Below are 115,343 nucleotides of genomic sequence, written 5' to 3'. Positions count from 1 at the left end.
CTAAAGATACCTTTACTTTGAAAAGCCGATGGCAAGAGCATCTTCTGTGGTTGAAGCGATCACACTCTGTTCTAATAGACCTAATTTAAAAAGTTTTATAAATTTTCAATACATAGTGTCTATAGGATTAATTTACTATGGTAAAATATTACACGTAAATGTTGTTAGGTATTTTGGAGGTATCATTATGTCGAAAATTGTCAACGCTTTTCGAATGCTCCTTTTATTGAAATCACGAGGACGAATGCAAATTAAAGAATTAGCAGAAGAACTTGAATTAAGTGAAAGGGTTATTCGAGTTTATCGAGATCAATTAGAAATGGCTGGATTCCATATTCAGACAGCTAGGGGAAGATATGGAGGTTATGTTCTGCCGAAAAGCAATATTTTTGAATACTTGTCGCTTTCACCAAAAGAATTAGAAGCGTTAGTAAAGGCAAGTGAATATTTAAAAAATCATCCTACCTTTTTGCAATTCAATGATTTTGAAAGTGCCGTCATGAAGATTCAAAGTATTTCCAAACAGCAGATTCAGTCTTCGTCTGAATGGCAGCCAATTATTTTAGAGGAAAAAGCAAATGTCGATTGGAATCATGAAAAAGATAAGTATGAACAATTAAATTTTGCAATCGCGGCTCGCAGAAAAGTGAAAATTGTTTATGAGGCTTTAAATTCAGACCGCACTGAACGCATCATTCATCCTTACAAACTGATTCCGTATAAAAAATTTTGGTATTGCATTGCTTATTGTGAGCTGAGAAATGATTATCGTGATTTTAAATTAACTAGAATTCAAGATTATCAAATATATGAAGAAAGGTTTCAGCGTGATGAATCATTTCGGCTCGAAGACTATATAGGTAAAACGAGTATTTATGCTGATACCTATTTTGTTGAATTGCATGTAAAACCACCATTTTCCAAGATTTTAAGTGAAAAGATCTATTCAGAGGATCAAGAAATAGAGCAACAACAAGATGGATCCATCATTTTTCGGGCGACGATGTCCGGGTTGCCGGAATTAACTAGTTTTGTATTAAGCATGGGATCTGCAGTTCAGGTGCTCGGTCCGAATGAACTTCGCCAAAGCGTCGAGGAAGAAGTAGAAAAAATGTCAAAAAATTTTTTAAACTGACATATTAAGTTCCGGAATAGATGATAGGATGATGATAGAAAAGCTTGGAGGGAAAAGAAATGAGACTTCGATGCCAATTTGAGGTTGAAAGGCTTCCCGTTGCTTTATCGAATATTAATATGAAATTTTAGTGTATCTAGAGTAGGTGCAAATATTTAAAAATATCGCAGGGAGCGGGATTAAATGAAGTTTATTGCCCATATACGCGAAAGTGATAATAAAATACAAACTGTTAAAGATCATTTGTTAGAAGTAAGAGATTTAGCTGAATCCTATGGGGAAAAGCTAGGTGTAAGACATTTAACTGGTCTTGCGGGTGTGCTTCATGATCTTGGAAAATGCACAAATGAATTTAGAGAATACATATTAGAAGCAGTAAATAATCCTGATGCACCGCCTAGAAGAGGAAGTGTTGACCATTCAACTGCAGGTGGGAAACTTCTCTATGAGATTTTTCATACAAGCGAGAAGTTAGATCCTCATAAAGGTCTCTTAGCAGAAGTGGTGGGAAATGCGATAATTTCTCATCACTCGTATCTTCAAGATTTTTTAAATCCAGATTTAGAATCAAATTACTTAAAAAGAGTTCGTGATAAAGAATTGCCTGAATTTGATAGGATAAAGCAATATTTTTTTAAATATGTTATGAATGAGAGAGATTTTCATAATTATGTTGACAAAGCAGCTGAAGAGTTAAAACAATTTTTAGCAAAAGAGTCATCAGGAAATTATGAAAAGCAACTAATGTTTTTAACCAAATTTGTATTTAGTGCTTTAATTGATGCTGATAGAACGAATACAAGATTATTTGAAGAAAATAAAACCAATGACCCTATAAACAATCATGAAGAGTTATTTGATATATACTACGAAAGGCTCATGAGAAAAATCAATTCATATAGTAAACAAAAGGATGCCTGTACACCTATTAATCTTCTAAGAAAAGAAATGTCTGATCAGTGTGATAAATTTGCTGAGAGAGCATCAGGAATATATACGTTATCTATCCCAACTGGTGGAGGGAAAACATTAGCAAGTTTAAGATATGCTCTTAAACACGCGAAACTTTATAACAAAAAACACATCATTTTTGTAGTCCCCTATACAACTATTATTGAACAAAACGCAGAAGAAGTTAGAAAAATATTAAAAGATGATGCCAATATATTAGAGCATCATTCAAACGTTATTGAAGATATAGATGATGATGAAAATCAAGATGGCTTGATTAGTGTGCAACAAAAATTAAAATTAGCCAAAGATAATTGGGATTCACCAATTATTTTTACAACGATTGTACAATTTTTGAACGTTTTTTACGCAAATGGGAGTAGAAATATTAGGAGGCTACATAATTTAAGTCATTCAGTGATTATTTTTGATGAAGTGCAAAAAGTTCCTATTTCATGTGTATCTCTATTTAATCAGGCACTAAACTTTTTAAAAACTTATGGTTGCTCCAGCATCGTGCTTTGCACTGCAACTCAACCAGCATTAGACTTCGTTGAGCATAAATTAGAAATAAATACGGATGCGGAAATGGTCAAAAACCTAAATTATGTAATTAATGCATTTAAACGGGTGGAAATCATTGATAAAGCAACAAATGAAACATTTAATAATGAAAAACTATCCAATTTTATTGAGGCAAAAATAAGAGAAGTACAAAGTGTGTTAGTTATTTTAAATACGAAATCAGTTGTGAAAGATCTGTATACTCAATTGAAAATGAAGAAGATAAATTTACCAATTTATCATTTGAGTACATCAATGTGTGCTGCTCATCGTAATAAAATTTTAGGTGAAATAAAAGATCATCTGAAAGAGGGTAATAAAGTAATTTGTGTAAGCACCCAACTGATTGAAGCGGGGGTAGATGTTAGTTTCGATTGTGTGATTCGCTCATTAGCAGGATTAGATTCCATTGCACAAGCTGCAGGCAGATGCAATCGGCACGGTGAAAAGGACATACAAAATGTTTATGTTATAGACCATGAAGAAGAAAAGTTAAATCGTTTAAAAGAAATAGCTGTTGGAAAAGAAGTTGCGAAAAGAATTTTGATTGATATAAGCCGCGATCAGGCCAATCATGGTGGCAGCATCTTGTCTATGCAAGCGATGGAAAGATATTTTAAAGAGTATTATACGGAATTCAAGCAGAGTTTGAATTATTTTATACCGAAATTGAAAAAAGAAATGGTAGAGCTATTGATAGCCAATAGAAGAAAAAGCTCCTATAGCCAAGCATATTTTCAAAAAAATGGTGCGCTTCCTCCGTTATTTTTAGTAAATAGCTATAAAACAGCGGCTGAACATTTCCGAGTGATTGACGACATGACTACTTCCGTAATTGTTCCGTATGGTGATGGTAAAGAAATTATCGCTGAATTCAATAGCAATAAAAGCATTTATGAATTTTCCCAGCTTTTGCGAAAGGCTCAGCAATATACGATCAACATCTTCGATTATGAACGCGAACAATTAATCAAAAATGATGGGTTAGTGCGTTATTTAGACGGCAAAGTCCTAGCCTTAAAAGAGGGAGCATATGATAAGGAATTCGGCCTCAACCTTGAAAATGACAGCCATTTGGATGTAAGTATATTTTAAAAGATGCTTACTTAAGAGGGGTCTGGGGTCTTAAATAAAATAAAGTACAATCAAAAGGGTGCCAATTACTTTTGGTGCACCCTCTTTCAAATAATATAATATATTTTTCAATCCACGCTTTTAAAAGCGACAATTTATTATACCATAATCAAGATTCAAATATTATATTTCATATAATATATTATTTAAATTGAATATTTTCTGAAAAAAGATTATTATTAAATTATTAAAAAATTCAAAAAGGAGGTGTCTGTATTGAGAAACGCTATTGAATTTGAAGTTTATGGTGATTACGCCTTATTCACGGATCCTTTGACAAAAATGGGAGGTGAAAAGCTGTCCTATCAAGTGCCAACCTACCAGGCGTTGAAAGGAATTGTCGAGTCGATTTATTGGAAGCCCACCATACTTTTTATCATTGATGAGGTTCGAGTGATGAATCCGATTCGAATGGAATCCAAAGGCATTCGGCCAATTGAATATGGTGGGGGAAATACACTGGCTCATTATACGTATTTAAAAGACGTAAGATATCAAGTGCGTGCACATTTTGTTTTTAATCCGCACCGTCCTGATCTTGCTTTTGATCGCAACGAACATAAGCATCACAACATACTAAAACGTTCACTGAAAGCTGGAGGACGAAGAGATATCTTTTTAGGCACTAGAGAATGTCAAGGGTATGTTGAACCGTGTGTATTTGGTGAAGGTGAAGGATTTTATGACGATTATGGCGATATTCATCTAGGTACCATGGTTCATGGGATTAATTACCCAGATGAAACCGGTAGAAACGAAATGGAAGTACGTCTATGGAATCCAGTTATGAAGAATGGCATTATTCAGTTTATTAGGCCAGATCAATGTACACATGTTCGAAAAATCAAAAAAATGGATCCGAAGCATTTCGATAAAACAAATATTGAATCTGCTGATGAACTGTTAAATCAATTAGGAGGGGGAGGTGAATAAATGAGCTGGTTATTAAATTTATATGAGACATATGAAGCCAATTTAGATCGTGTAGGTGTAATGGAAAAAAAGCATAATGAACAAGAGTATACTTTGTTGCCGATTTCTCATACGACTCAAACCGCGCATATTGAAGTGAATATCACAGAAGACGGGCAATTTCATTCGGCAACAGTCATTAAGGAAGTGACTGTCATCCCTTGCACAGAAGATTCTGCCAATCGAGCAGGTTCAAAAATAGCTCCTTACCCGCTTCACGATAAATTAAGCTATGTAGCAGGCGATTTTGTTACATATGGTGGGGAAATAAAAAAAGAAGAACCCTTTAGCTATTATATTCAACAGTTGAAAGATTGGGCAGAATCCCCTTATGCAACAAAGAAAGTAAAAAGTATTTATCACTATTTAAGCCAAAAGCGGCTTATTAAAGATTTAGTGGCTGCAAACATTTTGTATCTAGATCCGAATGGGCGTTTAATTGATAAATGGAATAAAAAACACGAAGCTTTATATGGAAGCAAACCACCTATTTTTTCGGTCATTAGCGGTGGAGTGGAGAGTGCTTTTGTTCGTTTCAATGTTTATTCACCTCATACTATATTGACAAAGGTTTGGAACGATTCTGAAATGTACGATTCATTTATTTCTTACTACAAAGACCTCTTAAAGAACAACGACGAAGATTTTTGTTATGTAACAGGAAAAAAGTTGCCAGTCACTGATAAACACGCAAACAAAATTAGAAATGCTGGCGATAAAGCGAAACTAATTTCAGCCAATGACACGAGTGGTTTTACATTTAGGGGACGTTTCGATAAAAGTAATGAGGTAGCCACCATTAGTTATGATGTTTCCCAAAAGGCGCATAATGCACTGAAATGGTTGATTAACAGGCAGGGAAAAATCATTGACCAACGCGTGTTTCTCGTATGGGGAAATGATGAAATTACTCTACCAGATCCGACAGAAGATACTTTTGCTATCCATCCCATACCATTAGAAAAAAAAGAAAGAAAATCATTTACGAATCAGGAATTTGCTAATGAAATAGCCAAAGCTTTGGAAGGGTATAAAGCGAATCTGACAACAAAGTCCGAGGTGAATATTTTAATCCTTGATTCTGCTACTACGGGCCGTCTTGCTGTGCTTTATTATCGAAATATGAATAGGGAACTGTATTTACAACGACTGGTTGAATGGCACTCAACTTGCGCGTGGCTTCACCGTTATCGAAAAGATGAAGAAAAGAAAGCGGTTCAATTTTATGGAGCTCCCGCGACTAAAGATATTGCGTTTGCTGCTTATGGGCCGAATGCAAACGATAAAGTAGTGAAAGGACTGATGGAGCGCATCTTGCCTTGTATTGTCGATGGTAAAAAAATTCCACTGGATATTATCAGAAGCGCTTTTTATCGCGCTTCAAATCCAGTAGCAATGGATAACTGGGAATGGGAAAAAACGCTAAGTATTACCTGCGCTTTAATTAATAAACAGGAGGGATTAAATATGGCGCTAGATACAGAAAATAACGACCGCGATTATTTATTTGGGAGGTTATTGGCCATTGCGGATGTGCTGGAAAGACGAGCTTTGGATTCTGATGAAACGCGAGCTACGAATGCCATCAGATATATGAACGCTTTTTCCAGACACCCCGAAAGAACATGGAAGATCATTCAGGAAAGTATTCAACCTTATCAAATGAGGCTCGGGACAAGAGGACTATATTTGTCCAAACTAATTGATGAAGTGGCTTCTAGAATGAAATTTGAAGATTTTAATAACAAACCGTTATCTGGTAAATACCTATTAGGTTTTTATAGCCAACGACATGCATTATATCAGAAATCAGAAAAAAATACTGAACCAACTAATGAAGTAGGAGGAATGTAATATGTCAATCTTAGATCATAAAATTGATTTTGCTGTTGTATTATCGGTAAAAAAAGCCAACCCAAACGGAGATCCATTAAATGGAAATCGTCCAAGACAAAATTATGACGGACATGGGGAAATTTCGGATGTGGCCATTAAACGAAAAATCAGAAATCGACTGCAGGATATGGGAGAGTCCATTTTTGTTCAATCAAATGATCGAAGAGTCGATGATTTTCAAAGTTTAAAGGAGCGTGCAGAAGCACACCCGGAATTAAAGAAAATTATGAGTTCTAAAAACGGTTCAAGTGAAGAGTTTGCCAAGATAGCTTGCCAGTTATGGATCGATGTCCGCGCTTTTGGTCAAGTTTTTGCCTTTAAAGGATCCGATTTATCTGTCGGTGTTCGTGGTCCTGTTTCAATCCATACGGCAACAAGTGTCGACCCTGTTGATATTGTCAGTATGCAGATTACCAAAAGTGTCAACTCTGTAACGAATGAGAAACGAAGCTCTGATACTATGGGAATGAAACATCGAGTGGATTTTGGGGTATATGTTTTTTACGGCAGTATCAACACACAATTGGCAGAAAAAACAGGATTTACAAATGAAGATGCGCTAAAAATCCAACAAGCTCTTGTTACATTGTTTGAGAATGACGCATCTGCTGCGAGACCTGAAGGAAGCATGGAAGTGCACAAAGTTTATTGGTGGGAGCACAATTCAAAACTGGGACAATATTCTTCCGCTAAAGTTCATCGTTTATTAAAAATTGAAAAAAATGTGGAAGAACCAAAATCGATTGATGATTATACGATCACTTTAAATGAGCTAGATGGTTTAAAAGCTGTGGTCATCGATGGTAAATAATGAGGAAGAAATTTATTTAATGTTGTCCGGTATTCAGCATTTTCAATTTTGTAGACGCCAATGGGCTCTCATTCATATTGAACAGCAATGGGAAGAAAATGTAAGAACGATTGAAGGACAATATCTTCACCGAAAAGCTGACAAGCCATTTATTCGAGAGAAGCGTGGCAATAAACTGATTGTTCGAGCAATGCCTGTAAAGTCAAATGAACTGAAAATTACCGGTGTTTGTGATGTTGTTGAATTTGTTAAAGATAATAATGGTGTAGAAATAGTGGGTGCTGAAGGAAAATATGTTGCCTATCCTATAGAATATAAACGTGGAAAGCCGAAAATAAATGATTCAGATATATTGCAATTAACAGCACAAGTTATGTGTTTAGAGGAGATGTTACTTTGCAAAATAAACATAGGATATATGTTTTATAACGAGATAAAACGGAGAGTAGAAATACCTATAACATTAGAAAATAAAAATAAAGTAAGGTCAATTGTCTTAGAAATGCATGATCATTATAAGCGCAAGTATACGCCTAAAGTGAAAACTGGATCTTTTTGCAAAAACTGTTCCCTCCAAAATATTTGTTTGCCAAATTTAATGAATAAGCGGACTGTAAAAAGTTATATTGAAGGAAAGATAAAAGAATGAAAAAACTGCTTAACACATTATTTATCACTCAATCAGATGTTTATTTATCATTAGACGGCGATAATATTGTCCTTTTAAAAGAGAATGAGAAGATAGGTAGATTACCGCTTCATAATTTAGAATCAATCGTATCCTTTGGCTATACTGGTGCAAGTCCTGCATTAATGGGATATTGTGCAGAAAAAAATATTTCATTAGTTTTTTTAACTAAGAACGGTCGATTTCTGGCAAGAGTGATCGGAAAAAGCAAAGGTAACGTCATCCTTAGAAAGAAACAATATCGTGTGTCTGAAGATGAAGTTATGTCGGTAAAAATTGCACGTAACTTTATTATTGGAAAGATTTATAACAATAAATGGATAATAGAAAGAATGACTAGAGATTATCCATTACGAGTGGATGTAGCTCTTTTTAAAGAAATCTCTCAACATTTATCATCTATCATTCATGATGTGCGAGAGTGTGAAGATTTAGAAAGATTAAGAGGTTTGGAAGGACAAGCTGCTATAAGTTACAATAAACTGTTTAATCAGATGATATTACAGCAAAAAGAAGATTTTTATTTCCACTCGCGATCACGAAGACCGCCATTAGATAACGTGAATGCAATGCTTTCATTTGCTTATACGTTATTGGCAAATGATATGGCATCAGCGTTGGAGGGGGTTGGTCTCGATGCATATGTTGGTTTTTTGCATCGAGATCGACCAGGAAGAGCATCTTTAGCTTTAGATGTAATGGAAGAATTGCGGGGTGTTTACGCAGATAAGTTTGTCTTAACATTGATTAATAAAAAAATTGTTAACAAAGAGGATTTTATAAAAAAAGAAAATGGAGCTGTAATTATGACAGATGAAGCTAGAAAGAAATTCTTATCTGCATGGCAAAATAGAAAACAAGACAAGATAACACATCCATATTTAGGCGAGAAAATAACTTGGGGATTAGTTCCACATGCACAAGCTTTACTATTGGCCCGTCATTTACGTGATGATTTGGATGAGTATCCACCATTTTTATGGAAGTAGGTGTAAATTTTGTTAGTTTTAATAACTTATGATGTTAGTACTGTAAGCAGTGCAGGACAAAAAAGATTAAGGAAAGTGTCAAAAGTATGCCAAAATTATGGCCAACGAGTCCAAAATTCAGTTTTTGAATGTAACGTCGATGCAGCCCAATTTACAGCTTTAAAATTAGAACTTACCAATATTATTGATGAAAATAAAGATAGTCTCAGGTTCTATCAACTAGGAAACAATTATAAGTCTAGAGTAGAGCATATAGGTGTGAAAGCATCACTTGATTTAGAGGATCCTATAATTTTTTAGTGCGAATGTATAATGAGCTTGAAATTCTTGATACATTCGCACCTGATTTTTTTGAAATCATTTCCATATTTTATTTTTTTTTTGAAAAAAGTTCTTTATTTTTATAAAGAAAATGGCGGTTTTTTGTCAAAATTACATCAATTTAAGTAATTTTGAGGAAAAATCGCTGTCGCATCCTTTATGGATGCGTGGATTGAAATCCTTTTTAAATGCTTTGTGAGATCATCCTTATTCGTCGCATCCTTTATGGATGCGTGGATTGAAATACGAATCATCCATGCCGGCCGGTCGTCTGCGATCGTCGCATCCTTTATGGATGCGTGGATTGAAATTTGTTAGCTTTTCAATTTCCTGCTGCTGATTAAGTCGCATCCTTTATGGATGCGTGGATTGAAATAATTGTCTTCAAAGGTTGTCCGGTATTCGGGCTGTCGCATCCTTTATGGATGCGTGGATTGAAATTCATATTTTTGTGCTGTCTGTGGGTTGTAAAAAAGTCGCATCCTTTATGGATGCGTGGATTGAAATTCTAAATACATCCCACAAGAAACGCTTGAGATCATGTCGCATCCTTTATGGATGCGTGGATTGAAATTTCCTTCTTCGTATTCTTCAACTAAATCATCCACCGTCGCATCCTTTATGGATGCGTGGATTGAAATTACAAATCAGATTGCAAGCAAAGTAAGTCAAACGTCGCATCCTTTATGGATGCGTGGATTGAAATAGACGTCATATCGGAGACGAAAAAACAGGAAGCAGTCGCATCCTTTATGGATGCGTGGATTGAAATTAACGCAACTGAACGCGCACGTCAAGCGAATGAGCGTCGCATCCTTTATGGATGCGTGGATTGAAATACGACACCTACCTCCTATGCACTTGGTTCATAAGTCGCATCCTTTATGGATGCGTGGATTGAAATAACGGTGCAGCTAAGCTGTTGCGAAAGAGTTGTCGTCGCATCCTTTATGGATGCGTGGATTGAAATAAGAATCGATGAAAGGTATGACCGACACGCAAAAGTCGCATCCTTTATGGATGCGTGGATTGAAATTTTTTTGGTGATCATAGTTTTATCAAGCACCCATGTCGCATCCTTTATGGATGCGTGGATTGAAATACGTATGAAAAACGTACTTCACCAGTAACAACAGTCGCATCCTTTATGGATGCGTGGATTGAAATTTTTCCTCTTTTTCAGCTTCCTCGAATTTTTCACGTCGCATCCTTTATGGATGCGTGGATTGAAATATCTATGCGATACCATTTGTTGAGGATTAATTGTTGTCGCATCCTTTATGGATGCGTGGATTGAAATAAAATTCGTTCTAAATATGATGTTAGACTAAAAAGTAGACACAGATTATTATAGTAATAATAGAGAAAAATGAGGTGTCTACATGACAAAAAAACAAAGGCGGTACGAGGAAGACTTTAAGCGTCAAACTGTTCGTTATATTTTGGAGGAAGCGAAATCCGTTGCACAAGTGGCTCGTGAGCTCAAAATTAACGAAAATACTCTTCACGGCTGGATGAAAAAATATAAGCAAGAACCTGAAATAACAGAAACCCAAACGTTTCGATCCGAAGACCACGAAGTTCGTGAACTGAAGAAACGTATTCGGGATCTGGAGGAGGAAAACTCCATCTTAAAAAAGGCGATGCACTTCTTCGCGAAAGACCATCGGTAAAATATTCATTTATCCATAAACATCGCTTCGATTACCGATTGGAGAAGATGTGCGAAGTATTGAAAGTTTCTCGAAGCGGTTATTATAAATGGCGTGATCGTCCCAAAAGTGCTAGACAAGAGCGTCGAGAAGAATTGACGCAGGAAGTGCGTCGTGTGTATATCGAATCCCGCCAACTGTATGGGAGTCCCAAGGTTACCAAAAAGCTTAATCATGGAGGAATTAAGGTTTCACAGAAGACGGTTTCCCGCATAATGAATGAAGAGGGAATGAAGTCTCGTACCGTGAAAAAGCATAAGGCAACTACTAACTCAAAACATAACCATCCGGTCCACGAAAATGTCTTAAACCAACATTTTACTGTTACGAAACCAAATGAAGTATGGGTAGCTGATATCACCTACATTCCAACGGATGAAGGTTGGCTTTATCTAGCTAGTATGATGGATTTGTATTCAAGGAAAATAGTCGGCTGGCATATAGACTGTTCCATGAAAAAGGAGCTAGTGTTAAGTGCTTTAAAGCAAGCCTATCAGCGTCAACAACCACAGGGTTCTATCCTCCATCATTCTGATCGAGGGAGTCAATATGCTTCAAATGACTATCAAGCTAAGCTAATGGAATACGGAATGAAATGTAGCATGAGCCGCAAAGGAAATTGTTATGACAACGCTTGTATTGAATCATTTCATGGGATAATAAAAAAAGAACTAATCTATCAGACTCGTTATAAAACAAGGGAAGAAGCAAAAAAGAGCATATTTGAGTATATAGAAATATTTTACAATAATAAACGTATTCACTCCGCAACAGAGTATTTTTCACCATCTGAATACGAACGTATGTACGACAAAAAGGGAGCTTAATGAGCATATTAATAGAATAGTTAGACCCGAAAATTTACCTTTAAAAATAATTAGGACAACGTCGTAATTATTTTTAAAAGGCCACCAAGCGATAGCGCGGTAGCTGCGAAAAAAATTTATAAATTTTTGTGTCTACTTTATTGACCTAATATCAATATCTAAAGGGTACTTTAGGTCGCATCCTTTATGGATGCGTGGATTGAAATACAAATGGCCTGTTCGATCAATGTCACCACATCGTGTCGCATCCTTATGGATGCGTGGATTGAAATTCCGGTAAAAAGCTTTGGGGGGCATGATACTCCGTCGCATCCTTTATGGATGCGTGGATTGAAATCAAATAGGAATGATATGGTCACAATGTGCTTGTTGTCGCATCCTTTATGGATGCGTGGATTGAAATCTCCATTCCGGTATAAATAAGTTTTTCCATATGAGTCGCATCCTTTATGGATGCGTGGATTGAGATGTGTCCATGGGGGTGTCCAGAAAGTCAAATCGCCAATGAAAGCAAAAAATCATAAACACCGATATATCAACGTTTCTAAAACATTAATGGGGCGTCAATAAGCCGTAAAAACGACTTATTAGCCCCCCCTCCTTTATAGATCATAGGTCATTGTTTCGGGTAAATAAAAAAGAAAGGGCCCAATTCGCTATACGGTTTGGGTCCTGTTCTATAATTAATATCTAGTTAGTATTTCCTTTTGTAACAAAGGTTCATAAGTATCTACACGACGGTCCCTAAAAAACTGTAGTATTCTCCTTGTTTTTTCAATTTCACTTAAATCTACTTCTTGTACGATGACACCTTCTTTGTCATCAAGGGAAGATAAAATATTTCCAAGCGGATCACTAATAAAGGATCCTCCGTAAAAACTCATCTCTTTTTCTCTTCCTACGCGGTTAACTGCTGCTACAAATACTCCATTATAAATTCCGTGTGCCAAAATGGCTTTTTGCCATGATGGTTTCGTTGATAATTCAGGATAATCTGGTTCAGATCCAATTGCGGAAGGGAAAAATAAAATTTCTGCTCCCTTTAAACTTAAAATTCTTGCAACCTCTGGAAACCATTCATCCCAACAGATGCCAATTCCAATTTTCCCATAGGCAGTATCATAAACGGGATATCCAGTATTGCCTGGGACAAAGTAATATTTTTCATGGTATTGAGGACCGTCTGGAATATGATTTTTTCTCGTAATGCCTAAGCGTTTTCCATCTGAGTCAAATACTGCTGCGCTATTAAAATATATACCTGAGCCAGCTTTTTCATAGAAAGGAACAATTAATACGATTTGTAAAGTTCTTGCTAATTCACTCATATTGGATAGAACAGCACTATTTACATCTTCTGCCAATTCGTAGTTTTGGACATCAACGGATTGGGGAAAATATTGAGAGGCAAACAATTCTTGTAAACAAATAATTTTTGCTCCGTTATTGGCAGCTTCTTTAATTTTTTTGATAGTTTTTTGGATGTTTTTGTCAATATCTTCCCCGCAGCTTAATTGAATAAGACCTATCTTTACTTTGGTCATTTTCTTTCTCCTCCCAAGTATTTTTTATAAGAGCAGTTCTAATATTGAGAAGTACATTGCTGTTTAGAACAGCCTCTTAAAATTGTTTCGGCAGTCATATTTACGACACTTTTTCATTTGTATATACTACTTTACCATCCATGATTGTCATTTTTACTTCTGTAGAAGGAATATCCTCGATGGATATATCAAATAAGTTTTTATCTAATACGACAATATCAGCGAGCTTCCCAGGTTCTAATGTGCCGAGTTCGTTTTCTCTAAATGAACCATAAGCAGGTGTTGACGTATAATTTTTCAGTGCTTCTGATAATGAAATGCTTTCATTTTCTCCCCATTGCTTGCCTTTTAAATCCTTTCTAGCAACAGCATTATATATGCCAAGCATTGGATTTAATGAAACAACTGGAAAATCTGTACCAAATGCAATTACAGCTCCACTTTCTGAAATTGTATTAATTGGGAAGAAAAGGGGTTGCTGATTTTCTCCAACCATTGTTGTATAAGCTTCTTGCTCCATTAAAGCAATATGATATGGTTGAAAAGAAGCAATTATTCCTAACTCTGCAAACCGTTTCACATCGTCAGGATGCAATACTTCCACATGTTCAATCACATGTCTAAAATCTCTGATTTCATTTTCTTTTCTAGCTTCTTCAAAGGCGTCTAAAGCTAGGCGGACTGCGCCATTTCCAATTGCATGAAAGCGAATTTGGAATCCTTCTTTATCAGCTTGTTTCACTAATTGCTTGATTTTTTCAGGAGGTAAGGTGGTTCCCCCTTTCGTATCTGGCCGATCTTTATAAGAATAAAGCAAATAAGCTGTATGTCCCGTAACAACTCCATCGATAAACTGTTTTAAGCCTGTCATCCTTAATTTGCTAGATTGATATTTATTCTTTAATTGTTTAGCCTCGCTCAGATCCATTTTTAATTCAGGTGAAAAATGAATCCGTGCTGTAAGGAGTCCTTTCTTATCAAAATCCGAATAAACCTTTAAATCATCCAGTTGATTAGGGGCAATTTTCGCGGCAAATAAATCATGGACCGATGTAATCCCATATTTGGCCAATTTATTTAGCAATTCCTGGAAAAGTTCTGCCCGTTTTTCTTTTGAAAAGTTAAAGGCTGTTTCAGATACAAACCCAATTGCATGTTCAAAAAGAAGTCCGTTTAATTCACCGTCACTATCCTTGCCGATTTCCCCATAATCAGGATCAGGGGTATCTTTTGTTAGTTGAACGATTTCAATAGCTTTGCTATTAATCCATGCATAATGAACTTCGGTATTAAATAATAAAACAGGACGATCAGAAATATACATATCTAATATAGATTTATGTGGAAGCTGTTTATTTTTCCAATTTGTATGATCCCATCCAATCCCAAAAATCCATTCAGCGTCGGGCCTTGTTTCAGCATATTTTGCTACCATTTCTGCCACTTCTTCCGAAGATCTGGCATTATATAACTGTACACTTTCTTTCTGAAATATTATCCCCATCATTAAATGCATATGAAAATCATGGAATCCTGGAAGAATCAATTCCTGATCAAAATCATAAATAGCCGTATGTTTACCTGCGAATGATTTGGCCTCTTCTTTTGTGCCGATTGCCATGATTTTATTGCCTTTAATCGCAATAGAAGCCTTTTTTGGAGTATTTTCCAATCCCGTAAAAACATAATTACTTGATAGAATCATATCTGCCTTTTCCATCACACTCTCCCCCTTATAAGCGTTTACATTGTTACATCATCGATTTGGTCAACGGAAAGTTCTGGCGGTCTAGTAGTTAAGAATTTTGTTATATACAACAGGATAATAAAGCCGATTACAAACCATCCAAAACCGAGCAAGAGAGCTTTTGTATCCAAACTAGTCCAAAGCCATAAAGTAAAACATGCTCCAATGAAAGGTAAAATAAGATATTTTACTATATCGATGCCTTTTCTTTGTTTCCCTTTAATAAAATAATGGGCAACGACAGATAAATTAACAAAGGTAAAAGCAACTAGCGCCCCAAAATTTATTAAGGAAGAAGCCATGACAAGATCAATGAATAGTGCTGATAATGTAAATGCACTAACGATTAATACGTTTAAAGCTGGTGTCCGGAATTTAGGATGGATGTAACCAAAAATTTTCTTTGGAAGCACACCATCGCGTCCCATCCCGTAAAGAAGTCTAGAAACACTTGCATGGGAAGAAAGTCCAGAAGCGATTGCCCCAGTTATATATCCTGCTAGAAAGATAGACTGAAAGAGGTTTCCACCAATATACAAAGCAATTTCCAAAGCTGCAGAATCTGGATCTTGAAATGCTTGATAATTTGGAAACACAAGATGGCAAACATAGGAAACTAGTATAAATGTTGTTCCTCCTATTAATGCCACAAGAAAAATTGCTTTTGGTATTGTCTTTTTCGGATTAATAGTTTCTTCTGCAAAGGTTGTCACTGAATCAAACCCTAAAAAAGATAAACATAATATGGATGCCCCAGCCAAAACCAAGGAAAAAGGAACTTCTCCATTAAAAAAGGGAGAACTCATAAAGAATGTACCTGAACCTAATCCGTTACTTAATCCTTTTAATGATAGAAAAATAAATACTACAATAAGTAAGAATTGGCAGATAATAAGAAGCAAATTAACCTTTGTTGCCACTTTTACACCAATGATATTGACGATTGTAATTAGAAGGACAAAAAGAATCAGCCAGACGGAAAAAGGGACTTCAGGGAAATAGGCATTTAAATAAATACCTAACAATAAGCCGTTAATCATTGGCAGAAATAAATAGTCAAGTAAAATAACCCATCCAACAATAAATCCCAAATGGGAATTAATTCCCTTTTGAGTATAGGTATAGGATGAGCCGGAAACAGGAAAGGCTTTCACCATTTGCCCATAGCTATAAGCAGTAAATAACATTCCTATTAAGGCGACAATGTAAGCTGCAGGTACCATCCCATTTGTAATTTGTGCAACTACCCCATAAGTAGAAAAAACTGTGGTTGGTGCCATGTAAGCTAAACCAAATAACACTAAGGGAAACACAGTCAATGATCGCCTTAAATTGACATTCTCCATTATCGCTCCACCTTTCATATATTCTTAACCTATATATTGCAAGAATTATGCCGAGTAATATTTGGATAATTTATTAGATATAAAAAATTTAAAAAAATAAATTTATTTATCCTTGCATAATTGATGCAAAATTGAATAATTTTTTATTTTTTTGCAAGAGTGTGTAAGAAAGGTGGAAAAATTTCGGTTGTGTGAAGGGAGTTTATGTTTGAATAGTATTCGTTCTAATACTTAAACAATTTGTTTTATTTGGTATACTTGATGCTGTTGTTTTAAAAAAGAAAAAAATGATCAAACGATAACGATGATGTGGATGATTATTTAGATGTAAAGGATACATTCATTTTATATTTTGTTGATCAAATTTTTTAACGAGTACTTGAATTGGTGAAAGGATTGTTGGCTTCAAAATATTTTTCTGGCTTAGTTCACTTGCTCTTTGTATTCAGAAATCTTTAGTTTCCATTCCTTGCAGGGCTGTTTTCGTCGCCAAAAACCTCCTTAAAATTAGATTAGATTAGATTTGAGAAGACTCTCATGGCTTCTATTCTATAAATAAATAGAAATATTTAACATTTACGAACTGGGTGGGATATAAATTGATCAAGAGTGATTTGTTCATCTACTTCTGATCAGTTTTATCTGAACTAAGTGGGATATAAAGTTTTTCCACTAGAACCGAAATAAAAAGTAGATTTGTTTTATCACTAAGTTGGATTTAAATAAGAGGAACTTGAACGAATTCGTACAGGTTGAAAATGGTTGTATCTAAGTGGGATATCAAACCGCTAAGGCTAATTTAAGCGTTAATCATTTCATAAGCAGGCAACACGAATATAACGGAAAAGCTGGAGAAGAACAGTGCCTGCTTTCTTAATTTTTGTTTTATACTAGCTTGTATCAATGATGGTTTCCGTCTTCAAAGGACGGGTCAGTGCTTACTCTTTCTCATAAATCATTTGTACAAATGTGTGATTCTTTTTAATGAAAATATTTTTATAAAGGTTTAAAATGAAACATATGATAGTACTTTTGGAATAATACAGGTAAAATTGGCTATGTATGGATCAGAAACCGTTTTTGATTTAGGGGGAAATTCCAATGGTTTGAAAGAAGCGGTAAGACGGTAATGAATTTAAGTTTCTAAAAAGGAAAAATATTTTACTCTTTTGCTTAACATTCGACTTGCTTCATGTTGGGGATGCCATCAAAATTTTTTAAAACGGACAGATATTTCTTTAATTCAATTTGCCCGTAGTGGTTGTTTTTATATTTCAGTCGGTGCTCAAAATAGAAAGATTTTTGGTTATGCGGCAACTTAAGTGCTTTCTGGCTTACCTGCTTTCTTTTTAGTATTTTCCGGCTCTTTTGCAACAGCTATATTCAAATAGCTTCCTGCTTTGCCGCTTTCATTTTAGTGATTCCATACGTTCTTTGCCGATGTGTAACCTCCAACTAGAAAAAGAAAAAAAGTTACATAAGAAGGTACGAGGGGGATTATTATGATACGGATGTATAAAAATTTAAATATTGGCTGGAAATATTCAATTGGTTTGATCGTAACAGTGGGATTATTTATTATAGCGTCTATTATTATAGGAAACCAATTTTTTCAAATAAAAAACAACATTGAACAAATTGACCGTAGAGGAGAAAAGGCTGTACATATAACAGAAATGGCTTCGCTTTTCAGAGCTGCTGACATTCGAGTGGCCGATTATATAAATACAATGGATGAAAAAAACTTGCAAGAGTTTAATGATCGTATGCAGGAGTATGAAGACAAAAAGAAGGGAATAGAGTCTCAACTGGAGACTAAAAATCAACGGGATTTATTAGCAAAGATTGAAACAAACAAGGAAATGATTAATGATCTGTTTTTAAACCAGCTAGTTCCGGCTTTGAAGGGTGGAAACAAGGAAGAAATCGGCAAGTTAAGAGAACAAATCGCTGAATTGCGTACAGAAACAGTTGCTCAGCTAGATCAATTGACAAAGGCCGTAGATGAAGAACGCATTGTAGCTGTCAATCAAACATTCAATGTTATGCAGCACAGCCTACTCATATTGGTTTTATCTGTCCTTTTATCAATCGTTCTTGGGGTAACAGTTGTTTTCCTTATTACGCGGACGATAAGGAAAAATTTACTTGTAGCAGTAAAAATGGCGAATCAAATCGCAGACGGGAACCTGCAAGGTCATGCAGTCATTTATGACGGTAAAGACGAAATCGGCCAATTAATCAATGCTATGAATAAAATGAAAGGAAACTTGCATCAGATTATTGGACATATGACAAATGTTTCAGGCAATTTAAGCAAACAAAGCAGAACGCTGTCACAATATTCCGAAGAGGTTCAGCAAGGCAGCCAACAGATTGCTTCTACCATGCAGGAATTATCAAGCGGTGCTGAAGAACAAGCGAACTCTGCATCAGAGCTATTAGAACAGATGAATGAATTTGAATCGATCGTAACAAATGTGTTAAAAAATCAACAAGAAGTGCAGACATTTTCAGACTCCATGCTTACTCTGACGGAGGATGGCAGTCAGGCAATGATAAAATCAATCGAAAAAATGGAATCAATTGATGCGAAAATTCAAGGTTCACTCGCAATGGTAAAAGGGTTAGATACAAAAACAAACGATATTGCCAAATTAATTAACGTCATCCAAGAAATTGCCGATCAAACCAACCTTTTAGCGTTGAATGCTGCGATTGAGGCTGCGAGAGCAGGAGAACATGGAAAGGGTTTTGCAGTTGTCGCTGATGAAGTGCGCAAGCTTGCAGAACAGGTAGCTTCCTCTGTTTCGGAAATTACTTCTATCATTCAAGGCATTCAAACTGAATCTAAAAATGTTGTTATTTCATTAGAGGATGGCTATAGAAACGTAGCAGAAGGCACGGAAACTATTTCCAAAACAGGTGATATCTTTAATGAACTAAAAGAGACCATTAAAAAAGTCTCGCATAAAATTCGCGGTATGTCAGAATCGATTAACAGTGTTCTTGACAATACGAAAAAAATGGGAGAATCCATTGAAAGTATTGCATCTGTATCAGAAGAATCTGCAGCTGGAATAGAAGAGGTGACAGCTACTGCTGAACAGTCTAATTCTTCTATGAAGGAAGTAGCAAATTCAGCAAAACATTTGGATAAAGAAGCAATGGATTTTGATCGATTAATACAGCAGTTTAAAATTTAGTTAGTTTTTGAGATTGTATGTAACACACGTCTATTTTAAAAAATGAGGGCCATTTCAAACTTTGATAAATGTAAGTTTGAAATGGCTTTTTGTAATGCGTTTTGAAATGAATTTTTTAAGTTTCAAAATAATAATGACGGTGAAGTCCACAGCCTGGATTAAACTGCGCATTGCAGTTCGGGCATTGATATGCACTGTGCAAATACTCATTAATAGTCAATTCTTTCCCGCAATGGCCGCATAAAATCGCCTTCTCATCAAACAAGGCTTTGGGCCAAACTTGTGGATTTCCGCATCCCTCTTCCTCATGGCATTTATGACATGGATAATAAGTCTGGCAGCAATAAAATTTGATTGCAATAATATCCACATCTTTATGGTAATGCTTGCAACGAGATTGTCTGTCGACAACTTTACCTTTCACTTCTATTCCATTTATGTGCATTGGCTTTTCACCCCAGTTCAAAACGTCTTTATCATGTGCCACAAACAGAACGAAAAATCGTCATTTTTTTATATAAAAGTATAGCATAACTGTTTCTTTCAATTGTGCTTGGTTGTGATGACTTTGGGGGCTGTCTTAGAAAGTCAAATCGCCATTGAAAACAAAAAATCATAAACACCGATATATCAACGCTTCTAAAACATTAATGGGGGCGTCAATAAGCCGATTTTCTAAAAATAGATCAGTCTTTTCTTGATGATTTTGTGATATTGAGCAAAAACGATTATTTTAATGGCGCACAATATGGGCTTAGGGCATGCCGCAAAAGGACAAAGGTGCAACTCGAAATTTGGGAAGCGATGAGGTTCAAGCGAAATTCATAAAAGTGCAAGATTTAAAGCAGGTACCTAAATTGTTTCCTATGAAATGGAATGAAGAAAAAACTGTATGCAAAATTGTTTAAAGAAGGCTTGAAACGGGCAGGATTACATATTAAAATTCCTCTTTTTTAGGAATAACAGGATCGCTAAACATAAAAACAACAGTTTGTTTACCTTATCCCTTATTTTCGTCTTAAAATACAAAGCTTTGTTTGCGTGTTACATAATAATAGTATATAATAGTATTAAGTAACGTGGATTAAGGGGAATAACTATATGGAATATGTTGAAGCTCTAAGAGATATAAAACAAATCAATGCCATGAAAAGATATTTAAAAAAGCATTCAGAGCGAGATTATGTACTCTTTGTGTTTGGCATCAATACCGGTTTAAAGATCACAGAAATATTGGAAATAAAAGTAGGAGATGTTTTGGGGGATGACGGCTACATAAAGGATTTTTATCTGCTTCCACATAAAGAATCTAAAACGACTAAGGAAGTGTATCTCAACCAAAAAGTAAAAAGGGCGATTCTCCACTATATCCAATCGAGACAATTGAACCGCGAAGATTATTTATTCCAGTCCGCGAAAACGAAAAAGCCCATCACGCGTCAACAGGCTTACCGTATTATCCATCGTGCCGCAGAAGCGGTCGGCATACAAGGGAAAATTGGAACGAACTCTATGCGTAAAACCTTTGGATTTCATGCCTATAAACGAGGAGTCGCCATTTCTTTGCTTCAGAAATATTTTCACCATTCGTCTCCTTCTGAAACACTCAAATATCTAGGAATTTCGAAAGATGAAAAAATTAGAACGGAAATTGATGTAAACCTTTAATATTCAACAACCTTAATCCATTCATTTAAAACATTTATAGGGAGGAATTTTTGCATGAATATTAGAGAAAGTGAACTTCCGGGAATTGGATATAAGTTTGAAATTATTACAAAGAACCAAGATAAGCTTGTTATTGTCATCCATGATGATGGACGGAGAGAAATTTATCATTTTGATTCAGATGATCATGATGAGGTTTTAAGTACTGCCACATTTGATGACTCAGAAGCAAGACAAATTGCTGGAATTTTAGGCGGAATGGCATATAAACCTAAAGCATTAGAAACCGTTGACTTTGCGTTTGATGATTTAATTATTGAATGGTATCAAGTAGAACCTGGTGCACCTGTTGTGAATAAAACGATCGGTGAGATTGATATAAGAAACAATTATGGAGTTACGGTCATTGCTATTAAGAAAAAAAAGACAAAGAAGACACACAACCCAGGTCCAGATACGGTGATTGAGGCAGGCGATACATTAGTAATTTCAGGAGAACGAAACCAACTAAAACAACTAGTTAACAACTTATTATCGAACAAAGGAAAGGAGTGAGGTTTATAGATGGATCATTTAGTCTTTGAAGTTGGTACAGCACTTGTCCTTGTTGCAATTGCAGCTATTATCGCAAATAAGCTTAAATTTTCCATTATCCCTTTCCTGATTGTCCTAGGTATGCTTGTTGGCCCGCATGCCCCAACGATTGGGATTATCGACTTAACCTTTATTGAAAGCAAAGAAATTATCCAATTTTTAGGACGCATTGGTGTTCTGTTTTTGCTTTTTTATTTAGGTTTGGAATTTTCTGTTGGAAAATTGATGAAATCAGGCCGAAATATTGTGGTAGGCGGGAGTCTTTATGTAGCAATCAATTTTGTTTTAGGCCTTTTATATGGATTTATCGTCGGGATGCCATGGATGGAGACTCTTATTATTGCTGGGCTTGTCAGCGTGTCTTCCAGTGCAATCGTCGCCAAAGTCCTTGTTGATTTAAAAAGAACAGCAAATCCAGAAACAGAGTTAATCCTTGGGATCATCTTATTTGACGACATTTTCCTTGCTTTATTTTTAACCACAATGTCAGGTGTCTTGCTTGCCGGCTCTACTTCTGTCCTCGGTATCATTACCTCTGTTCTTATTTCGGTTGGCTATATGCTGCTGTTTTTTTTCATTGCACGAAAAGGTTCGCCTTTATTAAATAAATGGTTGAATATTAAATCTGACGAAATTTTCATTATTGTTATATTTGCTACATTGTTTTTTGTTGCTGGGTTTTCAGAAACCCTTCATGTTGCAGAAGCGATTGGCGCATTGCTGTTAGGTCTAGTTTTTTCAGAAACTGACTATCGAGACCGCATTGAACATATGGTAGTTCCGTTTAGAGATTTCTTTGGCGCAATCTTCTTTTTCAGCTTTGGATTGAGTATTGATCCATCAACATTAGCTGGTGCGATCTGGTTAGCTTTAGGCGCTGCCGCACTCACGATTGCTGGGAACTTTGTAGCTGGTATGATTTCGGGGAGGAAAGCGGGGCTATCCCATAAAGCTTCTACCAATATTGGTTTAACCATTATGGCTCGTGGAGAATTTTCGATCATTGTTGCAAATTTAGGGATTACAGCAGGATTAAATCCCATTTTAACTCCTTTTACTGCCCTTTATGTTCTCATTTTAGCGATCGTAGGACCGCTACTTGCGAAAGAAAGCAAAAATATTTACAAGTTTTTAAATAAGATTTTCAAATGGAGTAACACACCGGAAAAGAAAAAAATAAAAGTCCCAGGCGAGTAGCTCGCCAATGGGAAATTTTAAGCTCAATGAACATTATTATACACCAAAAACAGCTCTCAAGAAATATAGAAATAAAACGCGAAAAATGTACGTAAGCTGTTTTCAAAAATTTATTGAAAATGCAGGTTTTCTACTTAAAACAGAAAACCTGCATTTCCTTGTAAACTATTACTTTGCGTACAAAATTTCGCATTTTTTGTTTGCGTTTCTTTAACGTATGGATCGAAGCGGCTGAACAGAATGTGCATTTGCTTGTTGACAGTTTCGCTACATAAAATCATCATTGTTGTTGTTGTTTCAATGTACATTTCGAATTTGTTGCACCACTTTTAATTGACATCATTTTTTTATTGTAAAAGATAATGATTGACAATACTTAAAAATATTTTCCCTGAGACGAGAAGCGCACGCTCGTCAAAGTCAAAGCGGGGATGGTGATGAGGATAATGAGTTTTTGGATCGTCTCCTCTTGCACCGACATGAAAATAAACACCTGGTTTATGATTTAAGTAGTATGCAAAATCTTCTGCTCCCATTGACGGCTGATAATTATAAAAACAGTCAGATGCATACGTCTCGCTAATAATGGCTCGCAATTGTTCGGTTTCATTTCTAGGATTGATAACTGGAGGATAGCCGTTTAAATAATCAATTTCGTAGCTTGCGTGCGAAGCTTGGCATAGCCCTTGAACAATCGCTCTGATCTCTTCCTCAATTTGCTTCCTAACGTTTGGATTAAATGTTCTTACTGTCCCTTCTATTCTAGCGTTTTCTGCAATGACATTGAAAGCTGTTCCTGCTTGAAACACACCAACTGTCACAACAGCTGAATCTATCGGATTCACGCGTCTGCTGACAATTTGCTGCAAGTAGTTCACAATTTGGCTGCCGATGACAAGAGCATCTACTGTTTCATGCGGACGGGCCCCGTGGCCTCCTTTTCCTTTTATTTGAATCGTAAATGCATCGACAGCAGCCATAACGGGTCCTTCTCGTAAGCCTATTTTGCCGTACGGAATATCAGTGGAAACATGTGCGCCAAATACAAGGTCAACATCGTCCAGGCATCCATCTTCAATCATAAACTTGGCGCCGCCGGGCGGTTTTTCCTCCGCGTGCTGAAAGATGAATACGATGTTGCCTTTTAAACGGCTGCGGTCGATTTCACTTAATACTTTTGCAACCCCGAGGAGAGCTGCTGTATGCCCGTCGTGGCCGCATGCATGCATAACTCCTTTTACGGACGATCTGTAAGGAGAGTCGTTCTCTTCATGGATCGGAAGCGCATCAAAATCAGCGCGGAAGGCAATGGTTCTTCCTTCTTTTCCGCCCTTGATCATTCCGACAACTCCATTTCCACCGATTCCGGTCTTTACCTCAATCCCAAAGGAGGAAAGCTTCTCTGCAATAAATTTCGGTGTATTTTCCTCTTGAAAAGAAAGCTCAGGATGACGATGCAAATATCTTCTCCACGAAACCAATTGTTCGAAATTTTCCATTATAGAACGATGAAGCTCCTTAATCATTTTCGCACCTTCTTTCAAAAATAATGATCCTTTTTTTCGATTAAAAGCTGTTAAATCATCATCAGAAATATGAAGTATCTAGTAGTCTAGCTGGGAAGAGAAGTAAGCTGAGTTTTAAGATCAAAATAAACTCTTTAGCAGCGTTAGATAAAACTCGTCTTTACTTCTAATCCAACTAAAAAAGGCTTCATCACGTATTATTTTCTTTAAATTTTTTTAATATTTCGCCTTCTTTAGAAGTACGAAAACTGCTTTTTCAGGTATGGTTAAATATTTTAATCACCAATTCTTTATTAAACCTATACAATATATTGCAATTACTTAATATTCATTTTACCTCCCTTTTTTTGTCACACCAAGTAAAATTTTTCATTTATTTATACTCAAGTTTGACACCATTTCACTACATGTGGATAACTAAAGGTGATTATACCAATAGTTATCCACTTTTTTTATCGAAAATATAATCATTATGTAGTGTTATGTGGATAACTTTTGTATATCCAATAATATGTAATATATGTTATACTATTAGTGCTATGTATATTCGAATTAATAAGCAAAAAAATAAAAATGGTTCTGTTCGTCAATATCTACAAATATGTCGTACATTTCGTGTAGACAATAAAGTTCGGCAACAAACGCTTTGTAATCTAGGGAGGTTAGAACATTTATTAGAGAATGGCTCTGTCGATAACATAATCGAGGGATTAGCCAAATTTTCAGAGCGTTACTTTGACCGAATTCACGGGCAAGGGTCTTCCTCTTCTGTCTCCGTGCTTTGGACAAAAGAGTTTGGGCCGGTTTATCTGTTCCGAAAGGTATGGGAAAAGTTAGGGCTTGGTCGGCTATTACGTAAAATCATGGATGATTCCGAGGCTGCTTCTCAGTATGACGAAGCCATTTTTGCCATGGTGTTAAACCGTCTCATGGATCCCAATAGTAAGCATTATATCTTCAAACAATGGATCGACACGATTTATGCAGAAGGTCTTTCAGACATTCAACTCCATCACTACTATCGTGCATTAGACTTCTTAAGTGAACAAAAAGAAAAAATTGAGGAACAACTTTATGGACATTTAACCGATTTAACCTCATTAGAAGTAGATATCGTGTTTTACGACACGACAAGCACCTATTTCGAAGGAGAGGAAGCAGACGAACTGCTGGCTCACTATGGTTACTCCAAAGATCATCGTGGAGATCGAAAACAAGTCGTGATTGGCTTATTAATGACCAAAACAGGGATTCCGATTGGGCATCAAGTCTTCCCTGGAAACATGCATGATACGAAGACATTTGGCATGGTGGTTGGAGACCTGAAGAAGCGCTATCCTATTCAGAAAGTCATTCTAGTGGGAGACCGCGGAATGGTTAGTGAAGCCAACTTAGATCAAATTCGTGAACTGGGCATGGAATATATTGTGGGTGTCAAATTACGAAAGTCGAAGAAAGCCCAAGAGCTATTATCCATCCGTGGGCCATATAAGAAGGTTCTTCCGAATCTAAAAGTGAAGTCAAAGAAAATCGATGGCGAAACGTATGTACTCTGTTACAATCCGGACGCTGAAGAACGTGATCGAGCGAGTCGTCAAGTCGTGTTAGAAAACCTTCAATCGAAGCTTGATGAACTCGGTCCATCTGGACTCGTCAAAAACCGTGCGTATTCCAAGTTTTTAACGATAGAAAAAGCATCGGCCAAAATTGATGAAGAGAAGGTATCCAATGACGAAAAGTTTGACGGAAAGTACGCCATTCGGACCAACTCGTCATTAACGGATGAAGAGGCAGCACTTGCCTATAAAGAGTTGTGGAGAGTGGAACAAGCCTTTCGTAACCTGAAGTCGAATCTAGAACTTCGCCCGATGTACCATCGAGTGGAATCTCGTATTCGAGGCCATATCATGGTTTGTTTCCTTGCGCTTGTCATGGAATCCTTTTTGGCCTATAAGCTAAAAGAAATAGGATGCCAAACAAGTGTAAAGGATATTTTGCATGATGTAAGCCAGATGAAGGCCTCGAAAATACGCGTGAATGGTGAAGAGCAAATCGTTCGTACAGAATTACAAGGTCAAGCAAATCTAGCATTTGAAGCACTTGTCACACAAGCGCCTCCTAGAGTATTAGAAAAAAACACGTGCCACTAACAAGTGTAGTGGTACGTGTTGTGGGTAAAGTCCAAAACACCAGTATTTTCGGGCTTTTCTTTAGTGTACTCTGTCAAACTTGAGTTATATTTTACAGAACCATTTAAGAATGTATTCGCTGCCTCTATATAGAACTCTAGTAGAAACAAAAGAGGTTAACTCATGAAAAGTTCGCTATTGCTCAAAACGAAAGAACCAAGCTGGAAAAGGGATATAAAGAAAGCGCCATAAAAATAATCGAACAACCAGAACGTTCGAACATAAAAATGATCTGTCCTTTTCCTAAAGCGAGAAATGTAATATTCGATGATTGGTTTTTAAAAACAACAAAAATTATTTTATTCGTCCGGATTAGTACCATCAGATAAGGTGCCATCTTCTTTTCCGGGTTTCTACCATTTTTAAATTGTACATTCCAGAGTGGTTTAATAATTAATTCTTCTTTTCTAGAATATAATGTATCTCTAATTCTTCAAGATCCAATACTACTGTTTTTTCTTTGGCAACCATCATACTTTCAGCAAATGATCGAAAATATTCACCCCAACTTATTTTGACATCATTCCATTTTTTACCTCATTAACAATCCAGCGGTTGTTTTTGAAAAACCGTTTTTACCTGACGTTTAGTTCATCTATACGCAAATTTGCTGAATTCTCCTTTGATTTTTAAGTATTTTTAACATTGTTATTTAATTTTCGTAATTTTATAATGAGCGTGTAAATAATTTTCATTATTCTGATAAATGAAAACGCTTTTTTATGCGCTAACGCATCAGAAATATTTGATACATGCAAAGGAACTGCTGGAATACCTAAATGTTTAGAGGAGTGAATAAAATGAAAGATATCGTTTTGCTGGAAGGAGCAAGAACGGCATTTGCTGAAATATCTGGATCATTTCGAAACACTACTGCGACTGATTTAGGTGCATTTGCGGCTAAAGAAGCTATTCGAAAATCTAATATTTCGCCTGATGAAATTGATCATGTTGTGTTTGGAAACGTTCAGCAATCAAGTAGAGATGCACACATTTTAGCAAGACATGTTGGATTAAAAGCCGGCACCCCGATTGAAGTTCCTGCCGTAACGATTAATCGTTTATGCGGGACGGGGATTGAAGCAATCTTAACAGGCGCCCGCTACATTTTAACGGGAGAAGCAAATGTTGTGCTGGCTGGCGGCACGGAAAATATGAGTCAAGTACCGCATGTCATTCGCGGTATGAGATGGGGAAGTCCTCTAGGTTCGCCTGTTGTAGAAGACTGGTTATGGGATGGACTATATGATACGTATGGCGGCTGCACAATGGCTGAAACAGCTGAAAATTTAGCTGTCAAATATAATTTAACGAGGGAAGAAATTGACCGTCATGCTTTATCTAGCCATGAGCGTGCGATTGCAGCGAGAGAAAAAGGGTATTTTAAAGAAGAAATTGTACCGGTTACTGTGAAAGGGAAAAAAGGAGACATCATTATTGATCAAGATGAACATATCCGCCATACGAGCATGGAGCAGCTTAGTAAATTAAAGCCTAGATTTATTGAAAATGGTGTTGTCACGCCGGGAAATGCAAGCGGTATGGTTGATGGAGCAGCAGCTGTTGTCATTGCATCAAGTGATTATGCAGAAGAAAAGGGGTTAAAACCGATTGCCCGCCTTGTTTCCTGGGATGTTGTAGGAGTAGAACCGAAGTATATGGGGATCGGTCCGGTTCCTGCTATTCAAAATGCATTAAAGAAAGCAAATTTAACGATTTCTGATTTGGACTTAATTGAAATCAATGAAGCTTTCTCTGCTCAATATTTAGCATGCCAAAAAGAATTAGGCTTTGATCTTGAAATAGGAAATGTAAATGGGGGAGCCGTTGCGCTAGGACATCCTCTTGCTGCAAGCGGAACAAGAATCACGACAACTCTTATTTATGAATTAAAAAGGCGAAACAAAAAATATGGCGCTGTATCTGCATGTATTGGCGGAGGACAAGGAATCGCCGCTGTTTGGGAAGCGCTGTAAATCCGCAGAAAAAATTGAATGTTTCGGCTACACGAGAAAATAACGGGTTAAATATATTGGCGGATCAAGCCTTATTTGTTTCCATTCGGCAAGGGGATTTCAAAAGAAAAATGGGGCAACTGTATCGGAATGTCAACTGCTGATGCAGAACATATTATTGAAGCAGTCTCTGCAACTTTTTTGATTATAAGAGAGTTGATGATAAATAAAAAGGTATGAAATGTTCAGCTGCTGTTGAAGCTGCCTTTTAATTCCGGCTTGGAAAATCTATTTTGAATGAAAAAGCCTCTAGACTTATGAACTTCGTCTAGAGGCTTTCTATTTTATGATGCGGATTGCTTTAAATATGTTTCTCCTTCAGGTTTTGCCCGTTTGATAAAGAAAGTGAGAACGAGGGCGATCAGTGCAATTAACAATGATATTTTGAAAGAAAAGTTGATTCCATTCAGCATTGCCTCATTCATAATATCGGCCATTTTAGCTGGATCACCCGCTGCGGCTTGAGCCAATCGCTCCGCCTCCGACTCCGTTTTATTTTGCATGAGCGTGACAAGCAGCGCTGAACCAGCAGCTCCTGAAACTTGCTGCAACGTGTTGTTCATCGCTGTAGCGTGCGGGTTCATAGTTTGCGGCAGCTGATTGATTCCGTTTGCCATGACGGGCATCATCACCATCGACATTCCCAACATTCTTAATGAGTACATAAGCATTAAAAAGCTGTAGGATGTATCCATTGCTAAGTGGCTGAATTCGTATGTTGTAAAAATGGTAATAGATAAGCCGATAATGGCGAGCGCTCTAGCGCCAAATTTATCAAAAAGCCTTCCTGTTATCGGCGACATAATTCCCATGATGATTGCTCCCGGCAGCATTAAAAGTCCGGAATCAAAAGGTGAAATCCCGCGAATTGTCTGAATATATATTGGCATAAGCAGCATCGCTGAGAACATCGTCATCGAAAGAACGATCGAAATTGCGGATGATAAGGCGAACATCGGATATTTATAAATTCGAAATTGCAAAAGAGGCTCTTCCATTTTTAATTGCCGCACAATAAACAAGACTAAGCTGATCGTTCCGACAATAATGGTTCCATATACCTGAACGGAATCCCAGCCTTTTTCCCCGGCGGAGCTAAACCCGTATAAAATGCCGCCAAACCCGATGCTTGATAAGATGAGCGATAAAATATCCAAAGATATTTGTTTTTGCGGCAAAATGTTTTTTAATTTAAAGATTGCAAGGATGAGTGTGAGAGCAGCGATCGGAATAACGATGTCAAACAGTGTGCGCCATGAATAATGCTCAACAATCCATCCGGATAGCGTTGGTCCTATCGCTGGCGCAGTGATCATCACTAGTCCAAAAAATCCCATTGCTGTGCCGCGTCGTTCAACAGGAAAAGCGACAAGCATGACATTCATTAATAAGGGAGCCATGATCGCTGAACCGGCCGCTTGAAACATTCTTGCAACCAATAACACGCCGAATGTCGGCGAAAGTGAAGCTAACACCGTACCGGCTGTAAACAAGCCCATTGCTGTAATATATAGTTGGCGATTCGTAAACTTTTGCAACAAGAACGCGCTGGCAGGAATTAAAATCCCATTAATCAACATGTAGCCTGTTGACAGCCATTGCGCAGATGAAGGGGATATTTCAAAATCCTTCATAATGGATGGTAGTGCAACATTTAGAAACGTTTCGTTAACAAAAGACACAAATGCACCAACAAATAAAATGGCAATCATCCCATAAGGCGGTTTGTTTAATGTTTCATGATTAGTCAAGTGAGAATCCTCCTTGTACTTATAGTATATTATTTTATACTGTTGTTATAAAAGATAATAATAATATATACTGATAGTATAAAAAAATCAACAATAACTTTTATTTTTGAGTTCAATCATAAAGGATGTGCAGTCAAATTGAACGATCGAAAAAGACAAGTAATGGAAGCGGCGCATACTCTTTTTGTTGAAAAGGGATTTGTGAGAACATCAGTTCAAGATATTTTAGATAAAAGCGGGATATCGAAAGGGACATTTTATAATTATTTCTCATCGAAAAAAGAACTTTTAATTAGTATTTTTGAAAAGATTAAAATGGAAACAGATCAGCGGAGAATAGAAGTGTTGGCTGGCAGGCAAGCAAACGATAAAAACGCGTTTATCGAGCAAATTCAAGTCAAGATGGAAATCAGTAAAGAAAATAAACTATTCGCTCTGTTTTATGGTGTGCTGATGTCAGAAGATGAAGAGCTTAAAGGATTGGTGCAGCAGTATCATTTTGATGAACTTTGCTGGGCACAGAAGAGGATTGCAGAAGTATTCGGGGAACAAGTACGTCCGTATTCGGTTGATTTGGCTGTGTTGTTGTATGGAATGGTTCAAAACGCCATTCATTTCGCTGTCACTGCCGGAGCAGAAATAGAAATTAACAGCATAATCGCTTATTCGTTGAGAAGAATTGAAAAAATAGCGGAAAATGTTGTGAAAACGAAGGATCAGCTATTTGATCCGGATATAGTAGAAAGGCTGGAGCCGGAAGAGGCTTTGAATCGGAAAAAGAAAAAGGAATCCCTTTTCAATCAAATTGATAAAATTAAAAAATCGGCAGATGAGGAGCAAAAGGAATTGCTATCCTTTCTAAAGGAAGAATTGCAATCTTCTGTTCCGCGGCGAGCGCTGATTTACGCGGTGATGTCCCAAGTTGATCAGAAGAAAAAGCTTGAGCATTTGGTCGATGAGGTGCTAAGATTTAATACTTAAAGGTCTATAAAAGGCTGAATCGTTTTGCCATTCACTTACCAAAAGACTTGGATATAATAATAGGAAATGAAGTTTATTGGAGAGATTAGCGTGCAATTAAATTCCAACAAGATTATTGAAGCCTGTTTGCTAGCTGGTAAAATTATGCTTGAAAATGGAGCGGAAACGTACCGCGTTGAGGATACGATGCAGAGGATGGCTACATCCCTTGGTATAAAGCAGTCTCATTGTTTTGCTATGCCCACTGGAATTATATTTTCCATTGACGAAATGGAACAGACAAAACTTGTACGTGTGCTGGAACGGACAATAGATTTAAATAAAGTTGCGATGGTGAACAACATTTCTAGAAGGATGGCGCAGGGTGAAATATCTGTTGATGAAGCTTTACTGGAACTGAAGCAAATAGACGAATCAAAACCTGAATATCCAGTTTGGCTGCAATTGACCTCTGTTTCCATCTTGAGCGGCTGGTTTTTAATCATGTTTCAAGGAAAGTGGGCAGATTTTGTTCCTGCCATGATTTCAGGCGGTTTAGGTTTTACATTTTTAGTTTATGTTCATCGTTTTGCTAAAATTAAATTTTTTTCAGAGTTCTTAGCATCGTTTGTCATTGGATTTACAGCCATTTGGCAGGTGAAGCTGGGCATCGGGATAGATTTAGATAAAATTATTATCGGTTCTGTCATGCCGCTTGTACCGGGGCTGCATATCACAAATGCTGTCCGCGATTTGATGGCAGGACATTTAGTGGCTGGATTATCAAAGGGAGCTGAAGCGTTTTTAACAGCTTTTGCGATCGGGTCAGGAATTGCCATTGTTTTATCGATTTATTAATTGAAAGGATTGTTGTCATGCTGTCACAACTTGCAGCAAGCTTTATTGCAGCATTTGCATTTGGAATTATTTTTAATGTACCAAAAAAGACGTTATTTGCATGTGGAATTGCGGGAGCAGTTGGATGGCTTTCGTATTTATTCTTGATTCATTTTAAGATGGATTTAATTATCGCTGCATTTATATCAGCGCTTCTTGTTGCCTTCATTAGTCACTTGTTTACGAAAATGTATAAAGCGCCGATCATCATTTTTTCTGTTCCAGGTATTATTCCGCTTGTCCCAGGAGGGATTGCGTATGATGCCATGCGCCATGTAGTCGAGCAAGACTATTTTACGGCGATTGAACTAGCAGCTAAAGCTTTTATCATATCAGGAGCTATCGCCATGGGACTAGTGTTTTCCGAAGTATTGAATCGGATGATTATGAAAATTATTCGGTAGTAGCTCTTTTCAATTGGTTGACGTGTGTTTGTCGCTTAGGAAACAAATTTTTATACATGTCAACTCTCATAGTCTCGCTGACCAGACTATGCATTTTGAGGTGGGGAATCGTTCATTTCAACTTGATTTTTGAGGTGGGTAGTAGCTCGTTTCAATTAGTTTGCCGGTACATTTGTCGTCTAGGCACGAATTTTATACATACTAGCTTTCATAGGACACGCTGGCTAGGCTATGCTTTTAAGGTGGACAATCGCTCATTTCAACTTGATTTTCCGAAGTATTTGTCGTCTAAGAAACAAATTTTTATACATACTAGCTTTCATAGACACGCTGACCGGACTATGCTTTTTGAAGTGTGCAATAGCTCTTTTTCAACTAAATGTCGGTGTTCGCTGATCTGATTATACTTTTTGAGGTGAGCAGCCATGCTTTATCAAGTTTTTGTGTATGGAACGTTGTTAGTCGGGGAAGCAAATCATCATGTTGTAGAGCCTTATTTAATCTCTTGCGAAAGAGGACATGTGAAAGGACGCCTATATGATGTAGGAGATTATCCAGCGCTTGTCCTTGATGAAGGTGAAGATGAAGTTGCCGGTGAATGGTTCATTGTAACAGAAGAAGGATTGAGGCAAATGGATTTGCTGGAGGATTTTATAGAAGGGCGGCCGAATAATGAGTATGAGCGCGTTTGGGTCAAGGATAGCCGGCAAAATATAGAAGGTTTTGTTTACGTATATTCCTTGGAAAAAGCGCAGCATCTTCCTATCATATATTCCAATTCATGGAGAGAGCATCGGAGAAATCAAAAGTAAAAGGCTGATTCAACACATTGCTTTTCAGCGATGTTGAGTCAGCCTTCTTTGTATAGTTTTAGTATTGATTGTGAATGATGAATATGTTTTCTTGTTCATTACATTTGATTGACGGGATTGTGGCATTAGCCCACAACTTCCTGAAAGTAGCCGGCATCCGCCAGCTACTTTCAGATAAAAATCGAAAAAATATAAAAGCAAGTGGAGAGAAACGAATTGTTTTTCTCCACTTGCTTCATTTTAGGGACTTATCGGACAGCCCCGGTGTTTAAACAGGCAGAATGAACCATCCTGCTTACATTATTTCAATTTGATGAGCTGTTCATATTTTTCAAGAATTAGTTTTGTTAACGGGTCGTTTTCGTCAAGCTGGCTGTACTGCTTCAAAGCTGCAGCTGCTCCTTTTGTTTTAATGATTTCTTGCAATTCGACTGCCTCTTGGTCTTCTTTATAGTCAAACAATAGCGCAGCTGCTACGGCTGTTGCGAGATTTTCAGGTTTTTGACCGAATTCCATTAATCTTTTTGCTGGTAAAATTAATCGGTCGTTTGCGCCAAGCTTGCGAATAGGCGATCTGGCTACTCTAGTGACATTATCGGAAATTTGTTTGTTTTCAAATCTAGAGATAATCTTATCGATATATTTTTGATGCTCGGAACGATCAAAATGATAAGTTTTCGCCAGCATGTCGCCGGTTTCAGCTAGCGCGCCTTCTAAAATTGGGCGGACAAACGGGTCCAATACAGCTTTGTCGATTGTTTCTATATTTTTGAAATAGCCTAAATAAGCTGCAGTAGCATGTCCAGTGTTGACAGTAAATAGCTTGCGCTCAATATATGGATTTAAGTCGTCAACATAGGTGATTCCTTGAATATTTGGCAAGCTTCCTTTTATGTCTGTTTTTTCCACGACCCATTCAAAAAATGGTTCAACAGAAACTTTTAAAGGGTCCTCGTGGGTTTGTAATGGAACGATGCGGTCGACAGCTGCATTAGGAAAGCCAACATATTGATCCAATTTTTGTTTTTCTTCATCTGTAAGCGATTTGCGCACTTCTTCTTTTAATAATTGGCTGCCGCCGATCATATTTTCACATGCAATAATGTTTAAAGGCTGGACTGACTGTTTAAATCGTTCCTTAAGTCCTGAAGCGATTGTCGGTGCAATGATTTTTAAAATATTTGGACCGACAGCCGTTGTAATTAAGTCAGCTTGGCAAATGAGATCGATAACTTTGTCAGTTTGTTTTGCACTGTTAATTCCTTTTACACCTGTGACGGTGATTGTTTCTTTTTTTTCGCTGGCTAATTCGATGATATAACTTCCTCTTTTATTTAGCTCAGAGATTAGATTTTCATTCACGTCAAGAAAATATATTTCATAGTTAGCTTGATTTAGAAGAGCGCCGATGAATCCTCTTCCTATATTTCCAGCGCCGAACTGCAAAGCGATCATGTTTATTCCACCTCATTGAATAAATTGATTAATTCTTCTTTGGTTGCTGCATTGATTATACGGTCAACATTTTCTTCCTCTGAGCAAAGGATGGCGATTTTCGACAAGAGCTCCAAATGTTCGTTGTCTTTTCCGGCAATTCCGAACACTACTTTAGCAATGTTGCCTTCTCCATATTCTACGCCTTCAGGAATTTGAATAATGGAAATACCTGATGTTAAAATGTCTTTTTTTCCTTCGTCTGTTCCGTGTGGAATAGCTATATGGTTCCCCATATATGTGGAAGTGATTCGCTCTCTTTCAAGCATTTTAGTGATATAGTGTTCATTCACATACCCGTTTTCAACAAGTACCTTTCCGGCTAATTTAATAGCTTCCTCCTGATTGGACACCTTTGCATTTAAAACAATGTTGTCAGTTGTTAGTATTGGCTTCATCTCACTCACTCCAATTAAAAAATTTTTCTTTCATATAATGATGGAAAATCACATTCAGTTTATGATAGACGGCTGTTTCATCTCCGTTTTCAAATAATGCTAAACTGCTTTTGCTTTCAATAATAGCTGAACTGATTTGGCTTAATATTTCCAGCTTATTTTGAGTTAGCTGTTCAGGAGCTAAAAGCAGCAATATCCGGCTGATTTCCATCGCATTTCCGTCCATTCCGAGGACGTTGTCCGCTTTGTCCAAATCATAAATACGAAATAAAGGAATCAATACTTCTTCATCTTTTAAATGAAATAAAGCAATTTTTGTCCCGGGAATTCCCAATCCTCCTTTTTGTTCTCTCGCCAAAAGCTTCTTCGCAACGGATTCATCATTTGTGATCAATTTTTCTTTATGCAATGTGCGGGCGATTTCCAAAAGATTTTTTTTATGCTGTCCTGTATTTTCAAGCAAGCTCACATTGAAATGGAGCAAAACTGTTTTGATAATATCGCCCAGTTCAAAAAATTGATCGATGATGTGAATCATATCGTTTGAAGGATTTTTCCGGAAAGGAATGCCCGGAACATTGTTTTCAATTCTTTTGAATTCTGTCAGCTTTTCATTCATGTACCTTTTTATTTTGGCGATATCATGCTCATTTAACAGCGGGTTAACTGTAATATATGGCACATGACGATACGGAAGATCGGTAGTTGAAATAATAATATCGTATTGGCTGACATCCAGCCTTTTTAAATCAATAAGAGAAGCAATATGAATGTTTTCTATTTCAGGAAATTCCTTGCGAAGTCTCGTTGCCAGCATTTTGGAAGAACCGATTCCGCTGGGGCAAACAACTAATCCCTGCAGCGAAATATTCTCCATCTTTGATTCCAAAGCGGAGCCAAAATGCAGTACGAGAAAGCCAATTTCATCCTCTGATAAATGAAGATCATAAAAGATTTTTTTTACCCCTTCTTCGACAGACGCGAAAAGGGCGGAAAATTTTGTTTTGATCTGTTGCAGCAGAGGATTGTGCGTATGAATCTTCTCTTTTGAACGTGTAATAGCAGGGACAAAATGGGCCACCAACCCTTGATATAAAGATTGATCTTCCGTCAAGGGAAAGCCGGTTTTGTTGGAAACAAATTCAATGAGCGCATGGACTTTTCTTGAAATGTCTACATCTACATCAAAGAAGGAAAAATCTTTATCTTCTTTTCTGCGCGCTCCTAATAAATGAGTCGTGACATAGCCGATTTCCGCTTCAGGAAACTTGACCTGAAAGGCTTTTTCCAATTCTTTGACGATCATACGGGCGGATTCGAATTCTTTTGTGCCTTTCAATTCTTGAAAAACTTGAGGATCGATATCGATCGTTTCGCCTTTTTGGATTCTTTCCGCTGCCAGCATTAAATGGACTGCAAGAGCAATATAGGCACTGTCCGCAATAGAAAATAAAATGGTTTGCCGAAAATTTTCAAGTACTCCTTCAACCGTTTTTATTTTTTCTTCATCAATGATTTCAAAAATTTTCTCCCTTTTTTCATTTTTCTCTTCTTTTATTTGCCTTTCAATTGCTTGCAAAAAACTTTTTTCATCCAATTTCTCCATTATAATGTTTCCAAGGAGAGCCCTCTTTCCATTTTCTGGTCCAATGAGTTCTATTCCGTATCCTCTTTTTCGGATGAGCTTCAAATCAAATTGAGCAATCCATTCTTCGATTTGATCTAAATCATTGCTTACGGTTGCAGAAGTGACGTTTAATTTTTCGGCTAGTGTAAACAGTTTTAGAGGCTCGCTGGCCTCTAAAAGTGAACATAGGATAAGCACTTTTCTTTCTTCTTGGCTAAAGTCTGTGTGCTCTCCAGATCGGATATCTTTTAATAAATTTTGTTTCCGCAGCGATGGACCGAATAAGCGAATTCCTTTTCCTTGCAGGCTGTCAATATAAAGACCATATTTTTTTATCACTTTTTTTATATTTTTAAGCTCCCGGTGAACTGTTCTTGAGCTGACGTTTAATCGTTCAGCGATCTCTTTTGTGGAAATGTGTCGGTCCTCCTGCAGCATTAATTCGATGATTTCCCGTTCTCTCGCCCGCAAGTACATGGAATTCACCCCTTTTAAAGTGCACAGCTGTGCAATCTGCTTATGACTGTTCTTTTAATTTTTCTAGCAGTTCATCGTACTTAGGACTGTTTAAGAAATTCTCAACAGAAATGTGTGTTGCATTTGGAAGCTTTGCTTTTGCTCTATCTGTTAAATCTTTATGTGTAAATACAATGTCTGCGTCATCAGGCAAATTGTTGATGGCAGTGTTTGTTACTTCGATATTTAACCCAGCTTTTTTGACTTTGTTTCGCAAAATGGAAGCGCCCATTGCACTGGATCCCATGCCTGCGTCACAAGCAAAAACAATCTTTTGGACATTGTCTAATTCATTTTCTTGCAGCTCGGCATCTTCACTGTCTTTTTGCGCTTGATTTGTGAGCATTTCTGCTGCTTTGCTTTCTTTACCTTTTAATTGCTGCATTTTCTCTGCTGCTGCTGATAAGTCTTCCTTGCTGTCTGCTTTCGCTGCTTTTAAGATGATGCTTGAGATGAGGAATGAAACAGCAGTTGCAACAATAACACCAGCCAACACACTTATATAATGTCCTTTTGGAGTCATAATCATTAATGCAATAATACTTCCCGGCGAAGGCACTGCCACAAGTCCGGCATCAAAAAGTAAGAATGTTAACACTCCGCTCGCTCCGCCGGCAATAGCAGCTAAAATTAATAATGGTCTCATTAAAATATAAGGGAAGTAAATTTCGTGAATTCCACCCAAAAAGTGAATAATGGCTGCACCAGGAGCAGTTTGTTTAGAATTTCCTTTTCCAAACAGCATATAGGCAAGCAAAATTCCTAGACCTGGCCCTGGATTCGTTTCAAGCAAAAATAAAACGGATTTGCCTGTTTCTGCTGCTTGTTCAATTCCGAGCGGGCTTAAAATTCCATGATTAATCGCATTATTTAAAAACAGCACTTTTCCGGGTTCGATAAATATACTTGCGAGCGGAAGCAGGTTGGCATCGACAATGAATTTAACTCCACCTGCCAAAACGCTGCTCAAAGTTAAGACAATCGGGCCGATTCCTAAAAAAGCAATAATCGTTAAAATAGCAGCGACAATACCAGCTGAAAAATTGTTGACAAGCATCTCAAATCCGGATTTAACTTTTCCTTGGAACAGTCTGTCCACTTGCTTTATAATATACCCACCAAGAGGGCCCATTATCATGGCACCTAAAAACATGGGAATGTCCGCTCCAACGATTACTCCCATCGTTGCGGTTGCACCCACAACTCCTCCGCGCAGATCATACACCATGCGTCCGCCGGTAAAACCAATTAGAAGCGGCAACAAATATTGTATCATCGGATTCACTAGTTTTGCTAAAGCTTCATTTGGTGTCCAACCAGTCGGTATAAATAACGCAGTGATGAGTCCCCACGCAATAAATGCGCCGATATTTGGCATAATCATTCCGCTTAAATAACTGCCGAATCTCTGTATTTTTACTTTAACATTTGATTCTGCCATTGTGTTCACCCCTTTTATTTTTTTAGAATAATGTTTCTACATTTTAAATTTTAAAGCGTTATCATTGCGAGTCTCAATTTAAAGAAAAGTCAAGTTTGTCACTTTTGCTGCTGACAAAATTTATTTGAAGTTTAACCAAACGCATGCTTTTTATCCTTCTTTTTAGCTATTTTTTGGCATCTATCAGATGACAAATTTCCTGTATTTTATTACTATAAATGTAACTTCTATTTTCTGTATAAGGTGCTTGAAAATGGAATCGTATTATGTGGAGGGTATCGTAGTGGGGATGAAAAGACACGAAGCTCTGGAAGAGATTGAGAGAGTGCTGGGTATACGGGCTGTTGAAGTGCTGACTCATGTTGGAGAAGAATACTTTCGCTCCCTTGTTAAGTATATTGCAGAAACATTACATGCGCCAATAGTCCTTGTCGGAGAAGTGGACGAAACATCTTCAAAAATAAATGTACTAGCAATGTATCGAAACGGAAATTTGTCTGATGGAGATGTTCAGCCAATACTAGCTTTGGAAAGTTCTTTAAAGGAAGCGAGCTTTTACGAAAAATTAATTCACCAGTTATTCTCTAGATTAAAGGGAGATATAGAAGGCGCCGGTTATTTGGAAATACCTCTTAAAAGCAGCAAAGGGGAGATCATTGGGCTCATTTTTATTATAAACATAGAGACGACGGAGACAAAGGAGAAAGCCGAAACGATTTTTCGCTTGTTTAGGGATCGGACTGCGAAGGAAATAGCTAGGAATAAAAAGGAAAAAAGATTATTAAAGCTGGCACACTACGATTCGTTGACTAATTTATTAGAACGGGCTACTTTTCGAAAAATGGTTGATGAAGAAATAGGAAAACATCCTGAAATAAAAAGAGGCTTTTTCTTTATTGACATTGACAATTTTAAAATGATCAATGATTCTTTCGGGCATAAGAAGGGAGACGAGCTGTTAGTCAAATTTGCAAAACGATTAAAAGACATAATGAAAAACGAAAACGCGCTTCTTTGCCGCAATAGCGGCGATGAATTTGTCATCATGCTGAGAGATGTAGAAAAGGATCAAGTTTATAATTTAGCTGCAAACCTTGTCAATGAGCTTCAATATCCACTAATTTTAGGAGAAAATGCTGTGTTTATCACAGTAAGCATAGGAGTTTCTTTTTTTCCTGAGCATGGCCACAATGCAGACACACTGATCCATCATGCTGACTTAGCCATGTATGAGGCAAAAAAGGATGGGAAAAGCACATATCGCTTCTATCAATCTTTTATGGAACATCATTACGAACGTTTTCTTTTGAAGCAGGAGCTGCGGCGCGGTATTGCCAAGAACGAGTTTGTCTTATATTATCAGCCGAAAGTTGACATCATTCAAAGGAGAACCATCGGGTTTGAGGCTTTAGTTCGATGGAATCACCCGGAGAAAGGGTTTCTATCTCCATCAGAATTTATTGAGTTGGCTGAAGAAGATAATACGATTGAATTGATAGGAAACTTAGGATTGGATGAAGCGTGTAAACAGCTTAAATGCTGGCAGGAGGAATTTAGTAATCAACAATTAACAATTGCGGTTAATATGTCGGCACGTAAATTTTTTCATAGTGATTTAGTTCATCAAGTCCAGGAATCGATTTCAAAATACAAGCTGCCGTATTCTTCGCTTGTCATCGAAATAACGGAAACAACGGCCATAAAAGATTTTGAACATGCGGTAAAAATTATTCAAAAGCTCCAATCATTAGGTGTGCACATTCATCTGGACGATTTCGGCAAAGGTTTTTCCTCTCTTTATTATTTGAATAGACTTCCTGTCAATGCAATTAAGATCGACCGTTCGTTTATACAGCAAATCGGGCAGGGGCAAAAGGAAAATCCAATCGTCAACGCCATCATCGCAATGGCTCATTCTCTAAATTTGGATGTCATTGCAGAAGGGGTCGAGTCAAATGTTCAGCTCAAATATTTGCTAGGGAAGGGCTGTCATATTATGCAAGGATACTATTTCAGTAAACCTTTGCCAGCGGATAAAGCCGGGGATTATTTAAGAAGAATGTAAATAATGATTCACTTCTGCCTCCATTTCTCAAGCCGTTTTGGGAGAGGAGGCATTTATATTTTTTGGATCGGCGTGTTATCAGAGTGCGTTTTTTCATATAAAAGATGCCGGCATATCGAGTCCGGACTTTTTGTTTTGTAAAAATGTTTATGTGTTTGATAGACTGTATTATGTTAAGGGAAGATCCCGTAGATTATGTATTAGTATATTTTAAGAAAGAAAGGATGAGAGAAAGGTTTTGCGCATTTTTGTGTATACAGTTTTGATAGCTATTTATATTTTATCTCGTTTTTTTCATGCTCCAGTCATAAGCTATAGCACTGGAGCTGTCGCTTTGGTAGCACTCGCAATTTCAGCGGTTTATGCCAGAGGACTATATCTCATTTCAGGTGCCATATTTTTATTGATTGGATTTGTTTTATTTATTCAAAGTAAGCAGCCATGGCATACGTTTATTTTGCATTTTGAGCAAGTGCTTGGTTTGCTTTCATTGTTTTTTGTATTGCCATTTATGAATTCCATCATTCGTGTCGGAAGGTATGATAAACATTTAAGCTTGTTACTTCAGGATCAAGCTGCTGATCTGAACCATTTATATCGGCGAAGCTCAGGAGTTTGTCATATACTCGGTCTATTTTTAAATATTGCTACAGCCCCCCTTCTTATTAAATCATTAAATGTTATACTGCATGATTTGCCCAAAAAAGTGCTAACGAAATTTTATTCGCAAAACTTGCTGCGCGCCTATGCTTTATGTCTTACTTGGAGCCCGATGGAGGTGATGGTGAGTTCAACGATAGACATTACAAAAGTGCAGTATTTTATCATTTTTCCAATTTTGCTTTCGATGGCAATCATAATGCTTGGGTTTGATTGGCTCATGTCTTCGTATAAATATAAAGGTATCCAAATCGCCTTTCATACGCCTCATTTTTTTAATAAGAAAAAGGGTTATAAAAAAGCTTTTGAATTAATCGGAATGCTGCTTTTGTTGATATTCATGGTGTCGACTGTTCAACATTTTTTACAAAAAGGTTTTCTGTTTTCTGTTGTATTATTGATTATCCCATTTTCTGCTATTTGGTCTTTGTTTATTAAAAAAGGAAAAAGATATTTTACAGTTGCAATCCAGCATTGGAAAGAGCGGACAAGGGGATTAGCCAATTACTTTTTCATGTTTTTGGGAGCAGGTTTATTTGTAGAAATGCTGGCAGACTCGCAATTACTATCATTTTTAAAACCTGTTTTTGAATTAGGAACTGAAAAGACGTTGATTTTATATAGTACAATAGGACTTTATTTTTTCATTACATCTTTAATTGGTTTTCACCCTTTAGTAGGTTTTGCTTTATTGGCAGAGCTCTTGCAGCCGTTTTTAGTCGACATACCACCAATTCCGCTATCCATTGTGTTAATATGCAGCAGCTTGTCGACTGTGATGTTCAGCCCATTTAATATATCAGTATCAATTTTGTCTGATGAATTAAAGGCACAATCTTATCGGATCGGTTCATGGAATATGATTTTTGCATTAGGGTACATTGGGTTCGGCATTGTGGTCGCTTATTTAGTTGAAATGCTTTTTATGTATTGACACCGTTTACAATAAAATTTATAATCTTCTTAAAAAGAGATTATTTTCAAAATTTTCAACAATAAATATTTTTTTAGATCGATCTAATAGAATTTTAGATCGATCTAAAAAAGCTCGGATATTGGATCGATCTAATAAAAAAGTAACCAGAGCCAAATCGATGTGATAAGCAGGTGATAAGATGAGAAAAGCCCAGCCATTTATTAACGGATGTTGGATCAATTCGGGGCGGCCAGTAGTACAGGTGCGGAGCCCTTATTCTGGCGAAATAATCGGTGAGCAGCTGCTGTCAACAAAGGAAGATGTTGAAAATGCTTTATCCTCAGCATTTCAAGCAAAAAAAGAGATTGCAGGAATTCCAGTTTACGAGAGAGCCAATATTTTAAAAAAAGCATCTTCCTTGCTAGACTGCAGAAAAGAAACATTCGCAAAATTTATTTCCGAGGAGCTCGGTAAGCCATTGAAAAACACATTGGATGAAGTATCCCGCTCGGTTGAAACATTGGAGCAATCAGCGGAAGAAGCAAAACGGCTGATCGGAGAAACGATACCAGGAAGCGCTTCGCAGCGCGGAACAAAAGCATTGGCCGTGACGTTTCGTGTTCCGGTTGGGGTTGTTGCAGCTATCACCCCATTTAATGCGCCGTTAAATCTCATTTGTCATAAGATCGGACCTGCATTTGCAGCCGGAAATAGTGTTGTGTTAAAGCCCGCTCCACAGACGCCTTTAATTGCAGCGGAATTGCTGAAACTTCTGCTTGAAGCAGGCTTTCCAAAACACGGTATTAATATGGTGCTCGGAGGAGCAGAAGTTGGACAGCAAATTGTTCAGGATGACCGGGTCAATGTTATTTCGTTTACAGGAGGAGTTGCTGCCAGCCGTAATATATGTGACTTGGCTGGAATGAAAAAAGTGCTGTTAGAGCTAGGAGGAAATGCCGCAACCATTGTACACGAAGATGCTGATTTAAAGAGAGCGGCAGCTTTATGTGCCTTAACAGGCTACAGCAATTCCGGTCAAAGCTGCATTTCCGTTCAAAGAATTTATGTACACGAGACTGTCGTTGAGCCGTTTACAAAACTTTTCAAAGAGAAAGTGGAGCAATTAAAGGTTGGAGATCCATTATCGCCGGATACAGATATTGGCTGTTTGGTGGATGAACGAGCGGCGGAACGCGTTATGAATTGGATCAAGGAAGCAGTCCAATCCGGAGCCGAGTTGATTACCGGAGGAAAACAGCATGGGGCGACAGTTGAGCCGACTGTTCTTCTGAATCCGCCGAAGCAAAGCAAAGTTGTATGTGAAGAAGTGTTCGGCCCGATTGTCAGCATTATTCCGTATTGTACGATTGAAGAGGCAATAGCGGAAACAAATAATTCGTCCTTTGGACTTCAAGCGGGATTATTTACAAACCGCATGGATGTCATTTATCAAGCAGCTAAGGAGCTGGAAGTAGGAGGCGTTGTAATCAACGGCACTTCAAATTTCCGGCTTGACCATTGGCCTTACGGCGGTGTGAAAAATAGCGGGATTGGCCGGGAGGGGCCGCGTTATGCAATTCAGGAAATGACAGAAATGAAGATGATTGTTTTTCAAGATCCTTATTGAATGAAACAAACATGGTGGTGTACAGATTGATTGAGCTATATGTAAAAAAACCGAACGAACTAGAGCTGCGGCATAACAACTCAGTTCCAGCTCCAAAAGGCGATGAGGTAAAAATTCAATTAGTATATGGAGGGATTTGCGGTTCTGATTTAAGTGTTTATAAAGGAAAGCTCCCTTATGCAAAATATCCCGTTCGCGCCGGCCACGAACTTGTTGGGGTGATTGTGGAAAAAGGGGAACAAGCTTCATTTAAAATTGGAACAAGGTGCGTTGTTTTACCGAATACATTTTGTGGAGTATGCGATCAATGCCAAAAAGGTTTGACAAATATATGCCGAAACAAGAAATCGTTAGGCGTAAATATTGATGGAGGGTTTGCCCAAGAGTTTAACATTTCTTCCAAATATGTTTTAGCAGTGCCTGATGACTTGCCGAATAAAAAAGCAGTTCTCGTAGAGCCGCTCGCAGTTATCGTCCATGCCTTTAAAAAGGTCAATGTGGAAAAAAATATGAAGGTAGCTGTCGTCGGCTGCGGGAATGAAGGAATGCTGGCAGCGGCGCTCGCCCATTATTTAGGTGCAAAAGTGACAGCGATTGACATCAATCAGCACAAGCTTGATTTAGTTAGAGAAATCGGTGATATTTCAGTTTTCTTGCCGCATGAGATTGAATCGCTTGAAACGTTTGACGTTGTATTTGAAGCAGCCGGTACAAAGGTTTCAGTTGAAAGCGCTGTAAAATTGGCGAAGCCAGGAGGAGCTGTCGTTTTGATTGGGCTGGCGCAGGAGGCGAATTTTCCGATTGTCCATATTGTGCGCAGTGAAATCACAATATATGGTTCAATAATTTATCAATTTCCAGATGACTATTTGCAAGCGATTGAATATCTACGGGATCCTGAGTTTTCCGTCGAACAAATTGTTTCTAAAATTTTTTCCATTACCGACTACAAGGAAGCTTATGAAACGGCCGCTTCCGGAAATGCTGGAAAAGTTATTTTAAGCTTTAAGGAGGCAGAAAAATTATGAAAAAGCTGGTTTCCGATCAACTCGTTCAATATTTGGAAAACCGCGGGGTTGAACATATTTTTGGTCTTTGCGGCCACACAAACATTGCTGTTTTAGCCGCTTTAGAAAAAAGCTCCATCAAGTTTGTAAATGTAAGGCATGAGCAAATTGCTGCACATATGGCAGACGGGTATGCGAGGGCAAAAAAGGAAGCGGCAGTTGTCTTAAGCCATCTTGGACCAGGATTGACGAACGCTGCAACAGGTGTTGCAAATGCCGCTTTAGATTCCATTCCGATGGTTGTCATTGCAGGGGATGTACCGAGTCATTTCTATGGAAAGCACCCACATCAAGAAATTAACCTGCATGCAGATGCATCCCAATACGAAATATACCGCCCGTTTGTTAAACGTGCATGGCGGGTTGACCGGCCGGATCTGTTTCCGGAAATTTTAGAAAAAGCATTTCAATTAGCTGAAAGCGGAAGACCAGGACCTGTTTTAGTATCTGTGCCAATGGATATTTTCTCGAAGGAGGTCGATATTGCTTTATTTGAAAAATTGAATCATCATACGAAAAAGTTGCATAAGCCTTCTATCGATAACGAGACTGCAAAAGAAATTGTCGAAAAACTAATCAAGGCGGAAAATCCATTGATTTATGCTGGAGGAGGCATTATGCTAGCCGATGCTTCCAAAGAATTGAAGGAATTAGCTGAACATTTTGACATTCCTGTTGCCTACACATTAATGGGCAAGGGAGCCATTTCCGACGATCATCCATTAGCCTTGGGCATGACAGGCTTCTGGGGAACAAAATTTGTAAATGATATGTGTTTGCATGCAGATTTGATTTTAGCACTCGGCACAAGATTTTCAGAGGCGGATTGCAGCTCCTGGGAGCCGGAATACACCTTTAACATTCCGAAAACGAAATTGATTCATATTGATATTGATCCGAACGAGATTGGAAGAAATTATCCGACTGAAATCGGAATTGTGGCAGATTTAAAACAAGCGCTTTCCGTAATAAACCGGGTGGCGAAAGAGCTCGTTCCAAAGGGAAAAGAAAATAAAGAGCTGAAACAGAAAATTTCTCAATATAAACAAGAATTTCGTAAACAGAATGAGGAACATATTCGTAATGACTGCTATCCGATGCGTCCGGAGCGGATTTTACAAGAAGTTCGTGAAGTGCTGCCAAGAAATGCTTTTATAACAACGGATGTCGGCTGGAATAAAAATGGGGTTGGACAGCAATTTCCGGTATATGAAGCGGGCACTATTTTCACGCCTGGGGGCTATTGCACGATGGGCTTTGGTGCGCCCGCAGCATTAGGAGTAAAAATAGCACATCCAGATAAAGTGGTCGTTTCATTAGTCGGTGATGGAGGCTTCGGACAAAATCCGGCGCTTCTTGCCACCGCTGTTGAAGAAAATATTCCGGTTGTCTGGGTGATCATGAACAATCATGCTTTTGGAACCATAGCCGGACTGGAAAAAGCCCACTTCGACACAACCTACGGAACGGTATTTCGAAAAGATGGAAAGCCGTATTCACCTGATTATGCAGCCATTGCGAAGGCTTACGGTGTGGAAGGTGTAAAAGTTCAAGCTGCAGCGGAATTCAAGCCAGCATTGCAGCGGGCCATTGAAGCAAATAAACCGTTTGTGATTGATGTGGAGATGATCAATGTACCAACGCCGACAGCAGGACATTGGAATATTATGGACATCTATTCCCCGGATAGGAAAGTTCACCATGTTTCAGTGGATTAAAACATTTCCAATTAAATTATGAAGGAGGAATTGATTATGCCGAAAACGAGCGCAGGCATGAAAATTAAAGTTCTTGATCCTTTTCAAGACGCTAAAACATTATGGTTAGGGCTGGATAAGCCGGAGTTGAACCAGATTCGCAAGGTTTTCCAGCTGATTACCCCGCAAACTGTAGGATCTAAACATATTATGGCTGGAATTACGATTTTTTCCCCCGGGGAAGCAAGCTCCCTTCACAACCATCCAGAATCTGAAGAAATGGACGTAGTTATAAAAGGTTCAGGAGAAGTGGTTGATGGAAATGGAAACCGCCGTCCATTTAAAGAAGGAGACTATATGTTCATACCCGAGGGCGAATATCACCAGCATGTTAATACAGGAAATGAACCGCTTTGGTTGTTATGGTGCTATAGCCCGCAAGGAAGCCTGCCAGAAGATTAAAGAAGCAATTTTTTGCAGGAAAACAAAAACGATCATTTTCAAAAAGATGGACTAAGAAAGGGGTTATTGACAGGGTAGAAATGAGGATAATCCATGCCATGTCAGCCCTTTTCTGCTCCCCCAAACGCCTAGTTATTAATAAAATCAAAACTATAAACCTTTCGAAAATCAAATTGATTGTAAGATAGGAGTGTGAAAAAATGAAAAAAATTTCTTTCATCTTAATATCTTGTTTGTTGCTGTTAGTCGGATGTTCAAGCGGTTCGAGTTCGGGAGAAAATAATGAATCAGGCTCAAAATCTTCAGAAACTAAAATTATGAAATTAGCAGTGGCGACTACAAAAGAACGCTCTCTCTCAAAAGGACTTTATAAATTTGGTGAAATCGTCGAAAAAGAAACAAATGGATCTATTAAAGTTGAAGTATATCCCGACGGACAGCTCGGAGGGGATTTAGAAGTATTTGAAGGATTAAAAATGGGATCTATTCAAGGATCAACCATGTCGAATGGGCCGATCGCATCTTTCGCTCCAAGATTTAACGTATTGGACTTACCTTTTTTATTTAAAGACAGAGAAACCGCTTACAAAGTTTTGGATGGCGAAATTGGGCAAGAATTAATGAAAGATCTGGAAGGCACAGGTGTTATTGGTATAAACTACTGGGAAAACGGGTTTCGCCATTTAACGAACAACGTCAAAGAGGTTAAAAGTGTCGATGATATTAAAGGATTAAAAATTCGTACGCTTGAAAACAAGCTTCATATTGATCTGTGGAAAGAATTAGGGGCGAATCCTGTTCCAATGGCTTTTACAGAGCTGTTTACTGCACTTGAACAAGGGGTTGTCGATGGACAGGAAAATCCTGTTGGAAACGTTGCAGCTAATAAAATGTATGAGGTTCAAAAGTACATTACAAAAACCGGTCACGTGTATAATGCAAGCCCGTTTTTAATAAGCGAAAAGTTTTGGAAAACACTTTCCAGCGAAGAACAAGAGATCATAAAAAAAGCAGCTGAAGAAGCGAAAGAATATCAGCGTCAGTTAAATGCAGAAGAAGATGAAAAATTATTTAAAGAGATTGAAAAAGAGGGGATGGTTGTTACAGAGTTAACAGATGAACAAAAGCAAGCGTTTATTGACAAAGTACAGCCAATTTATAAAAAATACGGAAAAGAATTTGGTGAAGATCTAGTTGCTAAATTATTGGAGGCAGGCAAATAAATGATGACACTATTTAACTCTTAGGAGTGTGCTCACTCTTAAGAGTTATTTTCCAATTATTTGAAAGTGAGGAGGAAGTACGGTTGAAAAAGGTTGCATTTATGCTAGATAAGCTGTTGCAGATATTAATGGCGTTATGTTTAGCATCCATGGCAATTCTCGTCTTTGGCAATGTCGTATTGCGTTATGCTTTTCATTCCGGCATTACATGGTCGGAAGAAATGTCGCGTTATCTATTTGTTTGGATGGTGTTTTTAGGAGCCATCGGTGCTTTGAAAGATAACGACCATTTAGGGGTGGATGTACTCTTAAAAAAGCTGCCGCTTGGGGCAAAGCGAATTGTATTTATTTTAAGTAATGCGATTGTTCTTTATGTACTGTGGCTGCTTCTGGATGGAAGCTGGAAGATCACTATGAGCAGCTTGGAAAGCAGAGCTCCTGCCACGAATTTGCCACTCGCTTATGTGTATGGAATGGGTATTGTGGTGAGTATCGGAATGGGAATAATAGTAATATTTAATATTTATCAGGCTCTCTTTCGGCCAAATACGCTTGAAAAGCTTATCCGAATGAAAGAATCGGAGGATGAAATTATGGAAGCGGTTCATGAAGAAATCGTGGAATTACATCATGGGAAAAAACAAGGGATGGCAGGAGGTGAGAGGTAGATGGCTTTTGTTGTTTTTGTCAGCTCATTAATTGGTGTCATGGCGTTGGGGATGCCTATTGCGTTTGCGCTTTTGGTGAGCGGTGTTGCTCTCATGTTTTTTCTGAATATTTTTGACACTCAAATTATGGCACAGAACCTCATTAATGGGGCGAACAGTTTTCCGATGATGGCTATTCCTTTCTTTATTCTTGCGGGAGAATTGATGAACGCAGGAGGCATTTCTAATCGAATTATTAACTTTGCCATGTCTCTTGTCGGTCATATTCGTGGAGGATTAGGATATGTAGCGATCATGGCAAGCGTCCTTTTCGCCGGTTTATCCGGTTCAGCGGTAGCGGATACGGCGGCTCTTGGCGCTATTCTGATTCCGATGATGGTCAAGGCTGGATATGACCGAAATCGGTCTGCTGGCCTCATTGCAGCCGGCGGTATTATTGCCCCGATCATCCCTCCGAGCATACCGATGATTATTTTTGGGGTAACAAGCGGCGTGTCGATTACAAAATTATTTATGGGAGGGATCATTCCAGGGCTTCTAATTGGTTTATGCTTGGTTGTCTGTTGGTGGTTAATGGTAAGAAAAGAGCAGGTAGAAGTCTTCCCCCGAAAATCTGCAAAAGAAGTATTGTCTGCTACCCGTCAGGCTATTTGGGCGCTTTTACTTCCAGCTATTATCGTTGGAGGACTTCGGGGCGGGATTTTTACTCCGACAGAGGCTGCTGTTGTAGCTGCATTTTATGCGTTATTTGTCGGGTTGTTTGTTTATCGAGAACTTAAAATACAAGATTTGTTTAAGGTGTTAGTAGCTGCTGCAAAAACAACAAGCGTTGTAATGTTTCTTGTAGCAGCAGCAATGTTGTCAGCTTGGTTGATAACAGTAGCCAATATTCCATCAATAGCTGCGGATATGCTTGGACCGTTAATCGAGAACAAATTGCTGCTTCTGCTAGCAATTAATGCGTTAGTTCTTTTAGTTGGTACGGCAATGGATTTGACGCCTACTGTTCTGATTTTAACTCCTGTTTTAATGCCTATTATTGAAAAGGCGGGAATCGATCCGGTGTACTTCGGGGTGCTGTTTATACTGAACAACTGCATTGGATTGCTCACTCCTCCAGTTGGTACTGTGTTAAATGTCGCTTGTGGGGTTGGAAAGATAGGAATGGAGGACATTATGAAAGGAATATGGCCTTTTTTACTTGCAGAAACACTTGTTCTTTTACTGCTTATTCTGTTTCCGTCCATTGTTACCGTTCCGCTTCAATGGTTTACAGATATGTAGATTTTTAAAGTGTTTACTATCTGATTTAAAGATACTTTGATTGGACTGAAGGTATTGTTAATTTGCACATTATTTCAGGAAGGATGGAGCAAATGATTAGCTCCTTTTCTGAAATAATGTGCAGTTTTTTATGATTAAATCTTTTATTTTGCGATTTTCTTCAGATACTCGTACTTGAATGAATTTTTCCCTATTCAAAAAAGCTGTCTTTCGCACATCGAGCTTCACTCTCTTGGTGATATTCCACTGCCTCCAATCGCACGATTTCTTTTTCGAACGGGGCTTTTTTCATTTGGTATCCATACAACAGGCAAAGGTGAATCACTTGGAGCCATCTATGAAACGGTTATATGGTGGCTTTCTCCCGACAGAAGTACATATTTGATCTATGCTCTTGTCTATATATAAACCGACTTCAGCCCATTTTTTCAGGTGATTTGTGGTGCTCCTGCAGCCTGAAGGGAGGTGATTATTTATAACATTTTCAAAGCCGTAAAGCATGGAAATAAACAAATTGACAACGTTTTAAATGTAAAGGTATACTTTTCTCAACTGAATTCGTTGATTAATTGCGTTAGCAGGTGATTAGACAGATGGGACGAAAAAAACAGTCCCGCGTGACGCTGCAGGAGGTTGCAAAACACGCGGGTGTGTCGAGGGCTACAGCTTCCCTTGTTGTTCGGGGCAGCCCAAATATTTCAAAAGAAACAAGAGAAAAAGTGTTAAAATCGATAAAAGAGTTGGGATATATATATGATCGTGTTGCAGCGAATTTACGATCCCACCAATCTTCAACAGTTGGTTTGATTATAACAGAGATCGGCAACCCCTTTTTCTCGGAATTATTGGTGGGCGTTCACGAAGCTTTAGATAAAGAAGGATATACCGTAATATTAGGAACGACGTTTGATTCCCCTGATAAACAAGATGCGCTGCTTGCGACAATGCTTGAATATCGTGTCGGCGGGGTAATTATGAGCCCTGTCCCAGGCAGTTCACCAGATATGGTAGAACGGTTAAAGCAATGGGGGATTCCTGTTATTTTAGTAGCGAGAAAAATGCTGTCAGAAGAGCCGTTTGATTATGTCGGAATCGATAATGTTGCAGGCGGACGGATAGCGGCTGAACATTTAATCGAACAAGGCCACCGCCGCATCGCTTTTTTGGGCGGTTTTTCTAATTCATCAGTATGGACAGACAGGAAAAAAGGATTTTGTGAAGCGATTGAACAAGCCGGGCTGGAAATGGATGAATCGCTGTTTGTCCAATCTCCCGCAACTAGGCAAGGGGGAATAGAGGCGATTAAGCGAGTTATGCAGCATCCTCAGCCTCCAACCGGGGTTTTTTGCTATAATGATGTTGTTGCATCTGGTGTTATGCTCGGATTAAAAGAACAAGGCATTGTTCCAGGCAAAGATGTGGCTGTGGTTGGTTTTGATAATATTCCGGAGTCAGCGGTATTCAGCCCTTCTTTAACAACCATTGCAGCTTTTCCTGATCGGCTCGGTGCAAAAGCTGCTGATCTCTTGCATCGGAGAATGAAAGGTGATGAAGAAGAGGCAAAAAAACTGATTTTACAGCCTGAGCTTGTAGTGCGGGAGTCAAGCTGACACACCATGATGAAGAAATCTAGGGAAGTGGATGCGTTATGAAGGAACATGTAGAAATCCCTCTTCGGGAAAAAAATATTGTTTTAATTGGATTTATGGGAGTCGGCAAAACGACTATTGGCCAGTTGGTCGCGAAAAAGCTGTACCGAGATTTCATTGATGTGGATCAGGAGATTGAAAAAAAGCAAAATATGCCCATCTCGTTAATATTTCAAAAATTTGGCGAAGATTATTTCCGAAAAATCGAAAAGGAGTATATTGTTGATATTTGCACGAACACACGCTTGAAGGTTGTATCTTTAGGAGGGGGAGCCTATTTACAAGAAGAGGTCCGCAATGCTTGTTTATCAAACTGCATCGTCTTTTTGCTGGATTTATCTTGGGACAGCTGGAAGGATCGAATGCCGCTTTTAGTCGAGAACCGCCCTCTTTTAAAGGAAAAATCAATGGAGGAAATTGAAAAATTGTTTATAAAACGGCAAAATGCATACTCTCTCCATAACTCAAAAGTATCGACCAATAATCTTGATCCTGAAACAGTAGCAGATGAAATTGTAAATTCGGTGAAATTAACGTGGAGCATCTATGAACCGAACCAATAATATGAGATTATCCCTTTAAATGAATAGTTTGCAAGATGAGATTTGGGAAAGGGATTTAAAAACATGAATGTAGAAAACTCATTGTCTCCTTATCTTCAACTGGCTGATGCTGTCATTGTGACAGATAAAGATCATGTTGTCGTCGCTGTTAACGATGCGTATGAACAAATAACGGGATATAAAAAGGATTTCATTGTCGGCAGAAGAGCAGGTGTCATTAAATCTCATTTGACCCCGGAGCAAACTTATGCTTCGATGAAAAAAGCATTATCGGAAAAAAAGCCTTGGTCCGGTGTTTTTGTGAATCGTAAGAAATCAGGAGAATTATGGCACTCATCTATAACGATAACTCCTATTCTAATAGAAGATGAACTGTTTTTTGTAGGAATTTTTCGGGAATTGGAGCAGCTGGACAGCGGAGCATACGTTCCGCAGGAGCAAATAGAAGAAACAAAAAAATCAATATTGGAAGTGCTGGCGATTTCTTGTGAAATTCAAGATCCAAGCATTGAGGATCATTTGATCAACGTTCGAAAACTAACTGAAAAGCTCATTTATGCTCACAACAGCTATCATAATCTTAATTTATCAGAAGAATATATGAGAAATGTTGCTTATTCCAGCATTTTGCATGATATAGGAAAAGCTGGCATACCTGAAGGAATTTTATATAAACCAGGACCACTAACAAAATATGAACGCTTAATTATGGAGACGCATCCGTTAATAGGCTTTGACATTTTGAAAAAAATAACAAGCAAACTGAAAGATAACTTTTTAAGGCAAAGCTATAAAGTGGCCGAAAATATTATTCTCTTTCACCATGAAAAATGGAATGGAACGGGATATCCGAAAAACTTGAAAGGAGCAGAAATTCCTTTAGAAGCTAGAATTGTTGCGGTTGTCGATGTGTTTGAGGCTTTAACGAGCAGCCGTCCATATAAAGTTGCATGGCCGATTGAAAAAGCGTTGAATTTTTTAGTGGAGCATCAAAATACGCATTTTGATCCAGATGTAGTGGCCTCATTTCTGACAATTAAGGATTTTTAAACAGAAGGAAATTTTAGTTGAAGATCAACTAAAGTTTCCTTCTTTTTTTGAAAATTTTTTATTGTGTTTTTTGTGTAATTGTGTATAATAAATCGTCGTGAAATAAACAATTTTCGATAAATATATTAATTTTTTTTGACAAAAAGTTTACTAGTATTAAACAAATGAGGTTGTTATGATGAAAATTGGGAGGAAAATTCGAAATTTGCGGATAAAAAAAGGTCTGACGCAAGAAGAGCTAAGCGAACGAACCGATTTGTCTAAAGGATACATTTCCCAATTGGAAAGAGATTTAAGCTCTCCCTCATTGGAAACGTTTCTGAATATATTGGATGTGCTGGGATGCAATCCAAAAGATTTTTTCGATGATGAGGATGCCGAGCAAAAAGTAGTTTACGGCAAAGAAGAACGAAAAGTATTTATTGACCAAGAGAGAGGATATAAGGTTGAATGGATTGTTCCTGAATCAAATGAAAAAGAAATGGAGCCGATTCTTTTAACGTTGTTTGAAAAAGGAGAGTTTAAAGTTTTTGAACCATCCTTATCTGAAACGTTTGCCTATGTTCTGAAAGGAACAATAAAAGTTCGGATCGGAACAAAAAAGTATGTGGCAAAGGAAGGAGAATCCATTTATTATCATGCATCCGATGAGCATCAAATTGTCAATGAGGCAGAAAGCATGTCGCAAGTAATTTTAGTGGCAACTGAATCTTATTTATAATTCTTGATGCGGTTGGAGGAAACGTCATGAACAATAAAACAATTATTCGTTTTGAACAAGTGACAAAAAAATATGATGATGATTTGCCAGTATTGGATAATGTAAGTTTTGAAATCGAACGCGGAAAATTTTACACGTTGCTTGGACCTTCAGGATGCGGAAAAACAACCATTCTCCGTCTAATTGCGGGATTTACGGAACCGACCAGCGGCACGATTTATTTTAACGGAAAAAATATTAACCATGTAACGCCGAACAAACGTCAAGTCAATACAGTGTTTCAAGATTATGCCCTTTTTCCGCATCTGAATGTGTTTGAAAATGTTGCCTTTGGCCTTAGAATTAAAAAAATGAAAAAGGATATCATTGAACAAAAAGTAAAAGATGCCCTTCGTTTTGTAAACTTATCTGGCTATGAACAACGGAACATTCAGGAGATGTCAGGAGGACAGCGGCAGCGGGTCGCCATTGCGAGAGCGATAGTCAATGAACCGGAAGTGCTTCTGTTAGACGAACCGTTGTCAGCTCTTGATTTAAAGCTGCGCACGGAAATGCAGTACGAGCTGCGGGAGCTTCAGCGCCGGCTCGGCATTACATTTATTTTTGTCACACACGACCAAGAGGAAGCTCTTGCAATGTCTGATGAAATCTTTGTTTTAAATAAGGGGAAAATTCAGCAAAGTGGAACGCCGAAAGATATTTATGATGAACCTGTTAACCGCTTTGTGGCAGACTTTATCGGAGAATCGAATATTGTCGCAGGAAAAATGATTCAAGATTATCTTGTTGAATTTGTCGGAAAGCAGTTTGAATGTGTTGATAAAGGCTTTGCTCCGAACGAGGACGTAGAAGTGGTAATTCGACCGGAGGACTTGGAAATAACAACACCTGAAAAAGGAAAGCTGAAGGTTTATGTGGATTCCCAGCTGTTTAGAGGAGTTCATTATGAAATTTGCTGTTATGATAAGGATGGCAACGAGTGGCTTGTTCATTCTACAAAAAAGGCAGAAGTCGGCGATGAAATTGGTCTTTATTTTGAACCGGAAGCAATACACGTTATGCGTTTAGAAGAAAATTCTCGTATTGGTGTTGCCGATGAAAAGTAATATTCGCGCTTTATACTTCTTACCATATGTGTTATGGATCTTACTATTTGTTGTCGTTCCGATTCTGCTTATCATTTATTATTCGTTTTTTAACATTGAAGGAACATTTTCTTTTGAAAACTACGAGAAATTTTTCACGCCGGTCTATTTGAAAATGGCGTTAAGCTCATTTTGGTATGCGTTTTTAATTACAGCCTTTTCGCTATTGATCGCTTATCCGACAGCTCTTTTATTAACGAAAACAAAACATAAGCAGCTTTGGCTTTTGTTAATCATTTTGCCGATGTGGATCAATTTGCTGTTAAAAGCATACGCCTTTCTCGGCATTTTTGGAACCTATGGAATAGCCAATCATTTTTTGGAATTAATTGGTGTCGGTGCTAAACAAATATTATTTACAGATTTCAGCTTTGTGTTTGTTTCTGTCTATATTTTCGTTCCATTTATGATTTTGCCGATTTTTAATGCTTTAGAAAAATTAAATCCAACGCTTGTAGATGCAGCTAAGGATCTCGGAGCATCCCCTTGGATTACGTTCCGCCGGGTCATTTTTCCGCTGACGCTGGACGGTGTTAAATCCGGATGCCAAGCAGTGTTTATTCCTGCATTATCGTTATTTATGATTACCCGCTTGATTGCAGGAAACCGGGTAATTACGCTTGGCACAGCAATAGAGCAGCATTTCCTAGTTACTCAAAACTGGGGAATGGGAGCAACCATTGCGGTCTTTTTAATTCTTGCAATGGTGATCATCATGTTTTTAACAGGAAATCGGAAGTGAGGGATGAAAAATGAACAGAAAATGGAAGGTTTCAAATATATATTTAATCATCGTATTTTTCATCTTATACGCTCCGATTTTCTACCTTATTTATTACTCGTTTAACAGCGGCGGAAAAATGCATCATTTTGAAAATTTTACGTTGGACTGGTATAAAGAAGTCCTGCAGGATGTGCGTCTATTGATTATTGTACTGAATACGATTGTAATTGCTTTGCTTTCTGCGGCGATTTCAACGATCATCGGCGTTTTCGGTGCGCTCGCCATTTACTCCGTCAAAACAAGACGGGTGAAAAATACATTGCTTTCGTTAAATAATGTTCTATTAGTCAGTCCTGATGTCATCATCGGAGCTTCCTTTTTAATTTTGTTTACCATTGTCGGCATTCAGCTTGGTTTTATTTCTGTTTTGCTGTCTCATATCGCCTTTAGTGTGCCGATTGTCGTATTGATGGTATTGCCAAAGCTTCAGGAAATGAGCCCGACATTAATCGATGCGGCAAGAGATTTAGGGGCGAGCCAGTGGAATGTCATAACAAAAGTAGTAATTCCCTACATTACCCCTGGGATTTTTGCTGGATTTTTTATGGCTTTAACCTATTCTTTGGACGATTTCGCCGTTACATTCTTTGTTACTGGAAATGGTTTTTCCACTTTATCTGTTGAAATATATTCAATGGCTCGACAAGGCATTTCCCTTACCATTAATGCTTTGTCAACACTCATTTTCCTTTTAACGATTTTGCTTGTGATCGGCTATTATTTCATCACGCTGCGCTATAATCGTCCGGGAAGATTGGGGGGACGGAAATGAAAAAAATTGTGCAGATGTTTGCGATAGTATTTATCGCTTCGTTTGCCATCCTGTTTTTTATTGCGAGACTGAATGCATCTGAAGGCTACTCCGGTGATAATACCCTTACGATTTACAACTGGGGAGAATATATTGATCCGGAATTGATCGACCGTTTTGAAAAAGAAACAGGTATAAAAGTGATTTACCAAACATTTGATTCAAATGAAGCGATGATGACAAAAATTTCCCAAGGAGGAACAACATTTGATATTGCCGTCCCTTCTGAGTATGCCATTAGCAAAATGAAGGAAGAAGGTCTTCTTATTCCGATTGATCATTCGAAAATTCCTAATTTAAAATATATCAACCCCCGTTTTCTAAATTTATCGTTTGATCCGGGGAATAAATATTCCATTCCATATTTTTGGGGAACGGTCGGCATTTTGTATAATCCGGAAGCTCTCGGGGGAAAAAAGATCGACAGCTGGAATGATTTATGGGATAAAGATATGAAAAATCAAATACTTCTTGTCGACGGCGCCCGAGAGGTAATCGGAATGGGATTGAACAGTCTTGGTTACTCGTTGAATGATACGAACAAAGACCATTTGCTAGAAGCGAAAAAGAAACTGGATAAACTGACTCCAAACGTGAAGGCGATCGTTGGAGATGAAATCAAAATGCTGATGGCAAACGAAGAAGCAGGTGCCGCTCTCGTCTGGTCGGGAGATGCTGCAGATATCATGTGGGAAAATGAGAAGCTAGATTACGTGGTGCCGAAAGAAGGCTCTAATCTTTGGTTTGATAATATGGTTATTCCGAAAACGGCCAAAAACATAGAAGGCGCTCATAAATTTATCAACTTTATGCTAGACCCGAAAGTGGCTGCGCAAAATGCTGAATATGTCGGCTACTCTACTCCAAATGAAAAGGCGCTTGAATACTTGCCGAAAGAGATTTCTGAAGATGAGCGGTTTTACCCGTCCCCTGAATTAACGGATAAATTGGAAGTGTATGAAAACCTAGGGAAACGAATGCTTTCCTATTATAATGATTTATTTTTAGAATTTAAAATGCACTCGAAATAAAAGGAAACCATCGCCATCCTCAATTTGGGAGGCGATGGTTTTTTAATGATTTTTGCGAAATCTGATCTTTGAAGCAAGAACGAGCTGTTGTTGGAACATATACGGCATAAGCTACCCTTATGTACTGTAAAAATGGATGCATAGTAGATCTAATGGTATTTTGAAGGGCAGCTGTTTGCAGCATAGAAAAAATGCGCATATGGGCTTTTAAAATCGAAAACAAGAATCGGCACTTTGCCGGTTTCTGCTCATCGCGCTCACCTTTAAAAGAGTGTGGTTATGAACATTTCCTTAGCTGCTGCCGCATCCTCCGCCGCAGCTGCTTCCGCAATTTGAACTGGAGCATCCTGAAGAAGAGCATCCGGAACCCCCTGAATGATCATTGGAATCGCTGAGTGCAGCCCCGCATGCATAAACAGAACCTCCGCTTGTCCCTGCATCCTTATTCAAAAGCTGCGACATTTTTTCTGTATAACTGTCCTGCTCGTACAGCGATAAAAATACCATAGCCGGCAGCAGCATCGAGTACGTATCGTCTGTTTTTATTTCCTTGCGGAGCGATTTGTTTTGTCGTTTCATTTCTTCTGCTTTTTCAATATCGTTTTTCAGCTGTTCAAGCAGCTTTGTTTGTAATGGCTTGATCGGGTCAAACGAACGAAAATATTTATCAAACAGTTTTTCGTCACTAGCTGAGCGAACTTCTTCCAAAAGTGTTTTGCTTAGCGGATTTTTTAAAAAGCCTCCCCACAGCTTCGTGCTGTTTGGATAGATTTCAAATAAGTGCAAATACATCCAATCAAAAAGGGCTCTTTCGTGAGGAATCGGTGTCCGTTCCACATTAGGGCTGTGATGCAGAAATGATCCAAAAAATTTTTTTGAAAAATTTTCGTATTCTTTCGTAAACATAATCATTTCATGCCATATTTCATCCACTTCATCGCTGAACATTGGAACTGATTTTAAAATTCCTGCCAACAAAAAATATCTTTTTAATTCAAATAGGCGCCAGTTAAAGTCCGTTTCGGTCCAACTAGGATGATTTGCTAACACTCTTTTCTTTACTTTTTCCATATATTCTGAGTTTAGAGAGTCTTCCAAACGAGAGATAATTGGCAGCCCTTCTGGAATGCGGCAGGCTAATTCTGCCGGGACAGCCTCTTGAACAAGCTTTAATGATCTTTTTTTCTTCGTTTTATTGATATTGACAACGATGAACATAATGAAAATACCAATGATCATTCCTACTAAAAGCTCAGTCATAATATCCCTCCACAACACTATATATATCTTAATTATACTATTGGAATAGGAAATTTATAGAAACGATTTTCGTGAAACTCGAATATTGTATAATTTCAAAAATATCGTAAAATGGAAAGAGCAAAAAATTCCTATTTAATCATATAGAAAGGTTTTGGCGATGAACGTTCAAAAAATAAATATAGCAGGGAAAAAAGATCATATTATTTTTTTAACAGTTATCTTTTGCTTTTGGTTTTCCATTTATATTTATGTTCCAATCTTTGGGGTTTATTTAGAACATTTGCAGTTTGACTATTCACTTGTTGGCATTATTTTTGGCAGTTACGGCATCACCCAGATTTTGATTCGTTTGCCTCTTGGAGTTTTATCAGACTATTTAGGGCAAATGAGAAAAGGAATGCTTATAGCTGGTTTTTTTATGGCGTTTGCCAGCGGAATCCTGTTTCTTTTCTTTCAATCATTTATCCCGATTTTTATTGCAAGACTTCTTTCAGGAATTACCGCGTCGATGTGGGTAATGGCTACTACATTATACGCTCAATATTTTACGGAAAGTCAATCTTCCAAAGCGATGGGAATTCTCCAGTTTATGACGGTCGTTTCCCAATTTATTAGCATGGCTATCAGCGGGAAAATTGTAGAGTGGTTCGGCTGGGAAATGCCGTTTCTCATTGGGACCGTCATGGCTTTGATTGGTCTTATTCTTTCATTTCGCATTAAAGAAATCGGCGATAAGGTGAATCTTATTGATTTCAAATATATGAGTCAATTAAAATATGTTCTCGGCATCAAGCCGCTTTGGGGCATCTCAGCTTTATCGCTTGCCGGACACGGAATTTTGTTTATGACGATTTTTGGATTTACACCGGTTTATGTCTCGAAAATCGGATTTAGTGAGTCCGTGTTTTTTTGGGTCGTCACTTCCTTTTTTATTCCGCATGCAGCTGCATCATTGCTGCTTGCCTATTTTCCTGTTCGAAAGCAAAAACAACTGCTTTTGCTTTCATTTATTTTAAGCGGATTATTTCATCTTCTGTTGCCGTTGTCAAATTCGATTCTATGGATTTGCTTCATGCATATTTTCATAGGGTTTTGGCTTGGTTTTATTTTTCCGCTGCTGCTTGCGATGGTTATTCAAAGCTGTCAAGAAGCATATCGGACGACCGCAATGGGCTTTTATCAATCATTTTATGCAATCGGCATTTTCACTGGTCCGATGTTAGCGGGCTTTATTGCAGATCACATCGGTTTTTATGAAGTGTTTCTTGCAACAGGCCTGCTTGCCTTTGCAGCTGCTTTTCTGTCTTTATTCATTCCAAGCTCCCGCATGGAAAGGAAAGCGGAGCGAATCTCTTCGTAAAGAGATAAAGTGGAATACGAACATTTTTTCATATTAGCGTTGAATCCTATATTGCTTGGGAATATGAAATGACATCTTGCCATAAATGAAAATGGCTGGCTGTTTTTGCACGGAGAGATCAACGGTCTTTTTCATCTATGTATGTTGTTTTTTCAGTTTCAATTCGATAGCTTCCATAAGAACCTCTCAATTTGTAGCGGCTGAGCTATATTTGCTCAGCCGTTTTTTTCGTGCGCCCGGCATGTACATGAACTATAGGGTGTAAGTCCCGAACCCCGAAGACAGAAGTAGAGGTTAGCCAAGAGCAAGGGTGTCCGTGGTGACGCGGAATCTGAAGGAAGCTGGAGGCAAAACACCGGTCCGAGGAACACGAACCTCATATAAGGCTAGGTATGATTGAGTGAGTTTGCGAAACAAAACAAAGCTCTTTCTGTCGAAGGTCATATCGAGTAAATGAGGCGGATAGATGGTGTGAAAGTGCATGTACTTACCCGGGGAGGTCTGGCTGGCACGCCAAGTAACCTTGGTAACCTATCTAGTGATAGATAACTGAACAGTCAGAAGTCAGCAGAAGTCATAGTACTCTTTTCGAGCTCGAGACGAAAGAGGAAGGACTGAACAATTAAGGAGAACGAATCGCTAGGCGTTCACCTTCTGTGTGGAAGCAGACAATCCGATAGGACTTACTTGAAGGAGGAAGTGGTGAATCCCACGGGGGACTTCAAGAGGGTGGAGCAGAAGATGGCACAAATAGAAGAATTCGTTCACGTGGAGAGGATATCAATGTTGATGGAAATGATTTTGTCACGGGAAAATCTCCTGGCGGCACTGAAACGAGTCGAACAGAATAAAGGAGGTCACGGAGTAGATGGCATGTCCGTAAAAGACCTACGAAGACACCTCTACGAAAATTGGGACTCCATTCGACAGTCGTTGAGAGAAGGAACCTACAAGCCCTTACCCGTCCGTCGAGTCGAAATCCCGAAACCGAACGGTGGAGTAAGACTTCTAGGGATCCCTACCGTGACGGATCGTTTCATCCAACAAGCGATTGCCCAAGTGTTGACGAAAATCTTTGATCCGACCTTCTCGAACCATAGCTATGGTTTCCGACCAGGTAGAAGGGGACATGATGCGGTTAGGGAAGCAAAGGGTTATATCAAAGAAGGATATCGTTGGGTAGTCGATATAGACCTAGAGAAATTCTTTGACAAGGTGAATCACGACAAACTGATGGGGATCTTGGCGAAAACGATCAAAGATCGAATTCTACTGAAGGTAATTCGCCGGTATCTTCAATCAGGCGTGATGATCAATGGAGTGGTAATGGAAACGGACATGGGAACGCCTCAAGGCGGCCCGCTTAGTCCACTTTTATCAAACATCATGCTTCATGAATTGGATAAAGAGCTTGAGAAACGTGGACATAAGTTTGTTCGGTATGCGGATGACTGTAACATCTATGTGAAAACAAAGAAAGCAGGAATTCGTGTCATGAACTCCATTACGAACTTTATAGAGAAGGAGTTAAAGCTCAAGGTAAATAAAGAGAAATCGGCGGTAGACCGTCCTTGGAAACGGAAGTTTCTCGGTTTCAGCTTCACACTCAATAAGACTCCAAAGGTACGGATTGCGAACGAAAGTGTGAAACGTTTGAAGAACAAGATCCGTGAAATTACATCAAGGTCGAAACCGTATCCAATGGAGAAAAGGATTGAGAAACTGAATAAGTATTTAATGGGATGGTGCGGATATTTTGCCTTGGCAGAAACACCAAGTAAGTTCAAAGAATTTGATGAATGGATTAGACGAAGGCTTCGGATGTGTTTGTGGAAAGAATGGAAAACCCCGAAAACAAGAATTCGGAAACTCAGAGGATTAGAAGTTCCAAGCCATAAAGCATTCGAATGGGGCAATACACGCAAGAAATATTGGCGGATTGCCTGCAGTCCCATTCTACACAAAACCCTCGACAACTCCTATTGGAAGCGTCGAGGGTTAAGAAGTCTATTCGAAAGATATCAAGCACTACGTCATACTTAATTGAACCGCCGTATACCGAACGGTACGTACGGTGGTGTGAGAGGTCGGGGGTTAGTCACCCCCTCCTACTCGATTGCCAATTTTTTTTAAACAACTTTTCAAAGAAAATAAACAGAACAACATGAAAAAAATAGTGGCTAATTGATAATAAACGAGGTTCATTGATTGATAGATCAACGGTTTCAAACTCCTTTATTAAAATTATTATAATTTACTATTGATTTTTAATTAAAATATGTTATCATATAGTTGTAATGATTAGAGAAATATTATTTTAAATTATGAGGTGATCGGTAAATGGGAGAGAATAAAAAGCTTACGACGAGCTGGGGTGCTCCTGTAGGGGACAATCAAAATTCGATGACAGCAGGCCATCGAGGTCCGACATTAATTCAAGACGTACATCTTCTGGAAAAACTAGCCCATTTTAATAGAGAAAGAGTTCCTGAACGAGTTGTTCACGCAAAAGGTGCCGGTGCTCACGGATACTTTGAAGTGACAAATGATATGTCAAAATATACGAAAGCGAAAGTTTTCAACGGAGTAGGCAAGCGAACACCAGTATTTGTAAGATTCTCAACTGTTGCAGGTGAGCTTGGCTCCGCTGATACGGTCCGCGATCCGCGCGGTTTTGCCGTTAAGTTTTACACAGAAGAAGGAAACTATGACATCGTAGGAAACAACACGCCGATTTTCTTCATTCGCGATGCGATTAAATTCCCTGATTTTATCCACACACAAAAACGCGATCCAAAAACACATTTGAAAAATCCTACTGCCGTATGGGATTTTTGGTCTCTATCGCCTGAATCATTGCACCAAGTAACTTATTTGATGGGAGATCGCGGAATTCCGGCAACATACCGTCATATGAATGGTTATGGAAGCCATACATTTAAATGGACAAACGAAGACGGGGAAAGCGTCTGGATCAAATATCATTTCAAAACTGACCAAGGTATAAAAAACCTTGATACGAAAACAGCTGTAAAAATTGCCGGAGAAAATCCGGATTATCATACAGAGGATTTATTCAATGCGATTGAAAACGGAGACTATCCTTCTTGGACGCTTTATGTGCAAATCATGCCGCTTGAAGATGCCAACACATACAGATGGGATCCATTTGACGTGACAAAAGTATGGTCTCACAAAGATTATCCATTAATTGAAGTAGGAAAATTAGTATTAAATAAAAACCCTGAAAACTATTTTGCAGAAGTTGAGCAAGCTGCATTCTCACCGGGAAACCTAGTTCCAGGAGTCGATGTATCGCCGGACAAAATGCTGCAAGGTCGTCTCTTTGCATATCATGATGCACATCGCTACCGCATCGGGGCAAACTATAACTCACTTCCAATCAACCGTCCGCGAGTTGAAGTGAACAACTATCAACGCGATGGATTTATGCGCTTTGACTCAAATGGCGGAGGCTCTGTATATTATGAACCAAACAGCTTTGGCGGTCCAAAAGAAACACCTGAAGCAAAACAAGCATCATACCCAGTATCAGGTGTTGCGGAAAACGTTCCTTATGACCATGATGACCATTATACTCAAGCGGGCGACTTATACCGTCTCATGAGTGAAGATGAAAGAGCACGCCTTATTGAAAATATTGTAAATTCAATGAAGCCAGTTAAGCTGGAGGAAATAAAACTCCGCCAAATCGGCCACTTCTACAAAGCAGATCCTGAATATGGCACCCGCGTTGCAGAAGGTCTTGGTTTGCAAGTGCCTGAAGAAGTAAAAAAAGGTTAATAAATATCTGTAGATGAGCAAATTCACTAACATAAATTTACATCCGAACAAAAAAGGAGACATGAACCCGATTCCTTGATTAGAATAGATGTGTCACCAAACCATTCTCAAGGAGGTTCATGTCTCATGAATAGACTACCACATCACCAAGGAATCGACAAGTTTTTCGCAATGTTGGGGCTGGCCCTTTATTTCTCTAAGCCGGTCATGAAGCATCTCGTTCATATTATCGATGCGCTGACAACGAAAGGATTTGTGGGAACCTTGACCGATCTGCATCATGAGAGCTTTCATCCCAACCATCGAACGACACTGAGCCATTTTTTCACGAAAAGCCCTTGGGATGAAGAAATCTTGCTTCGCAAACTCCAGCAGTGGATGCTTCGTCATGTGGAACGAACGGCCAAGCGAAAGAATCACCCCATTTTTGTTTCGATCGATGATACGATCTGCCGAAAAACGAAGCCTTCGTCACAGGCGAAACACGCTATTGAAGGGTGTAATTGGCATTATTCTCACGCGGACAAAAAGTCGATTTGGGGACACTCTCTCGTCTGGCTCATGGTTCATACGATGACGCAAGCCTTTCCCTTTGCGTTTCGCCTCTACGACAAGGCGGATGGGAAAAGCAAGGGTCAATGGGCCATCGAGATGCTTTCTTCTTTGGATGTGCACGGTTCTGTTTATGTGCTGATGGATTCTTGGTACCCATCGAAAACACTCGTGGAAGCCTGCCTGAAAAAAGGATTCCACGTCATTGCGATGCTCAAGACGAATCGGGTTCTTTATCCAAAAGGCATCGCCATCCAAGCCAAACAGTTTGCCCGCTATATCGAACCGAACGACACCCATCTCGTCACGGTGGGAGAAGAGCGTTATCGCGTGTATCGCTACGAGGGAGCGCTGAAAGGTCTCGATGATGCCGTTGTGTTGTTGGCTTGGAAAGCCGATCAGCCGATGACACCTGAACATCTTCACTGCGTCTTGAGCACCGACCGGGAGCTAAGCGATGAAGAGATCTTGCGCTACTATGCCCAGCGTTGGTCGATCGAATGCTTTTTTCGACAAGCGAAAGACCAGCTGAAGCTCGATGGGTACCGCGTTCGTCAACGTCGGGCGGTGAAACGGTATTGGATCTTGGTGCAACTCGCTTATGTGTACAGTATGGTCGAATCCAACAGCGATTTCTCTACCGGGCTTGACTTCCTTCGAAAGAAGAAAGGACATAGCCTCGTGGAGTTTATTTACGATGCAGCGAAACAAGATATTCCCATTGATGTCGTTAAAAAACAGCTTCATGTGGCATAAGGGGTACTCCGTTTGTCTCTTTTTACATGGTAATTATTGTAATGAAAATTGCTCAACTACAGTAAATATTTCATAGCTGGACGATCTCGGAAGGTTCAAACGAACTTTTCGGGGTCGTCTTAATTTTTGTCACTTTCGAAAAAATATTTGGAATTACAACCTGCTTGCTTGTGAATGCGTCAGCTTTCAAACAATAGTTGGAATTACCACACGTCCCATAAAAACATATAATTGCCTTCTTTAATAGGGAAAAGTAAAAATAGTTAAAAAATTTTTTATAAAGTTGTATGATGGAAAATATAAATAGTTTCGTTCATACTTTTTGGAGGCTATGCTTATGAAAGAAGTGGCGTCTTTCTTAAAACCGTACCGCTTGGCGGTTGTTATTGCTCTTGCTCTCATGTTAACCGAGCTGACAGTGGAGCTTGTCCAGCCTTTGTTTATGGCAAAAATTGTAGATGATGGAATTTTGAAAAGGGATTTATCAGCTGTCGTCCATTGGGGGCTGGTGATGGTTGGTGTATCGGCTCTTGCCTTTGCAGCAGGCATCATTAATTCATTTTTTGCGGCGCATGTCAGCCAGAGCTTTGGATTTGATATTAGAAAAGTTCTTTTTGGGAAAATTCAATCCTTTTCATTTGCGAACTATAATCAATTTTCCAATTCATCTTTCATTACAAGGATGACAAATGATGTCTCCCAAGTGCAAAACACAATTTTTATGGGACTTCGGATTATGCTGCGTGCTCCATTGTTGGTGATCGGCGGCGCGGTTATGGCTCTAGCAGTAAATTTTACATTATCCTTCATTCTCATCGTCATTCTTCCGTGCCTGATCTTTTTTCTTTTATGGGTGATGAAAAGAGCAGGATCGATGTTTCGAATCGTGCAAGAAAAGCTGGATACGGTGAATAAAGTCATACAGGAAAACTTGACGAATATGCGCTTAATCAAAGCTTTTTTGCGAAATGACTATGAAGTTAATCGCTTTCAGAAGGCGAACAAAGATTTAAAAGACCAAACAATTTTCGTGCTCCGCTTTATGGAAATTATGCAGCCTGTCTTGCTTTTTGTAATGAATGTAAGCATTTTAATTATTTTATGGGCGGCTCATGCTGGACCAAGTGAGGCAAAAGTAGGTGAAGTTGTTGCGATCGTCAATTATTCAACGAGGATCATTTCTGTTTTATCTATGCTGTCTTTTATTGTCTCTGGTTTTTCCAGGGCAAAAGCCTCCAGCTTAAGGATTTCGGAGGTGCTTCAAACAGAAGTAAAATTGACTGATGAGCTTGCCGAATCAAGTCATCAAATAACAGAGGGAAAAATTGAATTTCGATCGGTGTCCTTTGCATACCCGGATTCAGCCGTTAAGGTGCTTGATGATGTATCGTTTACGGTAAATGCTGGAGAAACTATGGCGGTGATGGGGGCTACCGGCTCCGGCAAATCGACTCTTTTCAATTTAATTCCGCGATTATATGACTTAGAAAAAGGAGCCGTTTATATTGACGGTTTCGATATACGTACGATCAAGCTTGAGCATTTAAGAAGGTCAATTGGGATGGTTCCGCAAGAATCGCTGTTATTCACTGGAACGGTAAAAGATAATATTTTATGGGGAAAAGAAGATGCTACTATGGAAGAAATCATTGCTGCTGCAAAGGATGCCCAAATACATGATACGATTTTAAAGCTCCCTCATGGATATGATACCCTTATCAGCCAAAAAGGCGTGAATCTTTCCGGAGGGCAAAAGCAGCGAATTTCGATTGCCAGAGCGCTTGTCCGAAAGCCAAAAATATTGCTGCTTGATGACAGCACGAGTGCTTTAGACTTAAAGACGGAAAGAAAACTGCTTCAAGCATTGATGAAATATCCATGTACGACCTTGATCATTACGCAAAAAATTTTAACAGCGATGGCGGCTGATCAAATTTTGCTACTAGAAAACGGAAAGGTGCTTGCGAAAGGAAGGCATGATGAATTAATACGCAGCGTTCCACTTTACCAAAAAATCTATGAATCACAATATGGAAAGGATGGCATCCGTCATGCTCAAAAGTCTTATTGAACCTTTCCGATATGAAAAACTAAAGCTGACAAATGAGTCAAAAGTGAAGAAAAGCTCTTCAAAAGTTAAAGACTGGAAAGGAACATTAAAAAGAATTTGGGGATATATGTCAGATCAAAAAGTTTTGTTTTTTTTCGTTTTGCTCATGGTTTTTATTAGCACAGTTTTAACAATCCTTGGGCCTTTTTTAGTAGGGAAAGGGATCGACATTTATATTGTAGAAAAAAGCGGAAATCACTTTTTCTTTTTTTTCATCGTTCTTGTTTTGATCTATGCATTGCATTCCCTTTCCATTTGGCTGCAAAACATATGGATGATCAAAGTGGCGCAAAATACTGTGTATAAAATAAGATCCGATCTATTTCGCCAGTTTCATCTTCTTCCCATTTCTTTTTTTGATCAGAAAAAAACGGGAGAGCTGATGAGCCGAATGACCAATGATGTTGAAAACGTCAGCTCGACATTAAACAGCTCAGTGATTCAAATCTCATCCAGTGTTCTTACATTAATTGGTGTTGTTTCTGTTATGTTATGGATGAGCCCTTTTTTGACAATCATCACCTTAATAGTTGTTCCTTTATTGGTTGTAGGTATGAAATGGATTACCCGGCGGACTGGACAATTGTTTAAAGAGCAGCAGCGAAGTTTAGGGGAACTGAATGGATACATTGAAGAAACCATCACTGGTCAGCGAATTGTCAAAACCTTTTCACAAGAGAACCGGGTTATGCATGAGTTTTTAGAAAAAAATGAAAGGCTGCGGAGATCTTCATTTTGGGCTCAGACGATTTCCGGTTTTATCCCAAAGCTTATGCACGTATTAAACAATTTAAGTTTTACATTGATTGCAGGGTTCGGTGGAATCTTTGCTCTAAAAGGGTGGATAACCATCGGAACGATTGTTGTTTTTGCGGAGTACGCCAGGCAGTTTACACGGCCTTTAAATGATCTTGCCAATCAATTTAATACATTATTATCTGCGGTTGCCGGTGCAGAGCGGGTATTTGATTTGCTCGATGAGCAGGCAGAGGAAGCTGATTTTGGAGAATATGTACAATCCGCAAATATAAAAGGGGACATTGTGTTTGATCGAGTATCTTTTTCATACGGGGAAGAGAGCCAAACGATAAAAAATATTAGCTTTCATGTTTCTCCGGGAGAAACAGTTGCCCTTGTCGGTGCCACCGGCGCCGGAAAAACAACGATCATCAATTTACTGGCACGCTTTTATGAAATAAATGAAGGGAGAATTTTGATAGATGGAAAGGATATTTCCAAATTAAGACGGAGTGAACTTCGTCAAGCAATGGGGTTTGTATTGCAGGATCCTTTTTTGTTTCACACGACAATTCGTGAAAATATCCGATACGGAAGATTGGATGCAACAGATGAGGAAGTGGAGGAAGCGGCAAAGCTAGCAAATGCTCATTCATTTATTAAAAACCTACCTGATCAATATGATACAATCATTAACGAAGGTGGAACGAGCATCAGTCAAGGTCAAAAACAACTTCTTTCAATTGCGAGGGCGATTTTAAAAAATCCGTCCATTTTATTGCTGGATGAAGCGACAAGCAGCATTGACACTGTAACAGAATTAAAGATTCAAGAAGCGCTGGAGAGGCTGATGAAGGGGAGAACAAGCTTTGTGATCGCTCATCGGCTGAATACGATTAAAAAAGCAGATCAAATATTTGTTATCCAGGATGGTCGCATTGTGGAAAAAGGATCTCCTGATGAATTGCTGGAAAAAGAGGGGTTTTATTTTGATTTAGTCACAAACCAGCTAAAACCGCAATTAAAAACGAAAGACATGTTGTCAGAAATAAAGGATCATATATAATGAATATAATCACTTTACTTTGTTAAAAGGGGAAACAGTATGAAATTAGTAGCTATTGATTTAGACGGGACATTGCTATCTTCCAATTTATCCATATCAGAAGAAAATCTTACAGCTATTCGGGAAGCACAAAATGAGGGAAACATCATCATGATTTGCTCCGGCAGGGCGCCTGAGAGTATTCGTGAACTGCTGGACGAATATGATTTTGCATGTCCATTTGCAGCAAGCAATGGAACAGTTGTCGTAATCGAAGGAGAAAAGCCGAAATACATTTCAATGAACAAACAAAACATGTTGGAAGCAGCCGAAATTTTGGAGAGTTATGGTGTGCCGTATAAACTTTATACAAATGATGGTATTTGGATGCCGGAAGACTGGAGCGCCAAAGTTCGCTCTGCTCTGCAGTCGAATCCGGAGCTGGCAAAATGTTTGCTTGAATCTGAGTACAAACAGTTTATCGAGCAGCCAAAAAGGACCGACAATAATCGATACTTTCGTCATATACAAGATGTTATAAACCGCGGTGATTTATCGGTCCAAAAGTTTTTTATTTTGCAATTTAATCAACATACTAGAAAAGAAATTATGGAACAATTAGAAAACATTGCTGGGATTGCGGTTACGACATCAGGTGACTACAACGTTGAAATAATGGATGAAAAGGGAAATAAAGGATATGGATTAAAAGCTGTTGCCAAGCACTACAATATCCCATTGGAACAAACGATTGCGATTGGTGATAATTTCAATGACGTTCCAATGCTGGAAGCTGCAGGGCTTTCCGTTGCAATGGGGAATGCCGAGCCTGAGGTGAAAGAAATGTGCGATATCGTGACGAGGACAAACGATGAACACGGTGTCGCCTATGCTATTCGACAATTTGTGCTGTAAATGGTTTATGGATGTGAAGGGGTGTCTAATAAGTCGTTTTTACGGCTTATTGACGCCCCCTTTAATGTTTTATAAACGTTGATATATCGACGTTTATAATTTTTTGTTTACGATAGGGATTTGACTTTCTGGGATAGCTCCTTTCATTTTATTTACTATTGAAAACTGCGACGGTGCGGCTTCTTTGAGGCGGGCAATAAAAAAGTGTGATGAATTATTTTTATTGTTTCGCTAGTTCTGTCTGCCATACTTTTTTTAACATAGCTGTTTCGTCACACGATGGAAGTTTCGGACAATTGATGCAATCCTTCCACATTTTTTGCGGGAGAGATTGCTTGTCAACGATATCGAATCCTAATTTGGTAAAAAACTCGATTTGATACGTTAAGGCAATCAAATTTTCAATTTCCAACCTGTTTGTTTCATAAATGATTTGTTTTACGAGCTCTTTTCCGATGCCTTTGCCGGTATGGTCAGGGTCAACGGCCAGCGAGCGGATTTCAGCCAAATCTTTGTCTAAAATATGCAAGCTGGCAACGCCAGCCACTGCTCCGCCTTCATCTGCAACATAAAAATTTTGTAAATTCTCATAAATAGATGCGTACGTTCTGCTGAGCAGCTTTCCTTCCAATGCATAATGTTTAATTAATTGATAGATGGCATCTGTATCGCTCATAGTCGCTCTTCGAATGTGCATGTATACTCCCTCATTTAATCGAATGAATAATTATAAGTAAAACAAAATATTTATTCATATATATTATCGGTATGAACATTATTTTGTCAATAAAAAACCAAACAATTTATAATTATGCAAGTTCATCAAATATTTAAACATTTTCTGTAAGTAAAATTTTGGAGGGAGAAAATATTTGATAAGAGGATTTTACTACATGGAAGCTAGCATTCAATGAAACTTATGGTAAAAAATAGATGTTTGCAAGAGAGGTTTAATCTTCTTCATCCATCAAATTGTGGACAAATTCAGACATTTTTTCTTAATTTATTGAAAATGAGTCTTATTCTTATTATAATTGATAACGAATCTCATTATTAATTTATTACGGAAAGAGTTAAAAAATGAAAAAACGATATTTGATCATTGCTCTCATTATCCTTTCAATTGCATCGATTTTTATCGGAGTAAACGATATTAAACCAACTGATATATTCAATTTGACAGATGAACAAATACAAATTTTAATCATCAGCAGAATTCCGCGCGTTATTAGCATTATTATTGCAGGAACGAGTATAAGCATTGCCGGTCTTATTATGCAGCAGCTGAGCAGAAACAAGTTCGTTTCCCCAACTACGGCAGGAACAATGGATTCCGCCAGATTGGGGATTTTAGTTGCGATCATGGTTTTTGCAGACGCTAGTCCGATTCAAAAAATGATTGTCGCTTTTGCTTTTGCACTTTTAGGAACATTTATCTTTATGAAAATATTAGAAAAAATTAAATATAAAGATACTATTTTTGTTCCTCTAGTCGGGCTGATGTTCGGCAACATCATTGGATCTATCACTACTTTTTTTGCATACAAAAATAATTTGATTCAAAATGTTTCCTCATGGCTGGAAGGAGATTTTTCGTTAATTTTAAAAGGTCAATATGAATTATTGTACGTCAGCATTCCTTTTGTATTAATTGCATACTTGTATGCGAATCAATTCACTGTCGCTGGAATGGGAGAGGAATTTTCGAAAAATTTAGGCTTGAATTATAAACAAGTTGTCAATATCGGACTTGTTATCGTAGCTTTGATCACTTCATCTGTTGTATTGACGGTTGGAACCATTCCGTTTCTAGGTCTTGTCGTTCCGAATATTGTCGCCATATACAATGGAGACCATTTGAAAAAGAATTTGATTCATACCGCTTTGCTCGGTGCTGTTTTCGTTATGTTTTGCGATATTTTAGGGCGAATCATTATATATCCGTACGAAATCTCGATCAGCTTAACCGTCGGTGTCATCGGCAGTGCCATTTTTGTTTACTTACTTATGAGGAGAAAAGCATATGGGTTATAGAGCGAAAATAACATCTCTTCTAGTGGTCGCAGTCCTTTTAATTATCACCTTTTTGTTCATCGACCTCGGCAAAAATTGGGATTATGCATTGCCGCGCCGTTCGGTGAAGATGCTGGCGGTTATTATTACAAGTGTAGCAATCGGTTTTTCAACGTTAGTATTTCAAACGATTACAAACAACAGAATTTTAACTCCGAGCATTTTAGGTTTAGATTCTTTATATATGCTTTTGCAAACCATGCTTGTCTTTTTATTTGGTTCAACACATGTTGCGATGATCGATAAAAATATTAACTTTGCGCTTTCCTTGTTCTTTATGATGCTGTTTGCACTGATCTTTTACAAATTCCTTCTTCGAGGCGAGGGTCAAGACATTTATTTTCTTCTTCTAATTGGACTGATATTCGGAACATTATTTAACAGCTTGACTTCTTTTATGCAAGTGCTGATAGATCCTAACGAATTTCTAATTGTACAGGACAGAATGTTTGCCAGCATCAATAACGTGAATACGGATTTGCTGTACTTGTCGATTGCCGTTATGCTGCTGGCGGGTCTTTATTCACTGAAATATGCCAAATATTTAGATGTGCTGGCACTTGGAAGGGAGCATGCGATTAATCTCGGCATTGATTACGATCATGTTGTCAAAAGGCTTTTGATCATTGTGGCTGTTTTCGTTTCGATTTCGACAGCTTTAACCGGTCCGATGACGTTTTTGGGTCTTCTCGTGATTAACGTGGCAAGGGAATTTTTAAACACATATAAACATAGTGTTTTAACGATCGGGACCGTTCTTTTTTCCATCATTGCGTTGGTTGGCGGTCAGCTATTGGTCGAAAGAGTGTTTACATTTTCAACTACGTTAAGTGTTGTCATTAATTTTGTTGGAGGGGTTTATTTTATTTATCTTCTATTAAAGGAGAATCGATCATGGTAGAAGTAAAAAATGTTTCAAAACAGTACGGAAACAAATTTGTAGTAAAAGGCGTCTCGCTGAAAATTCCGAAACAAAAAATCACAGCCTTCATCGGCCCGAACGGAGCTGGAAAAAGCACACTGCTATCAATGATCAGCCGATTAATAAAAAAAGATGAAGGAGAAATATTGATTGACGGAAAAGAAATTGGCGCATGCAAAAGCAACGATTTGGCGAAAAAAATTTCGATCTTAAAGCAATCAAACCACATTAATCTTCGCTTAACAGTCAGGGAGCTTGTTTCTTTCGGCAGATTTCCGTATTCAAGTGGAAGATTAACAAAAGAAGATCAAAGGCATGTTGATGAAGCGATCCATTACATGGGACTTGAAGAGATTGAACATAAATTTCTTGATCAATTGAGCGGAGGCCAAAAGCAGCGGGCTTTTATCGCTATGGTGATCGCGCAGGATACCGAATATATTTTGCTTGATGAGCCATTGAATAATTTAGATATGAAGCACTCTGTGCAAATTATGAAAATGTTAAGAAAACTTGTCGATGAGCTTGGAAAAACAATTGTCATTGTACTGCACGATATCAATTTTGCATCGGTGTATGCCGATTATGTGGTTGCAATGAAAGATGGAGAACTCGTACACGTCGGGCCAACTGATCAAGTCATAGATCGTTCTGTCTTAAAAGACGTATATGATATGGATATAAACATCCAGCAAATAAACAATTGCAAAATATGTGTGTACTTTTCTTAAAGGGTAGTATTGATGGAGGCATTTTGATAAACATCTCAGCAGAAGGAAGAGCTGTCAGCTCTTCCTTATAAAGAATTCGAAATGATAATGATTTTCTTATTCAATTGCGAGATGTTTAAAGAATTGCCGACATCATTTAAAAAATATACAGGGGGTAATTTTTATGAAAAAGTTTTTAGTTTTTCTCATTGCTTCTTTGATGGTTTTTGTTGTTGCAGCTTGCGGCTCGAACGGAGCAACTAGCGGCGAAGGTGAAAAAAATGACACGAAACAGGAGTCAGAAGTACTGACGATTAAGCATCAGCTTGGCGAAATAAAAGTGAAGAAAAATCCAGAAAAAGTCGTCGTTTTTGATTTTGGTGCTCTTGACACATTGGATAAGCTTGGCGTTGAAGTGGCAGGTGTACCGAAGGATAACCTTCCATCCTATTTAAAAGACAAATACAGTGGCGATAAATATGAAAATGTCGGCGGTTTAAAAGAACCGGACTTTGAAAAAATCAGTTCGATTGAGCCTGATTTGATCATTATTTCCGGAAGACAATCAGAGGTTTATGAAGAGTTTGAGAAAATTGCACCAACCATCTTTATGGGTGTTGATACAACGAAATATTTAGAGTCATTCCATGAAAATGTGAAAACACTTGGAAAAATTTTCGGTAAAGAAGAGGAAGCTGAAAAAGAACTGGCAGCAATCGATGAATCGATTAAAAAGCTAAAAGAAAAAGCAGAAGCGTCTGGAAAAAATGCATTAGTTATTTTAGCCAATGAAGGGAAAGTCAGCGCATATGGACCGAAATCTAGATTTGGACTTATCCATGATGAATTTGGAATTAAAGCTGTAGATGAAAACATTGAAGTTTCTACACACGGACAAAGCATTTCATTTGAATATATCGTTGAAAAAAATCCTGATTACTTATTTGTGGTAGACCGCGGTGCTGTTGTAGGCGGCCAATCATCTGCAAAACAAACAGTAGAAAATGAATTAGTGAAAAAGACAAATGCCTACAAAAACGGCAATATTGTGTACTTAGATCCTAACTACTGGTATTTATCCGGCGGCGGATTGATTTCGGTTGCTGAAATGGTGAAAGAAGTGGATAATGCGATCCAATAATTTTTCAAAAGGGAGCTGAAAACAGCTCTCTTTTTTCATATGCACCCGGGCATGGGTGTAATCTCTAGGGAGAAAGTCCAGAGCTGCGAAAGCAAAAGTAGCAGTTAGCTTAACGCAAGGGTGTCCGTGGTGATGTGGAATCTGAAGGAAGCGGGCAGCAAACTTAAGGTGTCTCTCGAAACACGAACTTCATATGAGGCTAGTTGCCATTGGATGAAACAAAGTCCTTTCTGTCGAAGATGGTACAGAGTAAATGAAGCAGACAGGTGGAAGGAAAGACTGCACCCTTACCCAGGGAGGTATGACCGACATGTCGAATTGATTAGTATGTGCTTGAACGTCTCAACCTTTTCGATAAAAGAAACAGACGCAAGAAACACATCCATATGCCGAAAGTCATAGACAAGGTCAACATTTGATTATGAGACTCGCAAGTTAGACACCGTAAGAAGGCATTACAAAAAGCCAATACCTTGCTACATAGTATTGGCTTTTAATCATTGATGAAAAATGAAGTGAATAGACTCTCATCTCCTTCTAATTTAAATTCTTTTTCTTTTTTGAAGTTATCAAGATTATAAATTTGTATCTTTGTGCCGTCTGATGTAATAAATTGATCTTCATGAATATATGATACATAGTTTTCAATTTCTGTAGTAAATACATCCATTTTAGAAGAATTTAAATGAAGTTTCGCAATTTTCTTTTCCGTGGGTTCTAGAAACGAATTTCCTTGTGTGATAAACATATGATCTTTGTGTACATGCATATCACTCAAGGATTTGAACGGAAGGATAATCTTTTCAATTTTCTTGTTCTTCAAGTTTATTTTTATTAATTCATTTGACTGATTGTCTTTTCCATCTGATGTTTTTACTAGGAAAAGATCGTTGTCAACGAGCTCCATATCTGATGAATACATCATATCGTCTATTTTTATTGTTTCAATTAAAGATAAATCTTTTTTATTGATTACATTGATAATACCGTAAATATCATCTGGATTGGAGTGTATAAAGGTTAATACATATAATTTGTCTGAATGTTCAATCATATAGTTCGCCTCCCCCTTGAGCTTAGTGGATGCGACCTGTTTTCCTGTTGCTATATTTGTTTTGGCAAGCTTAGAGGAAGTAAGATCTCCTTCAGACATATAAGCAAACTCCTTATCAACAGTCCAAACTGTGGGAGCAATTTTTTCTTCGTTAGGAATTTCTTTAATCTGCAAATTACTTTTATTTAACTCTAATATAAATTCATTGGTGTTGTATTTAGATTGTGGATTAGCGTAATATACTTTATTATTCATATGAATAGGTCTTTCCATAAAAGCTCCAAGAGGCATTCCTCTGTATTTCGTTTTATGTTTTGAAAGAAACTTTCCTTTTTCATTGTACAGGTGTATAACTGCTTTCTCAAACATATCTGTATAAATCACTGCATATTTGTAATCTTCGATGTTTTTTGTTTCCGTTGAGAAGCATCCTTGTAAAAAGATCATGGAGGATAACAAACAGATAAAGATCATTTTGTATCTGTTTGTTATCGTTTTAAAAAGGTTCATTTGTTAAACTCCTTTAGTATAAATGATATACGTGTGAGAAGAGTTAACTAAATCAATTGGAAATACGATTCCTCCGCCATGATTTAAGTTTAAACCTGTAGAATACTTATATGCTTCATATACTAATTGCGAACAATAAAATTTTTTTGTAGTGTTGATATTCGTAAATTCCCAATTATAAGGTTTTCCTTTGTGTGAATACGCTCTGTCTGCAGCTTTTGCATCTTGAGCGACAGTTGTTCCCTTTGTCGTTACCGCATAAACAGTTTTATATTTTTTATTCCAATCATTATCGTAAGTTTTTACTCCTTTTTCTGGGAAAGATTCAACTGTTTTTGTTTGTGAGTATATGATTCCTGCATGACCTACTAGAGAACCAAATTTTCCATCTTTAGTTACTAACTCAACTTTCTCACAGTAAATTGGATTTCTAAGCCTTACGGTTAATGGGTTTGTTGGTTGTTTCGAATACTTCTTGACATAAAAATTTGCAAAAAAAACACCTCAACTTTTGGTATAGTTTAATTGTCCAGAAAAAACATTACCAAAAGCAGGTGAGGTGTCTCTTATTATGATAACGAATAACAGACTGAACAATCAACTACCAAAAGAAGTAAAAGCTATATTTGATGAACTTGAAATCTTAAAATATTTAAGGAAAGTGGGAATTAACAAGGGTTTCGGTTATTCCTGCGCCTATTTATTCCAGCTAGTTTTTAGTTTAGTTTTTGAAGGCAAAAATTTGTTTCGACTTCTTCAAAGTAAAAAAGCTAAAGATTTGCCGGAAAAAAACGCTATTTATCGCTTCTTAAATAACCCTCAATACAATTGGCGCAGGTTTTTACTTGTTTTGAGTACTTTCACCATTATGAAGGTAAGTAGTTTAACGAGACACGACCGTCCGAAAGTGCTGATCGTGGACGACTCATCTTATGAACGAAATCGCAGTAAAAAGGTTGAACTGCTTGCTCGCTGTTTCGATCATTCTTCTCAAAAAATGCGTTATTACAAAGGATTTCGTATGCTTACACTCGGCTGGTCAGATGGTGCTACATTTTTGCCTATTGATTTTGCTTTATTAAGCTCTACGAATTCCCAAATCAATGGGATTGATAACCGAATCGATAAGCGTACATCCGGTTATAAGCGGCGTGTCGAAGCTTTACAAAAAGCGCCGGAAGTTATTCCCAATATGATTAAACGGGCACTTTCTCAAGGAATCGATGCCTCATACGTTTTAATGGATACATGGTTTACCCAACAGCCTTTGATCAAGTCCATTGTGGATCAAGGGTTGGATGTTATTGGAATGGTGAAGGATACAAAACAAAGATATCAAGTGAACGGTGAATGGGTGAGCCTAAAAAAACTATACCAAACAGCTAAACCATCACAACATCAAAAGGGTATTTTGCGCTCTATTCACACAACGATGGCAAATGGCGTACCTGTTAAAGTGGTATTTGTCCGTAATCGTAATAAAAAGAGACAGTGGCTAGCTATTTTGAGTACAGACTGTACTTTATCGGATCAAGAAATCATTCGTATTTATGGGATACGTTGGGATATTGAAGTATTCTTCAAAACAGTCAAATCCTTATTGAAACTCCAAAAAGAGTTCCAAGGAAGATCTTATGATTCCATGATCAGCCATACCACTATTGTGTTTACAAGGTACATTGTTTTGTCTTGGCAAAACCGAGTAAGTACAGATTATCGAACATTAGGCGGCATTTTTTATGAACTTTGTGATGAAATCGATGAACTAGATTGGGCCTTTGCACTTCAACTACTCATTGAAATTCTTGAAGATGCACTTCAAAATGTAAATCAAAAGATTAAAAAATTCATCGAAAGTCAATTACGTAAATGGATTGTAGTTTTGCCTAATTATATCAAGGCTTATTTACCAAAATTGAGCTGCGAAAGTTGAGTTACTAATATAACTCCTTTTCTTTTTGGATATGATGGTGCTGCTAACGCTTGAAAATTATTAGCTTTAAAATTATAAGATGATGAATTTTTATCAGGTTGAACTAGTTCTGGGTCAGATTCGATCTCTTTCTCCACTCTTTCAAAAGTTTCTAACTGTTGTTGGACTATGTCCTCAGAAGAAGTAGAATTTGCATGAGATACAGCTGGCAAAATTACCGATAACATGCATAAGGACAAGACTGTACTCAATACTTTTCCAATTTTCCCTTTATTAAGAATTCTCCTCCTCTGTTAATAAAGTATTAGGAAAAAATTCCTTTTCATTTTCATTATATATTAAACTCAACTTTTTTCAACTTAAATTTGGTAAATTAGTAAAATATTTCTGGTAAATAGAATAATAGATGAACATAGAAAATGGTGATCCTTTTTGCAGATAAAGTTAGCCAAAAACAACACCGGCACTTATTAAGACAGAAAGCCAGGTGTGCTTTTCCTATAATCCCTTCTACCGCTAACATACAAAAGCATTGAAATTCCATAACGGCTCTAACGCTACTTCCATAAAAAAGTTGCCCACAAATACTTGACTCAAACTTTTTCATTTGAAAATAAAGGATGAACGGAGTATTTATAGTATGATAGAGAAAAAGGGGGAAGAAAGGCATGGGAAATTTACATGGGAAACGGATCGCTATCACAGGCTCTCGAAAGAGCGAGGAAATTTCCACGTTAATTCGTAAAAAAGGAGGGGAGCCTGTTATTCGAGCTATTCAAGAAACAATAAAATGCTCTCCTTCGGATTTGGAGGCTGATCTTCGAAGCATTGTTGAAAAAGGGACTGACTGGGCTGTGTTTACGACAGGAATAGGGACGAACGCTCTGTTGGAAGCGGCAGAAAAGATCGGCATTTTGGATTCATTAATAAACGTTTTAAAAGAAGCAAAAATAGCTGCCCGCGGCTATAAAACGAAAGCGGCTCTTAAACAAATCGGCATTCAGCCGGATGCTGCCGATGATGACGGAACGAATGACGGGCTGCTTCGGGCTATTGAAGGATTTTCTTTTAAAGACAAGCATGTTTTTTTACAATTGCATGGAGAACCGGTGCCAAAGCTTTCAGAATGGTTTGAAAAGCACGGAGCGATTTTGCATGAAATTTTGCCATACCGCTCCATTGTACCTAATCCTGAGACCGTTGAGCAGCTGCTGGATGAAATAATCGAGAATAAGCTGAATGCTGTTGCGTTTACAGCTGCCCCGCAAGTAAGAGTGCTTTTTAAATTGGCTGAAAAAAAAGGAGCAACATCCGACCTTATAGAGGCATTTCAACAAAATGTTTTGGCAGCAGCCGTCGGCAAAGTAACTGCTGGAGAATTGAAGGAATATGGGGTGCAGCGCATCGTGGCTCCAGAGCTGGAGCGGATGGGGGCGATGATTGTCGCTTTGGATGAGTATTTTCAATGATGTTGTCGTCAAAAAATTTAATGGCTGATTGTGTGTATAAAAAACAGGTGGAGCGTGACAGCTTCGAGGATGAATCACGTCCACCTGGGTTTGAACTTTTTACCTAAAAATCAGTATGTATGAAAGCATCGATTTATTTCATGAAAAACAAATACTGTAAATTTTGTGCAATATAATTCGGGTAAATTTTGTTTTTTTCAATATCCTCTTTTCTAGAGGCTCCAGTTAATACAAGGCATGTGCGGCAATTATTTGTTTTTCCAAGCAAAATATCGGTTTCTAAACGATCGCCAATGATTAAGCACCTGTTGCTGTTTATGTTTAATTTTTCAAGAATTTTTTTGCCGTAAAAAGAGGAAGGCTTCCCGATCACCTGATCGATCGGCCGTCCTGATGCAGCTTCTATTGCTTTCGCTATTGCCAGTGTATCTGAAATATACCCTTCAGGAACTGGACAAAGCGAATCCGGATTGGCTGCAATTAATTTGGCTCCATTACGAACCGCGTTCATTGCCAAATTGAGTTTTTCGTAAGTGAAGCAGCGATCAAGCCCGACAAGTACGTGGGTCGCGTCCATAGGATTGTCGGTCATTTTTAGTGAAAATTTGTGGAATTCTTCCGAAATCGCTTTTTCGCCTACAATATAGACTAAAGAGTCCGGAGATTTCTCTAAAAAATATACAGCTGACAAATAAGAAGCTGTTATGATTTCGTCCAGTTTCGCTTGAATTCCTAAATGATGAAGCCGCTTTCTGCATTCTTCTCTTGTTTGTGTCGATGTATTTGTGATAAAAAGAATTTTTTTGTTATGGCGCCTTAATCGGTCGATCGTTTCTTTTACACCGGGCAAAAGTTTATTGCCAATATATATAGTTCCATCTAAATCAAAACAATATGCATCAAAATCGTCAATGTGTAACAATACAATACTCCACCTTTATTCTGTTGAAAGTTCTTTTAGTAGAATTTCTTTGCCTTCGCGTAACTTTTCTAACGGTGTTCCGGGGGCATATTCTAGGATGAGCTGACAATCGATTGATTGTTCATGAATCGTTTTAAAGATTTCTTGCCATGGGACGGTTCCTTCACCGATTGGCAAGTGATCGTCTCCTGTTCCGTTATTATCATGAACATGGAGGGCAATCAGTCGATCCTTTGTCTGTTTCATTATTTGCGGAATATCCCAACCGTTTAAATTTGCGTGGCCAATATCAAGTAAATATCCTGCCGTGTCATGAATATTTTCTAAAAAGCTTATAAACTCATCTTGCGTAAAAATCGAACTGCCGTTGTATCCGACGTTTTCGATTGCCAGCTTGACGTTCAAAGGTTTTGCAAATTCACATAATTGATGGATATAATCTTCAGCTCGCTGCTTTGCTAAACGTTTGTCAAAAACCGGAGAAAAACAGAACCCAGGATGGATCACAACATGCGAAGCCTGAATCATGCCGGCAAACTCAATCGCTTTTTTGTATTCAAAAAATGAAGCTTCCCGAATCGCTTTATTTTCACTTGTTAAGTTAATATCCCATGCTGGCGGATGAATGGTGTAGCCGATGGGCAATTCTTTTAGTTTGGAAGACAATTTTTTGAATGATTTTTCCATGTCATCCCATTTTTCGCCATCCATTAATAGTTCAACTTTATCAGCTCCATATTCAATTAAGTCATGGACATTTTTTAAAGGATCTTTTGATACAAGCGGCAAATCAGAATAACAGATTTTTCTTTTCATAAACAACCACCTCATGAAAGATATGTTTCCACATTGATTTTGTGATTCATCGGACTGCTTTCATTCAGATCCAGCTCTTGCGGATAGCCTATTGATTGTGTGGATTCTTGATCAAAAATATGAATACGATCCATTTTTGGTTTTAAATAGACCATTTCCCCCGGATGCCAATTCTTTTTTTCACTCATCGCAATCACTTCATGACCTTCTAAATTTATATAAATACTGTAGCTGCTTCCTTGGTTTTCCACGTATTTCACTGTGCCTTTTAATGTGTTTTCTTGGGGAGTTTTATAAATTTCTAGATGTTCAGGACGAATTCCAAAAACAAACGTTTTGGCATTGCATTCATTTATTTGTCGGATCCACATCGGATGCAATAAAAATGATTGTTTCCCGATCATAACCTTGCCATCATAATAATCCATATCGACAATATTCGTTGGAGGCGAGCCGATAAATTTTGCCGTAAAGATGTTTGCAGGGCGGTTATATACATTTTCCGGCGTATCTACCATTTGCAATTGCCCTTGATTCATTAACGCAATACGATCCCCTATAGTCATTGCTTCAATTTGATCATGTGTAACATAAACGATTGTTTGCTTATACATTTCATGGATTTTCACTAGTTCCTTGCGCGCAGATACTCTTAGCTGCGCATCTAAATTTGATAATGGTTCATCAAGCAGAAAGAAATCAGATTTTTTTACAACGGCTCTTGCTAAAGCGACACGCTGCCTTTGCCCGCCGGATAAATCTTTCGGCAATCTGTTTTCATATCCTTTCAGCTGGAGCATTTCTAACACAGCATTTAATCTTTTTTGAATTTCGTCTTTATGAACCTTCTGAACTTTTAAACCGTACGTAATATTTTCAACGACATTCATATGAGGATATAATGCATAATTTTGAAATACCATCGCTACATTTCTTTTTCCGCTTGGAATGTCATTCGCCTTTACGCCATTCAAATATAAGTCGCCCGAAGTAATTTCTTCAAGGCCTGCAATCATGCGTAAAGTTGTCGATTTGCCGCATCCGGACGGACCTAGAAGAACTAAACGTTCTCCAGGATGAATGGTAAGATTGAGCCCTTTTACAACATGTGTTTTTCCATAGGATTTCCAAACGTTTTCAAATCTTATTTCCTTCATTGTGCCATCCTCCGTTATTTAATTCCAGAAGAAGTAAATGTTCCTATAATATACTTCTGGAAAATTAAATATAAAGTTAAAGGTATTATCATTGTGATGACTGATACGGCCATGGCGACAGTAAAATTCGTGCCGCCTTCTGAGCTGATGTACATCTGTAAAGCAAGAGGCAATGTATAATTTTCCTTGCTTTTTAAAATGAGCACCGGCCATACGTATTCGTTCCAGGTAGTAATGAAAAACCAGATGCCTGTTGATGTGACAGCCGGCCTCACTAATGGGAGAACGATATCTTTCATAATCCGGGCGTGTCCAATATGATCTAATTTGGCTGCTTCAATTAACGAGATGGGGATTGTTTTCATCGACTGCCTCATTAAAAAGATACCAAGCGCATTGGCGAGCTGCGGCAAAATAACACCCCAAACGCTGTTGACTAAACCGATACCCGATATGATCAAATAGTTTGGAATCATTGTTACGGTAAAAGGGATAAAAATTGTACTAATTAACATAAAATATAAAATGTTTTTCCCTTTAAACTGCAAAAATACGAAAGCATACGCTGCTAAAAATGAAGTAATCAGTTTGAAAATTGTCGCAACAGAGGCAATAATGAACGTATTCATCGTAATTTTGAAAGCGGGTAAACTATTAAAGAATGTGATATAGTTTTCGAATGTCGGATTTAACGGAACTATGTTCAAAACATTGTTGTAGGCATCTTCCAACGTTTTAAACGATGAACCTAATGCAAAAACGATCGGATATAAAAGAATAATGATTGTAATGATAAAAATAATGTGCCAAGGTATCGCAACAGATCGTTTAATTTTCATAATAGATACCTCTTTCAACAAACTTAAATTCAAGAGCTAATAATATGAAAAAGATTAACATCGTCATAATTGATAAAGCTGCAGAATGTCCTGTTCTGTAAAGTACGAAGGCTTCGTGATAGGCGTGATAGATCGCATTGGAGCTGGCGTAATTTGGACCGCCTTGTGTTATCACTTTTATAGGCGTGAATACATACTGCAGTCCTTGGACGATTGTAATAATAAACACATAAATGCCAGTAGCGCTGCTCATAGGCAAGACAATATGAAAGAATATTTTCCATAAAGGAACATTATCCAAACGGGCTGCTTCTATTATTTCGCGTGAAATACCGTTGATAGAAGCATAAAGGACGATAAAGTTATAGCCAAATACTTTCCAGGATGTAATCAAACTTAAAACCAATATGACCCAGCCGTCTAATTTGCTCCAAATCGGCATTTCAATGCCGAACCATCCTAAAATAATGGCAACAGGTCCGGAAACTGGATTTAAAATCCACGTAAACAATATCGAACCGACGACCAATGAGATGAATGCCGGCAGAAACAAGGCGCTTTTATAAAAACCATTAAATCGTTTTAAAATTAAATCTAAAACGAAAGCAAAAAGATACGGTATGATACAGTTTATAACTAATAAGAAAGCAATATATATAAATGTATTTCCCAATATTTTATATGTATTTCGATCAGATAAAACATCAATGTAGTTTTTCAATCCTACAAATTCTTTTGTCGGAGTAATCATGTTCCAGTCAAAAAAGCTTAAATAAATTGTGTATAAAAATGGCCAGAACATGAATATCGAAAATATAATTAACGTTGGAATCAATAAGCAATACGCTTTCCAACTCTCTTTATTTTTTAAAACCGTCCCATCACTCATATTTTTATTACCCTCCGTACTGATACCGAAAATAAAAGTTAAAAGGAGGGTGACTAAAGGAAGTTTTTTTGAAAAATTGTTATAAATGTTAGTCACCCTTTGTAGACATTTCCTTTTACTTTAACAATTCATTGATGGATTTTTCCGTTGATTTTAAACCTTCTTCTACTGATACTTTTCCTGTAAGAATTTCGTCGCGTACATCTATTAATAATTGCTCTGCCTGTAAACCGGCGTCTCCAGGGAATGATGCCCAAGGAACTATCTTGTCCATTTGTTCTATGGCAGGCTTCATCATTTCATTTTCTTCTAAAAATGATTTAAGTCCATTTTCTGCTTCTGCAACATCTTTACGTGGAGGCACATAACCTGTTCCTTCTGTCCATTTGGCCATTGATTCAACGCTATAAAGAAATTTCATGAATTCCCATGCTGCTTTTTGCTGGTCTTCATCTTTTGCTGTAATAGCCAGCATTGCGCCACCTGCCGGCAGTCTTACTTCTTTTCCTTCCCATGCTGGCGATTTGATTGCCGCTACGTCAAATTTGGCATTCGCTTGGATATGCGAACGTTGGGCAATCGTTGTATAGACCATGGCGACATTGCCATCGATAAAGCTTTGTACACCTTGATCCCAAGGCAAATGCAAGGCTGTTTTATCTTTTAACACCATATCAGCCCATAGTTGATACGCTTCAATTCCTTCTTTTGAAGCAAATGTTGCTTTTCCGTCCGTAATCATTTTGGCTCCGTTGCTTTCTAATAAAGCTTGTGTAGCCCAGTTATCTGCCGGCTCCTGCAAATAAAACCCATATTTTCCTGTTTTCTCTTTTATTATTTTGGAAAATTCTCTTACCTCTTCCCACGTTTTTGGCCCATTTTCATCTAGTCCAGCTTTTCGTAAAAGGTCTCGATTAATATAGAGGACTGGATTGCTTAACGAATATGGAATCCCGACTTGTTCACCATCCGAATTTTTCGCTAAATCCAAAACATTTTTTAAGAAATGATCTTTTAAAAATGTTTTATCTTCTGGAAAATATTTATCTATTATTTCTTGCGGCGGCACATAATGAAAATTATTTGAGAAGTAGTCTAAAAATGCCCATCCTACTTGTACAACTGCTGGTGAATTGCCCGCAGCTACTTCAGCCTGTAAATTTTGCATCAACCCTTTATACATGTCCGGGTTGTATTTGGCTACGACTTCTACAGTATCACTTTGTGCATTAAATTCCTTCACTAACTCTTCTACTGTTTTTCCGCCTTGAGTTTCAGCATTTACGTGCCAGTATTCGATAACCGTTTTTTTGTTGCCGTCCTCTGATTTAGAAGGAGAGTCATTGGCTGCCTGCTTGCTCGTGTTGTTACAAGCTGCTAACATAAATACTAATGTAAATGCGCAAATCAATTTTACAAATGATTTCATTATATTCCTCCTCACCAAATTGTTTGAGCGTAATTAATGAAAGGGATCTTCAAACTGTCGTGACATTTCGCCTATTTAGAAAATTCTTTACATGAATCAGTTAACAAATCGTGTTGCCTTTGACTGGCTATCACCGTCCGTGTTCGAGCAAGCGGCTTCTACAAGCTGTCTTCAATTACAGATAAAGCTATTTTTCATCGTTATGCCAATGACAGGTTGGCAGATCGTTTGCCATTAATATTTTGGTGTAAATGCTTTTCATCTCCCGACCTGACAAATCTATTAAATGATGTCGAATCACCTCCAATTGCTTGCATAACAAAAAAAGAGACTCCAAATATAATGTATATATCTATTTCATATACATTAAATTTGAGGTCTCTCTATTTGCACCAGTAATTATTCACTTGTTACTTTTAATATAGATGATAATTGTTAATCTAGTATAAATCATATGTAAATTCTCTTTTAAAATTTATTTATATCCATTTCCCACAATTTTGAGTTGGACGTCGTTACAGCGAGTGCGCCATTATTTATCGCTTCCTTCGCATGTTCAGGCAAAGTCAACAGCCCTCCTGTTATAACGGGAACTTGCGAAACCTTTGTGAATTTCTTTAAAAAATCCGGCGCACGGCACGGCATAATTTCTATTATATCTGAGCGGATTTGATCCGCATCCTTCACTAAATTATGATAAACTTCCGTGTCAATTAAAAAGATTCGCTGAATAACAAATAAACCGCTTGATTTTGCCTTTTTTATTATGCCGTTCCTCGTTGTAACGATCGCCGTTGGCTGGACATTCTTTTTTACAAAGTCAATTCCATCGCCATCCATTTCCAGACCGCCTATTTTTTCAACATGCAATATGACGGGGAGCCCTTCAGACTGGATGAAATCAACATATCTTTTTACCGTTAAAATGGTTCCTGTCATTAGTAAGACAGCACTTAAATGTTCTTTATTCTTGATCGCTTTCTCAATATATTTCGGTTCTTTAATAGCTGCTACCATTTTATGTTTTTTTAATCTTTCCAACAAAATTGTTCCTGCATTGCTTTTTGCCACAGCTAAATTTCCTTTCTTTTAAAATTCCGAATCTGCTCTCAAGATTTAACAAAGTATTTTGTTATAAAAGCAATTCGATTGGCAAACGTTTGTTATATTTTGGATTGCGCGAAACATCTTGTTGGGCAGAATATGCTTGCTCTTTGGATGGGGGCAGAGGATCAAAAGCTTTTAAAAGAAATATAAAAAACAAATATTAAGCAAATATTGTGCGAAAGCTAATTCATTGTAAATTTTGCTTTACAAAAGATTTACATCTAGCATGATTTTGCATGAAAGATTATTTTTAATAGCCGAATTATTTTTGCCGTTTTCTAAAGTCGCTGGAGAGACTGGTTCCAAATAAGAAAGATGTGTATAAAAAAGAGGATGTATGCTCTTATCATGAACATACTATCCTCTGAAAAATTAATATAGGCAACTAGATGATTAGTTGGAAAAGCACTTTCAACTTGTAGGGCTGAGATATCCCTTGAAACAGGAAAGTTTGCCGTGCACAGCGATTATGCTCTTCCCCAAATACGATTAATCCAGTTTTCAATAAGTCCGACCGCTTTATCGAGAAGCAGCCCGGATACGCCGATAAATAGTATAGCAGCCATGACTAAATCAAGCCTCATGGAATTTCTGGCGTCGACAACTAAATAACCAAGTCCTGACTGCGTTCCAACCATCTCTCCTGCTACAAGAAAAATCCAAGCTGTACCTACAGCTATATGAAGCCCGTTCGCAATATAAGGGAATGTGGCAGGAAAAATGATTTTGCGCAATAGCTCGAATTTTTTAATCTCGAAATTTTGCGCCACTTTCAAATAAGTTTTATCAACGTTCTTTACAGCAGATACTGTCGATAGCAAAACAGGAAAGAAGGCAGCAATAAAAATAATTACTATTGCCGGCATATTGCCAATCCCAAACCAAAGTACAATAAACGGCGACCATGCGATTGGCGAAACAGGCCGCAATACTTGGATAATTGGGTCAATCACTCCCCATAATAGTGGAATTCTGCCAAAAATAAGTCCTAAAATGATCGCTAATACAACGGCAGAAAGATATCCAGCCAAAAATCGCATGATACTCACTTGAAAATGTTCGAACAGTGTACCATCTTTAATAAGCGAAAGTATTCCATCCCATACTTGAATGGGTGAAGGGAAAAGTGCTGAATCATATTTTCCAATGAAAATAATTAACTGCCACAAGGTAATCAAGATAGCAAAACCAATGATGACATTTATGAAATTCTTATATTTAATCATCCTATCACTTCTCTTTTTTCTCAAATTAATTGGTGAATTTATGCATCATCAACCATGCGGAACTGTCATTCCAGTATCCTTCCATCATTAGGGCTTCTGTTGTTCAACATGCCTAGTACCTGCTTAACCATAAATTCGCGTCCATCTTTCGGTTTGCTCAAAATGAGTGAGAGGAATAGGAATCCCCCTTATGGAAGCTTTGCATTGTCTATTAGCGAATGATCTACAAATTCTTCATAAGATGGCGGATTTTTTTGTAAGCCCATCTCAATCAAGTTTTTCGTTAATTCTTTATAGTCTTTTTCATGAATGATTAAATCGTCATAAGCAATCCATTTAAAAGATAAATCCATTACTTCTTTGTCCGCTTTCATATATTTGGAGGACATTTCAATTGTTTGCTCATCCTTGTGCTCTGCTACCTCACCAGCTTTTAAGTAATAATTAACAAAATCCTGAGCAATCTCTTTTTCCTTTTCGATAAATTCACCGCGCAGTACTAGTGCACAGTCAATGGAATTTTGCCAAATTTCATTATCTTGAAATAGTACCTTGCCCTTTCCGATCGATACGGAAGCTGCACCAAAAGGTTCTGCAACGACGTATCCAGCAATTCTGCCCTCAGATAAAGCTGCCGGCATTTCTGCTGGAGGCATCTCGACAGCCTTTACATCATCGTACTTTAATCCGTTTTGTTTTAACATTTGATAAAGCAAAATATTGTGAGTGGAGAATTTGTGTGGAATAGCAAAATTTTTCCCCTTTAAGTCTTTAACACTATTAATATCATTTGCTACGACAAGTACGTTCCCATCTCGATGTCCTAATGCGACAGCTTTTAAATCAATGCCTTGCTCTTTTGCCTTCATAGCCAAAGTAACAAGCATGGAAGCTCCGTCAATATTGCCTGTGTTTAAGGCGTCTACAAGCTCAGGCCACGAACCAAATTTCACGAGTTCCAGATTGAATTTTTCATATTTTTCTAATTCCTTCTCGATAAACAGAGGTACTGCATGAGTAATCGGCAAATACCCGATCTTGATTGTTCTTTTTCCATCTTTGCCGCTTTCGGAAGTATTATCGCTTCCGTTTGCCCCACAAGCAGCCATTGTCAATAACAATACTGATATAACTAATAGAAACAGTCCAGATTGAATAATCCTTTTCATCTAATTTCCCCTTTTCCTATTTTTATTTTTTTATATACAATGTGAGCTTGCTTTGAAAAATTAGATATAATACTCCGTTGTTACATTAGGATGGTTAAAGTGGAATTCTTCAAAAATGATTTTTCGATAATACTGAAAATCAGAATGGCTTCGGTCTCGAGGCTTCGAGAGAGCGATCTTGATCTCCCTGTGAATATGACCGGGATTTGGATGCATAATGAGAATCCGGTCTGATAAATAGATTGCTTCATCAATATCGTGGGTAACTAAAATAATAGTTGTTTTTTCCTTTTGCTGGATGCGAAGCAGTTCATCCTGCAAATAATAACGATTAAACGTGTCCAATGCTGCAAACGGTTCATCCATTAAAATTAATTCTGGCTTCAGTGCAAGTGCTCTGGCAATTCCAGCTCTTTGCTGCATTCCTCCAGAAAGTTCATGAGGAAACAAATCTTCTTTTCCTTTTAGACCAACCAATGCCAAGTAATGTAACGCTCTTTCCTTTCGTTCTGCAGGATGAAGCTTGAGACCTTCCAGCCCCAATTCTACATTTTTAAGCACTGTTCGCCATGGGAGCAGTCCATAGTCTTGAAACAGCATTATGCATTTGCGATTCGGCTGATTCACCACATTCCCATCAAGCAAAACTTGACCGCTATCCGCCTTTTCAAAGCCGCCGATAATATTTAAAAAAGTGCTTTTCCCGCAGCCGCTTTCTCCTAATATGGAGATGATTTCACCTTGCTTTATTTCTAGTGAAATATTGTCTAGAACGTGTATTTTTTTATTTTTATTTGTGAAGCTCTTGCTCAAATTTTCAACTTTAATAATTGTAGACTGCTGAGAATCCATTCATTACACCGCCTCTTAGTCGTCGGATTTTCATTAATATTTGGTTAATTCATTAACAAAATAATTCTTATAAGAATAGTAAGTTTTAATATTTGTAGATCATTTTATTATACTTTGTTAGTTTTTTCAACTATATATAGAAAATATTTTTTGGTGTCAATGATTTTAATTTTTGAGAATGAATCGTGTTATTTTGATTGTGAGCGGTTTGCACCGATGTATCTGGACGTTTTGTAGAAGAAGTGATGGGAGTTCAATGAGGATAAGCTTAGTCATTGCGTTTTTATAGATTTTTATTATGATGGACGTTTGCGGATGGCATTTTTGAAGCCGGAGGCAGGAAAACATTTAAAGCTGTAAGCGGGATTTTTAAAGTGATGCTTTAAGAATAGGTAGGTGATTCAAGCATACTGGATTTTACGGAAGGTGTTGAAAAAGGAGAACAACGGAATGATGATAACCTGGAATAGGGGATTTATAATATGGACTTCGTATTCGTTAGACAAAGGGAAATGAATTAATGTAAAAATTGGTATCTAAGAGGCTAGACGCGTGGAAAAACTCCTCCTGAAAGGCAATTGCCGGAGCTTCCAGCACGCCTATCCTTAAACTAGTCTTAGAGGACCTGACAGCATTTTTATTTAATATTTTGAAGCTCACTTTCAATAGAAATAACTTCAACATTTTGGACAAGTTCGCCTGTTTTTTTGGAATAATAGGCAATGTCCACCTCATCACCTGTAGCCGGGTCAATCAGTTTTTTATAACATTTTTTTAAATGTTTGCTTCCCCAAATAATAAGTGCATTGAAAACATGCTCTAAATCTTTTCCGCTTTGTGTTAATACATAGCGGTATCGAGGTGGATGCTGTGAATAAAGCTCTGATTGAACGAGGCCTTCTTCTTCTAAATATCTGAGACGTTCCGAAAGCAAATTAGAAGAAATTCCCGGTAAAGCTTTTTTAATTTCATTAAAAAGTGCATTTCCGTTTAAAATTTCATGAATAATTAACAGTGTCCAACGATCTCCAATGATATTAAGTGATTGCGCGATGTTGCAAGGGATATCATATCTTATTTTCATAAACTAATCTCCTCCATTTGTTACAATCCATTTTAACATAAAATAATTTAAAAGTGATTAAGTTGATTTTTTGAACTAAGTATATTAAAATGACTTTATGATAATAAAAAAGTGGGGGATAAAAATATGGCGCTATACTTAATTGAATCATCCTTAAATGGTATTGTATCAGCAAAAGAGGAATTAGATCAAAAAGTTTCAGAGCTTCAAGGAAAATTAAACGAAAATCAGGCATCATTAATTGAACTTCAAGTATCAAAGGATTTCTCACGCGCATTCTTTATTGTTGAAGCAGAAAATCAAAAAGCTGCCACTGAAACGTTAAAAGATATTCATATACCTATTCATCTAGTAAAACAAGTTCGTCTTGTTGGAAAAGAACTCGAAGATGTAAAGAAAAATAATGAAGTTGTCAATTATTTGGTTGAATGGAATTTACCAGAAGATTTGACAATGGAACAATATTTGGAGAGAAAGAAGAAAAACTCTGTACATTATCAAGAAGTTCCTGAAGTAACATTTTCTAGAACTTATGTTTGTGAAGATATGACAAAATGCCTTTGCTTCTACGATGCACCAGATGAAGAGGCTGTTAAGCGTGCCCGCAACGCAGTAAAAACACCAATTGACTCCATTACGGAAATATTGGCAGATAAATAATCAATTTTAATCACCTTTTTTTAAGAGGCGGGGCTGTCCGATAAGTCCCTAAAATGAAGCAAGTGGAGAAAAACAATGCGTTTCTCTCCACTTGCTTTTATATTTTTTCGATTTTTATCTGAAAGTAGCTGGCGGATGCCGGCTACTTTCAGGAAGTTGTAATAAACCAAGCATTGGTTTATTGTCTTTTTTTTGCAAAGCTCTTTTGAAATACATATACAGGTTCATCTTTATCAAAAAAATAGAAGGGGCGGCAAAATAAAGATTGATTTTTTGAACCTAATATAATAAAATGACTTTAAACCAACTAAACACGTAGGAATTATTTATTTAATAATAATTGGAATGCCTGATTTCGGACATTATGAACGCGGGTGATGAATGAAATGAATAGTTTGGACGAAAAAGTTGAAACGTTGGAGCAGTTAATTGAAAAAGAATTGAAACCATATGTGAAAAAAATTGATGCGGAAGGTTTTTACCAGGAGCAATATTTGCGGGAGCTAGGGAAAGCTGGATTTTTCTCTACGAATCATAAGTCGCAAAAGGAATATATTTTACAGGAAATGAAAGTGGTAGAAGAAACAGCAAAATGGTGTATGACGACTGCATTTTGTCTATGGTGCCATCTGGCTGCTTTAACTTATGTACGAAATTCCAACAATCTTTCATTAAAAAATAAATTGCTCCCTTTGCTGGAGAATGGAAAAATTTTAGGTGCAACAGGCTTATCGAATCCGATGAAATATTATGCAGGACTTGAAAAATTGCACTTAAAGGCAAAACCTAAAGAAGATGGTTATATACTTTCAGGTGTTTTACCGAATGTATCCAATCTAGGTGACAATCATTGGTTCGGTGTGATTGCTGAGGTGGATGAACACAAACGAATCATGTGCTTTATTCCGAGCAATGCGGAAGGATTAATATTAAAGGAAAAAAATGATTTTCTAGGTTTAAATGGAAGCGCAACATATTCTTGTACTTTTCAAGATGTTTTTGTCCCGAATGAGTGGGTTGTATCTGACGATGCGGATCTTTTTGTGGAGAAAATCCGCCCGGTTTTCATTTTATATCAAATACCTCTTGGTTTAGGTGTTATACGATCTTCCATCGCCTCCATTGAAAAGGTTATTAATAAACAAAATGGCTGCAACAGCTTTTTAAAAATACAGCCGGGTCAATTGAAAACACAAGAGCGCAAAATTCAAGATGACATTCATGCATTGTTCAGCGGTCAAAGACTCGACTGGAAAGAAATTGCAAGGATACGTTTGGAAGCTGCTTATTTAACACTTGAAGCTGTACAGGCAAACATGCTTCATCACGGAAGCGCCGGATATCTCATGCATAGTGCACCTTCCCGCAGACTCCGCGAAGCGTATTTCTTTGCTAATTTAACACCAACAGTGAAACATTTAGAAAAAGTTCTTCACTCATAAAAAATCCCTCATGGTTCTCCATAAGGGATTTTTTGTATGTGCTGGGCATCTGTACATTCGCCAAGCTTTAAAGCAGCAGTATTTTGTTTAAGACAAGGGTGTCTAGGGCGCCAAGATCTGAAGGAAGTCAGCAGCCAATTTTCGACTTGCGGAAAAGATGATCGATGTTTTATTCTTTCTCCTTTTTTTTCTTTAACCTTCCTTCGCGTCGAGCAGCGTCCCGCAATAAAAATTCAATATGGGAATTGACGCTGCGGAATTCCTCTTGCGCCCAACGTTCAATAACGGCATACAATTCAGGATCGATTCTTAAAGGGAAATTTTTCTTTTTTGCCATGGTGCGACACAACCATTAATATAGACTTCCGGTATTTATGACCGGCTGGGTGCCGCGATCGGAGATGATCGCAACCATTAAATTATTCACCATGTTAACCTTTCTTTCTTCATCAAGCTCAATCGTTCCGTCGCTAGCCAGCTGCTCGACAGCCATTTGGGCCATACTGACGGCTCCTTCGACAATCTTTTTTCTCGCAGATAAAACGGCGGCTGCCTGCTGGCGCTGAAGCATGGCGCTGGCAATTTCAGTCGAGTAAGCTAAATGAGTCAGTCTAGCTTCTATTACTTCAACTCCAGCGACGTTCAACCGTTCTTGCAATTCATCTGCCAGCTCTTTTGAAACAACATCGGCGTTGCCTCTTAATGTAATATTGTGGTCATCAAACGTATCGTAAGGATATTTCGTTGCTACATGACGAATGGCAGCCTCGCTTTGGATTTCCACGAATTCTTCATAATCATCCACATCAAAAGTTGCTTTTGCGGAATCGATTACTTTAAAGACGATGACCGAAGCAATTTCAATCGGATTCCCTTCCACATCGTTTACTTTTAGCTTTTTGCTGTTAAAATTTCGAACGCGAAGGGACACCTTTTGTCTAATAGTTAATGGAACCGTTAAGGCAAGGCCACTTTTCCGAATGCTTCCTAAATAACGTCCGAAGAAAATGACAACGTTTGCTTGATTCGGCTGTACAATGGTAAGACCGCTTCCAAGCAGTGCGGCAAGAACAACCAATACAATTGCAAGAACAATAAACTCCTGGATAAATGTAAAAGCTGCTCCGAGCAAAAGTGCAACGATTAGTACAATTCCAATAAACCCGTCAATAAACCATGCCTTTTTTTCTTTCAACTTTCATTGCCCCTCTCATATTATTTTTATATTAAAATGATATCACTTTTTGAAATAAATGTAAATGTATATTGTCAAAAAATTTTGGCGAAAAACGTTTTTGGAGCTATGAAAATTCAATGAAAACCAAAATAAAAAACCTCAACTAACAACCATGCTAAACGTCATTCGTTAGCAAGGGCTAGTCGAGGATTTAGGTTTAAATATATTTAGTTCATTATTGTTTGCATAGGTTCGTTTCTTTAGCATTAAAACAGAAAAATAAGACATACAATGAGGATGACAATAAACAATAAGGTATAAATCCATGTCAACGAGCGAACATTGCGAAAGGAGCTTGTTTCATATTCCCTTGACCTTGCAAGTTCATCATGGGGACTGTTCCCGATCGCTTTATATGTTTCTATTTTGTTTCCTACTTCTTTTCCGATAAACGCAGTTAAAATGAGTGCAAGTACACAAATAATAATGCCTACGGTCAATAACATACTATACATAAAACCATCTCCCTGTCTCTTTACATTGTGGTAGAGAATTTTGATAATCACCTGAAAATAGGAATTTATTTATGCTGAATATTATAAAATGCATCAGCAAATCTTTTTATTCCTTCATTTATATTTTCTTCATTTTCTCTTGCGAAGGTAAAACGGACATATTTTGTACTTGATCCAAGTGTTGAGCCCGGAACATAAATAACCCCGCGCTTGATCGACTCTTCTAGCAGCTGGATCTCATTAAAGTCTTTCTTTATTTTGCACCATAAATGAATGCCTCCTTGCGGGATATAAAAATCAACATCGTCTTTTAAGTAGAATCGAAGGCTTTTGACAATTTGATCCCTTCTGTTTTCGAGCCGTTTGACTAAGCAGTTGATATGGGCATCGAAGTCGTCAGATTCCAGAAAATCATTGGCAATCCATTGAGTAAAGCTGGCATGACCGAAATCCACTTGCTGTTTGGCATCAGACAATCTTTCAATCACAGGCTTTGGTCCAATAATCCAACCAATTCGCAAACCAGAAGCAACAATTTTCGACAATGAGCTGATATATAAGACATTTCCATGCTCATCCATCGATTTTAGCGGGTAGGTTTCTTCCCTATTAAAGGACGTTAAACTGTAAGGATCGTCTTCAACAATCGGTATTCCATACTCAGACGATATTTCCAATATTTTTTTCCGTCGGTTTTTATGAAGGAAAGCACCTGATGGATTTTGGAAAGCAGGATTTAAAAAGATCATCCTGATTCGATGTTTTTTATGCAATTGAAGCAAATCATCCGGGTTTATACCGTCTTTGTCAACTGGTAAATAGAAAGGTCTTATTCCGGTTGATTTAAAGACCGGGAGACTGTAATAATACGAAGGTTCTTCTAATGCTATCGCATCACCCGGCTTTAATAAGCATTGGACGATTAAATATAAAGCTTGCTGCGCTCCTGATGTGATGAGAATGGAAGACGGATTTGTCTCAATTCTCCGATATTGTTTCACATGCTTTGTGATAGTTTTTCTTAATATCTCATTCCCTTGAGGATGATCATATCCCAGGCTTCCGATAAATGACCGTGTCGAAATGATTTCTCGCAAGGAGTCGATTGGAAAAAGATCTTCCGACAATTCACCGCTAGCTAAATTGATTAGTTTATGCTCTTCCATCTCTTTGCGTATTCTCTGGGTCACAGGCAAATTCGGCAAGAACGATCCTGCCTCAATATACCGATTCCAGCTTGGTACACGCTTCTTTGTCATGCCCCATATATCTTTGCTGATTGTTGTTCCGCTTCCTCTCTTTCTCTCGATAAGTCCGTTTGATTCTAATTCGTCATATGCAGCCACAACTGTGCTTCTGTTTATTTGCAGCTTATTGGCCAAAAACCGTTCAGAAGGCAGCGGTTTATCAGGGGGAAATGTGCCATCCGCAATTCCATTTTCAATATATTCAGCCAGCTGTTTATATATAGGCTTTTTTGCATTTCGATCCGGTTTCCAGTCCATATGCTTCACCCTTTTGATCTGCTTGGCACTTCCTGCAATATGGCAAGTTAATCAGGTTCTTTGTTATTTATCTATAGAATGTTCCTATTGAACATAATCGAAAATGTTGTTATATTCATCAAAATTTGAACCTGTTCAAACATTAATTATAACGCTAGATGAAAGAATAATGCCCATCCAATTCAGTAACATTTTACCCATCCACTTTTATTTTAACTTGGAGTTTTTAGCACATGATTTGAACGCTGCTGAAAAATCATTATCTTTTGTAACATGGACGCAATGCTTAAAGCTGTCCTGCCCGATTTTTTCTTTACTTGAAGTTGAAAACCCTTAAAATAGATGTGCGATTTTCGGCAAATTTATTTCACTTTATGGTTCGTCTTGGATAAATGGCTGTTGCAGTATTGAAATTGGATGATTGACAAAATCTTTGATTGGATGGTCCAAAAATTTTTGAACATTTTTATTATGAATAATATACTCCAATTCAAACCGTTTCTCATATTTTACGCTTAATGCTTCTATAGAATTAAGTGTTGATAGTTAGTTCGACACTCAGCCACAGCTGTATTGTACAAAGGAGCATGCTAAGAAATTACCATTAAATTACTTCAGATGAGATATCACATGAAAAGCTCTCATGGAAAAACATAATCCAATTATTTTGAACTCTAATATATGGGCCGGCCCTTCTATGCTAAAAAAGAGGATTATTCAAAGTGTTTTCCTTCCTGTGCAGATTTTTTTATGGAAGATGAATAGGGGGGCAACTTCCGAAGGTTATTGACTTTGAAGGTTCATGAGCTTCGGCATTTAAGATGGCTTTAGATTTTTCAATTTGGTGGAGGGGAAGAATATGTCGAACAGAGCACAAAAGGTTAAAGTTGCTGTTATACAAGCCTCATCTGTTATTATGGACCGAGACGCCACGACAAAAAAGGCGGTTAGCCTCATACATCAAGCTGCTGAAAAAGGAGCAAAGATTGTTGTATTTCCTGAAGCTTTTATTCCCGCTTATCCTAGAGGCTTATCTTTCGGTACAACGATTGGGAGCCGTTCGGCTGAAGGGAGGAAGGATTGGTATAGATACTGGAGCAATTCTGTAGCTGTTCCGGACGAAACGACGGAACAACTGGGCGAAGCGGCTCGAAAAGCAGGTGTCTACCTTGTGATAGGCGTTACAGAAAGGGATAATGAATTTAGCGGCGGGACACTTTACTGTTCTGTTTTATTTTTCGATTCTGACGGACAGTTGTTAGGAAAACACCGCAAATTAAAACCGACTGCAGCAGAACGGATTGTTTGGGGGGAAGGGGATGGAAGCACATTACCAGTGTTTGACACCCCTTATGGAAGAATAGGGGCGCTAATCTGCTGGGAAAATTATATGCCGTTAGCAAGGGCTGCGATGTATGCACAAGGAATTCAAATTTATATTGCCCCAACGGCTGATGCAAGGGAAACTTGGCAGTCAACAATCCGCCACATTGCTTTGGAGGGGAGATGCTTTGTTTTGTCTGCCAATCAATATGTGACAAAAGATATGTATCCGAAAGATTTGGCTTGTTATGATGAACTTGCTTCTTCACCTGAAATAATGAGCAGAGGTGGTAGCGCGATTGTTGGACCGTTGGGCGAATATGTGGCAGAGCCCGTATTTGGCAAGGAAGACATCATCATTGCAGAACTGGATATGAAACAAATCGCCTATAGCCAGTTTGATTTTGATCCTGTTGGGCATTATGCAAGACCTGATGTTTTTAAATTGCTAGTCAACAAAGAGAAGAAGACAACTATTGAGTGGAAAAATTAATCTCATGATGAGACTCGTTTCTACGATTGATCTCATTATTTATTTGAGATTTTGCAGTTCAATAAACAATAAGGGAAATAAAGAAATCCCTTGCTCCTTTACATTAAGAAAGCGTTTATTTTATAATTAGTGTAAAACAAACGTTCGAGTGGATTCGCTATTTTAAGAAATATTTTCCGGGAAATATCGAGCCCTCTGGCGAATGGCAATGATTTTGTCGAACTTAGCTGAGAGCTTGTTTAAAAAAGGAGATGCTCTTAATTGATAAAAATTAAGAAAATTGTTTTGCATATATTACAGATGCGTTTGAAAGCCCCATTTTCTACTAGCTATGGAGACATTCACGATCGCGAATTGTTGATCGTAGAAGTAAAGGATGATGATGGTGCAGCCGGTTTTGGAGAAGGGGTTGCTTTTTCCATTCCATGGTATACAGAAGAAACCTTGAAAACAACTGTGCACATGATCGAAGATTTCCTCATTCCGATTTTATCAAAGACGACGTTTCATCATCCTCGTGAGTTGGCTGAATCGTTTCGTTTTATTCGCAGAAATTATATGGCAAAAGCGGCTTTGGAAGGTGCCGTGTGGGATCTATATGCAAAACAGCAAAATATACCTCTTTCACAAGCTCTCGGGGGAATGAAAAAAGAAGTTGAAGCTGGGGTGAGCATCGGTATTCAGCCAACAATAAAAGATTTAATCAGTCTTATTGAACAATATCAGGAGGAAGGATACAAGAGAGTAAAAATAAAGATTAAACCAGGTTGGGATATTGAAGTAGTTAAGGAAATACGGAAGCATTTTCCGAACTTGGATTTAATGGCTGATGCGAACAGTGCCTATACATTAAAAGATATAAATCATCTAAAACAATTGGATGAGTTTCAATTAATGATGATTGAGCAGCCTCTTGCGCACGATGATATTGTGGATCATAGCAAACTTCAAAAAGAATTGGACACACCGATCTGTTTAGATGAAAGTATTTGTTCCTTCGAAGATGCTCGAAAGGCTGTTGAACTTCGAAGCTGCAAAATTATGAATATAAAAATCGGCCGTGTTGGCGGTTTGACAGAAGCAAAAAAAATCCATGATTTTTGCAAAGAGCAAAATGTTCCAGTTTGGTGCGGAGGGATGCTTGAATCAGGGATTGGACGGGCCCATAATATAGCCTTAGCGACACTTGAACAATTCACACTGCCAGGAGATATATCCAGTTCATCTAAGTATTGGGAAGAAGATATTATTGAACCGGAAATATCGGTTTATAATGGAAAAATTGCCTTGCCTGATAACCCGGGGATCGGTTTTCATGTAAGCCGTGAAAAATTAAAAAAATACACTGTTGAAACGAAAGTATTTACCCTATAAACAAAATTATCCTCTGCATGTTTTGCAGAGGATGATTTTGTTTATTTTACAACCAATCTTGGCGCTGCCATAATGAGAATAACAGTAACGACAGCGCATAATACAAACGCTCCTATCATCGTAATGCCGTTTACGATCAAAGAATAAACGACCGCTGACATTCCTTCTGGTGCATATTCTCCGAAGAAAAAGACACCGCTGATAAAATGCCAAAAATAACGTGCAAAAGCTCCGATGAAGACGCCAAAGATGATGAAAACAAGAGCAGAGCTTTTCTTTCCATCTTTCAGCTTATTTTGGATAGTTTTGCTGAAAAGACCGGCTAAACCGATAAAGGAAAAAGCTAGAAAATAGTCGATGAAGCCTTGAACAGGCATCAGGATGTATGCATCACCTAATACAATTTGTAATAATCCCCATAAAAAGCCGGAAATGAAGCCAATCTTTGCACCGGATCGAAACGATAATATGAGTACAGGCACCATGGCAATGGATATAGAAATGGCTGATGATAATTGAATGGAAGGGAGAAGATCAAGTATAACTGCCAATGCTGCAAAGATTGCTGCTTCTATTAATAGTAATAAGCGATTTTTTTCCAAAAATAAAACCCCCTGTATATTATTTGCTATCAACAAATATCCATAAGGGGGAAAAAGGCTGTATCATGGATCAGTATACTTCCACATCCCTACGCTAGCATTAACTAACAGGTTCAAAGGGTCTGGACGAAATATCCGTCCACTCTCAGCATATAGCTCCCCTTGTGGATCTGTTGATATTCGAATCTTATGTCTATCATAATAGACTATAAGAAAATTGTCATTCTTTTTTCGCTATATTCAAATAAATTTAAACACGATAAAGCTGAAATGCAGCCTTTGGACAAAAAATAATGAAAAAAGGGCGTTTATAATAAGAACTTTTTTCAGAATGGGGGTTTTGATTTGAATCTTAATCGTGAGCGTTATGAAGTAGTGGATGTGGTGCGGGGGGCTGCGATATTTGGAATTTTACTTGTGAATATGGCGCATTTCAGCTATCCAGATGTATATTTATACCAAATAGGCAGCGAAAATTTTTTTACTGAAACATGGAGAACATGGGATTTTCTAACGAGAAATATTTTGGAAATATTTGTGCAAATGAAGTTTATTACAATGTTCTCATTATTGTTCGGATTTGGAATCATCATCATGGAGGAACGGGCTTTAGGAAACGGCAGGAACTTTGTTTCTATATATATACGCAGACTGGTGGTGCTTTTTGTATTTGGACTAATTCATTCATTTTTCATCTGGGATGGAGACATTTTAATGGATTATGCTGTGCTGGGGTTTCTTCTCCTTTTTTTCCGGAAGTGTTCCTGGAAAACTCTTTTGGTATGGACTGTATGTTTATTTAGTTTATATTTGCTCCTTATTGGTTTGATGACGGCTGTATCCAATGGTGAGGATGCTTTAGTCCAAAAAAGAGAGCAGGCTGCCTTACTGGAAGAGGAGGCAAGAAACGCAATCCATTCATATCAAAACGGAAGTTTTACTGATATTTTCCATCAGCGTATTCATGATCGGCTTTTTTACATGTCTATGTCTGGCATGTGGCCTTTTCAACCGCTTGTCTATATAATAAACATGCTCCCATATATCAGCATGTTTTTAGTTGGCATGATATTTGCGAAACAAAAGCTTTTTCAAGAACCGGAGAAGCATCGAAGGTTATTAACAGCCATCTGGTTTTTCGGGCTTATCATTGGGCTTCCGTTAAATATTTTTGCGGTCAGCGCTGAAAATAGTTTTTACATGGTGTTCGGTGCACCATTTCTCATGTTGTTTTATGTGACCTCTCTCATATTTTTATATTTTCACCCAATCTGTCGGCAAATTGTTAAGAAGATTGCGCCTGTTGGACGCATGTCATTGACAAATTACATCATGCAATCTGTTATTTGTACATATATTTTTTATCATTACGGATTGGGATTGTACGGTAAAGTATACCCCTTCGCCGGTTTTTGGCTTGCACTCGCAATTTTTGCCGTGCAGCTTATCATCAGCCATATTTGGTTTAAATATTTTCAATTAGGGCCGTTGGAGTGGGTATGGAGAACAGCGATGTATTTCAAGCGCCAGCCTATTCGCATGAAAAAGGAAGTTTTGAAGCATAATAACAGATCAAGATGAATTGTAAAAATGTAGTTTCAAATCTCAGATTTTGAGTTTATGATAGCCCTTTCTTTTCGAAAATAATTTATAGTATGATGGAACAAAGGAGTGTCTAGGCAACATGTTTCTACAAGCAATTTTTATTTTTTTGCTGCAATTATTGTATGTACCAGTATTGACGATCCGAACTATTTTGTTAGTGAAAAATCAAACAAAGGCTGCTGCTGGTATAGGTTTGCTAGAAGCAGCGATTTATATTGTCGCTTTAGGAATAGTTTTTCAAGATTTATCTAATATTTACAATATTAGTGCATATATTATCGGTTTTGGTGCAGGGCTGTTGTTGGGCGGTGAACTGGAGAAAAAGCTGGCTTTTGGATATGTAACATACAATGTGAATTTAATGGATAAAAATTCCGGATTAGTCAAAAAATTGAGGGAGGCTGGTTTTGGGGTTACGGTCTTTCAAGGAGAAGGAATGAATTCGATTAGGTATCGTTTGGAAGTTGTTGCCAAACGGTCTCGGGAGGAAGAATTTTTAAACCTTGTCAATGAAATAGAACCAAAAGCGTTTTTAAGCTCATATGAAATTCGTTCTTTTAAAGGCGGATATTTAACAAAAGCGATGAAAAAGCGGGTAAAGCGTTTAGAAAAAGAACGAACATAACGGTCGAAGGGAGGATGAAGCGTGGATATATTTGCAAAAATTGCTGAGGATCGGATCAAAAAGGCATATGAAGAGGGAGAGTTTAAAGAACTTCCCGGGATGGGGAAGCCTCTCCCGCATGACGATTTGTCTGATATTCCGGAAGAACTCCGAATGGCTTATCGTCTTTTGAGAAACGCCGGAATGGTCGATCAAGAAAATGACTTGAAAAAGGAACTATTAACTATTCAAGATTTACTAAAATGCTGTGAAGATGAAGCCGAAAGGAAAAAATTACAACAAAAGCTGTCGGAAAAACAATTAGCATTGGAACGAATCGTGAAGAAAAGGAATATATTCAACACACCTGCATCTCAATTTTATAAAGATAAAGTTTATAAAAAGCTTATTTGACGTTTTCGAAAAAGAATGGTGCCTTTATTTTCGCCATTCTTTTAAATTTGCTGTTTTTTCAAGGCTTCTCTATGGAAGACATAATATAAAGCAAGATTGAAAAAACCTAAGAAAATGACTATCACCGAAAGCGGCAGCTCCTTTGCAAAACCGACCAAAATTCCAGACAATAAACAGAAGAGAGCAACGAATAAATAAAAATATTTCATAAGTGTCACGACCATTTTTTTGACCCCCAAATAAAGAAAACGTTTTCTTTTATTATAAATCATTTGTCACAAAAACGAAACAAAAAATTCATATTTTGTTCAAAAAATAGACACCGTTTTGACAAAAAGTTATTATACAAAAAGCAGCTTATACTGAATTTATAAAGCTGCTTTAAAGTAAAAACGATTTCTTCTGAAATCTGGCCTCTAAACAACAAGGAGGTCTATCTTTATTTTTCTCCTGCAAAAGAAAAAAGAGAATGATGAAAATGGAGCGCGAACACGATTCGCCTGCTTTAGAATCCAAGCTAAACCTCTGATGGATGGCAGATTGGGCGGTTCCTAATGTGACTCGAACATCGTTTTGAGAAGCGTATAGAACCACATATAACAAATCAACTGAAGCAAGCTGATGAGGACAGCAGCTGCGAGTTTTCACAACACTTCAACATCGCTAAGTTAAACACTTATTGCCGTCATTTGCACAAGCCCATTCGCAACGAGCAGCAGAAAGCTCAATTCACTTAAAGAGTGCTCTTTCGTAGGTTCCCCAATTCCTCTGCAATTGCTTGCATTTCGCTGGGGCTGAAAGTATTTTTTTTCATTACATGGTCATAAATTTCTTTTAGGTCTTCATACATATTTACATTAAAATGTGTTGGTTGAACTGCACTGATGTTGATCATATTCAATTTTTCTGTAATTTTTTTAATCATGTATTCCATATTTTCTGCTGATTTTTCACATAAATTCAATTGATTTCATCCTCTCGTTTTTTTATTTGTTTCATTGTATCATGTATTATGAAAGATTGAATATTATGATCAAAAAAATTGATCTTTCCAAACTATTCTTTGCAGCTTATGAAAAAACGATTGAAGCAATGGTTTCAGGAGGTTTCAGCAATGATAAAAGTACTTTTTGTTTGTTTAGGAAATATATGCCGTTCGCCAATGGCTGAGGCGGTTTTTCGTGATTTAGTTAAACGGGAAGGTCTGGAAGATAAAATTTTTGTCGATTCAGCGGGAACGGGAGGCTGGCATGTAGGAAGCCCGCCGCATAGAGGGACTCGAGAAATATTAGACCGTTACCAAATTTCTTATGAAGGTTTAAAAGCACGTCAAATTCATAAGAATGATTTATCAGATTTTGATTATATTATTGCCATGGATGGAGAAAACTTAGGAAATTTGCGCCGGATGGCAGGATATAACAATACGGGTGAAATCAGTCGTTTAATGGATTTCGTACCAGATGCTGATATTTTGGACGTCCCTGATCCGTATTATACTGGGAACTTTGAAGAGGTTTATGACATGGTTGTCAAAGGCTGCAAAGGGCTGCTCCATAAGATCAAAGAAGAACACCATCTTTCGTAGAAGAGGTGAAAGTCAAATGAAATCGCAAAATAAATTGTTAAAAGGGCTGTTCATCGGAGCGATCGCAGGCGCAGCGCTTTCTTTATTGGATAAAAAAACAAGGGACGATGTAATCAGCAAAAGCAGATCAGCTTTTAGCAAAATCAAGCAGTGCGCAGAAAATCCAATGGAGATTGCTGATAAAACAAAGGAAAAAATGAACTCTGTCAAAAGAACAATCGAGCAAACAATCGAAGATATTGAATTTGTTTCTGAAAAAGTGAAAGAATTAAAAGAAACGACACCGAAAGTAATGGAAATAATGAAAGAAGCAAAAGAAAAATGGAAGGAGCGCCTTTGACAGAAACTAGTTTGAAATGAGGTGCCAAGATGGATGACCACATCAACCTTCTTCAAATCGCTAAAGAGCTTTTTAAACGGTTTAAAGAAGATGAAATATCAAGTTTAGCTGCGGAGTTAGCCTACTTCTTTCTTTTGTCTCTTTTTCCATTCCTTATTTTTTTAATGAATCTCCTTGCATATTTGCCCCTCTCTTCAGATGTTGTTCTTGATTTTGTCGCACAATATGCACCGGGAAATACAATGAAATTGATCGAAAACAATGTGAGGCATATTATTGAAACTCAAAATGTGACCCTTTTGTCGTTCGGAGTCATTGGAACAATTTGGTCTGCCTCAAATGGGATTAATGCGATTGTCAGAGCTTTTAATAAAGCATATCAAGTGGAAGAAAACCGTCATTTCCTTGTAGCTCGCTTGATGTCTATTTTGTTGACTTTTGCCATGATTTTAGTCATTTTAGTTGCACTGCTGCTTCCGGTGTTTGGCAGAGAGATAGGCTTGTTTATATTTCGGGCGTTCGGATTTACAGAAGTGTTTTTAACGATATGGAATACGATAAGATGGTTATTAAGTGCTGTTATTTTGTGCATCGTTTTTACAGGACTGTATTTTATTGCGCCAAATAAACGGATGAAAATTTCTGAAGCATATCCAGGCGCTTTATTTGCTACCGTTGGCTGGATTGTTGTTTCTCTTCTTTTTTCTTACTATGTCGGAAATTTTGGGAATTTCAGCGTGACATATGGAAGCCTCGGCGGGGTGATCATTCTTCTAATTTGGTTTTATCTTTCCGCGGTTATTATTATATTAGGCGGGGAGATCAATGCAATTTTATCAAAAAATTCCAATAATTAATAAAGGCCGCCATTTATTTCGAAGACTTTTTTTCATTTCACATGGTCATATTAAAAATGAGGCTGAAAAAATTGACGTAAACAGGAGGACATACGAGTGGCAAAGCAATCAAAAAAAGGCGGTCAACACAACAAGCAAAACTCAAAATCCAAGCCGAAGCATAAGACAAGCGGAAGTGCGAACGGCCAAAACGGCTACCATTAAAAGAGATATTATCAAGCGCATTCCTCGGGCTGTCGACTTTTTCGACAGCCCGGGTTTTTGTATTCAACGAGAATTTAGCTATGTTTGCCATGAGTTCAGAGCTTTAATTTTATATTAAATAAAGTTCGGCAAGAGGTGAGTGTCTGCGCGTTGAAGCTTCTTTTTTTGCGGGAATGTTCGCATCGGACCTCCGGCGGCGGAAGGCTTCTTTTGCGTTTTCTACTCAGCCATTTCTAAATATCGATCATAAATAGAAGCATAAATGTGTTCAATGTCCGCATCCGTCATGTACATAAGCGTTTCCCGATCAATATTTCCTATTTTTTCAATAAAATCAATCATATTTTTTCTTTCCTGCCGTTTCATCATTTTTCCCCTCTCCTCTATAATGTTATGATACAGTTTTTTTATTTTGAAACTATTATATAACAGATGGAGTAGATGTTCAACTTATTTTTTAATTTTTTTCCCGCAATTTGTATTAATTGCAAATAAAAAAATTAATCAATTACAATAAAATTGTAGATATTAATGGAGGAGATGATACAGCATGGAATTTCAAATGAAGGAAATTGGATATAAAACAACTTTTGAATACGGAGAACTGCATGTGGCAGGTGATGTTACATACGGATTCCGTCCATTTCAATTGATGGTTTCCGCCATTGCTGGCTGCAGCGGAAGTGTTTTCAGAAAAATTTTAGATAAAAAAAGAATCGTTTATGACGATATTACGATTCAAGCTGAAGTTGAACGGAACGAAGAAAAAGCGAACAGAATTGAAAAAATTCATCTTCATTTCATCATTTCAAGTTCCAGCGAGGATTTGGACCGTGAGCAAATTCAAAAATGCTTGGAGCTGGCGCACAAAAATTGTCCAATGGTTCAATCAGTAGAAGGCAGCATCAACATTACGGAAACATTTGAACTAAAATAAAAGCTTTTATGAGCAAAAAAATTGTTTTTAGAAAAAAATGTAATACAATAAATGTGTATAATTCCGATCTGATTTATAGGAGGTAATGTGATGACACAAACGAAGCTTGCCCGCCAGGCCGAATATGAAATTGATTCTATTTATTTAAAACGCTGGTCTCCGCGTTCGTTTTTAACTAAAGAGGTCCCGGAGGATGTGTTACTAAGCCTTTTTGAAGCAGCACGCTGGGCGCCTTCTGCTTTCAATTTCCAGCCATGGCGTTTTATTATCGCTCGCACAGAGGAAGACCGCAAAAGATTTATGTCATTCATTGGCGAGTTTAATCAAATTTGGTGCAAAAACGTCCCGGTTTTTGCCTTGATTATTTCTAAAAAGACTAGCGAGCGGGGGGAAATCGGCTCCCACGCCTTTGATGCAGGTGCAGCTTGGGGCTATTTATCATTAGAAGCAACAAGAAAAGGCTTGATTACGCATCCGATGACAGGCATAGACTTTGAAAAAGCACGTCAAGTTTTAAACATCCCTGAAGAGTATGCAATCAATGCGCTCATTGCAATTGGCTATCAAGGGGAAAAAGAAGCTCTGCCGGAAAGCCTGCAGGAAAGAGAGGCACCAACCCCTCGTCGTCCTATAAAAGAATCCATTTTTGAAGGCCTTTTTGGCGAATCGCTGAATGAATAAAAGTTTCAACAAAAAAATAGAAGCAGATGATAGAGATCTGCTTCTATTTCATTTTTATGAAGAGGAATTGTGGCATTGCCGATTTACCACATTTAGTTCTGAAAAATTTCCTTTCAGATATTACGCTAGAGTCGAAGGTGTAAAAGTTCGTCCGGCAAATTCAAAAACAAAATGTTATACGGCCTCGCTAAAACGGCGTTTATGTTGGATTGTAAAGTAGGTGATCGTTGTGAGAACAAACACGATCATAAAAGTGAGCAAAATAAATGCATTTTGCCACATAAACGCATAATCGCCGCTCGAAATGACTGAACGGAAGCCGGCTACGGAATATGTCATTGGCAGCCAGTTGTGGAGCGGCTGCAACGCTGTTGGGATTAACTCTAACGGGAAGGTACCGGCGCTTGTAGTTAATTGTAAGATTAAGATAATGATTGCTAAAAATCTTCCCGGATCACTTAACGTTGTGACAAGCAGCTGAATTAACGTCATGAACGTTAAGCTTGTGATGATCGTAAATACGATAAATCTCGCAATACTTTGCACTTCAATGCCTACTCCTGCTAGTAAAATTGTATCGGCTATCAACGATTGCATGACGCTGATCATAACGAGAACACCAAACTTGCTAAAAAACCAACTCATTCCCGTTTTAGGTGTAGTTGCTGGTTCACGAAGAGGGTACACAATTGTTACGAGCAAGGCGCCGACAAACAATCCCAGCGATAAGAAGTACGGAGCAATCCCCGTTCCATAGTTAGGAACTTCGTTTAATTTTTCGTTTTTAATTTTAATAGGTTTTGCAAACATATCGTATATTTCTTTGTCCGCTTTGACGTTGCTGGCATCTTTGGCTCCATCGTGCAATTTTTCTGCCAATTCATTAGAACCTTTATCCAGCGTCGTCATTCCTTCCGTCAATTGACCAGACCCGTTAGAGAGCTGCTCGATTCCGTGTGAAAAGTTTCCTAACCCATTTGTGAGTTTTTCCATTCCGTTTGCTAATTCGCCGGAACCAGCAGCAAGCTGATTAGTGCCATCTTGCAGTTGATCAGAACCGGAAGCGAGATCATGCAAGCCGGCTGATAATTGTCCGCTTCCTTCCATCAGCTGGGTTATTCCGCTTTTCGCTTCATTCATTTTTTCACCGAATGTCGATAATCCTTGGGAGAGCTCCTTCTGTCCGCCAGCTAATGATTCGGCACCTGCGGCGAGCTGCTCTTGCCCTGCTACTAGTCGTTTGAGACCGTCGCTTAAAGCGACTGTTCCGCTATGCAATTGCGCTGATCCAGAAGAAAGCTGATCAGCTCCATCTTTCAATGCTGCAGCATTTTCGGAAAGCTGGCTGATACCGCTTGTTACTTGTTTGCTTCCATCCGCCAGCTGCCCTACACTTGCACGCAGTTCTTTGAGTGCCGTTTTTTGCTGCGGATCAGACGTTTGAGCGATCATAGCATCAAGCCGGGTTGTCAGTTGTTCCAGTCCGGCACTCACCTGTGCCGCTCCCGTTTTCGTTTGTTCTGCTCCCTTAGCCCATTGTCCGAGTGATGACGACAGATTGCTGGCTCCGCTTCGTACTTTCTCGGCTCCGTTTGCGAGCTGAGGAGCTTTTTCATTTATTTGTTTCATTCCATGAAGTGATTGCTTTAATCCATCCGCCAGCTGCTGAGAACCATTTCTTGCCTTTTCTGCACCATCGAGCAATTTCTCTTGGCCTGCAATCAATTGTTCAAGACCGGAATTAAAACGGTTCATTCCGCTGTTCAGACGCTCGGCTCCGGAACTAGCGGATTGCAGCCCATTTTTAAATATCAATGATTTTTCAGCCATCGTTTTTAAATGTCCATATATTTCTTGAACTCCTTGTTCCGCAGAGAGCGCGCCGTTGTACAGCTCTTGTGAACCATCTTTGGCCGAATCAACCCCGTCCTTCAGCTTTATTGCTCCTTGTTTTGCTGAATCAATGCCGTCATGCAGTTTCTTTGCTCCTTCGCTTGCCGATTCGAGCCCTTCTGCCAGCTTCTTAATATTTTGGAACATTGTTTCGGCATATGTTTCCGTTAATGTATCACCAACTTCTTCTTTCAGTTTTTCAATGGTTTTATCCCCGATTTGTGCTGCGAAAAAGTTCATGCTCTCATTCGGCATATAAATGAGCTCCATTTTTTGAGGGTGTTCGTCCTTTATCGTAGTTGCATGCTTTGAAAAGTTTTCTGGAATTTTGATAACTAGATAATATTTCCGGTTTTTTAATCCGTTTTCCGCTTCTTTCTCGTCAACAAATTCCCAAGAAAGCTGCTTTTTCTTTTTTAGATTTTCCACTAGATCGTCGCCGATCTTTAACTTTTCCCCATTCAATGTTGCCCCTTTGTCTTGATTGACTACAGCGACCGGCAATCTCTCTAAGTGGCCATACGGATCTCCAAATCCCCATATAAACATTCCGCTATACATAATGGGAATAAATAAAATAGCGATAACAGGAATCAAAATTTTCCGATTCGCTACAATCATTTTTAGCTCATGTAAAAATAATGAGATTCCACGCAACGGTTATCTCCTTCCTTTTTTGTACTTTTGACCATTTTGCTCATTTAGTCATTTTATGATAAAAGAAGAAGGACTATCTATTTCGACAATCCTTTTAAAAAATACAGCTCAAATAATTCAGCGATTTTCTCCTTTGGCAGCGGCTCATGTTCCTTTTCCCAATCAAAGTTTAGGGCGATATACATTTTTAACATTAAAAAGGCGGTGATTTCGGAATCACAGTTGCGAATTTCTCCTTTTTTTATGGCGTTGTCAATTTTTTCGCGGATAAAGGCGATAATCGCCCGATCCAATCTTTTCATCACTTCTTGAACGGCCGGAGTCCCGATATCCCGAATTTCTTGGAGAAGCTTAATTGTTAGTGGATGTTGCTTTCGAAACTCTGCAATGCGATATAAAGCGCGATGGGCGTTTTCAAGAAATGGACGATCGGGGTCCATTGCATGCTCTGCCGTTTCTTTTATTTCTACAATAACTGAGGAAATAATTTCGTCTAACAAATCCTCTTTGCTTTTAAAAAACGTATAAATTGTTCCTTTGCCTACATTCGCGAGTTTCGCCACTTGTTCTATCGTCGTTGCCTTATACCCGAATAAGGAAAAAGATTTTGTCGCCGCATCAATAATATTTTGTTTTCGATCGATAGCCATGCTCCTCATCCTCTTGATTGACTAAATGGACATTTTGGTCATTTCGTTAAAATTATCATACTATATTGCCTGATTAAAATAAAGGGGTTTTTTTACAAAATGATCGACAGGCTTTACACATGCGGCTGTCCTCATTTTTAAAAAGGGAAGAAGGTCCAAGCACGATAACGTTGTGAAATGTTTGCAAAAACCACCACGTTATAGTATACCGTCAATCATCCGAAGCTGTAATCGGCGACAGGCTTCTGCTTCAGACATCATTTTTTTCTTGTTGTTGTATTTTTTAGATTTGTCAAAATATATTGTTTATGTCAGAATAAAAATAATTTTTACGGACAAATTTTTTTCCATAATTGTAAACGGCCTTTTTTAGAAGGAAGTGTTTATTTTAAACAACTTTTGTTAAAATAAGTAAGCAAAGTTTTCGGGAAAATTATTGCTAAATATGGGTGGTGAGCTTTATGTTCAATCGTATATTATCGACCTTGGTTGTTGTTGGATTGCCGTTGTCCGTTATTGGCAGTTTGATGCATTGGAATGCACTGCTTCTATTTGCAATTTATTGTTTAACGATTATCGGACTTGCCAGTTTTATGGGAAGAGCGACAGAAAGCTTGGCGATTGTGGCAGGTCCACGAATTGGCGGACTGTTGAATGCGACTTTTGGGAACGCTGTTGAGCTCATTATTTCAATCTTTGCGTTAAAAGCAGGTTTAATTTCAGTTGTTTTAGCATCTCTCACAGGTTCTGTAATCGGCAACTTGCTGCTTGTTGCAGGTTTATCGTTTTTTGTCGGTGGATTAAAGTACAAGCGGCAGAAGTTTAATGAATACGACGCAAGACATAATTCTGGATTGTTAATGTTTGCGGTCATTGTTGCCTTTGTCATTCCAGAAGTGTTTGCACAAACAATGAATGATACGGACACATTGACGTTAAGCATTGGCATTTCCATCATTATGATCGGGCTCTATTTAGCCGCGTTGTTTTTTAAATTGGTAACCCATCGGGGAGTTTATCAGAAAAAAGAGGAGCAGATCGAAGAACACGAAAGCCCGGAATGGTCTGGCAAGATCGCAACCATCATTTTGTTTTTGGCAACAATTGCGGTTGCATATGTTTCGGAAAATCTTGTACATACGTTTGAAACGGTCGCACATGAACTTGGCTGGAGTGAATTATTTATTGGGGTAATTGTCGTTGCCATTGTTGGAAATGCAGCGGAGCATGCGTCTGCGATTATTATGGCTTACAAAAATAAAATGGATGTAGCGGTTGAAATCGCCATCGGATCAACCTTGCAGATCGCCATGTTTGTTGCGCCTTTGCTTGTATTAATTTCGCTTCTGTTTTCAGAAAAAATGCCGCTCGTCTTTACACTTCCTGAGTTGATTGCCATGGCGACAGGAGTACTGCTCATGATTGTAATTTCCAATGACGGCGATACGAACTGGTTTGAAGGGGCTACTTTGCTTGCTGCTTATGTCATCATGGGGATAGGCTTCTATCTATTATAGAAAGATATTTTGCGGATAAAATACAAATAGCTTGAAAAAACTACAAGCAAAGGCTACTTGAAAGGAGATAACCACATGAAACAGCTAATGACGTTATTTATTTCAGTCATGCTTGCATCGGTTTTTTCAAGCTTAAGCTTCGCTGAAGCACCAACTATCCCCAAATCGGTGATGGATATTTCAAAAGAAAATACGTATCCAAATCCGAGTCAAAATCTTCCTTATTTACAGCCAAGTGAATTAACAAAAGAGTTAATCAAAACATCCAACGTCCCGATTGAAAATCCTGTTTTAATTAAAATGTTAAATGAGTCTTCCATTACACCTTCTCCAACCGCCATAGGATATAGAGCCGCCATTTACTTGGGACGGTGGGCATTGAATTATGAATCTGAGGAAACAACAGTCAATTGGGAGTATCAAAAAATCAATACAAACTTTTTTGACAATCGAGGCGGTAAGTCGCCCGTTCAAATTAGCTATAAACAGGAGGCACAAAAACGGGTAAAAGGAGGATTAACCGCTAGAATTTCTGATCATAAAGATGTCAAAAAATTGATGCTGATGAAGGCGGCAAAGAAATCGAAAATGCCGCTAGCATTTGAAACAATTGTCGGCTTCGGGACGAAAAAAAATCAAGTATATAATATCCCGCCGAAAAAAATGGGGTATTTATACGCATACGTTCCCGCTGTCAACGAAAAAGGAAAAGTCACTTACGGAGAAGTGTATTTAATGTTAAAGGGAAGCAAGAAGCAAATTGTTGTCAAAAATGTTACGCAACAAGGCATTGGAGCATGGATTCCTGTGCAGGATCGGGCATCCTTCCACTTTCTTATTACCAATCAGCCTAGATAATAGAAAAGGGCGGGCGAAAGGCAAATATATTGCCGAAAGAAGCCCAAGCCCTTTTATTATATGCGCGCTTTTCTTTTTGTAAAATCTAAGTCTCGGTAATAACTATTTTTCACTAAAAGATTCGGTCCAAGACACGCTACGTTTGGACAATGGCAATTCAGCTGTTGGGCAATCGGGGATTGCATCCATTTTTCATAGGCTGATAAAAGAGTATCTTTTTTGATGTTTCCAAGCGGCGGTACATCGCCGAAATCTGTCACAATAATGTCCCCTGTAAAAATATTGACATTGAGACGGGATCTGCCGTCAGGGTCATTTCGAACAGTCACGTTTTTGCTTTCTCTCAATCGCTTCAGCAATGCTAAATCTTCCTCATTGTCGCTGCAAGCGTAAAACGGGAGTGTTCCAAACAGCATCCACACTGATTCGTCGCGGATATCCAAGAGCTTATGAATTGCTTCGCGTATCTCATCCAAGCTGAGCGTTTCAAGATTGCTAGCGAAATCACTTGGATACATTGGATGCACCTCATGGCGTTGACATTTCATTTCGTCTACAATTTGTCTATGGATTTTTTCAAGATGAGGAACCGTCCGTTTATTCAGCATCGTCTCCGCTGAAACAATTACTCCCGCTTCAGCCAGAGCTCTAGAGTTTTCAATGATTCGTTCAAAATATTTTGCGCGTTCTTTATATGGAGGCTTCTTTTTCATCATTGCAAATCCGGCTTCAACAAAATCATCGACTGTTCCCCAGTTATGGGAAATATGCAAAACATCTAAATACGGGATAATTTTTTCATAGCGTTTCAAGTCCAATGTTAAATTGGAATTGATTTGGGTTCGTA

The 115,343-nt window shown here is 38.0% G+C and carries 98 protein-coding genes, 2 CRISPR repeat arrays and 1 riboswitch (1 of these 101 only partly in view); of the genes, 63 read left to right on the top strand and 35 right to left on the bottom strand.

Annotated elements, in window-relative coordinates; translation table 11 throughout:
* Nucleotides 1-187 precede the first annotated feature (187 nt).
* From NSU02_RS17415 to NSU02_RS17375, 9 genes are all read left to right on the top strand, one after another.
* Complete coding sequence (locus tag NSU02_RS17415) at nucleotides 188-1,135, top strand: WYL domain-containing protein (protein ID WP_339193387.1); 948 nt, start codon at nucleotides 188-190, stop codon at nucleotides 1,133-1,135.
* A gap of 183 nt (nucleotides 1,136-1,318) precedes the next feature.
* On the top strand, nucleotides 1,319-3,745 hold the full coding sequence (gene cas3, locus NSU02_RS17410) for a CRISPR-associated helicase Cas3' (RefSeq protein WP_339193386.1): 2,427 nt from the start codon (nucleotides 1,319-1,321) through the stop codon (nucleotides 3,743-3,745).
* 255 nt (nucleotides 3,746-4,000) lie between these two features.
* Nucleotides 4,001-4,717, top strand: a complete 717-nt coding sequence (gene cas5c, locus NSU02_RS17405; protein ID WP_130158748.1) for a type I-C CRISPR-associated protein Cas5c — start codon at nucleotides 4,001-4,003, stop codon at nucleotides 4,715-4,717.
* The gene (gene cas8c, locus NSU02_RS17400; protein ID WP_339193385.1) at nucleotides 4,718-6,610 is read left to right on the top strand and encodes a type I-C CRISPR-associated protein Cas8c/Csd1; all 1,893 of its coding nucleotides are present in this window, start codon (nucleotides 4,718-4,720) and stop codon (nucleotides 6,608-6,610) included.
* A 1-nt stretch (nucleotide 6,611) separates the two neighbouring features.
* The gene (gene cas7c, locus NSU02_RS17395; RefSeq protein WP_144598277.1) at nucleotides 6,612-7,463 is read left to right on the top strand and encodes a type I-C CRISPR-associated protein Cas7/Csd2; all 852 of its coding nucleotides are present in this window, start codon (nucleotides 6,612-6,614) and stop codon (nucleotides 7,461-7,463) included.
* Complete coding sequence (gene cas4, locus NSU02_RS17390) at nucleotides 7,453-8,112, top strand: CRISPR-associated protein Cas4 (RefSeq protein ID WP_094244425.1); 660 nt, start codon at nucleotides 7,453-7,455, stop codon at nucleotides 8,110-8,112. Before cas7c ends, cas4 begins: the two co-directional genes overlap by 11 nt.
* Nucleotides 8,109-9,140 (top strand): type I-C CRISPR-associated endonuclease Cas1c, encoded by a 1,032-nt coding sequence (gene cas1c / locus NSU02_RS17385; protein WP_094244426.1) that lies wholly within the window; start codon nucleotides 8,109-8,111, stop codon nucleotides 9,138-9,140. Before cas4 ends, cas1c begins: the two co-directional genes overlap by 4 nt.
* Before the next feature lie 9 nt (nucleotides 9,141-9,149).
* Entirely contained in the window at nucleotides 9,150-9,440 is a 291-nt protein-coding gene (gene cas2, locus NSU02_RS17380; protein WP_094244427.1) for a CRISPR-associated endonuclease Cas2, read from the top strand.
* Nucleotides 9,441-9,608: 168 nt separating this feature from the next.
* A CRISPR array of direct repeats spans nucleotides 9,609-10,761; the repeat unit is 32 nt; unit sequence GTCGCATCCTTTATGGATGCGTGGATTGAAAT.
* Between the two features lie 82 nt (nucleotides 10,762-10,843).
* Nucleotides 10,844-12,000, top strand: a protein-coding gene (locus NSU02_RS17375) for an IS3 family transposase (protein WP_339193383.1) whose coding sequence is annotated in 2 segments (ribosomal slippage) — nucleotides 10,844-11,102 and nucleotides 11,102-12,000 — 1,158 coding nt in all. Because the reading frame shifts where the segments join, the coding sequence is not laid out codon by codon here.
* Between the two features lie 174 nt (nucleotides 12,001-12,174).
* Nucleotides 12,175-12,469: a CRISPR direct-repeat array (repeat unit 32 nt; unit sequence GTCGCATCCTTTATGGATGCGTGGATTGAAAT).
* A 214-nt stretch (nucleotides 12,470-12,683) separates the two neighbouring features.
* On the opposite strand, the gene NSU02_RS17370 is transcribed toward NSU02_RS17375, so the two are convergent.
* The 3 genes from NSU02_RS17370 to NSU02_RS17360 form a co-directional block, all read right to left on the bottom strand.
* Entirely contained in the window at nucleotides 12,684-13,544 is an 861-nt protein-coding gene (locus NSU02_RS17370) for a carbon-nitrogen hydrolase (RefSeq protein ID WP_144598275.1), read from the bottom strand.
* Nucleotides 13,545-13,644: 100 nt separating this feature from the next.
* The gene (locus NSU02_RS17365; RefSeq protein WP_339193382.1) at nucleotides 13,645-15,264 is read right to left on the bottom strand and encodes an amidohydrolase; all 1,620 of its coding nucleotides are present in this window, start codon (nucleotides 15,262-15,264) and stop codon (nucleotides 13,645-13,647) included.
* A 23-nt stretch (nucleotides 15,265-15,287) separates the two neighbouring features.
* Nucleotides 15,288-16,640 (bottom strand): amino acid permease, encoded by a 1,353-nt coding sequence (locus NSU02_RS17360; RefSeq protein ID WP_339195838.1) that lies wholly within the window; start codon nucleotides 16,638-16,640, stop codon nucleotides 15,288-15,290.
* A 1,499-nt stretch (nucleotides 16,641-18,139) separates the two neighbouring features.
* Here NSU02_RS17360 and NSU02_RS17355 point away from each other — a divergent pair.
* The gene (locus NSU02_RS17355) at nucleotides 18,140-19,843 is read left to right on the top strand and encodes a methyl-accepting chemotaxis protein (RefSeq protein WP_339193381.1); all 1,704 of its coding nucleotides are present in this window, start codon (nucleotides 18,140-18,142) and stop codon (nucleotides 19,841-19,843) included.
* Between the two features lie 115 nt (nucleotides 19,844-19,958).
* Here NSU02_RS17355 and NSU02_RS17350 read toward each other — a convergent pair whose 3' ends face one another.
* Nucleotides 19,959-20,288, bottom strand: a complete 330-nt coding sequence (locus tag NSU02_RS17350) for a CHY zinc finger protein (RefSeq protein ID WP_066250083.1) — start codon at nucleotides 20,286-20,288, stop codon at nucleotides 19,959-19,961.
* A 656-nt stretch (nucleotides 20,289-20,944) separates the two neighbouring features.
* Here NSU02_RS17350 and NSU02_RS17345 point away from each other — a divergent pair.
* The 3 genes from NSU02_RS17345 to NSU02_RS17335 are packed head-to-tail and all read left to right on the top strand — an operon-like array spanning nucleotide 20,945 to nucleotide 23,302.
* Entirely contained in the window at nucleotides 20,945-21,511 is a 567-nt protein-coding gene (locus tag NSU02_RS17345) for a tyrosine-type recombinase/integrase (RefSeq protein ID WP_130157422.1), read from the top strand.
* Nucleotides 21,512-21,565: 54 nt separating this feature from the next.
* On the top strand, nucleotides 21,566-22,066 hold the full coding sequence (locus NSU02_RS17340) for a cation:proton antiporter regulatory subunit (RefSeq protein ID WP_066250077.1): 501 nt from the start codon (nucleotides 21,566-21,568) through the stop codon (nucleotides 22,064-22,066).
* Nucleotides 22,067-22,075: 9 nt separating this feature from the next.
* Nucleotides 22,076-23,302, top strand: coding sequence for a cation:proton antiporter (locus NSU02_RS17335; protein WP_144598418.1), 1,227 nt, complete (start codon nucleotides 22,076-22,078; stop codon nucleotides 23,300-23,302).
* A 347-nt stretch (nucleotides 23,303-23,649) separates the two neighbouring features.
* Here NSU02_RS17335 and NSU02_RS17330 read toward each other — a convergent pair whose 3' ends face one another.
* A complete protein-coding gene (locus NSU02_RS17330; RefSeq protein WP_339193380.1) occupies nucleotides 23,650-24,828 on the bottom strand; it encodes a M20 family metallopeptidase in 1,179 nt (392 codons plus the stop codon).
* A 539-nt stretch (nucleotides 24,829-25,367) separates the two neighbouring features.
* Here NSU02_RS17330 and NSU02_RS17325 point away from each other — a divergent pair.
* Nucleotides 25,368-26,978, top strand: a complete 1,611-nt coding sequence (locus NSU02_RS17325; protein ID WP_339192846.1) for an IS1634 family transposase — start codon at nucleotides 25,368-25,370, stop codon at nucleotides 26,976-26,978.
* A gap of 839 nt (nucleotides 26,979-27,817) precedes the next feature.
* Complete coding sequence (locus NSU02_RS17320) at nucleotides 27,818-28,993, top strand: acetyl-CoA C-acetyltransferase (protein ID WP_063386832.1); 1,176 nt, start codon at nucleotides 27,818-27,820, stop codon at nucleotides 28,991-28,993.
* A 323-nt stretch (nucleotides 28,994-29,316) separates the two neighbouring features.
* Here the strand turns inward: NSU02_RS17320 and NSU02_RS17315 are convergent, their stop codons facing one another.
* Complete coding sequence (locus NSU02_RS17315; RefSeq protein ID WP_339195835.1) at nucleotides 29,317-30,744, bottom strand: DHA2 family efflux MFS transporter permease subunit; 1,428 nt, start codon at nucleotides 30,742-30,744, stop codon at nucleotides 29,317-29,319.
* Nucleotides 30,745-30,921: 177 nt separating this feature from the next.
* Between NSU02_RS17315 and NSU02_RS17310 the strand changes: the two genes are divergently transcribed.
* From NSU02_RS17310 to NSU02_RS17295, 4 genes are all read left to right on the top strand, one after another.
* Nucleotides 30,922-31,764 carry a TetR/AcrR family transcriptional regulator gene (locus tag NSU02_RS17310; RefSeq protein ID WP_130157426.1) on the top strand — a complete coding sequence of 281 codons (843 nt, stop codon included), beginning with the start codon at nucleotides 30,922-30,924 and terminating at the stop codon, nucleotides 31,762-31,764.
* A gap of 144 nt (nucleotides 31,765-31,908) precedes the next feature.
* Nucleotides 31,909-32,601 carry a threonine/serine exporter family protein gene (locus NSU02_RS17305; RefSeq protein ID WP_339195832.1) on the top strand — a complete coding sequence of 231 codons (693 nt, stop codon included), beginning with the start codon at nucleotides 31,909-31,911 and terminating at the stop codon, nucleotides 32,599-32,601.
* Nucleotides 32,602-32,618: 17 nt separating this feature from the next.
* Nucleotides 32,619-33,044 carry a threonine/serine exporter family protein gene (locus tag NSU02_RS17300; protein WP_063386829.1) on the top strand — a complete coding sequence of 142 codons (426 nt, stop codon included), beginning with the start codon at nucleotides 32,619-32,621 and terminating at the stop codon, nucleotides 33,042-33,044.
* 425 nt (nucleotides 33,045-33,469) lie between these two features.
* Complete coding sequence (locus tag NSU02_RS17295) at nucleotides 33,470-33,856, top strand: gamma-glutamylcyclotransferase family protein (RefSeq protein WP_311066542.1); 387 nt, start codon at nucleotides 33,470-33,472, stop codon at nucleotides 33,854-33,856.
* Between the two features lie 300 nt (nucleotides 33,857-34,156).
* Here NSU02_RS17295 and NSU02_RS17290 read toward each other — a convergent pair whose 3' ends face one another.
* The 4 genes from NSU02_RS17290 to NSU02_RS17275 are packed head-to-tail and all read right to left on the bottom strand — an operon-like array spanning nucleotide 34,157 to nucleotide 39,332.
* Nucleotides 34,157-35,311: a mannitol-1-phosphate 5-dehydrogenase gene (locus tag NSU02_RS17290; RefSeq protein WP_063386827.1), complete on the bottom strand. Its 1,155-nt coding sequence runs from the start codon at nucleotides 35,309-35,311 to the stop codon at nucleotides 34,157-34,159.
* A gap of 2 nt (nucleotides 35,312-35,313) precedes the next feature.
* Entirely contained in the window at nucleotides 35,314-35,748 is a 435-nt protein-coding gene (locus NSU02_RS17285) for a PTS sugar transporter subunit IIA (protein ID WP_144598413.1), read from the bottom strand.
* A 1-nt stretch (nucleotide 35,749) separates the two neighbouring features.
* Entirely contained in the window at nucleotides 35,750-37,852 is a 2,103-nt protein-coding gene (locus tag NSU02_RS17280; RefSeq protein WP_339193379.1) for a BglG family transcription antiterminator, read from the bottom strand.
* Between the two features lie 40 nt (nucleotides 37,853-37,892).
* Nucleotides 37,893-39,332: a PTS mannitol transporter subunit IICBA gene (locus NSU02_RS17275; RefSeq protein WP_339193378.1), complete on the bottom strand. Its 1,440-nt coding sequence runs from the start codon at nucleotides 39,330-39,332 to the stop codon at nucleotides 37,893-37,895.
* Nucleotides 39,333-39,621: 289 nt separating this feature from the next.
* Between NSU02_RS17275 and NSU02_RS17270 the strand changes: the two genes are divergently transcribed.
* From NSU02_RS17270 to NSU02_RS17190, 17 genes are all read left to right on the top strand, one after another.
* Nucleotides 39,622-41,397: an EAL domain-containing protein gene (locus tag NSU02_RS17270; protein ID WP_311067370.1), complete on the top strand. Its 1,776-nt coding sequence runs from the start codon at nucleotides 39,622-39,624 to the stop codon at nucleotides 41,395-41,397.
* A 238-nt stretch (nucleotides 41,398-41,635) separates the two neighbouring features.
* Nucleotides 41,636-42,991 carry a hypothetical protein gene (locus NSU02_RS17265; RefSeq protein ID WP_339193377.1) on the top strand — a complete coding sequence of 452 codons (1,356 nt, stop codon included), beginning with the start codon at nucleotides 41,636-41,638 and terminating at the stop codon, nucleotides 42,989-42,991.
* A gap of 181 nt (nucleotides 42,992-43,172) precedes the next feature.
* The gene (locus tag NSU02_RS17260; protein ID WP_339193376.1) at nucleotides 43,173-44,600 is read left to right on the top strand and encodes an aldehyde dehydrogenase family protein; all 1,428 of its coding nucleotides are present in this window, start codon (nucleotides 43,173-43,175) and stop codon (nucleotides 44,598-44,600) included.
* Nucleotides 44,601-44,626: 26 nt separating this feature from the next.
* The gene (locus NSU02_RS17255; RefSeq protein ID WP_066250038.1) at nucleotides 44,627-45,628 is read left to right on the top strand and encodes an alcohol dehydrogenase catalytic domain-containing protein; all 1,002 of its coding nucleotides are present in this window, start codon (nucleotides 44,627-44,629) and stop codon (nucleotides 45,626-45,628) included.
* Complete coding sequence (locus NSU02_RS17250; RefSeq protein ID WP_311066535.1) at nucleotides 45,625-47,385, top strand: thiamine pyrophosphate-binding protein; 1,761 nt, start codon at nucleotides 45,625-45,627, stop codon at nucleotides 47,383-47,385. Before NSU02_RS17255 ends, NSU02_RS17250 begins: the two co-directional genes overlap by 4 nt.
* Nucleotides 47,386-47,421: 36 nt before the next feature.
* A complete protein-coding gene (locus tag NSU02_RS17245) occupies nucleotides 47,422-47,826 on the top strand; it encodes a cupin domain-containing protein (RefSeq protein WP_242009354.1) in 405 nt (134 codons plus the stop codon).
* Between the two features lie 200 nt (nucleotides 47,827-48,026).
* A complete protein-coding gene (locus NSU02_RS17240; protein ID WP_339193375.1) occupies nucleotides 48,027-49,049 on the top strand; it encodes a DctP family TRAP transporter solute-binding subunit in 1,023 nt (340 codons plus the stop codon).
* An 83-nt stretch (nucleotides 49,050-49,132) separates the two neighbouring features.
* A complete protein-coding gene (locus NSU02_RS17235; RefSeq protein ID WP_066250031.1) occupies nucleotides 49,133-49,717 on the top strand; it encodes a TRAP transporter small permease in 585 nt (194 codons plus the stop codon).
* A complete protein-coding gene (locus tag NSU02_RS17230) occupies nucleotides 49,718-51,001 on the top strand; it encodes a TRAP transporter large permease subunit (RefSeq protein WP_063386816.1) in 1,284 nt (427 codons plus the stop codon). It abuts the gene before it with no gap.
* Nucleotides 51,002-51,594: 593 nt separating this feature from the next.
* Nucleotides 51,595-52,611, top strand: a complete 1,017-nt coding sequence (locus NSU02_RS17225; RefSeq protein WP_066250028.1) for a LacI family DNA-binding transcriptional regulator — start codon at nucleotides 51,595-51,597, stop codon at nucleotides 52,609-52,611.
* Between the two features lie 38 nt (nucleotides 52,612-52,649).
* Nucleotides 52,650-53,213: a shikimate kinase gene (locus NSU02_RS17220; RefSeq protein ID WP_063386814.1), complete on the top strand. Its 564-nt coding sequence runs from the start codon at nucleotides 52,650-52,652 to the stop codon at nucleotides 53,211-53,213.
* Between the two features lie 63 nt (nucleotides 53,214-53,276).
* Nucleotides 53,277-54,263: an HD domain-containing phosphohydrolase gene (locus NSU02_RS17215; protein ID WP_339193374.1), complete on the top strand. Its 987-nt coding sequence runs from the start codon at nucleotides 53,277-53,279 to the stop codon at nucleotides 54,261-54,263.
* Nucleotides 54,264-54,441: 178 nt separating this feature from the next.
* Nucleotides 54,442-54,984, top strand: coding sequence for an XRE family transcriptional regulator (locus NSU02_RS17210; protein WP_066250024.1), 543 nt, complete (start codon nucleotides 54,442-54,444; stop codon nucleotides 54,982-54,984).
* 26 nt (nucleotides 54,985-55,010) lie between these two features.
* Entirely contained in the window at nucleotides 55,011-56,090 is a 1,080-nt protein-coding gene (locus NSU02_RS17205) for an ABC transporter ATP-binding protein (protein ID WP_063386811.1), read from the top strand.
* Nucleotides 56,080-56,871 carry an ABC transporter permease gene (locus NSU02_RS17200; RefSeq protein ID WP_063386810.1) on the top strand — a complete coding sequence of 264 codons (792 nt, stop codon included), beginning with the start codon at nucleotides 56,080-56,082 and terminating at the stop codon, nucleotides 56,869-56,871. Before NSU02_RS17205 ends, NSU02_RS17200 begins: the two co-directional genes overlap by 11 nt.
* A gap of 10 nt (nucleotides 56,872-56,881) precedes the next feature.
* The gene (locus NSU02_RS17195) at nucleotides 56,882-57,685 is read left to right on the top strand and encodes an ABC transporter permease (RefSeq protein WP_130157449.1); all 804 of its coding nucleotides are present in this window, start codon (nucleotides 56,882-56,884) and stop codon (nucleotides 57,683-57,685) included.
* Nucleotides 57,682-58,755 carry an ABC transporter substrate-binding protein gene (locus NSU02_RS17190; protein ID WP_063386808.1) on the top strand — a complete coding sequence of 358 codons (1,074 nt, stop codon included), beginning with the start codon at nucleotides 57,682-57,684 and terminating at the stop codon, nucleotides 58,753-58,755. The genes NSU02_RS17195 and NSU02_RS17190 overlap by 4 nt, the downstream gene beginning before the upstream one ends.
* Before the next feature lie 291 nt (nucleotides 58,756-59,046).
* Here the strand turns inward: NSU02_RS17190 and NSU02_RS17185 are convergent, their stop codons facing one another.
* Nucleotides 59,047-60,015, bottom strand: coding sequence for a hypothetical protein (locus NSU02_RS17185; RefSeq protein ID WP_327873286.1), 969 nt, complete (start codon nucleotides 60,013-60,015; stop codon nucleotides 59,047-59,049).
* 160 nt (nucleotides 60,016-60,175) lie between these two features.
* Between NSU02_RS17185 and NSU02_RS17180 the strand changes: the two genes are divergently transcribed.
* The 7 genes from NSU02_RS17180 to NSU02_RS17150 all read left to right on the top strand — a co-directional run bounded on the left by NSU02_RS17180 (nucleotide 60,176) and on the right by NSU02_RS17150 (nucleotide 71,298).
* Complete coding sequence (locus tag NSU02_RS17180) at nucleotides 60,176-61,378, top strand: MFS transporter (protein ID WP_063386806.1); 1,203 nt, start codon at nucleotides 60,176-60,178, stop codon at nucleotides 61,376-61,378.
* Between the two features lie 783 nt (nucleotides 61,379-62,161).
* Nucleotides 62,162-63,421 (top strand): group II intron reverse transcriptase/maturase, encoded by a 1,260-nt coding sequence (gene ltrA / locus NSU02_RS17175; protein WP_094245397.1) that lies wholly within the window; start codon nucleotides 62,162-62,164, stop codon nucleotides 63,419-63,421.
* 297 nt (nucleotides 63,422-63,718) lie between these two features.
* The gene (gene katA, locus NSU02_RS17170) at nucleotides 63,719-65,182 is read left to right on the top strand and encodes a catalase KatA (RefSeq protein ID WP_117017086.1); all 1,464 of its coding nucleotides are present in this window, start codon (nucleotides 63,719-63,721) and stop codon (nucleotides 65,180-65,182) included.
* 126 nt (nucleotides 65,183-65,308) lie between these two features.
* Entirely contained in the window at nucleotides 65,309-66,490 is a 1,182-nt protein-coding gene (locus NSU02_RS17165; protein WP_063388773.1) for an IS701 family transposase, read from the top strand.
* 337 nt (nucleotides 66,491-66,827) lie between these two features.
* Complete coding sequence (locus NSU02_RS17160) at nucleotides 66,828-68,561, top strand: ABC transporter ATP-binding protein (protein ID WP_339193373.1); 1,734 nt, start codon at nucleotides 66,828-66,830, stop codon at nucleotides 68,559-68,561.
* On the top strand, nucleotides 68,542-70,404 hold the full coding sequence (locus NSU02_RS17155) for an ABC transporter ATP-binding protein (RefSeq protein ID WP_327873284.1): 1,863 nt from the start codon (nucleotides 68,542-68,544) through the stop codon (nucleotides 70,402-70,404). Before NSU02_RS17160 ends, NSU02_RS17155 begins: the two co-directional genes overlap by 20 nt.
* 39 nt (nucleotides 70,405-70,443) lie before the next feature.
* Nucleotides 70,444-71,298, top strand: coding sequence for a Cof-type HAD-IIB family hydrolase (locus NSU02_RS17150; RefSeq protein ID WP_327873283.1), 855 nt, complete (start codon nucleotides 70,444-70,446; stop codon nucleotides 71,296-71,298).
* A 220-nt stretch (nucleotides 71,299-71,518) separates the two neighbouring features.
* Here NSU02_RS17150 and NSU02_RS17145 read toward each other — a convergent pair whose 3' ends face one another.
* Nucleotides 71,519-71,995, bottom strand: coding sequence for an N-acetyltransferase (locus NSU02_RS17145; RefSeq protein WP_063386801.1), 477 nt, complete (start codon nucleotides 71,993-71,995; stop codon nucleotides 71,519-71,521).
* A 383-nt stretch (nucleotides 71,996-72,378) separates the two neighbouring features.
* On the opposite strand from NSU02_RS17145, the gene NSU02_RS17140 reads away from it, so the two are divergent.
* The 4 genes from NSU02_RS17140 (at nucleotide 72,379) to NSU02_RS17125 (ending at nucleotide 76,144) form a co-directional block, all read left to right on the top strand.
* Complete coding sequence (locus tag NSU02_RS17140) at nucleotides 72,379-73,332, top strand: ABC transporter permease (RefSeq protein WP_063386800.1); 954 nt, start codon at nucleotides 72,379-72,381, stop codon at nucleotides 73,330-73,332.
* Nucleotides 73,322-74,272: an iron chelate uptake ABC transporter family permease subunit gene (locus NSU02_RS17135; protein ID WP_066249998.1), complete on the top strand. Its 951-nt coding sequence runs from the start codon at nucleotides 73,322-73,324 to the stop codon at nucleotides 74,270-74,272. Before NSU02_RS17140 ends, NSU02_RS17135 begins: the two co-directional genes overlap by 11 nt.
* The gene (locus NSU02_RS17130; protein WP_339193372.1) at nucleotides 74,266-75,024 is read left to right on the top strand and encodes an ABC transporter ATP-binding protein; all 759 of its coding nucleotides are present in this window, start codon (nucleotides 74,266-74,268) and stop codon (nucleotides 75,022-75,024) included. Before NSU02_RS17135 ends, NSU02_RS17130 begins: the two co-directional genes overlap by 7 nt.
* Before the next feature lie 163 nt (nucleotides 75,025-75,187).
* Entirely contained in the window at nucleotides 75,188-76,144 is a 957-nt protein-coding gene (locus NSU02_RS17125; RefSeq protein ID WP_339193371.1) for a siderophore ABC transporter substrate-binding protein, read from the top strand.
* 493 nt (nucleotides 76,145-76,637) lie between these two features.
* Here the strand turns inward: NSU02_RS17125 and NSU02_RS17120 are convergent, their stop codons facing one another.
* Nucleotides 76,638-77,708 (bottom strand): hypothetical protein, encoded by a 1,071-nt coding sequence (locus tag NSU02_RS17120; protein WP_339193370.1) that lies wholly within the window; start codon nucleotides 77,706-77,708, stop codon nucleotides 76,638-76,640.
* Between the two features lie 571 nt (nucleotides 77,709-78,279).
* Between NSU02_RS17120 and NSU02_RS17115 the strand changes: the two genes are divergently transcribed.
* Together NSU02_RS17115 and NSU02_RS17110 are read left to right on the top strand one after the other, a co-directional pair.
* A complete protein-coding gene (locus NSU02_RS17115; protein WP_094245809.1) occupies nucleotides 78,280-79,641 on the top strand; it encodes a transposase in 1,362 nt (453 codons plus the stop codon).
* A 668-nt stretch (nucleotides 79,642-80,309) separates the two neighbouring features.
* Nucleotides 80,310-81,110, top strand: coding sequence for a uroporphyrinogen-III synthase (locus tag NSU02_RS17110; protein WP_063386795.1), 801 nt, complete (start codon nucleotides 80,310-80,312; stop codon nucleotides 81,108-81,110).
* A 133-nt stretch (nucleotides 81,111-81,243) separates the two neighbouring features.
* Here NSU02_RS17110 and NSU02_RS17105 read toward each other — a convergent pair whose 3' ends face one another.
* The 11 genes from NSU02_RS17105 to NSU02_RS17055 form a co-directional block, all read right to left on the bottom strand.
* A complete protein-coding gene (locus NSU02_RS17105; protein ID WP_063386794.1) occupies nucleotides 81,244-82,032 on the bottom strand; it encodes an HAD-IIA family hydrolase in 789 nt (262 codons plus the stop codon).
* Nucleotides 82,033-82,047: 15 nt separating this feature from the next.
* A complete protein-coding gene (locus tag NSU02_RS17100) occupies nucleotides 82,048-82,848 on the bottom strand; it encodes a sugar phosphate isomerase/epimerase family protein (protein WP_063386793.1) in 801 nt (266 codons plus the stop codon).
* Nucleotides 82,849-82,859: 11 nt separating this feature from the next.
* Complete coding sequence (locus NSU02_RS17095; protein ID WP_063386792.1) at nucleotides 82,860-84,005, bottom strand: ABC transporter ATP-binding protein; 1,146 nt, start codon at nucleotides 84,003-84,005, stop codon at nucleotides 82,860-82,862.
* Nucleotides 84,006-84,019: 14 nt separating this feature from the next.
* Nucleotides 84,020-84,844 carry a carbohydrate ABC transporter permease gene (locus NSU02_RS17090; protein WP_003252244.1) on the bottom strand — a complete coding sequence of 275 codons (825 nt, stop codon included), beginning with the start codon at nucleotides 84,842-84,844 and terminating at the stop codon, nucleotides 84,020-84,022.
* Nucleotides 84,834-85,733 carry a sugar ABC transporter permease gene (locus NSU02_RS17085; protein ID WP_063386791.1) on the bottom strand — a complete coding sequence of 300 codons (900 nt, stop codon included), beginning with the start codon at nucleotides 85,731-85,733 and terminating at the stop codon, nucleotides 84,834-84,836. Before NSU02_RS17085 ends, NSU02_RS17090 begins: the two co-directional genes overlap by 11 nt.
* 115 nt (nucleotides 85,734-85,848) lie before the next feature.
* A complete protein-coding gene (locus NSU02_RS17080) occupies nucleotides 85,849-87,162 on the bottom strand; it encodes an ABC transporter substrate-binding protein (RefSeq protein WP_066247712.1) in 1,314 nt (437 codons plus the stop codon).
* A gap of 468 nt (nucleotides 87,163-87,630) precedes the next feature.
* Entirely contained in the window at nucleotides 87,631-88,233 is a 603-nt protein-coding gene (locus tag NSU02_RS17075) for a glycerol-3-phosphate responsive antiterminator (RefSeq protein ID WP_242009352.1), read from the bottom strand.
* 503 nt (nucleotides 88,234-88,736) lie between these two features.
* Nucleotides 88,737-89,495 carry an ABC transporter permease gene (locus NSU02_RS17070; protein ID WP_063386789.1) on the bottom strand — a complete coding sequence of 253 codons (759 nt, stop codon included), beginning with the start codon at nucleotides 89,493-89,495 and terminating at the stop codon, nucleotides 88,737-88,739.
* 188 nt (nucleotides 89,496-89,683) lie between these two features.
* Entirely contained in the window at nucleotides 89,684-90,664 is a 981-nt protein-coding gene (locus tag NSU02_RS17065) for an ABC transporter substrate-binding protein (RefSeq protein ID WP_066247714.1), read from the bottom strand.
* Between the two features lie 60 nt (nucleotides 90,665-90,724).
* Nucleotides 90,725-91,516 carry an ABC transporter ATP-binding protein gene (locus tag NSU02_RS17060; protein WP_066247716.1) on the bottom strand — a complete coding sequence of 264 codons (792 nt, stop codon included), beginning with the start codon at nucleotides 91,514-91,516 and terminating at the stop codon, nucleotides 90,725-90,727.
* A 637-nt stretch (nucleotides 91,517-92,153) separates the two neighbouring features.
* On the bottom strand, nucleotides 92,154-92,600 hold the full coding sequence (locus tag NSU02_RS17055) for a helix-turn-helix domain-containing protein (protein WP_066247718.1): 447 nt from the start codon (nucleotides 92,598-92,600) through the stop codon (nucleotides 92,154-92,156).
* 126 nt (nucleotides 92,601-92,726) lie between these two features.
* On the opposite strand from NSU02_RS17055, the gene NSU02_RS17050 reads away from it, so the two are divergent.
* Together NSU02_RS17050 and NSU02_RS17045 are read left to right on the top strand one after the other, a co-directional pair.
* Nucleotides 92,727-93,260 carry a DUF4242 domain-containing protein gene (locus NSU02_RS17050; protein WP_066247720.1) on the top strand — a complete coding sequence of 178 codons (534 nt, stop codon included), beginning with the start codon at nucleotides 92,727-92,729 and terminating at the stop codon, nucleotides 93,258-93,260.
* 386 nt (nucleotides 93,261-93,646) lie between these two features.
* On the top strand, nucleotides 93,647-94,702 hold the full coding sequence (locus NSU02_RS17045; protein WP_144598394.1) for an acyl-CoA dehydrogenase family protein: 1,056 nt from the start codon (nucleotides 93,647-93,649) through the stop codon (nucleotides 94,700-94,702).
* A 169-nt stretch (nucleotides 94,703-94,871) separates the two neighbouring features.
* On the opposite strand, the gene NSU02_RS17040 is transcribed toward NSU02_RS17045, so the two are convergent.
* The 4 genes from NSU02_RS17040 to NSU02_RS17025 form a co-directional block, all read right to left on the bottom strand.
* The gene (locus NSU02_RS17040; protein ID WP_065095528.1) at nucleotides 94,872-95,039 is read right to left on the bottom strand and encodes an Arc family DNA-binding protein; all 168 of its coding nucleotides are present in this window, start codon (nucleotides 95,037-95,039) and stop codon (nucleotides 94,872-94,874) included.
* Nucleotides 95,040-95,054: 15 nt separating this feature from the next.
* Nucleotides 95,055-95,897: an SPFH domain-containing protein gene (locus NSU02_RS17035; RefSeq protein WP_144598395.1), complete on the bottom strand. Its 843-nt coding sequence runs from the start codon at nucleotides 95,895-95,897 to the stop codon at nucleotides 95,055-95,057.
* A gap of 248 nt (nucleotides 95,898-96,145) precedes the next feature.
* On the bottom strand, nucleotides 96,146-96,394 hold the full coding sequence (locus NSU02_RS17030) for a hypothetical protein (protein ID WP_063386782.1): 249 nt from the start codon (nucleotides 96,392-96,394) through the stop codon (nucleotides 96,146-96,148).
* Nucleotides 96,395-96,459: 65 nt separating this feature from the next.
* Entirely contained in the window at nucleotides 96,460-97,899 is a 1,440-nt protein-coding gene (locus tag NSU02_RS17025; protein WP_327848582.1) for a PLP-dependent aminotransferase family protein, read from the bottom strand.
* Between the two features lie 859 nt (nucleotides 97,900-98,758).
* On the opposite strand from NSU02_RS17025, the gene NSU02_RS17020 reads away from it, so the two are divergent.
* Complete coding sequence (locus tag NSU02_RS17020; protein ID WP_339193368.1) at nucleotides 98,759-99,715, top strand: carbon-nitrogen hydrolase family protein; 957 nt, start codon at nucleotides 98,759-98,761, stop codon at nucleotides 99,713-99,715.
* A 264-nt stretch (nucleotides 99,716-99,979) separates the two neighbouring features.
* Complete coding sequence (menC, locus tag NSU02_RS17015) at nucleotides 99,980-101,089, top strand: o-succinylbenzoate synthase (RefSeq protein ID WP_339195829.1); 1,110 nt, start codon at nucleotides 99,980-99,982, stop codon at nucleotides 101,087-101,089.
* Nucleotides 101,090-101,130: 41 nt separating this feature from the next.
* Here menC and thiT read toward each other — a convergent pair whose 3' ends face one another.
* Entirely contained in the window at nucleotides 101,131-101,691 is a 561-nt protein-coding gene (gene thiT, locus NSU02_RS17010; RefSeq protein ID WP_339193367.1) for an energy-coupled thiamine transporter ThiT, read from the bottom strand.
* 69 nt (nucleotides 101,692-101,760) lie between these two features.
* Nucleotides 101,761-101,864: riboswitch (TPP riboswitch) on the bottom strand.
* 172 nt (nucleotides 101,865-102,036) lie between these two features.
* Between thiT and NSU02_RS17005 the strand changes: the two genes are divergently transcribed.
* The 3 genes from NSU02_RS17005 (at nucleotide 102,037) to NSU02_RS16995 (ending at nucleotide 104,314) form a co-directional block, all read left to right on the top strand.
* Nucleotides 102,037-103,272, top strand: a complete 1,236-nt coding sequence (locus NSU02_RS17005; RefSeq protein ID WP_339193366.1) for a DUF418 domain-containing protein — start codon at nucleotides 102,037-102,039, stop codon at nucleotides 103,270-103,272.
* Nucleotides 103,273-103,375: 103 nt separating this feature from the next.
* Entirely contained in the window at nucleotides 103,376-103,921 is a 546-nt protein-coding gene (locus NSU02_RS17000) for a DUF2179 domain-containing protein (protein WP_339193365.1), read from the top strand.
* Between the two features lie 21 nt (nucleotides 103,922-103,942).
* Nucleotides 103,943-104,314, top strand: a complete 372-nt coding sequence (locus tag NSU02_RS16995) for a DUF1992 domain-containing protein (RefSeq protein ID WP_339193364.1) — start codon at nucleotides 103,943-103,945, stop codon at nucleotides 104,312-104,314.
* Between the two features lie 41 nt (nucleotides 104,315-104,355).
* Here NSU02_RS16995 and NSU02_RS16990 read toward each other — a convergent pair whose 3' ends face one another.
* Both NSU02_RS16990 and NSU02_RS16985 read right to left on the bottom strand, forming a co-directional pair.
* Nucleotides 104,356-104,538 (bottom strand): hypothetical protein, encoded by a 183-nt coding sequence (locus tag NSU02_RS16990; protein ID WP_063386775.1) that lies wholly within the window; start codon nucleotides 104,536-104,538, stop codon nucleotides 104,356-104,358.
* A gap of 509 nt (nucleotides 104,539-105,047) precedes the next feature.
* Nucleotides 105,048-105,278, bottom strand: a complete 231-nt coding sequence (locus tag NSU02_RS16985; RefSeq protein ID WP_063386774.1) for a DUF1128 domain-containing protein — start codon at nucleotides 105,276-105,278, stop codon at nucleotides 105,048-105,050.
* 150 nt (nucleotides 105,279-105,428) lie between these two features.
* On the opposite strand from NSU02_RS16985, the gene NSU02_RS16980 reads away from it, so the two are divergent.
* From NSU02_RS16980 to NSU02_RS16970, 3 genes are read left to right on the top strand one after another with little or no spacing between them, the layout of a single operon-like run.
* A complete protein-coding gene (locus tag NSU02_RS16980) occupies nucleotides 105,429-105,902 on the top strand; it encodes a low molecular weight protein-tyrosine-phosphatase (RefSeq protein WP_339193363.1) in 474 nt (157 codons plus the stop codon).
* Nucleotides 105,903-105,918: 16 nt separating this feature from the next.
* Nucleotides 105,919-106,242 carry a YtxH domain-containing protein gene (locus NSU02_RS16975; RefSeq protein ID WP_063386772.1) on the top strand — a complete coding sequence of 108 codons (324 nt, stop codon included), beginning with the start codon at nucleotides 105,919-105,921 and terminating at the stop codon, nucleotides 106,240-106,242.
* A gap of 29 nt (nucleotides 106,243-106,271) precedes the next feature.
* Nucleotides 106,272-107,099: a YihY/virulence factor BrkB family protein gene (locus NSU02_RS16970; protein ID WP_063386771.1), complete on the top strand. Its 828-nt coding sequence runs from the start codon at nucleotides 106,272-106,274 to the stop codon at nucleotides 107,097-107,099.
* Between the two features lie 423 nt (nucleotides 107,100-107,522).
* On the opposite strand, the gene NSU02_RS16965 is transcribed toward NSU02_RS16970, so the two are convergent.
* A complete protein-coding gene (locus NSU02_RS16965; RefSeq protein ID WP_063386837.1) occupies nucleotides 107,523-107,669 on the bottom strand; it encodes a BH0509 family protein in 147 nt (48 codons plus the stop codon).
* Between the two features lie 184 nt (nucleotides 107,670-107,853).
* Here NSU02_RS16965 and NSU02_RS16960 point away from each other — a divergent pair, with 184 nt between their 5' ends.
* Together NSU02_RS16960 and NSU02_RS16955 are read left to right on the top strand one after the other, a co-directional pair.
* Entirely contained in the window at nucleotides 107,854-108,240 is a 387-nt protein-coding gene (locus tag NSU02_RS16960) for an OsmC family protein (protein WP_063386769.1), read from the top strand.
* 90 nt (nucleotides 108,241-108,330) lie between these two features.
* Nucleotides 108,331-108,921: a nitroreductase family protein gene (locus NSU02_RS16955; RefSeq protein WP_063386768.1), complete on the top strand. Its 591-nt coding sequence runs from the start codon at nucleotides 108,331-108,333 to the stop codon at nucleotides 108,919-108,921.
* A 174-nt stretch (nucleotides 108,922-109,095) separates the two neighbouring features.
* Here NSU02_RS16955 and NSU02_RS16950 read toward each other — a convergent pair whose 3' ends face one another.
* Nucleotides 109,096-111,471 (bottom strand): YhgE/Pip domain-containing protein, encoded by a 2,376-nt coding sequence (locus NSU02_RS16950; protein ID WP_339193362.1) that lies wholly within the window; start codon nucleotides 111,469-111,471, stop codon nucleotides 109,096-109,098.
* Between the two features lie 77 nt (nucleotides 111,472-111,548).
* Nucleotides 111,549-112,121 carry a TetR/AcrR family transcriptional regulator gene (locus tag NSU02_RS16945; protein ID WP_066247743.1) on the bottom strand — a complete coding sequence of 191 codons (573 nt, stop codon included), beginning with the start codon at nucleotides 112,119-112,121 and terminating at the stop codon, nucleotides 111,549-111,551.
* Nucleotides 112,122-112,582: 461 nt separating this feature from the next.
* Between NSU02_RS16945 and cax the strand changes: the two genes are divergently transcribed.
* Nucleotides 112,583-113,638 carry a calcium/proton exchanger gene (cax, locus tag NSU02_RS16940; RefSeq protein WP_066247744.1) on the top strand — a complete coding sequence of 352 codons (1,056 nt, stop codon included), beginning with the start codon at nucleotides 112,583-112,585 and terminating at the stop codon, nucleotides 113,636-113,638.
* A 75-nt stretch (nucleotides 113,639-113,713) separates the two neighbouring features.
* Nucleotides 113,714-114,496 carry a YfkD famly protein gene (locus NSU02_RS16935; protein ID WP_094244469.1) on the top strand — a complete coding sequence of 261 codons (783 nt, stop codon included), beginning with the start codon at nucleotides 113,714-113,716 and terminating at the stop codon, nucleotides 114,494-114,496.
* A gap of 56 nt (nucleotides 114,497-114,552) precedes the next feature.
* On the opposite strand, the gene yfkAB is transcribed toward NSU02_RS16935, so the two are convergent.
* Nucleotides 114,553-115,343, bottom strand: the 3' portion of a protein-coding gene (yfkAB, locus tag NSU02_RS16930) for a radical SAM/CxCxxxxC motif protein YfkAB (protein ID WP_063386763.1). Its footprint extends 331 nt past the window's final position; only the last 791 of its 1,122 coding nucleotides appear in the window; its start codon lies beyond the right edge, outside the window — the gene reads right to left on this strand; the stop codon is at nucleotides 114,553-114,555.

The sequence above is a fragment of the Aeribacillus sp. FSL W8-0870 genome (assembly GCF_037963755.1).
Classification (GTDB): Bacteria; Bacillota; Bacilli; order Bacillales; family Aeribacillaceae; genus Aeribacillus; species Aeribacillus composti.
The sequence above is the reverse complement of the archived record's forward strand: the minus strand, read 5'-3'. Positions and strand labels throughout refer to the sequence as shown.

What these genes read in the sequence shown, in the direction of transcription:
- NSU02_RS17415 (WP_339193387.1), top strand. Translation starts at nt 188, where the DNA reads ATGTCGAAAATTGTCAACGCTTTTCGAATGCTCCTTTTATTGAAATCA.
- cas3 (WP_339193386.1), top strand. Translation starts at nt 1,319, where the DNA reads ATGAAGTTTATTGCCCATATACGCGAAAGTGATAATAAAATACAAACT.
- cas8c (WP_339193385.1), top strand. Translation starts at nt 4,718, where the DNA reads ATGAGCTGGTTATTAAATTTATATGAGACATATGAAGCCAATTTAGAT.
- cas7c (WP_144598277.1), top strand. Translation starts at nt 6,612, where the DNA reads ATGTCAATCTTAGATCATAAAATTGATTTTGCTGTTGTATTATCGGTA.
- cas4 (WP_094244425.1), top strand. Translation starts at nt 7,453, where the DNA reads ATGGTAAATAATGAGGAAGAAATTTATTTAATGTTGTCCGGTATTCAG.
- cas1c (WP_094244426.1), top strand. Translation starts at nt 8,109, where the DNA reads ATGAAAAAACTGCTTAACACATTATTTATCACTCAATCAGATGTTTAT.
- NSU02_RS17370 (WP_144598275.1), bottom strand. Translation starts at nt 13,544, where the DNA reads ATGACCAAAGTAAAGATAGGTCTTATTCAATTAAGCTGCGGGGAAGAT.
- NSU02_RS17365 (WP_339193382.1), bottom strand. Translation starts at nt 15,264, where the DNA reads ATGGAAAAGGCAGATATGATTCTATCAAGTAATTATGTTTTTACGGGA.
- NSU02_RS17355 (WP_339193381.1), top strand. Translation starts at nt 18,140, where the DNA reads ATGATACGGATGTATAAAAATTTAAATATTGGCTGGAAATATTCAATT.
- NSU02_RS17350 (WP_066250083.1), bottom strand. Translation starts at nt 20,288, where the DNA reads ATGCACATAAATGGAATAGAAGTGAAAGGTAAAGTTGTCGACAGACAA.
- NSU02_RS17345 (WP_130157422.1), top strand. Translation starts at nt 20,945, where the DNA reads ATGGAATATGTTGAAGCTCTAAGAGATATAAAACAAATCAATGCCATG.
- NSU02_RS17340 (WP_066250077.1), top strand. Translation starts at nt 21,566, where the DNA reads ATGAATATTAGAGAAAGTGAACTTCCGGGAATTGGATATAAGTTTGAA.
- NSU02_RS17335 (WP_144598418.1), top strand. Translation starts at nt 22,076, where the DNA reads ATGGATCATTTAGTCTTTGAAGTTGGTACAGCACTTGTCCTTGTTGCA.
- NSU02_RS17330 (WP_339193380.1), bottom strand. Translation starts at nt 24,828, where the DNA reads ATGATTAAGGAGCTTCATCGTTCTATAATGGAAAATTTCGAACAATTG.
- NSU02_RS17325 (WP_339192846.1), top strand. Translation starts at nt 25,368, where the DNA reads ATGTATATTCGAATTAATAAGCAAAAAAATAAAAATGGTTCTGTTCGT.
- NSU02_RS17320 (WP_063386832.1), top strand. Translation starts at nt 27,818, where the DNA reads ATGAAAGATATCGTTTTGCTGGAAGGAGCAAGAACGGCATTTGCTGAA.
- NSU02_RS17315 (WP_339195835.1), bottom strand. Translation starts at nt 30,744, where the DNA reads ATGATTGCCATTTTATTTGTTGGTGCATTTGTGTCTTTTGTTAACGAA.
- NSU02_RS17305 (WP_339195832.1), top strand. Translation starts at nt 31,909, where the DNA reads ATGCTTGAAAATGGAGCGGAAACGTACCGCGTTGAGGATACGATGCAG.
- NSU02_RS17300 (WP_063386829.1), top strand. Translation starts at nt 32,619, where the DNA reads ATGCTGTCACAACTTGCAGCAAGCTTTATTGCAGCATTTGCATTTGGA.
- NSU02_RS17295 (WP_311066542.1), top strand. Translation starts at nt 33,470, where the DNA reads ATGCTTTATCAAGTTTTTGTGTATGGAACGTTGTTAGTCGGGGAAGCA.
- NSU02_RS17290 (WP_063386827.1), bottom strand. Translation starts at nt 35,311, where the DNA reads ATGATCGCTTTGCAGTTCGGCGCTGGAAATATAGGAAGAGGATTCATC.
- NSU02_RS17285 (WP_144598413.1), bottom strand. Translation starts at nt 35,748, where the DNA reads ATGAAGCCAATACTAACAACTGACAACATTGTTTTAAATGCAAAGGTG.
- NSU02_RS17280 (WP_339193379.1), bottom strand. Translation starts at nt 37,852, where the DNA reads ATGTACTTGCGGGCGAGAGAACGGGAAATCATCGAATTAATGCTGCAG.
- NSU02_RS17275 (WP_339193378.1), bottom strand. Translation starts at nt 39,332, where the DNA reads ATGGCAGAATCAAATGTTAAAGTAAAAATACAGAGATTCGGCAGTTAT.
- NSU02_RS17270 (WP_311067370.1), top strand. Translation starts at nt 39,622, where the DNA reads ATGAAAAGACACGAAGCTCTGGAAGAGATTGAGAGAGTGCTGGGTATA.
- NSU02_RS17260 (WP_339193376.1), top strand. Translation starts at nt 43,173, where the DNA reads ATGAGAAAAGCCCAGCCATTTATTAACGGATGTTGGATCAATTCGGGG.
- NSU02_RS17250 (WP_311066535.1), top strand. Translation starts at nt 45,625, where the DNA reads ATGAAAAAGCTGGTTTCCGATCAACTCGTTCAATATTTGGAAAACCGC.
- NSU02_RS17245 (WP_242009354.1), top strand. Translation starts at nt 47,422, where the DNA reads ATGCCGAAAACGAGCGCAGGCATGAAAATTAAAGTTCTTGATCCTTTT.
- NSU02_RS17240 (WP_339193375.1), top strand. Translation starts at nt 48,027, where the DNA reads ATGAAAAAAATTTCTTTCATCTTAATATCTTGTTTGTTGCTGTTAGTC.
- NSU02_RS17230 (WP_063386816.1), top strand. Translation starts at nt 49,718, where the DNA reads ATGGCTTTTGTTGTTTTTGTCAGCTCATTAATTGGTGTCATGGCGTTG.
- NSU02_RS17225 (WP_066250028.1), top strand. Translation starts at nt 51,595, where the DNA reads ATGGGACGAAAAAAACAGTCCCGCGTGACGCTGCAGGAGGTTGCAAAA.
- NSU02_RS17220 (WP_063386814.1), top strand. Translation starts at nt 52,650, where the DNA reads ATGAAGGAACATGTAGAAATCCCTCTTCGGGAAAAAAATATTGTTTTA.
- NSU02_RS17215 (WP_339193374.1), top strand. Translation starts at nt 53,277, where the DNA reads ATGAATGTAGAAAACTCATTGTCTCCTTATCTTCAACTGGCTGATGCT.
- NSU02_RS17210 (WP_066250024.1), top strand. Translation starts at nt 54,442, where the DNA reads ATGAAAATTGGGAGGAAAATTCGAAATTTGCGGATAAAAAAAGGTCTG.
- NSU02_RS17205 (WP_063386811.1), top strand. Translation starts at nt 55,011, where the DNA reads ATGAACAATAAAACAATTATTCGTTTTGAACAAGTGACAAAAAAATAT.
- NSU02_RS17200 (WP_063386810.1), top strand. Translation starts at nt 56,080, where the DNA reads ATGAAAAGTAATATTCGCGCTTTATACTTCTTACCATATGTGTTATGG.
- NSU02_RS17195 (WP_130157449.1), top strand. Translation starts at nt 56,882, where the DNA reads ATGAACAGAAAATGGAAGGTTTCAAATATATATTTAATCATCGTATTT.
- NSU02_RS17190 (WP_063386808.1), top strand. Translation starts at nt 57,682, where the DNA reads ATGAAAAAAATTGTGCAGATGTTTGCGATAGTATTTATCGCTTCGTTT.
- NSU02_RS17185 (WP_327873286.1), bottom strand. Translation starts at nt 60,015, where the DNA reads ATGACTGAGCTTTTAGTAGGAATGATCATTGGTATTTTCATTATGTTC.
- NSU02_RS17180 (WP_063386806.1), top strand. Translation starts at nt 60,176, where the DNA reads ATGAACGTTCAAAAAATAAATATAGCAGGGAAAAAAGATCATATTATT.
- ltrA (WP_094245397.1), top strand. Translation starts at nt 62,162, where the DNA reads ATGTTGATGGAAATGATTTTGTCACGGGAAAATCTCCTGGCGGCACTG.
- katA (WP_117017086.1), top strand. Translation starts at nt 63,719, where the DNA reads ATGGGAGAGAATAAAAAGCTTACGACGAGCTGGGGTGCTCCTGTAGGG.
- NSU02_RS17165 (WP_063388773.1), top strand. Translation starts at nt 65,309, where the DNA reads ATGAATAGACTACCACATCACCAAGGAATCGACAAGTTTTTCGCAATG.
- NSU02_RS17160 (WP_339193373.1), top strand. Translation starts at nt 66,828, where the DNA reads ATGAAAGAAGTGGCGTCTTTCTTAAAACCGTACCGCTTGGCGGTTGTT.
- NSU02_RS17155 (WP_327873284.1), top strand. Translation starts at nt 68,542, where the DNA reads ATGCTCAAAAGTCTTATTGAACCTTTCCGATATGAAAAACTAAAGCTG.
- NSU02_RS17150 (WP_327873283.1), top strand. Translation starts at nt 70,444, where the DNA reads ATGAAATTAGTAGCTATTGATTTAGACGGGACATTGCTATCTTCCAAT.
- NSU02_RS17145 (WP_063386801.1), bottom strand. Translation starts at nt 71,995, where the DNA reads ATGCACATTCGAAGAGCGACTATGAGCGATACAGATGCCATCTATCAA.
- NSU02_RS17140 (WP_063386800.1), top strand. Translation starts at nt 72,379, where the DNA reads ATGAAAAAACGATATTTGATCATTGCTCTCATTATCCTTTCAATTGCA.
- NSU02_RS17135 (WP_066249998.1), top strand. Translation starts at nt 73,322, where the DNA reads ATGGGTTATAGAGCGAAAATAACATCTCTTCTAGTGGTCGCAGTCCTT.
- NSU02_RS17130 (WP_339193372.1), top strand. Translation starts at nt 74,266, where the DNA reads ATGGTAGAAGTAAAAAATGTTTCAAAACAGTACGGAAACAAATTTGTA.
- NSU02_RS17125 (WP_339193371.1), top strand. Translation starts at nt 75,188, where the DNA reads ATGAAAAAGTTTTTAGTTTTTCTCATTGCTTCTTTGATGGTTTTTGTT.
- NSU02_RS17120 (WP_339193370.1), bottom strand. Translation starts at nt 77,708, where the DNA reads ATGAACCTTTTTAAAACGATAACAAACAGATACAAAATGATCTTTATC.
- NSU02_RS17115 (WP_094245809.1), top strand. Translation starts at nt 78,280, where the DNA reads ATGATAACGAATAACAGACTGAACAATCAACTACCAAAAGAAGTAAAA.
- NSU02_RS17110 (WP_063386795.1), top strand. Translation starts at nt 80,310, where the DNA reads ATGGGAAATTTACATGGGAAACGGATCGCTATCACAGGCTCTCGAAAG.
- NSU02_RS17100 (WP_063386793.1), bottom strand. Translation starts at nt 82,848, where the DNA reads ATGAAAAGAAAAATCTGTTATTCTGATTTGCCGCTTGTATCAAAAGAT.
- NSU02_RS17095 (WP_063386792.1), bottom strand. Translation starts at nt 84,005, where the DNA reads ATGAAGGAAATAAGATTTGAAAACGTTTGGAAATCCTATGGAAAAACA.
- NSU02_RS17090 (WP_003252244.1), bottom strand. Translation starts at nt 84,844, where the DNA reads ATGAAAATTAAACGATCTGTTGCGATACCTTGGCACATTATTTTTATC.
- NSU02_RS17085 (WP_063386791.1), bottom strand. Translation starts at nt 85,733, where the DNA reads ATGAGTGATGGGACGGTTTTAAAAAATAAAGAGAGTTGGAAAGCGTAT.
- NSU02_RS17080 (WP_066247712.1), bottom strand. Translation starts at nt 87,162, where the DNA reads ATGAAATCATTTGTAAAATTGATTTGCGCATTTACATTAGTATTTATG.
- NSU02_RS17070 (WP_063386789.1), bottom strand. Translation starts at nt 89,495, where the DNA reads ATGATTAAATATAAGAATTTCATAAATGTCATCATTGGTTTTGCTATC.
- NSU02_RS17065 (WP_066247714.1), bottom strand. Translation starts at nt 90,664, where the DNA reads ATGAAAAGGATTATTCAATCTGGACTGTTTCTATTAGTTATATCAGTA.
- NSU02_RS17060 (WP_066247716.1), bottom strand. Translation starts at nt 91,516, where the DNA reads ATGGATTCTCAGCAGTCTACAATTATTAAAGTTGAAAATTTGAGCAAG.
- NSU02_RS17055 (WP_066247718.1), bottom strand. Translation starts at nt 92,600, where the DNA reads ATGAAAATAAGATATGATATCCCTTGCAACATCGCGCAATCACTTAAT.
- NSU02_RS17050 (WP_066247720.1), top strand. Translation starts at nt 92,727, where the DNA reads ATGGCGCTATACTTAATTGAATCATCCTTAAATGGTATTGTATCAGCA.
- NSU02_RS17045 (WP_144598394.1), top strand. Translation starts at nt 93,647, where the DNA reads ATGAATAGTTTGGACGAAAAAGTTGAAACGTTGGAGCAGTTAATTGAA.
- NSU02_RS17040 (WP_065095528.1), bottom strand. Translation starts at nt 95,039, where the DNA reads ATGGCAAAAAAGAAAAATTTCCCTTTAAGAATCGATCCTGAATTGTAT.
- NSU02_RS17030 (WP_063386782.1), bottom strand. Translation starts at nt 96,394, where the DNA reads ATGTATAGTATGTTATTGACCGTAGGCATTATTATTTGTGTACTTGCA.
- NSU02_RS17025 (WP_327848582.1), bottom strand. Translation starts at nt 97,899, where the DNA reads ATGGACTGGAAACCGGATCGAAATGCAAAAAAGCCTATATATAAACAG.
- NSU02_RS17020 (WP_339193368.1), top strand. Translation starts at nt 98,759, where the DNA reads ATGTCGAACAGAGCACAAAAGGTTAAAGTTGCTGTTATACAAGCCTCA.
- NSU02_RS17000 (WP_339193365.1), top strand. Translation starts at nt 103,376, where the DNA reads ATGTTTCTACAAGCAATTTTTATTTTTTTGCTGCAATTATTGTATGTA.
- NSU02_RS16990 (WP_063386775.1), bottom strand. Translation starts at nt 104,538, where the DNA reads ATGGTCGTGACACTTATGAAATATTTTTATTTATTCGTTGCTCTCTTC.
- NSU02_RS16980 (WP_339193363.1), top strand. Translation starts at nt 105,429, where the DNA reads ATGATAAAAGTACTTTTTGTTTGTTTAGGAAATATATGCCGTTCGCCA.
- NSU02_RS16975 (WP_063386772.1), top strand. Translation starts at nt 105,919, where the DNA reads ATGAAATCGCAAAATAAATTGTTAAAAGGGCTGTTCATCGGAGCGATC.
- NSU02_RS16970 (WP_063386771.1), top strand. Translation starts at nt 106,272, where the DNA reads ATGGATGACCACATCAACCTTCTTCAAATCGCTAAAGAGCTTTTTAAA.
- NSU02_RS16965 (WP_063386837.1), bottom strand. Translation starts at nt 107,669, where the DNA reads ATGAAACGGCAGGAAAGAAAAAATATGATTGATTTTATTGAAAAAATA.
- NSU02_RS16960 (WP_063386769.1), top strand. Translation starts at nt 107,854, where the DNA reads ATGGAATTTCAAATGAAGGAAATTGGATATAAAACAACTTTTGAATAC.
- NSU02_RS16955 (WP_063386768.1), top strand. Translation starts at nt 108,331, where the DNA reads ATGACACAAACGAAGCTTGCCCGCCAGGCCGAATATGAAATTGATTCT.
- NSU02_RS16945 (WP_066247743.1), bottom strand. Translation starts at nt 112,121, where the DNA reads ATGGCTATCGATCGAAAACAAAATATTATTGATGCGGCGACAAAATCT.
- cax (WP_066247744.1), top strand. Translation starts at nt 112,583, where the DNA reads ATGTTCAATCGTATATTATCGACCTTGGTTGTTGTTGGATTGCCGTTG.
- NSU02_RS16935 (WP_094244469.1), top strand. Translation starts at nt 113,714, where the DNA reads ATGAAACAGCTAATGACGTTATTTATTTCAGTCATGCTTGCATCGGTT.